Genomic DNA, 89,616 nt, shown 5'->3' on the forward strand with positions numbered 1-89,616 from the left:
GAGAGGAAAGAGCGGTTAGCCTGGTTGGAACCATCCTGTCGGATCGGGTCGGCCTCCTGCCGCAGCGCATGGCGAAAAGCCGCAGGAACCCGATGAGCGTGCCGGTTCGGGAGGTCTGCGTGCGGATCGAAACCGGCAAGATATTGCGCATCCTTTCCAACGATCTCGATGCTCCGGCTGAAGAGATCGCCGCGCTCTACAAGCGCCGCTGGGCGATCGAGTTGTTCTTCCGATGGGTCAAGCAGACGCTGAAGATCCGCCATTTCCTCGGCAATAGCGAGAATGCCGTGCGCATCCAGATCGCCGTCGCCCTGATCGCATACCTGCTGCTGCAGATGGCCAAGGCAGACCAGACCACCGTCGCAAGCCCGCTCGCCTTCGCCCGCCTGGTGCGCGCCAATCTCATGCACCGACGCAGGATCGACCGCCTGCTGCAACCCACCGGCAGTCCACCACACAGTCCCCACCAGATGAGCCTCCAATGGTGACCAAATTTAAACCGGACACCAGTGCCAGCATGCCGTACATGACGCCGATCAGCGTTTCGCTGAAGATCAGGCCGATATAGGTCCCCGCCCCCGTGTGGACTGCGGGATAGATCGTGTCCCAGAGAAGCGGCATGACCGCGATCGAGAGCGCGCCTGCGATGAAGACGCGCAGCTGTTCGGGCACGCGCGCCGACGAAAAACCCGGAAGAGCCAGGACACAGCCGCCGATCCGGCAAAAAACCAGAAACAGCGCGAGAACGGTCCCTTGCGGGTCTGTTATCATGAAATAGAGCCCAAAATCTTTATCTCGATGCCCTTGGCCAGTTCGACATGCGACAGGACCGGCAGCGTAGCGAACAGCCGTTCGATGATCATGCGCACATAGGAGCGTGTTTCCGGCGACGTGACAAGTGCGAATGGCAGGCCGCGATCCATGAACTCACGGATAACTTTGGTGGCCTGCTCACTGAACTCTTCGAGGCTGCGAGGATCGATGTCGAATTCGATCACTTCGCCCTTGGCGTCGCGCTTCAGCGCCTGATGGAAAGCGAGGTCCCATTTGCTGCCGAGTCTCAGCACGCGCAGCACGCCGTTGTCGGCGAGATCCCCGCAGAGCTGCTGAGCCATGCGGATGCGAACGTGCTCGACGATCTGCTCGGTCTTCCTGACATGCGGGGCGAGTTCTGCCACCGCTTCGAGGATGAGATGCAGGTTGCGAATCGAGACGCGTTCGGCGAGCAGCAGCTTCAGTACCGCCTGCAGGCCGGAATAGGACATGTGCGACGAGCAGATTTCGTCGGCAAGCTTCTTGTATTCGGGATCGAGCCGATCGATCAGCACCTTGACGTCCTTGTAGGACAGAAGCTGCGGCAGGTTGTTGCGGATGACCTCGCTCATATGCGTCAGCACGACGGACACGTTGTCGATCGGCTGGAAGCCCTCGCGTTTCAGATCGTCGGCGAAGTTTTCGAGGATCGAGACGGCCGGCATGCCGAATGCGGGTTCGCGGATTTCGTCGCCCGGAATGCTCGGCCGGCGGCCGGCGCCGGTGACGACGAGGACTTCGCCGACACGCAGCAGGTTCGAGGCCACCGTCGTGCCGTGGATGCGAATCTGGTAGGACTTCTCGGCGATGGCGATATCGTCCGTCACCTTGATCTCCGGCACGACGAAGCCGTATTGCGTGGCGAACTTCTTCCGCATCTTGCCGACGCGGAAGGCGAGTTCCTGATGGGCGCCGAGCAGGCGGGTCGAAACCATCTTGCCGAGCGCGAGCTCGATCTCCGAGGTGCGCAGCACCGACTTGACCGAGTCCTTCTCCAGCTCCTTGGTCTGGACGACCTTCTTTTCCTCCTGCTCGCGGCGAAGCTTGTTTTCAGCCTCGACCTGACGCGGAATGAACCAGGCGCCGAAGGCGAGAAGGCTGCCGAGGATCACGAAGGGGACAAAGGGCAGGCCCGGCATCAGGGCGAGCACGAACATCAGCACGGCCGAGACGGAAAGCGCGCGGGGATAGCCGCTCAACTGATTGACGACCGCCTGGTCGGTGGAGCCGGTGGTGCCGCCGCGCGAAACGAGAAGGCCAGCTGCGAGCGAAACGATGAGGGCCGGCATCTGCGAGACGAGGCCGTCACCGACGGAGAGCTTGACGAAGACGTCGGCCGCTTCGCCGATCGGCATGCCGTGGCGGAAATAGCCGATGATGATGCCGCCGAAGACGTTGATGGCGGTGATGATGAGGCCGGCGACGGCATCGCCGCGCACGAACTTCGACGCACCGTCCATCGCGCCGAAGAAGGAACTTTCCTCTTCGAGCTCCCTGCGCCGGCGCTGGGCTTCTTTCTCATCGATGATGCCGGCCGAAAGATCGGCATCGATCGACATCTGCTTGCCGGGGATGGCATCGAGAGTGAAACGCGCGCCGACTTCGGCGATACGCGTGGCGCCCTTGGTGATGACGATGAAGTTGATGGTGATGAGGATCAGGAAGACGATCAGGCCGATGACGAAGTCGCCGGACATGACGAGGCTTGCGAAGCCGGCGATGACGCCGCCCGCCGCATCGTGGCCTTCATTGCCGTGGGACAGGATGACACGGGTCGTCGCGATGTTCAGCGCCAGCCGGGTCATCGTCGCGATCAGCAGAATGGTCGGAAAGGACGAGAAATCGAGCGGCTTCTGGATCCACAGCGCGACCATCAGGATCAGCACCGAGAAGGCGATTGAGAAGGCCAGCCCCATATCGATCAGGAACGGCGGAATCGGCAGGAAGAGAATGCAGATGATGCCGATGATGCCGAGGGCAAAACCGATATCGCGCAGGCTCGGGGCGACTTTCGGAAGGGGGAGTGCAGGTGGTTGCGCCATGACGATTCCGTCTCTTCATGAGAGGAGGCGGACACGAGGTCCGCCCAATTCGGATCGAGAATTAAATGGCGAAGCTTGCGCGAAGGTGGGCTCAGAAGCCGGACTGGATGCGCGAGAAGACGAGATTGGTGAAAATGGAGATCTGCGAGCCGACGAAGGGGGCTGTGATGCCGACCACGACCAGCACGGCGACAATCTTCGGCACGAAGGTCAGCGTCGCTTCCTGCACCTGGGTCAGCGCCTGGATCAAGGCAATGACGAGACCCACCACCATCGCGGCGAGGACCGCCGGACCGGAGGCAATCAGCACGGTCCAGATCGCCGCTTGGAACAGATCCAATGCATCAGCTTCATTCATCCGAAGGCAACCTCATATCGCCTTGAGGCGGCCCCGCCATTGCCGGGCCGCGTTGGTTGGCATCAACAGGCGCGTCGGCGCCTGTCGCATCAGGAGCTGCTCGGAGCCTCGTCGGCAACAGTGATTCCCGCCTGCACGAGTATCTTACCGCCATCCGTGGTCGTCGCAATGATGCCGTCGGAATAAACCTTGACGGAATTGATGACGCCCTTGACGGTGCCGTCGGCGCTTTCCATGTACTTGCCGACATAGCTGCTGGCCTGGGTGAGGCTCGAGCTCGCCAGAAGCGTGTCCAGCTTGGTATTGGTCTGGATCGTCTGCTCGACCTGCGAGAAGGTCGCAAGCTGTGCCACCTGCTCGCTGGCGTCCATCGGATCGGTCGGATCCTGGTTCTTCATCTGCGCGATCAGCAGCTGAAGAAAGTTGTCGTAGTTCATTGTCGCTTTTTTGGTCGCACTCGACGTGCTCGTCGAGGTCGAGCTGGTTACGCTCGACGTTGCATCTACCGCCATGGTGCGATCTCCCTGCGAATCTGCTCGACCATGGTCGGCGGCATTTCGTGGTTGTTGAGGATATTGTCTTCGATGGCGTAGAGGCCGCGAATGGCCTTCAACGCATCGAAGGCACGGCCGGTCGAGACGAGCGCGTCGATGCGCTTCAGCTCGGCAAGGATTTCCTCATTCTTGAAGCAGGCGAGCAGCATGGTGATCGACTTGCGGAACATCGCCGTCGAATGGTCCTTGCCCTCGGGATTGATGAGGATCATCTGCGCGATGAAATAGAGCTGGCGCAGCGGCGTCGTGGCGCCTTCCGGCTGGAGGACGTGGTTTTCGAGAAGGAACGTCACATCATTCAGGAATTCCAGCGCGACCTTGCGGTCAACGCGCAGGACGGCGCCGTTGATGAAGATTCTTTCCCCGGCTTTCAGAGAAATGCGAAGTGTACTTTTCATTTAAGTCCATCCCTGATGATGGTGGTAACGTCGATAATGCCCTGGTAGTTATTAGACAGACGTTTTCTGATCCTGTCGCATTCCTTCAAGATCCAGATCGCGATCGAGATGAGGTTGGCCCTGAGCTCGATCTCCAGCTGGTTGTCGGGATGTTTCAGATCCTCGATGAAGCTGATCCACACCCGTCTCGTGTAAAACAGGGCTTCAATGGCTTCCCGTCCATATTTTTCCTTGTCGCGCGCCACCGACAGCAGTTCAATGGAGCGGTCGAGGACCTGCCATTCCCGCTCTTTCGCGTCGGCCACCGAGTCCTGCATGACTTCGGCATATGAGAACTGATACATTCATGCATCCTTCTTGATATCGCGCGCCTTTGCTCATCAAAGGTAGTTTACTAGACTCAACTGCTGGATCTTCGAAACGATCGTGTAGGCGGTTTCAAGCTGCGTTTCCAAAGTCTTGACGAGGGTCGAGGCTTCGTATGGATCGACGCCCTGCAGATCCACGAGCTTGTTCTTGATGATGTTCGACTGAGCGTCGAGCGCATCGTTGGACTTCTTGACACGTTCCTGGGAAAGGCCGAGCTGGCTTGCCTGGGTCACGAGGCCCGAGGTCGCCTTCGTCGTATAGCTGATTGCCTTCTTCGAAACCGTGCTCATCGCATCGGTGCTCAGGTTCTGGCCCAGCAGCGCCGAGGTCACGACCGAGGCAAGCGCGAAGTAGCGCATGCCTTCGGAATTGGCGTTGGTCGAGGATTCGATCACTTCCGAGTTGCTGATGCGGCTCGTCATGTTCTGGCTCGACGCCTGCGACCAGCCGGTCGTCGGGTCGGTCCAGGCGGTCTCGCTGAACATCGGCTCGACCTGAGTGGTGATGAAGGTGTCCATTTCGGCGCCGGTCAGTTGGTTGACCGGTTTGCCAAGACCCGTCGCATAAGTGTTCAACGCCGTAACGATGGCTGCGCTCGTCGCAGTCGTCTTGTCGGTCAGCGGCTGCACGTCGGTGTTGATGCCCGAGAACAGATATTCGCCGTTCACCATGGTATTGGACGTGTCCATCATCGTGGACAGGGCGCTGGTCGCTGACTGGATGGCGACCGTGATGCTGCCGGGATCGTGGCTGCCCTGGAGCGCCGTCAGCTTCGAAACGAGACCGTCGCCGACGTCCTTCATCTTGGAAAGGCCGAGCTGCGAGGATTCCATGCGCGCGGTCACAAGCGAATTGCTCGATTTGATCGAGTCTATCCTGTCGACCTCGCGGCTGAAATCCACGCTCCTGGCGGCATTGCCGCCGAGCGAGACACCGATATCCGCATAGACTCCGGTCGTTGCTTCCATCGTCGCCTTCGTCATCTGGTTCTGCGCCTGACGGATCGTCAGTCGCATCGCATTCTGAATGGCCGAACTTGAAATAAATGAGCTCTTCATGGCTTAACTCGCAATATCCAGCAACGATTTCAGCATTTCGTCAACGGCGTTCAGGATCTTGGTCGCCGCCTTGTAGGACTGCTCGATGTCGAGAAGCAGCGTCAGTTCTTCGTCGAGATTGACGCCCGTCTCGTTGGAATAAGCTTCATCGGAGCGCGACAACGCCGCCGATGTATTTTCCGCCGCCGTCGTGGCGTTGCTGCGGTACTGCTCGAGCCAGCCCAGGGAATTCGTGGCGTATTCCAGGATACTGACGTTCGAATCGATACCCGTGGTAGCGTCGAAACCGACCGGCGCTCCCGCTGCCGGGTCGAAATCGATGTCGGAACTCATCGCGGTATATAGGCGATCAAGTTCAGTTGTGTAGCCGCTGACGCCAGTTGTATTTTTGACGAGGCCGGTGGCGTTGACGCCGCCGTCACGCAGACGCATCGGATCGCCGCCCTGCGAGGTGATCACGCGGGTGCTGACGGTGATGCTCGCCGCCATGCCGGCGACGGCCGTGCCGCCGGTGTCCACGGTGCCGCCGCTCCAGGTGAAAAGGCCGGGAACATAGGCCGGGCCAACTGCGGTGTTCTGCTCCTTGAAGAGCGAGACCAGGCCGCGGGCGACTTCGTCGAGCTGCTTCTGGAAATTGGGAGCGATCTCATCGCGGATCTGCAGGAGCGACTGGAGGCTCCCCTGCCCCGTCGTCGTCGAGCCTTTGCCGAGCGGCAGTGCGACACCGTCGATATAGACGGAATTGCCGACGGTCGTGGCGGTATAGACATCCTGGGATTTGAACGTCACCTTGCGCGGGATCGTCTCGAAGAGGATCGTCCCATCAGGCGTGCTCAGCACCATGTCGTTATTGTCGCGCGTCGTCGCGCTGACGCCGACGATCTGCGAAATCTGTTTGAGGACCTTCTCACGTTCGTCGAGCGCGCCGGATGCATCCGCACCCGAAGCCGTGGCGGTCTTCACCGCATTGTTGGCCTTCTCGAACTCGCTCAGCAGCGTATTCAGCTTATCGACCGCGGTGCCGATCTGCTTGTCGGCGGTGGCGCGAACGTCCTGCACGGATTTCGACGCGTTGTTGAGCGAGGTAGCGACGTCCTGGGCTGCGGTGATAGCGCCCTGAGCGGCGACCGTGCTGCCCGGCGAGGTTCTGAAAGCCTGCAGCTTTTCCTGGAAAACGCCGAGATAGGTGGACGGCGACGTTTCGTAGTCGTTGCCGCCCATGATCGATTTCAGGTCCTCGAGACCGCCCAGCAAGGCCTGCTGGGCGCTGTCCTGAGAGGATGTCTTCAGATACTGGCGCAGCAGGGCATCTTCCTGTGCCCGGTTGATCTGGACGACCTGCGCCCCGTTCAGGGACGTGGTGAGCATCGCCTGCCGGCGCACGTAATCCTTGTTGCCCGCATTCGATATATTGTTCGATACGACACTGCTCTGCGTGCCGGTATTGTTGAATATGTTCTGTGCGGTATTAAGTGCGGACGTGAGCGACATGGCTTACCCGTTACCTTACTTATCTCTTGAGGTTGACGAGTACGTCCATGATGTCGGAACCCGTCTGGAAGACCTTGGAATTGGCGGTATAGCTGCGCTGCGATTCGATCATCTCGGTCAGCTCGCCGGCGAGGTCGACGTTCGAACCTTCCAGAGCACCCGATTTGATCGTGCCAAGGCCGTTGGTCTGCGGGAAGCCGGTGACGGTGACGCCGGACTGACCGTTGGCGCTGTAGACGTTGCCGCTCATCAGCGTCAGCTTGTCGGGGCTTGCGACGTTGGCGAGCGGGATACGGTAAAGCGGCTTGGTGCTGCCATCCTCGTACTTGGCGTAGACGATGCCGTCGCCGTCGATCGTCACATCCTTGACGGGGGTCGCCGCCTGGCCGTTCGGCGTGCCGGTGCCGGAGAAATCGGCGCCGAGTTGCGTCAAGCCGGAGAAATTCATGGCGATCGTCTGGCCGGTCACACCATCGGTAATCGTGACGGCGCCGCTCGATGTCATCTTGCCGTTCGCATCGAAAGTGAGCGATCCGGTTCCGACTGCGCCACCCGCGCTGTAAGGGAAGGATGTAGTGCCGCCAACCGCCGCGTTGGCGTTGCGGAACATCGCGACTTCCCAGGTGGCCGCAGTCGCGGGAGGGGCCGGCGGCGGCGCTGCCGCGACCGAGGTTTTCGTGAAATAGAAGTCGTACATCACTTTATTGCCGAGACGGTCATAGGCGACCATCGAGACCTTCTTGGTATCGGCCGTGGTGGTGGCAAGGTTGGCGCTCGGGACTGTCGCAGGCGCGACCGGGATATTGGCGTTGGAATCGAGATTGCCCTTGAAGACACCCGAGGTCGAGGCGATGGCGGTCAGGCCATCCTGGCTGACGTTGACGGGAACGAGGCCGTCGAAGCCGTTGACGACGACTGCGGGGGAGCCGGAATTGTATGAATAGCCCATCAGCTGGAAGCCGGCTGCGTTAACGAGGTTGCCTTCGTCGTCCTTCTGGAAGTCGCCGGCGCGGGTCAGGACCGGCGTGCCGTCAGGACCCTGGACGATGAAGAAGCCGTCGCCCGAAATGGCGAGGTCGGTGGTCGACGTTGTGTAGGAAATGTCACCCTGATCGGAGACGGCCTGGCGGACAGAGGTCTGAACGCCGCCGGAATTGTAGTTGCCGCCCGAGGAAGGCAGAACGAGCGACGAGAAGCTCGTCGACACGGCCTTGTAGCCGGTGGTGTTCACGTTGGCGATATTGTCGGCGACGGTGCTGAGGCGGTTCGCCTGCGCGTTCATCCCCGATACTGCCGTCTTCATGCTGCCGAAAATGCTCATCTGAAAACCTCGTTTTACCTGTTAAGCTCAAGAGTATTTGGCGGGCCTTGCGTGAAGCTGTCTGTGATGCGGACAGCGAGGCCAAATATCCAGGTTCAGCCGGGCGCTTCCGTCCGGCTGAAAAAATCAAGCCCAATCAATGCAGTAACCAAGGAAGCGCTTGGAATCGACCGGGTCGACGCCGAGCTTCTTGCGCAGCTTCTTGCGCAGCTTCGAGATGTGGCTTTCGACGACGTTCTCCTCGACCTCTTCATCGAAGATGCCGTAGATGGCGTTGAAGATCTGGGTCTTGGTAACCCGGCGACCGCGGTTGGCGATCAAATATTCGAGGATGCGGCGCTCGCGCCGGGGAAGCGCGAAGACCTCGCCGTTGATCTCGGGATCACGGCCGTCCGAAAAGACGCGGATCGCACCGATATCGGTGTAGTTGGTGATCGCCTTCAACCGGCGGCGAATGGCCGCCGCCCTTGCGAGAATTTCGCGGGGGTGAACCGGCTTGCGCACCACGTCGTCGACGCCGCAATCGAAAAGCGCAAGGGTGTTTTCCAGCGAGGGCTGATCGCTGACCGCGATCACCGGCGCCATCGACCGATCCCGGATCGCCCGGGGCAGTTCCAGATTGCGCTGGCCCTGGCCGATCAGGAAAGCCTCGACGGCCGCAATGTCGGAATCCGCGGCGGTCTGCACCCACTCGCCGAATTCCGCTGGATCAAAGCCGGTGGAGGGAATGCCCTCACGGCCAAACAGAGATGTGTATCCATCTTTCACGAGCTCACGCTCATCAACCACTACGATCATTCGTCCGCCTCCGAATCAGTGTGGCACTTCGATGATCTATGGGTACGAATCGCACGAATCGGCGACAACTCGTTAAAGTTAATGGCAGAAATTAATAATTGATTAAGATCCGGGTGGCGATTTGATCTATATCTAGTAGGCGCCCATATTTATGCACACAAAAATTTCGTGGAAAAGTTAACGCTCTCTTAATTATGACTTGCGCACGGGATTCGTGCCGGATTCCTGCCATATTGTGACACAGTTTCGTCACAATACCCATCTTCAATTTTTGATTGAATTAATTCTGGCAGAAGTTACTCGCATTGGGAGTCCACTTGCCATAGCCGGTAGCGACCAGATTGGAGATGACGCGGCAGACATATCGCTTCTGGGCAGGGTCATTGTTCGGCCCGGCATGGTATCTGGCTACCGCCATCGTCCATGTTTCGTGACGATCATGCAGGTTGCGGAGGAATTTTGCTGCGTATTCCACGTTGCGATGAGGGTCGAACATATCCTCGGCGGAGCCGAAATTCTCGCCGTGATAATAGTGGTTGATCTGCATGCAGCCGATGTCGATGAGCTTCGCCCCGCTTCTGCGGGCGACATCGAACTGCTTCATGGCGTCCTGCTCGGAGGGGGGAAAGATTGCCTTGCCTTCGACATTCATGGCGTAAGGATAGAGCGACCCCTTGCGGCCGGTCTCCGTCAGACCGACCGAATAGAGGATGCCCTCCGGGATGCCGTATTTGGCCGCTGCCGACTGGATCTCGCGTTCGCAGGCGCCCGTGGAGGCCGACGCCTCAGAGGTAAACGCCGCCAGCGCTGCCGCTGCCAGGCCGGCCAGCAGAAACCTCTTCAATCCCGGTCTCGCCTGCGCCATTGAAGCCTCCGTCCGTCCGCTGCGCCGTCTGATAGTGGCGCTCGCGCGCCTCGCCGCCCTGCCCCTGCTGGGCAAGCGACTGCTGGGAGCCCTGGCCCTGGCTGCCTGCCTGATTGCCGGCATCGGCACGCTCGACCGGCGCCATGCTGACGGTGACATTCTCGATCGTGTAACCCTGGCTGCGCAGAGCTTCGAGAATCTTGCCGTGATCTTCCTTCAACTGACGATAAGCCGCGCCCGTCTCGACCTTGAGATCGACGTTCAGCGCATCGCCGGACAGGCGCATGGTCGCTGTCACCAGACCGAGATCGATCGGGTTCATCTGGATCTTCAGCGTATTGACCACCTTGCCGGTGCTCGTCCATTCCGCCGCGTTGGAAAGCGCCGAGCTCGGTTGCATGGCGCGCGCCCATTCGGAATCGCCGGAGAGGGCCGCCGTGACGGCTGCGGAATTCGAGTTCTGCGCCAGACCTATATAGCGGCGTGATTCGAGGACCGAAACATTTTCGAGATCGGCCTTCTTGGAGCCATCCTTCGACTCGGCTTGATCCGCGCCGATATGCATATCCATCGATACGCCGCGGCCATCGGCGCGGCTGATCCTGAACGTCCTGCCATCGGTGGCGTCGGCATTTTCCGCTCCGGCAAGCCCGACGTCGTCCGCCTTGCCGCTCTCGGCGCTACTGACGGCCGCCAGCGCGTCGGACGCATGGCCGCCAAGCTTGGCGTCGGCGCGGTCGATCTTCTTGTCGCCTGTTGCCGCTTCATCGGCCTTGGCGGACGCCTGATGCGCGACGACTGCGCCGGACAAAGCCACGGCACTTTCGGCAGGGTCCTGCTTCAACAGGCCGAGGACATCGGAAATTCCGCCGTCGTCATCCCCGCTGCTATCTTTATCCGTATCCGCTTCCAGTGCGTCGGTCTTGGCATGCTTGACGCCCTTGGTCGCCTGGGCGACCTCGGCTGCTGCGCCGTCATTCGGATCGAGCTTGCCGAAGGCCAGATCGGCCGGCATTTTCGTCTGGTTCTTGGCGAGCTTGGCCGTAACCTTTCCGACATTGGCCAGATCGGTGATCGTTTCCGGTTCCACGTCAGCCTGCGCCTTCAGCGCGGCATCGCTGAGATCGATCAATGGCTTTGCGCCGCTGCGGCCGCGGATCGCCCGCGCCGCCTTTTCGGCCGCGCCTTCGGCAATCACGCCCTGGTCCGGCTGTGTCTCATCGGCCTGGTCGTTGGCCGAACCGCCGTTCGCCTTGGCAAGCACATCGGAGAATCCGTTCTTCTGGTCGGCAGCATCAGCCTTTCCGGCCTGGCGCGAAGACTTCGCTGCCGCCTCAGTACCTGGGGCTCCGCCCGAGACGCTCATATCCATCATTTTAATTGCCTTCCTGCGCCAGAAGACTGTCGATCTGGTCGAGTCTGGATCGACTGGTCGTCACAAATGCGTTGAATGAGGGGTCGGTATCCTGGCTCTGGCCAGTCGATGCCACACCTCCTGGAACAGGCTCGGGATGTGCGCTTGGCGCTCCCGGTTGCGTGGCTAGAGCCGCAGCCTTTTCAGAAGTGATTTCTTGATGATCATCATTAGGGTTGGATGCTTGCGTCAGGCTTGCCGGATCGGGAGCGCGCAGGATCTGCTCGGCGACGGATCTCGCCGCCTCCTGAAGCGCCTGATCCCGCGGCGAAAGCGCATTGCCGTCGATACCGCTGACATTTTTCGCCGCCCGATCGATGTCGTCGGTCGGCAAGCCGGCCATGCCGCCGTAGAAATCGGCAAGCGGGCCGAAGGCATTGTCGGTGCCGGCGCCGAGCGATTGCACGCGTTCCACCGCCATGCGCGCCAGTTCCGGCTTGCCTGATATTGCGGCGGCGCGCGCGATGCGCAGATAGACCTCGCGCTGGCGTGGAGCATCCATGAAGGACAGAATGTCGATAACATCCTGCGGCTTCACATCATGATCATGATCGACGACGAGCTTGACGAAGAGATCCGCGAACTGGCCGGCATAGGGCGAATGCAGGAAGCGCCTGATATAACGCTGCGAATAGGCTAGCCCCCTGTCGAGCATACCCTTGTCGAGGCAGATTGCGACGGAGCGGCGCAACGCCGCCTCCTCGACGATCGTACCCGGCGCGGCGAGACGCGCCTGGTCGTAAAGATCCAGTGCGTCCGTCGGTTTCGTCGCGATCAGCACGTTGCCACCGATCAGCGCAAGATAGGGGCCGATCTTCTTGTCGCGATACTCGCCTGCCGTCTCCTCCAGCGTCTTTGCGACGAGAAGGCCTTTGCCGCTCAGATATTTGCGCAGCACATCGGTAACACGGTTGTCGAAATAGCCGTTGACGTCGTGGGCGATCAGATATTCGAGCGTCTGGGGATTGCCGCCGCTCATCGCGTAGATCAATGCGGCATCGACATTGCGATCGTCGTCGAAGACCGAGGGATCGACGGTGCGCAGCCGCTGATCGATCGTGCCCAGCATGAAACGCTGCATCTCGCCAGCCGAATGGTCGCCGGCAGCCACGGAATCCTGAACGAATTGCAGCGACCGCAGCATCTTATACGGCGCAAGGTCGTCCGGATCCTCAGCATTGCCCGCGGCCGGCGAGAATATCGCCAGGCCGAGAGCCACAAATCCGAGGTAGCGATGCTGACGACGCGCCATCCGACTATCCTTAATCCGCCTGCACCAGAATCTCGATCCGGCGGTTGGCCGCGTCGAACGGATCGGTCGTCACCTTCAGCCGGCGGTCGGCGAAGCCGGAGACCTGGGATATACGCTTCTCGTCGAGCCCGCCGCGCACCAGCATGTAATAGGCGCTCTGGGCGCGATCCATCGAAAGCCGCCAGTTCTCGTTCTGCGTCCCTTTATATTGGCGCCCGTCCGTGTGGCCGCGGATGGCCACAGCCCCGCCCCTATCCTTCAGTATCTCGCCGATCTTGCCCATGGCGAGCACCATTTCCTGGCGCGGAACCGCGGAACCGATGTTGAACATCGAGTCGTCGTTCTGGTCGGAGATGCTGACGAGAAGGCCGCCTTCGGCCGCCGTCACGGTCAAACCTTCTGCGAGTTTGCCGGCAACCCCGCCGATCTGCTGGGCGATCTGCTGCTGGAGCTGCTTTGCTTCTTCCTGCTGCTCCGCTTCCTTCTGCTGCTCTTCCGTCTTTGCCGCGCTCTTGTCCGCGTCCTTCTGATGATCGGCGTCCTTTTGCGCGTCGGCCTTCTTGTCGTCGGGCGTCTTGCCAGCCGCCTTGCCATCCCCTGCTTCGGCCGCGTCCTTGGCCGCTTTCTGGTCGGCCGGCGTCACCGGCTTAACGTCCTCGGGCTTCACAATCTCGGCCTTGGCGATCTCGGTTGTCTCGCTCGGCTGCTCATCGCTCTTGCCGGGAGGCTGTGACTTGCCGGCCGTCGTGACCTCGACCTGCTTCGTCCAGAAATCCGGATCGAAGGGGTCGCGATAGGCTTCGCCGCCGTCGGCGCCGGTGGCAGGACCGGAATCGGCCGCGCCGCCATCGCCCTTGGCGCTGACATTTGCCTGCTGGCCGACTTCCTGCGCGATCTCGGCGAGAACCGAATAGGGATTTTCGAAGAAATCGGCTTCAGAATAATTGGTATGGTCGCCTGAGGTCGAGGTCTGGTCGTCACCGTCCGCGGCGGACTTGCCCTCGGTCGGATTTTCTTCCTTCTGCTTCGACTTTTCCTGCTTCTCCTCGCCCTCGTCATTTTTGACAGGCTTCTTCAGGCCCTTCTCGGTCGGCTTTTCGTCGGCAAGCTTGATCGGGTTGAAATAGGTCGCGACCGCAGCCTTGGTCTCCTCGTTGGCGGCATTGACCAGCCACATGACCAGGAAGAACGCCATCATCGCCGTCATGAAGTCGGCATAGGCAATTTTCCACGCACCGCCATGGGCGCCATCGTGATCGCCGCCGCCATGTCTCTTGACGATGATGATCTCGTTCTTGCCGTGGTGGTGGTTTTCGCCTTCACTCATTCGAGAACTTTCTTCAAGCTGGCCGCCCAGGCGGACATACGGGTGACGATGACGGATTCGCCGATTTCGACGGCAAGATCGATATCATCGGTCTCAATGTGGCGAACCGCTCCGGCATGGTCGCCGAGCTCGGTCTTTAACCTGTCGAAAAGCCGTACCGGCCCCCTGACGACGATCGGTCCGGCAGCGCCTTCGAGGATCGCGTCGCGCAGCAGCGCGGCAAGGTTTTCGGCAGCCTTGGCCGCGAGCGCTTCGGTCATGACGGGCGCGATGGCAGCTGCGGCGCCGGCGCTGACCAGTTCGGCGACCTCTTCGGCAATATCCCGGATACGGGACGCAATGACCGCCGCCGCCTCGACTTCGTAACGAAGCTTCAGTTCCTCGAGCTCACGCGCATGGACCTCTGCCAGTGCCCGCGCCTCGAGTTCGTATTTCTCGGTCAATTCCGCAGTTGCCGCCGCATGGCCTTCCGCATAGGCCTCGCGGCGCTCCGCCTCGACGTCGATCGCCGGTTCGCTCGGCATTTCAGGAAAACCATTGCCGGCGAAATCATCCACGTCGATGATCGGCGCCGGCGATTCCGGTTCGCCGAAATCCTTCAAATACCGGGAAAGCGAAATGCTCATAAAACCATCCAGCATTCGCGAGGCATGCAGCATGCCTGCCCCGCTCTAAACGACCTTGCGCGCCGTCATGCCCTCTCGAAACGGGCAAGGGCTTGACCTTGCACCGGCACGGATTCGGACGATGCCTTCATGCCGGAAACTAGGAAGTCAAACTTGCGCGAGGATGAATGGCCCTGCCGCCATCCGTAATCGCGCCCTCCCCTATTCCAGCAGAATGAGGATCTTGCTTGACGCCGTATTGAGGATCGAGATCGCTTCGACGGCCATCTGTTTCTGTGTTTCGATCGCCTTCTGGCGGATCGAAGCCTCATCCATGTCGGTATCGACGAGCGCGCCGACGCTCTTGTCGATCGAATCGGACAGGTTGGCGGTATAGTCGACCTGATCGTCGATGCGCGCCTTCATCACGCCGATGGAAGCGGCCGTCGTCGTCAGTGAGGAGAGCAGCGCGTCGGTCACGTCGAGCATGTCGGCGAGCTGCGCGTCGGTCGTGTTCTTGCCGATCGCAATCTCCGTACCCGTCGCCGGCGTCGTCGAATTGGCGTTCAACAGGTAGTAGTTGCGGGGACCCGTCCCGCTGTTGTTGATTGCCTGGGCGTCGACCGGTTTGGTCAACAGGCCGCCGCTGGCATTGTTCTTGTCGATGAGGATGGTCTGCGACGAGGGGAAATCGATGCTCTGGGCCTGATACTCGCCGGTCGGCGCGCGCACGAAGCCGGAGATTACAGACCATGTCGGCGGGGCGGCCGCATCACCATTCAACAGCCAATTTTCACCCGCAAACGATGTCGATTCGACGACCGTCTGCAACTGCTGCTTATATTCGCTGATCTCGGCATTGATCTTATCCTTGTCGGTGCCGGGCTCTCTTGCCGAAACCAGCTTGGTGCGGATCTGGGTGATGAGATCGATCGCTGAATTCATCGCCGTATAGGTCGCATCCACCTTGGCGGCGCCGAGGCCGAGCGCATCTCCGATCGTGCCGAGATTGGTGCTGTCCGAGCGCATGACGGTCGCGATCGACCAGTAAGACGCATCGTCGGCGGCCGTTTCGATACGATATCCCGAGGAAACTTGCTGCTGGGTCTGGCTGGCTTCTTTGTTGATGCTGCGCAGCACCGCAAGCGCATTCACCGCGGCCGCGCTGGTAATCTTAACGGTCATCGACAGGGTCTCGGAATAAGATGAAAGGGCAGGCCGGATTGCCGGCGGCGACGGAAGTGGCGTCATGCCTCCGGCAGGTTCCACCGGCTTGTCGCAAAAGAGCAAATCAACTCAAAGCGAAGTTAACTCGATATCAACCTGTTCGGCAAGAGCGGAGGACCGAACGTGCCGCGCCTATTCCACCGCCAACTAACATATTGTAATAAAAAGAAAAACCGCGCCTTTTCGGGCGCGGTTCGAGAGGCTTTTCGTTTGCCCCCGGACGAGGGCGCAAGATTCGGTCCAGCTTCAGTGTCCGACTTAGCTGCGGAAGAGCGTGAGGATGTTCTGAGCGCTGGAGTTGGCGATCGACAGCGACTGGATGGCCAGCTGCTGTTGTGTTTGCAGCGCCGTCAACTTGCTTGATTCCTCTTCCATATCGGCATCGACGAGGCGGCCAACGCCCGAGTCGATGGAGTCACTGAGGGAAGCGACGAAGTTTTCCTGCAGGTCGATGCGAGTGGAAATCGAGCCGAGCTGCGAGGCCGCCTTGGTCATTGCTTCCAGGCCGGCTTCAATCGCCGTCAGAGCCATGGAGATTTCGGTCGAGCCGAAGCTGGTGATATCCATCGTGTAGATCGAACCGATCGTGCCGCTTGATGTGCCAATAATGCCGGAGGTCGTCTCGATCGCTCCAACCGAAGTCATGCCGAACAGGACGTTGCCCATCGAACCCGAGCTCAGGACGTAATCCGTGGTCTTGACTGAAACATTGCCGTTGCCGTCACGAACGAAGGTCGAAACGACGCTCTTCGTGGAATTGCCTGCAACCCAGTTTTCGCCGGAGAAGGAGGCCGACTGAGCGATACTCATCAGCTGCGCCTGCAGCTGCTTGATCTCTTCCTGCACCTTGGTCTTGTCGACACCCTTTTCGGTCGCTGCCACGATCTTCGACTTGATCTCGCTGATGACGTCGATCGCGCTGTCCATGGCGGAATAGGCGGTATCGACCTTGGCGGCGCCGAGACCGAGCGCGTCGGACACGGCCGACAGAGCCTTGTTGTCCGAACGCATGGTCGTCGCAATCGACCAGTAGGCGGCGTTGTCGGCTGCTTTTTCGACGCGGTAACCCGACGATACGTGATTCTGTGTATCTTCAAGGCTGCCGTTGATGCCGCGGAGCGTCTGAAGAGCGGCCATTGCCGCAACGTTGGTCAAAATGCTGGACATGAAAGTGATTGCCCCTAGTTGGCTGATGGGAAAAGGGACATTCCGGAAAGCCACCGGGAACGGGGATCAGCCTCATGCCTGTTAACCGGTTCTTAAATTTGGTTAACTCGCCGTCTCGTTGACCCGAGAAAACAGCATTATGGTTAATCAATAGTTAATGAAAATAAAAAAGCCGCGCTCCATCGAAGCGCGGCTTGATTCCGGAGGCCCACCGGATGACCGGCGGGCCGATGTTTGCGCGGGCTATTAGCCGCGGAACAGCGTGAGGATGTTCTGCGAAGAGGAGTTCGCGATCGACAGCGACTGGATCGCCAGCTGCTGCTGGGTCTGCAGGGCGCTGAGCTTGGAGGATTCTTCTTCCATGTTGGCGTCGACGAGACGGCCGACACCGGAGTCGATCGAGTCGCTGAGCGCATTGACGAAGTCTTCCTGCAGGCCGATGCGCGTAGAGACCGAGCCGAGAGCAGCGCCGGCGCTGGTCATGGCCTTCAGAGCCGATTCCACGTTGGTCAGAGCCGTCTGGATCTGGCCGAGCGTGAAGTTGGTGATGCTCATCGAGTAGATCGAGCCGGTCGCGCCCGTCGAAGTGCCGAGGATGCCGGTGGAGGTTTCGACCGAGCCGCCGCTCATGCCGAACAGGACGTTGCCCATGGAGCCGTTCGAGAGGACGTAGTCGGTCATCTTGACCGAAACGGCATTCGAGGCGTCGCGGACGAAGGTGGAAACGACGCTCTTGGTGCCGTTGCTGCCGGCAACCCAGTTTTCGCCTGAGAAGGAGGCCGACTGAGCGATGCTCAGGAGCTGCTGCTGCAGCTGGCTGATTTCTTCCTGAACCTTGGCCTTGTCGACGCCGTTTTCCGTTGCAGCAACGAGCTTGGCCTTGATGTTGCCGACGACATCGATGGCGCTGTCCATGGCGGCGTAAGCGGTGTCGACCTTGGCGGCGCCGAGGCCGAGAGCGTCGGAAACGGCCGAGAGAGCCTTGTTGTCCGAACGCATGGTCGTTGCGATCGACCAGTAAGCAGCGTTGTCGGAAGCCTTGCCGACGCGATAGCCGGACGAAACGTGCGCCTGGGTTTCCTGGAGGCCCTGGTTGATGCCACGGAGAGTCTGGAGGGCTGCCATTGCAGCGTTATTGGTGTTGATGCTCGTCATAGTTTGCTTGCCCCTTGTTGGCAGATTTTAAAAAGGGACATTCCGGATTTTGGCCGGCCCACAGCGATCAGCATCATGCCTGTTAACCATCTCTGTTAGGGTTAACTCGCCGTTTCGATGGGCCTAGAAAACAGCAAGATGGTTAAGGAAAGCTAAACTTGAAATCAAAATTTCGTAAAAATATCCGATACTTAGGGAGATTTTTGTTAACCTTATTTTAAAACATTTCGCGGCCGGGGATGACCCGGCCGCGAAACTTGGAAACCTTGTGCCGGCCGCTCTTAGCGGAAGAGCGACAGGATGTTCTGCGAAGAGGAGTTCGCGATCGACAGCGACTGGATCGCCAGCTGCTGCTGAGTCTGCAGGGCGCTGAGCTTGGAGGATTCTTCTTCCATGTTGGCGTCGACGAGACGGCCGACACCGGAGTCGATCGAGTCGCTGAGCGCGTTGACGAAGTCGTCCTGGGCGTCGATACGCTTGGAGAGCGAGCCGAGAGCAGCGCCGGCGCTGGTCATGGCCTTCAGAGCCGATTCAACGTTGGTCAGAGCCGTCTGGATCTGGCCGGCGGTGAAGTTGGTGATGCTCATCGCGTAGATCGAGCCGGTCGCGCCCGTCGAAGTGCCGAGGATACCGGTGGAGGTTTCGACCGAGCCGCCGCTCATGCCGAACAGGACGTTGCCCAAAGAGCCGCTCGAGAGAACATAGTCGGTCGTCTTGATCGAAACGGCGTTGGAGCCGTCGCGGACGAAAGAGGAAACGACGCTCTTGGTGCCGGCAGCACCGGCAACCCAGTTTTCCCCGTTGAAGGAAGCCGACTGAGCGATGCTCAGGAGCTGCTGCTGCAGCTGGCCGATTTCTTCCTGGACCTTGGCCTTGTCAACACCGCTTTCCGTTGCAGCAACGAGCTTGGCCTTGATCTCGCCGACGACATCGATGGCGCTGTCCATGGCAGTGTAAGCGGTGTCGACCTTCGCAGCGCCTACGCCGAGAGCGTCGGAAACGGCCGAGAGAGCCTTGTTGTCCGAACGCATGGTCGTTGCGATCGACCAGTAAGCAGCGTTGTCGGAGGCCTTTTCAACGCGGTAACCGGAGGAAACGTGGTTCTGCGTCTGGTTGAGGCCCTGGTTGACGCTACGCAGCGTCTGGAGAGCGGCCTGTGCGGAAGAATTCGTGTTAATGCTTGTCATAAGTCTGTCCCCTGGAAAACTAGATACAAAAAGGAGGACATACCGGACTGTAATACCGGCGATGACGGACCAGCTTCATGCTACTCGGCGCCTGTTTGTTTTGGCCCAAACCCGTCATGTCCAAGGCAATCTCGCAGCCAATGCTTGCCAACTTCTTAAAAATACGGGTGCTCTACCTGCCCTCACACGGCATAGTTAATGGCTCCTCACAAGGCGTAGTTAATGGCTGCTGAAAAGCAACCTTTACCGGCAAGAGTAGGCGCTTTTCTGGGACAAGCGAAGCCTCCAGGACGAGCGGGCGCTCACCGCGCCACCGGTTTCAAGCAAGCTTCGAATGCGAGTGTGGCAGATGCCGGGATAGCATTATCGGACCGATCCCCCATTTTCGGGGAGGACGGCCCGTGCGCGCGTCGGCAATCGGCAGCCACGCCAGAACATTTCCTTCACGGAGTTGGGTTTTGAACAGCAAAGTTTCGTTCTCTGCGGCATCCAAGGATTACCAGATGGGCCGCTACACACAGTCCCTGGCGACGCTCAACCAATTGATGGATATCCAGCAGGATGCCAAGACCTATGCGCTGCTGGCCAAGAACCTCGTGCAGCTCGGCTTCAAAGCCGATGCCGCGAAAGCCTATGGCCTGGCCGGCAACTGCGAAGGACCGAATTCCTACGAATATCTGAAGCAGGCGGCCAAGCTCTACTACGAGACCGGCAACGAGGATGAGGCGCTGCTGATCGCCATGCGCAACCTGACCAAGGCGCAGGAAGATGCGGAACTCGCATTCATCATCACCGCGATCTATCTGAAACGCCAGCAGCGGGATATCATCAGCCCGTTCAAGACCGTGCTGGCGGAGAGCATGAATCCCGACCACGTCCGCCTGGCAGCCCTGCTGCTCGGCGACGATCTCCATGACCCAACGAACCAGAAGCTCGCGCGCAGCCTCTTCAAGCGCTTTCCCGGCAACGTCGCGTTCCGTTTCCTCCATCTTGTTTTCCTCCGCGAATTCAATGAGTTCGAAGAAGCCAGCAAGCATCAAGGCATGATCGACGAAGCCCTTGCGAAAGGCGATATCGAAATCCTGCGCAAGGACAATCCGTTCTATCATCTGCACTGGTGCGGGAACGAGGAACACAATCAGCATGCGACGATCGGCACCACGCCCCTCAACCAGGAACGGGTGGCCTTCCGCCGCAACCAGCCGCACAAATGGTCTGACAAGATCCGGATCGGTTACATGTCATCCGACTTCTGGGATCGCCACGCAACGATGAAGCTCTTGCAGCGCATCCTGGAACTGCATGACAAAGACCGTTTCGAGGTCACGCTATTCTGCCATACAGGCCCGGAATTCCTGAAGCACAACGATACCGACCGCAGCCGCTGGGGCAGGATCGTGGACGTTCACGGCTTCTCCGATCAGGCAATGCTGGAGGCGGTGCGTGAGCATAATATCGACATCATGGTCGACCTGAAGGGCCATACGTCAGGCAGCCGCGCGACGGCCTTCAATCTGCCGCTCGCACCGGTGCATGTCGGCTGGCTGGGTTTTCCGGGCAGCACCGTCAATATCGACCTCGACTATGTCATCGGCGACCATTCGGTGCTGCCCGACATGGCAAAGCCGTTCTATCATGAGAAGTTCTGCCGGCTTCCGGAGAGCTACCAGCCGAACGATCCAATGCATCGCCCGAAGCCGCGTCCGGTCACGCGTGAACAGCTTGGCCTGCCGGAAGAAGCTTTCATCTTCGCGTCCTTCAACGGCAACCGTAAGATCACGCCGGAGACGATCGACAGCTGGTGCCGGATTCTCAAGCGGGCGCCGAACAGCGTACTGTGGCTGATGGCGAATACACCGCGCAACCAGGCGAACCTCCTGAAGCAGTTCCAGACGGCGGGCATCTCCGCCAAGCGGATCATCTTCTGCCCGCGCGCGCCCTACGAAGACCATATCAGCCGCCAGCAGGCAGCCGACCTCGGCATCGACACCTTCCCCGTCAACGGCCATACGACCACCTCCGAGCAGCTTTGGGGCGGCCTGCCTGTCTTGACCGTCAAGGGCACAAACTTCGCCTCACGCGTCAGCGAGAGCCTGCTCAGGGCAATCGACCTGCCTGATCTCGTCGCAGCCGACCTGCAGGCCTATGAGGACCTTGCCGTGGAACTGGCGCAGAACCCGGAGCGGATCGCCGAATACAAGGCGCATCTGAAGGAGAAGCGTTACATCGCGCCGCTCTTCGACGCCGAGCGCTTCTGCCATCATCTCGAGCAGGCCTATGAAACCATGGCCGAGCGCGCCAAGCAGGGCCTCGCACCCGATCACCTGGACATTCCGGCGTTGCCGCCGCGCACGGCGCCCTTCGCTGCCGAGTGAGACTTTTCAATCCGCACGAAAAACCCGCCGGATCGCTCCGGCGGGTTTTTCTATTCGCGATGAAAATGGACGGCAACCGGTCAGCTGAACGAGCGCACCAGGCTGCCGACGAGCAGGTTCCAGCCGTCGATCAGCACGAAGAAGAGAATCTTGAAAGGCAGCGAGATCGAAGTCGGCGGCAGCATCATCATGCCCATCGCCATGGTGATGGTGGCGACGATCAGATCGATGACGAGGAACGGCAACACGACGAGAAAGCCGATCTCGAAGCCGCGGCGAATCTCGGAAATCATGAAGGCCGGGATCAGCACGCGATAGTCGACCGGATCAGTCGTCTGAATATTCTGGCCGCGCTCGCGCGCCAGATCGACGAAGAGCGCCAGATCCTTGTCGCGAGTATTTGCCGTCATGAAGGTGCGGAACGGTTCGGCAATCCGCTGAACGGCCTCGGTCTCGTTGATCTGGTTGGCAAGCAGCGGCTGCACGCCGTTCTGCCAGGCCTGGTCGAAAGTCGGCGACATGACATAGAAGGTCATGAACAGCGACAGCGACAGAAGGATCATGTTGGAGGGCGTAGAGGAGAGGCCCATCCCGGAACGCAGGATCGAAAAGGCAATGATGAAGCGCGGGAAGCTCGTCACCATGATGAGGATGCCCGGCGCGACCGAAAGGACGGTCAACAGGCCGAACGTGCGGATGATCCAGGCGGCGACGGAGCCGTCGACCGGCACGTTTAACAAATCAGTCGGCAGCTGCTGGGCCACCGCCAGTTCCGGTACCACCATCATGGCGGCAAGGAAAACTATGAATCGAATCATTCGATGACAAATGTCCTGAACATGACCTTCGATACCCGCCCTTTCGAGCGAAGGTCAACACGTTCCTGCAGGTCATCCTTGAGATATTGAAAGCCCCGCGGCCCCTCGATCTGCTGAAGGGAAACGGTTCTGATATAGGCGAGGATATCCTGGTGAATATCCTCGGAAATCTTGACATCCGGCGGCCCGTTGAACAGCAGCGCGACTTCGAGTCGCACCCAGTTCTCCGAGGGGTAAGCGAGGTTCGACGTGATCGGCTCGAGCTGGACGACGTTGTTCTCTTCGGTCGAGATGCGCGCCAGGCCTTCTTCGGCCTTTTTCTTGGCCTCGGTGTCCTTGGCCAGCTCGGCGTCCTTGGCGCCCTTGATGTTGGGCGCGACGATCGTGCCGACCGCCCAGCCGCCGCCGGCGCCGAGGAGGGTCAGAACGACCACGCCGATGATCGTCATCAGGGAGCCCGATTTCTTCGGTTGACCTGCGGCTGCGTCTGGCTCTGCCATCGTCGTTCAACCTCAAAGCGGCGAGAAAAGGTCGACGGCCTGCTGGCCGCGCGGAGGCTGCTGCACTTCCATCAGACGGCCGCGGCCGCCATAGGAAATGCGGGCTTCGGCGATCTTGTCGTAGGAGATCTGGTTGTCGGCATTGACGTCCTGCGGGCGAACGATACCGGCGACGTTCAGGATGCGCAGTTCCTGGTTCAGACGCACCTCCTGCGAGCCCGAGATGACGAGGTTTCCGTTTTCCAGGATGCCGGTGACGACGGCCGCGACCAGGAGGGTGATCTTGTCGGTGCGCTCGATCTTGCCCTTGCCGTCAGTGCTGGTGTCGGAACCGTAGGTCAGGTCGGTCTTGGACTCTGGTGTCCAGCCGAAGATCTGGGCGTTGACATCCCAATTCATGCCGCTCGAATTCGAGCGGCTGCGGTTGGTCTCGTTGTCGAAGGAAGCCTTGTCGTTGATCTGGATGTCGACGGTCAGGATGTCGCCGACGTTAAGCGCGCGCGCATCCTTGAAAAGAGCGGCCTGCGAATCGCTCCACAGCGAATAGCCCTGCGCGACGGCGCGCGGCTGCTTCGGATAGAGCGCCATCTGCGGCGTCTGGCCGTAAGCCAGGCCGCTGCCGATCGGGCTCATGGCAGGCGCGCGGCCGATCTCGCTGACCGCCGTCGGAGTCTGGCAGCCTGCAAGGAGTGCGAGGGCGGCGATCGCAGCCGTGAGACGCATATTCATGAAGGATCCTTCGACGTATTGGGATCGGACGCACTGGCGATGATGTTGGCGATGACCGCAGCCTTCTGCGGATCCATCTCGTTGAGGATGAGGCTCGACTGGCGCGGCCCGAGCCGCATGATAACGGCGGAGGCCACTTCGATCTTCATGTCCTGCAACTGCAGTGCCGCCGCGTCCGGCTTCATCTTCTTGTAGATTTCGGTGAGGCCGGCTTCCGCCTGCTTCAGGAAATCGTCGCGGCGCTTGAGCCAGTCCTGATACTCGGCCTTGCGCTTGTCCATCTCGGCCATGCGGGCGTCGATGTCGGCGCGAAGCCTTTCCAGTTCCTGCTTCTGCAGGAGATAACGCTGGTCGCGGGCGGGATCGGCAATGTTCGTGCAGAACTGCTTGATCTCGTCCTGAGAGGTGATCGCGCCTTCCGGATGCTCCTGCGCGAAGGCGCCGGGGATCGACAGAAGAACGAGGCCTGCCGCCGGCAGCGCCAGCCGGCGCAGCAGCTGCAGGACCGTCATATCAAGGTTGATGATACCAATCATTGCAGCACAAGCTCCGCCTGGAGGGCGCCCGCCGATTTGATGCCCTGGAGAATGGCGATGATGCCATCCGGTTTTACGCCGATATTGTTGAGGCCGGCGACGAGGGTTCTGAGGTCGGGGCCATCGATGATGGCGACGCGTCCGCCGGTCTGCTCCGCCGCGATATCGGTCTGCGGTTGGACGGCGGTCCGGCCGCGCGAGAAGGGCTCAGGCTGGATGATCTGCGGCGTTTCGGTGACCTGGACCGTCAAGGTGCCGTAGCTGACGGCGACCGGCGAGACGCGAACGTCCGAGCCGATGACGATCGTTCCGGTGCGCTCGTTGATGACGACCTTGGCCGGCGTGTCGGTTTCGACGATGAGATTTTCGATGTCGGCCATCAGCCTGGTGAGATCGGCCGCGCGCGGCTTCTGGACCACCACTTCCTGCGAATCCTTCGCCTCCGCCACCGGGCCGCCGAAGCGCGCCGAGGCGTAACCGTTGACGATGTCGGCAATGCGAATCGCAGTGGAGAAGTCGGGATTGCGCAGTTGCAGGACGAGGTTGACCGAGTCCTTGAAGCGGGACGGCAGTTCGCGCTCGATGATCGCGCCGCCGGGCACGCGGCCGGCGGTGGTGACGCCTTCGGTCACAGTCGCCGCCTGGCCTTGCGCCTGAAAGCCGGAAACGATGACGGCGCCCTGCGCGACGGCATAGATCTGGCCATCGGCGCCAGAGAGAGAGGTCATGACGAGCGTGCCGCCGCGCAGCGACGTCGCGTCGCCGAGCGAACTCACCGTGACGTCGATGCGGCTGCCGGGGCTTGCAAAGGGCGGCAGGTTGGCGGTGACCATCACGGCTGCCGTGTTCTTGGCATTGGACTGGCCGCCCTGCGTCGAGATGCCGAGGTTCTGCAGCATCGCCCGCATCGACTGTTCGGTAAAGGGCGAAGAGCGGAAACCGTCGCCGGTTCCCTGCAGGCCGACAATGAGGCCGTAACCGATCAGCTGGTTGTCGCGGCCGGCCTGGAGGGAAGCGATGTCCTTGATGCGGGACGTTAGCGCCCAGGCGGGCGCGACATCGGCCAAACTCATGGCGAGAACCGCGACAAGGGTAAGGAAACGGAAGAACAATTTCATTTTGCCCTCACATGGACCGTGCCGTCCGCAAGCACCGTGCCGCTGACGATGACGCCGGAATCCATATTGCGTGCGCGGATGAGCTGCCCCGTCGCGCCGTCTTCGAGCGGCGTGCCGGCGGCGGAGATCGTCATTGCGCCGAGAGAGAAGACCAGGCGGATCGAAGAGCCGCGCGTCACCGTATAGGGCTCGCGCAGCGCCGAAACCGAAATCGTGCGGCCCGGCAGCAGCGTGCGCTTGGAAACCATGCCTTCGACCTGCGAGATCGATTTGGCATAGTCGCCGGCGAGGTTGGGATTGGTGACCTCGACTTCCTGAAGCTGGCTGCCCGACAATGTGTCGCCGGGGTAGATGATCGTCGTCGGGACGACGGCATAACCCATGCCGGCATCCGCATTCACGGGCAAAACGATGCCCGCGATTGCGATCGTGGCTGCCGCCACCCATCCTGAGATGCGTCCTACCCGGCAAAACATCATGTTTCGGCCCTTCCCCTTACTTCAGGTTCTTGCTGACGATGGAGGCCATTTCATCAGCTGTCGTGATCACCTTGGAATTCATTTCGTAAGCGCGCTGGGCCGATATCAGCTCGGTGATTTCCTTCACCGGGTCGACGTTCGAGGATTCCAGGTAGCCCTGCTTCATGTAGCCGAAGCCCTCCTCGTCGGGATTGCCGATGACGGCGTCGCCGGATGCCGGCGTTTCCTGGAAGAGGTTGTCGCCGATCGGCTGAAGGCCCGCCTCGTTGACGAAATCGGCGAGCGTCAGCTGGCCGAGCGTGGTCGGATCGGTCTGGCCTGGCAGCTTGGCGGTCACTTCGCCGGAGCGGCTGATCGTCAGTTCTGTCGAGCCCTGCGGGATGGTGATGCCGGGCAGGACCTCATAGCCGTCGATGGTGACGAGCTGGCCCTGATCGTTCTTGTTGAACGCGCCGGCGCGGGTGTAGAGCGTGGTGCCATCGGTCGACTGGATCTGGAAGAAGCCCTTGCCGATCAGCGCCACGTCGAGGTCGTTGCCGGTCTGGGTAAGTTCGCCCTGGAGATGCAGGTTGCGGACAGCCGAGGTCTGAACGCCGAGGCCGATATTGGCGCCTTCCGGAACGACGGCCTGGTTGGCGCGGTTGGCGACACCCTTGGCGCGTTCGGTCTGGTATAGAAGGTCTGTGAACTCGGCGCGGGCTCGCTTGAAGCCCGTCGTGTTGATGTTCGCGATGTTGTTCGCGATGACTTCCAGATTGGTCTGCTGGGCATCCATGCCCGTTGCTGCGATGGCGAGCGCTCTCATGTGTTCGTCCTCAAATCAGTTACATCTGCATCTTGGTGACGTCGAGAAAGGCCGAGACGACCTTGTCACGGATGGCAATCGCGGTCTGCAGCGTCTGTTCGGCCTGCAGCATGGAATCGACGACTTCACGCGTCGTCGCCGTGCCCTTGATGCCGGCGAAAGACATGCTTTCCGCGCCCTTCAGGCTGTTGACGGCGTCGGTCGCCATGTTGCCCATGACAGAGGCGAAGCTCATGCCGTTGGCTGCGCCCGCGGTGCCCGGCATGGTGGCTGCGGCAGACGACGACGTGGAATTTTCGGCGTCGACGGCGCCGAGCGCGCGGGTCATGGAAAGATTGCTGACATTCTGGACGCTGCTGATCATTATTATTGGCTCTTCAGGAGATCGATCGTGGAGGAGATGAGGTCGCGGGTCTGCTTGATGGTCTGCAGATTGGCGTCATACGAGCGGTTGGCTTCGCGCATGTCGGCCATCTCGACCAGGATATTGACGTTCGGCAGCTTGACGACGCCCTTCTGGTCCGCAGCCGGGTTGCTGGGGTCGAATTCCGTGCTGAAATCGCCTTCGTCGACACCGACCTTCTTGACGTTGACCGTCTCGACGCCGCTGGTGCGATCCATCTGCTGGCCGAAGGTGATCGTCTTGCGGCGATAGGGGTCGGCGCCGGGCGTATCGCCGGTCGAGCGGGCGTTGGCGATGTTTTCCGAGACGATGCGCAGGCGCGTCGACTGTGCCTCGAGCCCCGAACCGGCGATTTTCATTGCTGCTGAAAGCGGATCCATGACTTTTACTTCCTGACGGTCATCAGCATCATGCGGTTGAAGGAGCTGACCAGCGAGGTGTTGAGATCGTACTGGCGCTTGATATCGCCGGACTTGGAAAGTTCTTCGGCCAAACCGACGGTGTTGCCGGATTCCTGAATGCCGATTTCCTGATCGAGCGCGGCATCCTTGACGTCGATATCGCCGCTCTCGCTGAAATCGTTGCCGCTCAGATGCGCCGGATTGGTGCGCGCCATGGTGATCTCGGACTTATCCAGCACGGCGTCGAAGGGCGTGACGTCCTTGGCGTGGAACTTCGGGGTGTTGGCATTCGCGATGTTGCCGGCAACAACCTGCTGACGGATCGTCAGCCATTCCGCCTGCCGCGAAGCCAAGTCGAAAAGTTGGATCGGTTGCATGAGAACTCTCCGTTTTTACTGTCCCGAACCTAGTGGGGTAATCTTGCGTGGGACTTACGGGAATTCAGGCTTTGAGGGCGCTCAGTGAAAGCGGCCTCTAAAAGGAAGAGGCTCCGGCCGGTTCGCGGCGGAGCCCCTGTTGCCTCATGCTTCTGCAAACGGCGTCAGTTGTTCTGGTAGATTTCGCCCTTTGACGTGACGATCACCCACTTGCCGTCGCGCTGCTCGAGCGTTGCGAGACGGCTCTCGTCGGGCAGGATCGAACCGATCCGCACCACATACATGCCCGAAGGGTCCTCGATCAGCGCCCGGCCGTTGGAAACGTGCAGCAGGCGGAAGGAAGACTTGCCGGGGAAAGGCTGATCCTCCTTCAGCATGGCGCCATCACGCTCCTTGCCGAGATTGGAGACGGTCGCCGTCGTCAGCGTATCGATCGGCGGGACCTTCTTGTCCGCCTCGTTCTTGTTGACCATGGCAAGCGGCGAGACACTGAAGACGTTGCGGGCCGGCCAATCCGGCAGCTCGCGGGCGTTGTCGCTTGTGGCGACGTTGATGCCGAACTTGTCCTCGTTGAAGAAGACGTACCAGGGAAAGAAGGCCGACGCGCCGGCGAGCGCCAGGCCGGCAAACGTCAGAAGCCGGTCCAGAATGACGGCCTTCCTGCGCGGCTTCAGGGAAGCGATGCGTTCGTCGTCGAATTCAGCCACGTCTATCTCCTCTGGATGGGTGCGCCCTGATTGCCCATGCCGGCCGCAGCCTTGAGCGCGCCGGCGAGATCGGCGAAGGCATCGGCCGATTCGCGATCACCGGGAGACTGCTTCAGAACGTCGTAAATGATGGGCACCTGCTTGACCGCCATATCGAGATCGGGATCGGCGCCCTGGCGGTAGCCGCCGATCAGGCGCAGGTCGCGCGTTTCCTCGAACCGGTGGATCAGCACCTTCAGCCGCGACACCAGCTTTTCCTGGTCCGGCGTCCAGGCTTTTCGGGCGAGACGCGAGATCGAGGCGAGCGGATCGATCGGCGGATAGCGCCCTTCTTCGGCGAGACTGCGCTGCAGGACGATATGACCGTCCAGGATGCCGCGCGTGGAGTCTGCGATCGGGTCGTTGTGATTGTCGCCGTCGACGAGGATCGAAATGATCGCGGTGATCGTGCCGGCGCCTTCGGGACCGGGACCGGCGCGTTCCAGGAGGCGCGGCAGCTCGGTGAAGACGGAAGCGGGATAACCGCGCGCGATCGGCGGCTCGCCGGAAGCCGTCGCCACCTCGCGAATGGCATGGGCGAAACGCGTGACGCTGTCGACGATGAAAAGGACGTTCTCGCCCTTGTCGCGGAAGTGCTCGGCGATAGTGACCGCCGTCAGCGGCGCCATCTTGCGCAGCATCGGGCTTTCATCGCTGGTTGCGACGACGGCGATCGCCTTCTTCATATTGCTGCCGAGCGTATCCTCGATGAATTCGCGCACTTCACGGCCGCGTTCGCCGACGAGCGCAATCACCACCTTGTCGAAGGCGTCCGCGCGGGCGAGCATGGATAGAAGCGTCGATTTGCCGACGCCGGAACCGGCGAAGATGCCGAGACGCTGCCCGAGGCAGAGCGGCGAGAAGATGTCGATCGCGCGCACGCCGGTCTTGAAGCCGGTTTCGACGCGCTGGCGCGTCATCGAAGGCGGCGCGGTATTGGAGATCGAGCGGCGGTCGAGCCCTTCGGTGATCGGGCCCAGCCCGTCGATCGGCTCACAGAGCGAATTGATTGTGCGCCCGCACCAGCTGTCCGACGGCGAAATGCGGAAGGCGCCCTTGCGGATGACCGTATCGTGGATGCCGATCGGCTCGCCGGGTTCGATCGGGCACACATAGATCAGATCCGGCTCGACGCGCACGACCTCCCCGAGATGGATGCCGGTCGCCGATTTATGGGCGACGAATTCCCCCAGACGTACATGGCGGGAAAGGCCGCGCACCGTGTAATGGCCTGCGGCAATGGTCTGCACGCGACCGCCATGGGCGACGGCGAACTCCGGCGACACGTATCGATCGACGAGGCCCGCCAGATGCGTCAGCTTCGGGGAAAGACTATCTTCGGACAGTAGCGTGCTGCTCATTCTTCAACCCCGCCCTAGCGGCTGCCTCCGAGCGTCTGGACGGCTTCCTTGAACGAATCCTCGCTGTCACGCATCAGCGACGAAATGCTTTCGAAGGCGCGGTTGACTTCGATCAGCTGGGTGATCTCGCGCATGGCGTTGACGTTGGAATTTTCGAGATAACCCTGCTCGACGCCGATGTTGAAGCGGTCGACGACGGCGCGCGGCTGCTCGGTGGTCATGATGCCGCTGTTTTCGTACCGCAGATAACCTTTGCTGATATCCGCTTCGAAGAGGCCTAGAGAGCCGACCTGACGGCCGTTCTGGTAAATGATGCCGTCGGTGCCGACGGCCGGCTCGCCGCCTGTCGTGTTGAGCTGGATCGGCGCGCCGCCGGCGTCGAGAACCGGATATCCCCGGATCGAGACGAGTTCGCCGGTCTCTTTCATCGTGAAGCGGCCATCCCGCGTCAGAACGCGGCCCGCCGGCGTATCGAGCGAAAACCAGGCATCGCCCTTGATGGCGAAATCGAGCATGTTGCCGGTGTGCTGCAATTCGCCGTTCTGCTCGTTCAGATAGTCGTTGCCCTGTGAAACGAAAGCGATTTTGGTATTCAGCTTGTTTTTGGTGTTCGTTACCATCTCGTCGAACTTCACCTCGGTGCCGCGAAAACCGGTCGTGTTCACGTTCGCCATGTTGTCTGCGATGGTGTTCAGGCGCTTTTCGAGCGCCATCTGCGACGACAGAGAAACATAAAGACCGGATTGCATGTCGGTAAGCTCCAAGCATTGGCGATGAACGGAACGAAAAACCGGGCGTCGTTTGATCTGGTTCGGCCGGGATTCGCTGAGGCGGCATCTCAGAAACGGGTGCGGACACCCATTCGTCACCTTTAGCCTGACGGCAGATGCTTGCGCGAAGCTGGCACGCGCAATGGCCTCGCGAGCGGCCCTTTCATCAGCCTCACGCAAGGCAGAAACCCTATCGGTCTCAAAGAAAAGCAACGTTCAGATTGGGCTGACGATGAACATCATTATCGGATTTATAGTGACTTGCGGCTGTGTCATCGGCAGCTTCATGGCGATGGGCGGCCACGTGGAAGCGCTGTTCCAGCCCTTCGAATTCGTCATCATCGGCGGCGCCGGCCTCGGCAGCTTCATCATGGCCAACCCGATGAAGGTGGTGAAGGATTCCGGCAAGGCGCTCGGCGAAGCCTTCAAGCACGCCGTTCCCAAGGAACGCAATTATCTCGATACGCTCGGCGTGCTCTATTCGCTGATGCGCGACCTGCGCACCAAGTCGCGAAACGAAATCGAAGCCCATATCGACAATCCGGCCGAATCGACGATCTTCCAGCAGGCTCCGACCGTTCTGAAAAACAAGGAACTGACCGCCTTCATCTGCGACTACGTGCGCCTGATCATCATCGGCAATGCCCGCAGCCACGAGATCGAGGCGCTGATGGACGAAGAGCTCAACACCATCATGCACGACAAGATGAAGCCGTACCACGCGATCCAGATTATGGGCGACTCCTTCCCCGCGATCGGTATCGTCGCGGCTGTTCTCGGCGTCATCAAGGCGATGGCCCACATCAACGATTCGCCTGAGGTACTCGGTCACCTGATCGGCTCGGCGCTCGTCGGAACCTTCCTCGGCATTCTCCTGTCCTACTGCCTCTGCTCGCCGCTGGTCTCCCAGATCAAGATCGTGCGCAACAAGCAGCACCGCCTCTACGTCATCGTCAAGCAGACGCTGCTTGCCTACATGAACGGCTCGGTGCCGCAGGTCGCTCTCGAATACGGCCGCAAGACGATCTCGGCCTACGAGCGTCCGTCGATCGATGCAGTCGAGCAGGAAATGATGAACCCAGGTGGCGAAAACAAGGCGGCTTAAATGACTACGAGCAATGCTTCGCATGACAAACCGGCAATGGATCCTGCCCTTCTCGCCAAGCTGACAGGCGGGCTCGGCGACAGAGGCAGGGTCGCCAAGATCTGCAGCTCCTTCGGGGACGTCTACAGCGAATTCTTCCCCGACGTCATCAAGAGCGAGACCGGCCTCGACGTGACGGTCAACTATCTCGGCTGCGAGATCGGCTACAAGAACCACCTGATCGACGACCTGAGCGCAAACGTCACGCTCGTCGACGCGGTGTTGCGCAACTGGTCGCAGAACATCACCTTCGCCTGCGGCAACGGTTTCGTCATCACGCTGATGGAGCACCTGCTCGGCGCCACGGCCGATACGATCGAGGAACCGGCCGACCGTTTGCTGTCGGTCATCGAACTCGACCTCGCGGTCATGATCTTCGACAAGATCGCCAAGGTGCTGCGGTCCGCCGTCAACGCGCCGGGCGGTTTCGAACTCAGCCTGTCGGCTCCGCACGCCCATGACACCCGCGCCCGGCCGCCGGAAGACCGGCCGGATGAGTTCGCCGCCGCCATCAACATGTCGATCACGCTGGCCGGCATCGTTTCGGAATTCTCGCTGATCGTTCCTCAGACGGCGCTGCTCAAGACCAACGTGACGCCGCCGAAGCCGAAGCGCCAGGCCGCCAACAAATCGCCTGAATGGACCGAGCAGCTCGGCGACCAGGTCCGCCGCTCGCATGTCACGCTCGAGGCAAAGATCAGGCTACAGGATCTGACGCTGCGCACTATATCGAAGCTGATGGTCGGCGACGTCATTCCGTTCCGCGACCGCGAAGACGTTCGTGTCGAGGTCAGCGCCAACAGCAAGGAACTTTACGTGTGCGAGTTCGGACGTTCAGGCGAAAACTACATGGTCCGCGTCAAGGATACGATGAATTCGGATGACGAACTCATCCGTCATTTAATGAATTAATCGGTTCTCTGGCTTTTGGGCTGCAAAGGCAGTTTGAGGCAAGTTTCAACTGGAATAGTGATTTCATGGCAACGAAGAAAACACAGCAGAACAGCGACTTCCCCCTGGACGTTCCGGGCAGCGAGGCCGATCTCGACCAGGCGATCGACGATCTGCGCGGCGTGCTGAAGCAGGATGCCGATGGCGACCTGTCGCAGTTTGGCGGCGACCTCGAGAATGATGCTTTCGCAGCAGGAACGGATCTGGCCGCCTTTGGCGGCGAGGTTTCGGATTCCCCGTTCGGCGGCGACGATTTCGGCGGCGATTTCGGCGCCGGCAATGCCAGCCCGGCTGCAGGCATGGATTTCGGCGGCAGCTCATCGTTCGAGGCGTCGCCGGCTCCGCTCGGCAGCGCGCTGAGTTCGAACTTCGAACTGATCATGGACATTCCGATCGATGTCCAGATCATGCTCGGCACCAGCCGGATGCAGGTTTCCGGCCTGATGAATCTCAACGAAGGGGCGACGATCGCCCTCGACAAGAAGATCGGCGAACCGGTCGAGATTATGGTGAACGGCCGCAGGATTGCACGCGGCGAGATTACGGTGCTTGATAACGACGACACGCGATTCGGTGTGAAACTGATAGAAGTTTTGAGCACGAAGAAAGCCTGATCCCTGTGTGGGACGGAGAGGTTAGACCATGATGGACTTTGACGATTTCGGCGGCGCGCTAGCCGGGAAACCGTTGACCCAGGCTGAAAAGGCGGCGGCTGTTCTTCTCGCTATGGGAAAGGGAGTCGCCGGCCGGCTGTTGAAATATTTCACCCAGGCCGAATTGCAGACCATTATCTCATCCGCCCAGTCGCTGCGCGCCATTCCGCCGGACGAACTGCTGTCGCTCGTCGGCGAATTCGAAGACCTCTTCACCGAGGGCGCCGGCCTGATGGACAACGCCAAGGCGATCGAGGCCATTCTGGAAGAAGGCCTGACGCCCGACGAAGTCGACAGCCTGCTCGGCCGCCGCACCGCATTCCAAGCCTACGAGACTTCGATCTGGGATCGTCTGAGCGAAGCCGAGCCCGGGTTCGTCGCACAGTTCCTGCTGCGCGAACATCCACAGACCGTCGCCTATATTCTTTCGATGATGCCCTCCTCCTTCGGCGCCAAGGTGCTGCTGCAGCTTCCCGACAATCGCCGCGCCGACATCATGAACCGCACGGTCAACATGAAGACCGTCAGCCCGAAGGCCGCGCAGATCATCGAAAACCAGGTCATGACGCTGCTCGCCGAAGTCGAGGCAGAGCGCAATGCGGCCGGCTCGACGAAGGTCGCCGACCTGATGAACGAGCTCGACAAGCCGCAGGTCGACACGCTGCTCACCTCACTCGAATCGATCAGCCGCGAATCGGTCAACAAGGTCCGTCCGAAGATCTTCCTCTTCGAAGACCTCATGTACATGCCGCAGCGCAGCCGCGTCATGCTGCTCAACGACATCTCGACGGATGTGCTTACCGTCGCGCTGCGCGGTGCGCCCCCCGAGATCCGCGAATCGGTTCTGTCCGCCATCAGCCCGCGCCAGCGCCGCATGATCGAATCGGATCTGCAGAGCGGCATGGGCGGCGTCAATCCGCGCGAGATCGCCATCGCTCGCCGCGCCGTGGCGCAGGAAGCGATTCGCCTGGCCAACTCGGGCCAGATCGAGCTCAAGGAGAAGGAAGGCGACGCTTCGGCGGCCGCCTAACTCTTCGAGACTGTTGACAAATCAAGCATGCCGCAAGGCGGCTGTTGATCGCCGTGCCACGGGCGATTACCCTTCCAATGATAGGTCGTGCTCCAAAGCGCCTCGTATGCTTAAATCATGCGAGGCGCTTTAGGTTTTTGCTTTGATGCATATCGTCATCCCAAAACCGCTGCACGCTTTCGGGCGGCATGCATCGGCTGCGGCCTGTTTCTTTGACGGAGGGCCGCGACTTGGCAGATGATGACAAGGACAGCAAAACAGAAGCCCCGACCGCGAAGAAACGAAGCGATGCCGCGGAGAAAGGCAATGTGCCGTTTTCGCGCGAGCTGTCGATCTTCTCGACCATCCTCGCCACCTTCATCTATCTGGTGTTCTTCCTTCCTGACGCCGTCGGGCGCATGAACGAGACGCTGCGCGACATTTTCGAGCAGCCCGACCAGTGGAAAATCGAGACGGGGCCGGACATTCTGGCGCTCTTCATCCGGCTCGGCTGGGCGAGCGCTGCGCTGCTGGCGCCTGCCTTCATCCTGTTCATGGTGTTCGGCATCGCCTCCTCCATCTTCCAGAATTTGCCGACGCCCGTGCTCGAGCGTATCCGGCCGCAGGCCTCTCGCATCTCCATCGTCAAAGGCTGGTCGCGGCTCTTCAGCCTGCCCGGCCTCATCGAATTCGGAAAATCGCTGTTCAAGGTCGTCATCGTCGGGGTGATTCTGTTCTTCGTGCTGAGAAGCGAATATTTCAGCTCGATCGACGCGATGTTCTCCGATCCGCAGACGATCCTCGTGCGGATGACGACGGCGATGCGCAAGATCATCATCGTCATGCTGATCGCCACCGCGATCGTCGCGATCGCCGATCTTTTCTGGTCGCGGCATCACTGGTTCACCGAACTGAAGATGACGCGGCATGAGGTGAAGGAAGAAAACAAGCAGGCGCAGGGCGACCCCTTCGTCAAGAGCCGGCAGCGCTCGCTGATGCGCGACCGCGCGCGCCGGCGCATGATCGCCAACGTGCACCGTGCGACGCTCGTCATCGCCAACCCGACACACTATGCGGTGGCGCTGCGCTACGCGCGCGAGGAAAACGACGCGCCGGTGGTGCTGGCCAAGGGCCAGGACCTCATCGCGCTGAAGATCAGGGAGATCGCCGAGAAAAACGGCATACCGGTGTTCGAAGATCCGCCGCTTGCCCGCTCCATGTTTGCGCAAGTCTCGGTCGATAGTGTCATACCGTCAGTCTTCTATAAGGCCGTTGCGGAGCTGATCCATCGGGTCTACGCCGCAGACGCCAAGAACAAACGGGTAAGATAAGCCGAATGAAAAAATGCCCTCACTCTGCCCAACGTGAAAAGATCCTCGCCAACGCGATCAGCCCGGTCGCGACAGAACTGTCGCCTTCTGGATGCTTCTGACCTCATTTCACTGCTGCGCTTCGAGTATTACGGCAATCTTTCCGATCTCGTCGCTTCGGCGGCGGAGCTTTTCTTTCATCCGGGCACGGTGAACTTCGGCCTTGGCGGGAACTATACGCTGGAGTGGGGCGGCAAGCCCGAGGTCGTTCTCGATCTGGAAATCAAGCCGCGCGGCGTCACCGTCTACGCGCAGCTCACCCTTGCCGAAGACCACGCCGGCATCGAGATCAACCACATCGCGTTTCAGGATCCCTCGGCCGATCCCGATGAGAATACCCGCTTCCTGGCAAAGAGCCTTCGGGAATCGCGCTACAACGTGAACCAGCCGCCGCAGGCCCTGGCCAGCTGACGTCTTCAAGACAAGAAAGCTTTCATCGGCTCTTTCGAAAAAGCCGATCCATCCGGTTCAGCTGATGTAGCCGAGCCGGATCGCCTTGGCGATCGCCTGAATGCGATTGACGGAATCGAGCTTGATGGTCGCCGAGCCGAGATAGGCGTTTACGGTGTGCACGGACAGGCCGAGCTTTTCGGCGATCTCTTCGCTGATGCGGCCGTCGCCGGCAAGCTGGAGACAGGCGATCTCGCGTTCGCTGAGCGCCTCGGCGGCAGCCGTTCGGCGTTCGTCGAGCGAGAGCAGATCCATCATGATATGGCAGCAGCGCCCGTGCAATTCGACGATCGTATCGCTCGAGGGGTCGATCTCATCGCCGGTGAAAAGGATGAAGCCGTTGCCGACGGCGCCGAGCCGCACGGGAAAGGCGAGGCCGGAAAAAGGCAGGATACCGTCCTGCAGCCGCGTCATGAACGGTGAGAAATCCGCCGAGCCTGGTGCCGAGCGATCGTAGCCGCCGGCCCATGAGAGCGGCAGCAGCGATTTATCGATATGATCGAGAAGAATATCGCCGTAGGCATCCGTGAAGGCCTTGCCGAACCCGGCATTGGCTGAGCCCCAGTTCTCGAGCTCGCAGACCAGGCGCTGCTTTGCCGGCAGCCCCGAGCCGCTGACGCGAAAGATCGCAAAGCCTTGGGCATCGGCGAGCTTCTGCATCGCGATCAGCCGCGGGAACAGGTCGGACCGGCTGGAAATCCTGTTCACACGCACCATGCGCAGTTGCTCCGCGCTGCTCATCGTCCTGCCTGATGATGGATGCGCCATGGAGCCCCCTATACGAGATTGTTGCGGACGGCGAAGGCAATGGCCTCGGACCGGGTCTTGGTCGCCGTCTTGCGCATCACGCTGGTGATGTAATTGTTGATGGTATTACGGGAGATTCCGAGGATCATCGCGATTTCATCGCTGGTCTTGCCCTCGGCGATCCAGAACAGGCATTCCAGCTCCCGGTCCGTCAGTTCGAAATCGCGATCGACCCGCGTGCCGCCGCAGCGGAGGAAGCTGGCGACATAACCCGCAAGCAGCCCCACGTCCCGCAGGCGCTCCGGCGAAAGGATGAACCCCTCGCCGAACAGGAACATCAAAGCCAGCCGCGACCGGCCGACATTGAAGGTCAATGAACAATATTGGCGGCTGGCGCCATCCGGCACATCGGCGTCATCGGGCAGAAGAGCGAAGTTCGGCTGGAAGACCTGCATGCATTTTTCCAGCTCGGTCGAACGGGCATAGCCGCTGACCAGATCGTTGGCGATATCCTTGACCAGATCGAACGGCCAATCCGACGAAACGATGAAATCAAGGCCGTTTTCCTGGATGAGATCACAGCGCGCCAGAAGATAGTGCGAAGCACCGACATATTCGGTCAGCGCACGCAGACCGGACTGCAACCTCCCAGTGTCGGCGACACCGTGCAGGCGCTGAATCAGCTCGTCGCGCGGCAATAAAGCCGGTGCCACCACGCTCGCGAAATTCGCCATTTGCCTCTCGCCTTTGCTCGCCTGAAATATCGTCATTTCCACTGGCAATTTCCTGCGGCTGAGGAACGATCAAACTCGGTGCAACAGCATTTTTTTTGTAAAGGATTCAACTCAAGCCCCGCTCGAATCCCATTTCGAATCACCTAAGGGTAAGTCAGCCGATGTAAATCACCATCTCCGACTTCTAGGGATTTACTTTCGCTGCCGCTCGTGCCGTGATTCGAGGACCAATTGCGCCCCTCAGAATACAGGGAAAGCTAAGATGATTCTGGCTGTATCGCAACTTGATTCGCGTTTTACGCGAGTGATCCTCAACAGTTTTATCCAGCTTCTCCAGGACGGCGTTTCAACGCGGCCGGGCTAAGCCCAGCGCGAACATGAAAAAAGGCCGGTTGCCCGGCCTCTTTCTTACGCTGCGTCGTCGATTGCCCATTTCCTGAGGATTTTCGCTGCGCGCTCCTCGTTGATCTCGACCATGCGGGAAAGTTTGCGTTCCGGGCCTTCCTTGACGCGGCGATTGAAGTTGCCGTCGTCGTCGCCGAGGCTGAGCAGATCCTCGGTGCTGTCGAAGCCGAAGTCGGATCCGAAGCCGTCCATGAGTGCCCCTCCGGGCGCTCCGGCCGCCGGGGCGAAGTCCGGCAGTTCGAGGCCGGCCGCTTCCGGCGTGGCATCGCCGAGCACCGAGCTGGAACCGTTGCCGCTGACGCTGCGCACCAGAGGCCGCAGGCCCATCCAGACCACCACGAAGGCGACTGCGACGAAGGCGAGCGAGTTGATGATGCCGGCGAGGTTGCGGCTCAGCATGTCCATGACGTGGACGCCGCCGCTGGCTTCTTCGAGCAGCTGGTTCTCGAGGAAGTCCATGGCCGTGACGGTGACGACGTCACCACGCTTGGCATCGATGCCGGCCGCCGAAGCGACGATCTTCTGCATTTCGGCGAGATAGGCGTCGACCTTGGCCTGATCGGCGGGTTCACCGACCATTTTCGAGATGCGGCCCTTGTTGACCACCACGGCGATCGAGAGCTTCTCGACCTTGTAGCTGTTGCGGGTCGTCGCCGTCGTCTTGCTGTTGATTTCGTAGTTGGTCTGCTCTTCGCGCTTGTCGGACTTGTCCTGCGATTCCGGTCCGCCGGCGCCGCCCGCATCGGGAGCGGCCTGGGGAATGTTCTGCTCGACGGTCGTGGCGCTGTCGGACTGCTTCTGCTGCGACTGCTGGGCTTCCTTCGTCGAGCGGACGGAGCGTTCGACCTTGGATTCGGGATCGTAGACCGTTTCCTGGATCTGCTGGGCGTCCGTATTGAGATCGGCGGTGACGCTGGAGCGGAAGTTGTCCATGCCGAGGAAGGGCGCCAAGGCCTTGTCGATGTTGGATTCGACTTCCTGCTGGACGTTCTGGACGATGTTGAGCGAGCGGTTCAGCGAGCTGTTGCTCGTCTCGTCGCCGGACGCGAGCAACTGACCGGCGGAATCGAGGATCGTCACGTCGTCGACGTCAAGCCCCGGTACGGCCGAGGCGACGAGGTGGCGGATCGACGTCGCCGCGCCGCGTCCGGTGGCAGCGCTTGCGCGAATCATGACGGAGGCGGTCGGTTTCTGTTCGGCCTTCCGGAAGTTACCGACTTCCGGCATGACGATATGGACGCGAGCGGCCGTGATGCCCGAGATCGACTGGATGGTGCGTGCGATTTCGCCTTCGAGCGCCCGAACCCGCGTCACTTCCTGCATGAAGGAGGTCAGGCCGAGGGAGCCGACATTGTCGAAGAGTTCGTAACCGGCATTGGCGCTGTTCGGCAGGCCGCGCTCGGCAAGCATCAGGCGGGCCTTGCCCGTCATCCCTGCCGGGACGGTGATGCTGGAGCCATCCGTGCCGACCTGGAAATTGATATTGGCTTCGGCAAGCGCCATGCTGATCTGGTTGAGATCCGGCGAATCCAGGCCGACGTAGAGCGTTTCCTGTGCCGGTTTGTTGACGAAAAGGGCAGCCGCAAGGACGATTGCGATGGAAACGGCGCCGACGCCTCCGAGAATCATCAGCCGTGTTCGGCCTAGGGCGCCAAAGTTCTTAAAAATCTGAACTAATTGATTTAACAGATTCATTCTGTTCTCGCACGATCCGTCAAAGACAAAGCAGGCTTATTGCCTCATCTGACGAATAATCGGCGAAACTTGTGCGAGCGTTTCGTGAAGCGCGAGCGGAGCGGAAAGCTCCTTGTTTTCATGCAGGCCGTCATCCCGGAACCGCGGCACGCTTCCGGGCGACATGAATTAGAAGAAATCGAAGTCGCCGGCGGCCTTGCTCAGCGGCTGGGAATGGCCGTGGCGCAGGGCGCCGCCCAGAGCCTTCTGCATCTCCGCCAGCTTGACGAGGCTGAGGGCGGTGGCGACATCGACCGTCCAGCCATGCGGGATTTCGCCGGTGATGGTGTCGATGAATTCGGCAATGCCGCGCGACTTCTGCACGGCCAGATCGATACCCTGCATGACCTTCATGGCGTCAGGCGAGTTCAGGATCTCGGCGCCGCCGAGGTCGAGAAGCTGCGGTTCGATACGCTCGATGAGGTAGGCGACATCGTGCAGTTCGGAAACGATGCGCATCAGGATGTCGCTCAGCGCCTCGACAGGCGCTGGCGGCTCGATCACCGGGGTAAAGGTCATATGAAAATCCTCGCCATCAAAAAAATTCGATACTGGTTTCGGCGGGCTTCTGCGGAGCGGCGGGACGCTGCTCGAGAGCGACGGTTTTCTGCGTTTCGGCGCCGGTCAGGGGGTATTGCCGGGCACGACCGGAGACCGGCCAATATTCAAGCTTGCGTCCATGTTCTCCGCCGGTGGAGGAGCCGACCACCGGAATGCCTTCATCCCTCAGGAACTGCATGGCGAAGGCCGCGTTCTGCTCACCGACATTGGAAAATGTCGAGATCGTCTTCGCGCCGCCGAAGATCTTCGCCTCCAGCCGGTCGCGCCGGGCGCCCTGCTTCAGGAGACCGTTGATCAGCAGTTCCATCAGATGCACGCCGTAGCGCGTGGCATCGCCGCCTGACATCGGCGATATGGCCGAACCGGGCAGCAGGAAGTGGTTCATGCCGCCGACACCGGCGACGGGGTCCCGGAGGCACGCAGCCACGCACGAGCCGAGAATGGTCGAGAGCACCGCATTCGGGTCGCTCAGAACCTTGTACTCGCCCTGAATGATGTGCACGCGGCGGGCTGCCCCCTCATTGATCATTTCAAGGCTCCAAACACGGCTTCGATAGCCGCCTTCATCTTTTCGATCGTGAACGGCTTTGCGAGCACGTTGTTGGCGCCGAGCTGGGCCGCCTTCTGCACCAGCGCGCGGTCGCCCTGGGCGGTGAGGATGATGAAGGCCGCCTTCTTGGTGTTGGGATTGGTGCGCACGGCCTGAAGGAAGCCGATGCCATCCATCTTCGGCATGTTGAAGTCCGAGATTACCAGGTGGTGCGGTTGCTCGGCCATGATCTTCATGCCCTGCTCGCCGTCGCCTGCGGACGTGATCTGCTTGAAACCGAGCTGGGTCAGCGCATCGCTGAGCAGCAACCGGCTCGTTACCTGATCATCGACGATCAGAACTTTGATTTTCTCCGCGATCGACATTATTCGGTCCCTTCCTTTCGGGCGGCTGTCATTTTCAATATTTCCTCACCGATGGCAGACAGCGGCAGCTGCTGCTCAACGGCGCCAAGTTCATGAGCAACCCTTGGCATTCCGTAAACGACACAGGTTTTTTCGTTCTGGCCGAGCGTTCTGGCGCCGGCGTGGCGCATTTTCAACAATCCGGCCGCGCCATCGCGGCCCATTCCGGTCAGGATCACGCCGACGGCGTTGCGGCCCGCCAGTTCCGCGACCGAATCGAAGAGCACGTCGACCGATGGGCGATGCCCGTTGACCGGCGGCCGGTCGATAAGACGGCAGCACGGCGCGGAGGCGCCGCTCACCTGAAGATGACGCTCGCCGCCGGGCGCCAGATAGATCTTGCCGATCTCGAGGCGGGCGCCGTCGGTCGCCTCCTGCACCACCGGCGCGCAGAGGCGATTGAGGCGCTCGGCGAAGCTCTTGGTGAAGGTCGGCGGCATATGCTGGGTGATGACGGTCGGCGGGCAATTTGCCGGAAACTTCTGCAGCACGGCGATCAAAGCTTCGACCCCGCCGGTCGACGAGCCGATCGCGACGATCTTGCGGCCGACGCGGAAATCGGCGACGGAGGGCGGCGGCGCGACGACGGCGGCCGGCTGAGAGAACTGGCGCTGCGTGCGCGCGGCCGCCTTGACCTTCTCGGCAAGGTCGCCGAAGGGCCTGGGTTCGCCGGGCGCCGGCTTGCCGACGCAGTCGAAAGCGCCGATCTCCAGCGCCGCAAGGGTAGCCTCGGCGCCGCGATGCGTCATCGTCGATACCATGATGACCGGCATCGGCCGCAGCGTCATGATCTTTTCGAGGAAATCGAGGCCGTTCATGTTCGGCATCTCGATATCGAGCGTTACGACATCGGGGTTCAGCCGCTTGATCGCCTCGCGCGCCTCCAGCGCGTCGCCGGCCTGGCCGATGACGTTGACCTCGGGGTCCGAACTCAGGACAGCGGTGATCAGACCGCGCATCGTCGGCGAGTCGTCAACAACGAGAACCCTTGCCGGCGCACTCATGCCTTCCTCCCGAGACCCTTGGTCGTGTAGCGATAGGTCGTGATGCCGATATTGTCGAAGACGTTTTTCGCCTCGCCCGACACACGCTCGGAATGGCCGATATAGAGATGGCCGCCTTCCGGCAGCAGGCCGGCGAAACGCTGCCAGATCTTCATCTGCGTCGGCTCGTCGAAATAGATGACGACGTTGCGGCAGAAGATGACGTCGAACTTGCCCTTGAACGGCCACTGCGCCATCAGGTTCAGCTCGTTATAGGTGATCAGCCGCTTGACGCGGTCGTCGACCTGGAATTTCCGGCGGCCCTGCACCTCGACTTCGCTGAACCACTGCTTGCGCATGGCGGGCGATACGGTTTCGAGCGCGGCTTCGTCATAGGCGCCGGCGCGGGCGATCGCGAGGATCTTCGGGTCGATGTCGGTCGCCAGGATCTTGAAGTCGTAGTCGGCGGCGTTCGGCATCAGCGACAAGACCGTCAGCGCGATCGAATAGGGCTCCTGCCCGTCGGAGGAGGCGGCCGACCAGATGCGCACCCTGCCGCCGGACCTCGCCCGCTGCAGAAGTTCCGGCAGGACGTGATCGCGCAGATGCTCGAAATGATGGTTTTCGCGAAAGAAGCGCGTGAAATTGGTCGTCAGATGCGACAGCATCTCGCGGCGCGCCGCAGCACCGGCCGGCGAAGCGACGAGGGCGCAATATTCCCGGAAACCGGACAGGCCGAGATTGCGGATATGTTTCGACAGGCGCGAATAGACGAGCGAAGCCTTCGTCTCGTTGAGGAAGATGCCGGCATCCGAATAGATCATCGCGGCGATTTCCGTGAGATCGCGGCGCGTCAGCGGGTATTCCCCGCTCGCCAGGACCTCGTCGGCTCCCTGCCTCTGATCTTTTGCGCCCATTGCATTCATGCGGCTTCGCTTTCGGTTTCGGAAAAGAGGGCTTCGAGTTCGATCAGGCAGATCATGCGCTTATCGATGGCGAGGATGCCGCGGGCGAACTGACGCTCGAGGTCGGAGGAAATCTCGGGCGTCGGCTGGATGATCTCGTCGGTCACCGTCAGGATGTCGGAAACGGCATCGACCAGGAGGCCGACGACCTTGCGCCGGACCTGGGCGACGATGATGACGTGACGGGCTGTGGGATCGGCCGGCTTCATGCCGAGCCGGGCCGAAAGGTCGATGATCGGCAGCACGGCGCCGCGCAGGTTGATGACTCCAAGCATATAGGCCGGCGAGTGCGGCATCGCGGTCGCCGGGGTCCAGCCCCGGATTTCGCGAACCGACATGATGTTCACGCAAAACTCCTGATCGCCGATGCGGAACGCGATCAGCTCGCGGTCCCCTTCGCTCAGACTTTTTACGGTGTACGACATCGCCTTATCCTACCGCTGCTAACGACATTTCCGCCTTGAGCGACTGGCCGCGCGAAGCGCCGACAACCGCGTCGACATCGAGGATGAGGGCCACGCGGCCATCACCGAGGATGGTGGCGGCGGCGATGCCCGGCACGTGGGTGTAGTTCGCTTCCAGGCTCTTGATGACCACTTGGCGCTGTCCCTGGATGGCATCGACCATCAGGGCGCGCTGGCCGCCGCCTTCGGATTCCACCAGAAGCGCCACGCCTTCGACCGGATTGGCCTGGGTCGCGCGGAAGTTCAGGATGCGGCCGACATCGACCAGCGGGCAGAACGAGTTGCGGATCGAGATCAGGCGATGGTTCGCGCCGAAGGAGTGGATTGCGGCAGCCTCCGGCTGCAGCGTTTCGACGATCGCGGTCAGCGGCACGACCAGAGTCTGGCCGGCGACGGTGACCACCATGCCGTCGAGGACGGCGAGCGTCAGCGGCAGGCTCATGGTGAAGACCGAACCGTGGCCCGGCTTCGACGTGATATTGATACGGCCGCCGAGTGCCTGGATCGAGCGCTTGACGACGTCCATGCCGACGCCGCGGCCTGAGATGTCGGAGATCTTGTCGGCCGTGGAGAAGCCCGGCAGGAAGATCAAGTTGTCGATTTCCTCGTCCGACAGGTTGGCATCGGCCGGGATGAGGTCGTTGTCGATTGCCTTCTGGCGCACCTTCTCGCGATTGATGCCGGCGCCGTCGTCGGCAAGCTCGATCAGGATGCGGCCCGAACGATGCTTGGCGGTGAGGCGGACCGTGCCTTCGGTGTTCTTGCCGGCGGCGGCGCGCTTTTCCGGTGTTTCGATGCCGTGGTCGACGGCATTGCGGATCATGTGGGTCAGCGGCTCGGCGAGCTTGTCGATGACAGTCTTGTCGACTTCGGTGTTTTCGCCTTCGGTGATCAGGCGGATCGACTTGCCGGTCATGTCGGCGATTTCGCGGACGATACGCGACATGCGCTGGAAGACCGGCTTCACCGGCTGCGCGCGGATCGCCATGACCGAGTCCTGGATCTCGCGGGTGAGCTGCTGCAGCTCTTCCAGGCCCATGTTGATCGAGGAGGTGCCGGTCGTGTCGTTCTCGATGACGCTCTGCGACAGCATCGCCTGGTTGATGACCAGTTCGCCGACGAGGTTGATCAGGCGGTCGACGCGGTCGAGATCGACACGGATCGTCTGGCCGGCGCCGGCGGCATTGTTCTGGGCGGCGGCATTTGCGGCGGCCGCCGCGGCAGCGGCCGATTCCTTCTTTTCGACACGGGCGGCGGCTGCGGCCATCTGCGTCACATTGGAAGCGGTTTCGGCTGCGGCAACGGCTGCGGCCGTCTCGTCAGCCCGTGCGCCGGCGGAAACCTCTTCCGCTGCACTCGTTTCGTCCAGGATCGACAGGTCGAAGGGAACCGGCACCATCGGCAGTTCTTCATTGGCGCGTACATCGCCCGCCGCGTCGTCGACCGGCTTTATCGTCAGGTCGCAATCCCACTCGGCGAATTCGAAGACGGTGCGGATGGCGTCCTCGCCCTTGTCCGTCTTGATCGTCACGTTCCAGAAGAAATAGGCGCCTTCCGGATCGAGCTCCTCAAGGCCCGGCAGGTCGTCCGTGTTGCAATAGATGCTCATCTCGCCGAGACGCGAGAGGTCGCGCAGCAGCAGGGTGGCGTCGTTGCCCTTGGAATAGAGCTCGAAGCGCGGCTTGAAGATGACTTCATAGGCCGGCAGGCCGGAATCTGCATCGCCCTCGCCGCCGAAATCGTCGAAGGAGAAGGGGATCGGCTGGAAACCGCTGTCGTCGGTCGGCTTGGGAGCGGGCGCTGCGGCGACCGGCGCGGGTTTTGCGGCAGCCTTCGGCGCGGGAGCCTCTGCGGCGGCCGAGGGAGACGGCAATTCACCGTTGGCGAGAGCCTCGAGTTCCTTGACGAGGCCGCGGCTGCGGCTTTCATCGACGCTGCCGCCGTCGCGCGCAGCATTCGTCAGGTCGGCGAGCACGTCAGCCGACTTCAGCATCACCTTCAGGACGTCCTGGGTCGGCTCAAGCTTGTTGGAACGAACGCAATCGAGAGTGGTCTCAAAGACATGGGCGAAGGCTACGAGGTCGTCAAGGCCGAAGGCGCCGGCGCCCCCCTTGATCGAATGCACGGCACGGAACACCGCATTGACGGTTTCCGGATCGCGATCGCCATCGTTCATTTTCAGAAGACCGGATTCCAGTTCGGCGAGCTGTTCTTCGCACTCCTGGAAAAAGATCTCTTTGATTTCGTTCATATCCATAGGAGAAATCCTGGGTTTAAGCGGTTACACGCTCAATGGCATCGATCAGCTTGGCCGGGTCGAAAGGCTTGACGATCCAGCCCGTGGCACCGGCCTGGCGGGCGCGGTTCTTCTTTTCCGCGTCGCTTTCGGTGGTCAGGACCAGGATCGGGATTGCCCGATACTTTTCGTTACGGCGGACACCTTCGATGAAGCCGAAACCGTCGAGGCGCGGCATGTTGATGTCGGTGACGATGACGTCGGGATTGGACTCTTCGAGAACTTCGAGGCCCTCGACGCCGTCTTCCGCCTGGATCGTCTCGAAGCCGGCATTGTTCAGCGTCACGAGGAGCATGTTTCGGATGGTGCGGGAGTCATCCACGGTAAGCACTTTTTTCTTCATTGCCGAATCTCCTTGGCGAGCAGGTGGTCAATATTGACGCCAACCAGCTGCATGGTTTTCTGAAATGCATCGGACACCTTGGAGAAGGTGAACGGCTGCTTGTCCTGCTCCCAGGTCTTCTCGGCGGACATCAGAACCTGAGCACAGAGAGCACCGATCCGTTCGACGCCGGATGCGTCGATCGAAAGACCGCTGCCCCTGAGGGAAAGGAGTTTGTCACGCAAGGCGGAAGCCTCGTTGAGGTCGAGCACCGCTGTCAGATTCAGCGTCTTGCCACTCTTCTTTGCTACCATCAGCTTTTCCTTGTCCCCTTGTCCCCGGCCCGAGAAGACGAGCTGAGGCGATAATCCGATAGGTTAGTAAACATTCCGCCCACCTCCGACGCTTGCGAACGACTGCGGAAGGCCAAAATCGTCATTTTCATATGCGTCTTCGACCGGTGCCGGACGGGCGGCCGCTTCAATGGCGCGAGAGGGCGTCACACGAGCCGGGCCCGAGCGCCCGGCATGGGCGTTTTCGCGGGCGATCCGGAATTCGCGAATCGTCTGGCCGAGTTCGACAATGACGGTATGGAGATCGTCGGCGCCTTCAGCCGAGCGCTCGGCAAAGCCGGCATTGTCCGCCACCTCAGCGCCCAGGCCCCTGACGTCGGCCGACACGCTGTCGAGGCTTGCGGCATGCTCGCCCGTCTTCGTCGCGATACCGGCGATGGCGGCGTTGATGTCGGTGACCTGCCGCACGATGCTGCCGATCGAATCCTGTGTGCGCCCGACCATCTGCACGCCCGCATCGACCTGCGTCTTGGTCGTCGTCACCAGCGTCTTGATTTCGCGGGCGGCTTCGGCGGAGCGCTGGGCAAGAGCCCGGACTTCCTGGGCAACGACGGCAAATCCACGGCCGGAATCGCCGGCGCGGGCGGCCTCGATGCCGGCATTCAGCGCCAGAAGATTGGTCTGGAAGGCGATCTCGTCGATCGCGCCGATGATCTGGCCGATCTTTTCGGCCGACTGCTCGATGTCCGCCATGGCGCTGATCGCGCGGCCGACGACGTCGCCGCTTTCTTCGACCGCGGCACGTGTCGAGGCAACGGCCTGTTCGGCGGCACGGCTCTCGGCCGCACCGTCGCGGACACTGCCGGCGATGCCGGCAAGGGCGGCGGCGGAAAGCTGCAGGCGGTCGGCCTGGCCGGAGGCAGTGCCGGCGAATTGGCGCGACAGGCCGGCAAGCGAGCCTGTTGCTGCTTCGGCCTTGACCGTTCGGTCGGTGATGGCGGTGAATTCGGCCTGCAGGCCGTCGAGCGCGCCGTTCAACGCGGCGGCAATCCCTGCATAGGCGCTGTCGCCCTCGACGGGCGCGCGCCGCGTCAGGTCGCGGGCGGAAAGACCTTCGATGACATCGCCAAAGATCCGCGCGATCTCCGCCTCGCTATCGGTGCGCTGATCGGCGAGCGCGCGGCTCTGGGCGGCCCGCAGCGCATTGAAGCGGAGCGAGACGGCGATTTCCACATCGACCATGACGATGCGGATGATCGCCGTCATCAGATCGGAGATTTCACGCGTGCGGCGCTTGGCGGACGGCAGCAGCGGGCGGCCGGCGATCTCTTCGGCAAGGCCGGAAACGACGTGCTCGAGCATGACGCCGTGACCGGCCACGTGCCAGCGCGGGTCGAGCCCCATCTTGCTTTCGGTGTCGGAGAGAACCTTGACGCGCTCGGCATAGAGGCTGTCGAACCGTGCATCCGTCAGCACGTCCCAATGCGAGGACTGCAGATCGTGCAGGCGGTCAACCTGGCGCTCGCTCTCGAAATTGCGCGCGGCGTCCGGGAAGGACTGGAACCTGTGGAAGAGATCGCGCAGCCCGGCCTTCAGATGCGCTTCGAGGGCCGGCCGGTTGCGACGCACCAGCTCGCATTGATCGGCATCGAGACCGGCAAAGCGCAGGCGGTCGCGCAAGCTGCCTGCCTGCGCTCCACGAGCCTGATCTGATGGCATGTCCTGCCTCAACGCCTGTCCCCAACCACTTTCCGGGCGAATGCCCGGCCAAAAACTTTCACAGCATCCGATGAGCGCGAAGCGTGGAGACCTTTCTCACCACCGGTTACACCGGCGGATCGAAGCCCCCTGATCAGCTATGTTTCGGAGCTGTCTGAAGAGATGGATACCGGATCGACCCGGTACGGCGGTACGGCGTCATGCCTGGTGGGAACGAGTGCATCTTCCCATTCCGACGTGTAACCCAATGTTTATGGTTAATTCCTTGCTTGAAGGTTAATAAGCCTTTCGCAGTGCAGGCTTTTGAAGCAATTCAAAGCAGTTCGTGACAAATACTCCCGCGGAGTTGCACGGCTGCTACAAGGCACACGCAAGCTCCGTGTTATATGCCGGTCGACTACCAAGACATGACGTCGACAAGGACAGAGCAATGATTGTTCTCGGATTGGGTTCCTGCTTGATCGCAATGGGCGTACTTGCCGCCGTTGCCCGCCTGGATTTCCTCGCCGCAAATCGCGACATCCGCGCGCTTCGGGTATTCTAAACCGTATCCTCGCCCTTTCCCGTTGGCAGTCCGGCGCCTTTGGTGTAATCGCACTCGCGCCTTTCATGTCAGCGGAACACTCGGTTCATGTCTCCCAGATCTGGTCTCCTCATCGTCCTTGGCTTCACGCTTTGGCGCGTCGTTTCGCTTCATTTCGATGCGACCGACCTTTTCGTCGATGAGGCGCAATACTGGTTCTGGTCGCAGAATCTCGATCTCGGCTATTATTCGAAGCCGCCGATGATCGCCTGGGTGATCCGGGCGATGACCGAACTCTCCGGCTCCAACGCCATCTACTGGATCAGGCTGCTCGGGCCGCTGATCCACATGGCCGCGGCACTGGTGCTGATGAAGGTGGCGAAGCGTTTCGTCGGGCCGGAGATCGAGGGCTGGACGGGCGCCACCTATATCTCGCTGCCGGGCGTCGCGCTGTCTTCGGTGTTCTTCTCGACCGATGTGATCCTGCTGTTCTTCATCGCCATCGCCTTGCTCGCCTATTTCGGGCTGACGATGCGGCGCTCCGTCGGCCTGGCGCTCGTCATGGGTCTCGCCGTCGGCCTCGCCTTCCTGACGAAATATGCGGTGCTGTTCGTCGTTCCGGGCGGCGCGCTTGCCCTCCTCCTCATCCCGGCGGCGCGCATCGCCATCCGGGATTTCATCATCGCGGTCGCGGTCGCGGCTGTCGTCGCCTTGCCGAACCTCTGGTGGAACCTGCAGCACGACAATACGACCGTGCGCCATACGCAGGACATCGCCCATTGGAGCGACCTCGGCATCAATCTGCGCCGCGGGCTCGAATTTTTCTCCGCCCAGTTCGGCGTCGTCGGGCCGATCATATTTTTCGCCATGCTCTGGGCGGTCTACCGCATGATCAAGGGCAGGAGCGACGACCGGGAGAAGATGCTGGTCTGGCTGTCGATGCCGGTGGTGGTGCTGATCACCCTGCAGGCGACGGTCGCCAAGGCCTATGCCAACTGGGCCGTGACCGCTTATGTCGCCGGGACCATCCTTGCCGTCTGGCTGCTCCATCGGCTGTGGCCCAAGGGGCTCAGGCTGTCGCTCACCATCAACGGCATCGCAAGCCTGCTCTTCCCATTGGCGACGATCTTTCCGCATCAGTTGCTGCTGCCGAACGGCGACGAGCTCATGAAGCGCTATCTCGGCCGCGCCGAGGTCAGCCGTGAGGCGGCCGCGCTGACAGGTCAGGCCGGCACCGACATCATCGTCACCGACAACCGCGACATGGTCGCCGATCTTTTCTATACGCTGCGTGATGCATCCTACGGGATCTATGCGCGGGCACCCGCGGGCCTGCCGGAAAGCTATTACGAGCAGGAATTCGCCCTGCCAGCCGACATCACCGGCAAGGTGCTTTTCCTGACGGACACCCCCCTCACCTGCGCCGCCGAGACGCCCGAGGTGCTGAAGACCTGGCAGCCGGCCGACGGCTACTACAAGCGCAAGACGCTTTATATCTACAAAGTCTCCTCCGCCTGCCTGGCGCCCTGAGCCGGTTTCAGCCTGTTCGATTGGGCAGGCAGAGGCCGGTGCCCGCACCTTCGACCTCCACGAACCTGACGCCGCCTTCCTCGAAGGCGAGGCGCAACTGCGCCTCGGTCGCACGGTGGATGTCGTGGTGGCGTCCCTCGTAATCGCGGATGGTGCTGCGCGAGACGGCCGCCTTCTCGGCGAGATCGGTCTGGGTCCAGTCGAGCAGACCGCGTGCAGCCCGGCAGAGAGCGGGGCTCAGAATTGTTTCCCTGGCGCCTTGACCCATGATTTCAAATTACCCATATTGGTCGATATAGACCATATATGTCATAATACGAACGGGATTTCCAGAGCGGGAGACAGCGATGCCACACGATACGCCCTTGATTTCGACAATCGTCGGCGGCCTCGTGCTGGCTTTCATCTTCGGTGCCCTCGCCCACCGGCTGCGCATGCCGCCGCTGGTGGGCTATCTGATCGCCGGCGTGCTCGTCGGGCCGCATACGCCGGGTTACGTGGCGGATCAGAGCCTTGCGCCGGAGCTTGCCGAAATCGGCGTCATCCTGCTGATGTTCGGCGTCGGGCTGCATTTCTCCCTGAAAGACCTTTTGTCCGTGCGCGGCATCGCCGTGCCCGGCGCGATCGCGCAGATCGCCTTTGCCACATTGCTCGGCTGGGGGCTCGGCGCCTTCCTGGGATGGCCGACAGGCGGCAGCCTGGTCTTCGGCCTGGCGCTTTCGGTCGCCTCCACCGTCGTGCTCCTGAAGGCGCTGCAGGAGCGGCGGCTCGTCGAGACGGAACGCGGCAGGATCGCCGTCGGCTGGCTGATCGTCGAGGATCTCGCCATGGTGCTGGCGCTGGTGCTGATCCCGGCCGCAGCCAGCATCGGCGGTGACGGCCACGGGCCCGTCGAGCCGCTTTCGGCCGGGTTGAGCCGCCTGCTCGGCTTCGATCTCGGCATCGGCGCCATGATCGCGATGACGCTGGTGAAAGTCGCGCTGTTCGTGGCGCTGATGCTGGTCTTCGGGCGCAAGCTCATTCCCTGGACGATGCACCGCATCGCCCACACCGGCTCGCGCGAACTCTTCCGGCTCGGGGTGCTCGCCATCGCTCTCGGCGTCGCCTTCGGCGCGGCGAAGCTCTTCGGCGTGTCGCTGGCGCTCGGCGCCTTCTTCGCCGGCATGGTGCTTGCGGAAAGCGAGCTCAGCCACCGCGCCGCCCAGGAAAGCCTGCCGCTGCGCGATGCCTTCGCCGTGCTCTTCTTCGTTTCGGTCGGCATGCTGTTCGATCCGAACATCCTGATCGACCGGCCGCTGCTGATCCTCGCCACCATCTTCATCATCGTCATCGGCAAATCGGTCGCCGCCTTGCTGATCGTGCTCGCCTTCAAGAAGCCGCTCGGCACGGCGCTGACGATTTCGGCGAGCCTCGGCCAGATCGGCGAATTCTCCTTCATCCTCGCGGCGCTCGGAGTCGAACTCGGGCTGCTGCCGGAGGAAGGCAGGGACCTCATCCTTGCCGGCGCCATCATATCGATCGTCCTCAATCCGCTGCTGTTCTTCCTCTGCGACCGCATGCGGCCCCTTCTCGAAGGGGCAAGACGCGAGGAGACCGCGGCCGATCCCGCTTCCTCCGCCGCGGATACGGGCGCCGCTCAGGAGCCGGCGCTGCCCGAGGACGACGACGTGCACCCGACCGTGCTTACCGGCCACGCCATCCTGATCGGCTACGGCCGGGTCGGCCGGATCGTCGGGCAGAACCTCAAATCATCCGGTACGCCCTTCCTCGTCATCGAAGATTCCGACAAGCGCATCGGCGAATTGAAGGCGCAGGGGATCGAAGCTTTCATGGGCAATGCGGTGGCGCGCGAGACGCTCGATCTCGCCAATCTTGCAACGGCCCGCAGCCTCGCCATCGCCATTCCGAACGCCTTCGAGGCCTGCCGCATCGCCGAGCAGGCGCGCGCCGTCAATCCATCGATCCTCATCGTCGCGCGCGCCCATTCCGACGCCGAGGTCGACGAACTGAAGCAATACGGCGCCGACACCGTCATCATGGGCGAGCGCGAAATCGCGCTTGGCATGGTTGACCGGCTCGCCCAAGTGCATCATGAGAGTGTTCCCTATGAAGACAGGCAGGAGCCTGATACAATCATTCCGACGGGCACTGCACCGCTGGAAAAAGAATGAGAGATTGGCGCGCTTTTGAGCCGATACGGGAGTGACATCGCCGGAACGCAGAAGATGGAGCTGGACCGGCACCGTCTGACGGGCCGTATCGCCGCTTCCATCCTCATCGCCATTTTTGCCTATCTCGGGCTGCTCCTCGGCGGCAACTTGGTCATTTCCCCGGCTGCGGCCGTCAGCAATACCCTTTCCTCTTCCGGCCGGGATCCGCAGCCGCAGCAGCTGACCGCCCGTGATGCGGTGCGCGGCGTGCTTGCCGCCGAGCGCAAGCTTGCGCCAAAGCAGGCGGCGCATGACGCCGGACCGTTTACCGTTGCCACCGCCCCGGTTGTCGATTTCTTCGGCTGGAACATATCAGCCCCTCTTCCGGCATCCGAAGCGCCGGTTCATGCCGCAGCCTTCAGGACCCATCAGGCCCGCGCGCCGCCGGTCGCTGCCTGACGTCGCGCCAAGCGCTTCCGATATTTGACGACATGCCGCCAGCGCCCGAGCGCCGGCCTCCCGATTATCAAGGAATACAACATGCGTACTTCACCATGGCTGGTGCTCACCTATACGGTGATCATCGTTCTCGGCCTATTCATCGCCCTGCCGAACGTCCTGCCGCAATCCACCCTCCAGCGCATCCCTGCATGGCTGCCGCATGAGCAGGTGTCGCTCGGCCTCGACCTTCGCGGCGGCTCGCACCTCGTTCTGGAAGTCGACGAAGCCGATCTGACCAAGGAGCGGCTGCAATCGCTGCTTCAGGACGCTCGCCGCGTCCTGCGCGAAAAGGGCATCCAGCCGAAGGCCGTCGTACGCAGCCAGAACCAGATCGTCGTGACGCTCGCCGATGCCGCGCAGAGCGATGCAGCCGTTACCGATCTCAAGACGCTCGCCAACCCGATCAGCACCGGCCTCAGCGCCGGCCAGGCGGATCTCGATGTCACCGCGAACGGAGCGACCATCACCGTCGGCTTCTCGCCGGCCGGCATCTCCGCCAATGTCGACAATGCCGTCCAGCAGAGCCTTGAAGTCATTCGTCAGCGCGTCGACCAGGTCGGCGTTTCCGAGCCGACCATTCAGCGTATCGGCGCCAACCGCGTGCTCGTCCAGCTTCCGGGCGCGCAGGACCCATCGCGCCTGCGCGAACTTCTCGGCTCCACGGCCAAGATGTCGTTCCACATGCTGGCGCCGAACAACCAGCCCGGCCCCGGCGTCACCATGCTGAAGGACGACGAAGGAAACTCCTATCCGGTCCTCGACCGCGTCGAGATCTCGGGCGACCGCCTTTCAGATGCCCGCGTCAGCTTCGACCCCAACACGCATGAGCCGGTCGTCAGCTTCCGCTTCGACAGCGCCGGCGCCACCCGTTTTGCCGATATCACCCGCCAGAACGTCGGCAATCCCTTCGCCATCGTTCTCGACGACAAGGTCTTGAGCGCACCTGTCATCCGCGAGCCGATCACCGGCGGTTCCGGCCAGATCTCCGGCAACTTCTCGGCCGACAGCGCAACGACGCTTGCCGCCATGCTGCGCGCCGGCGCCCTGCCCGCCAAGCTGACCGTCATCGAGGAACGCACCGTCGGCGCCGACCTCGGCGCCGATGCCATCAAGATGGGCGTTTATTCCGGTATCGTCGGCTTTATCCTCGTCGCAGCCTTCATCTTCGTTCTCTACGGAACCTGGGGCATCCTGGCGAACATCGCGCTCTTGATCCACACGATCCTGACCTTCTCGGCGCTCACACTGGTCGGCGCAACGCTGACGCTGCCGGGTATTGCCGGTGTCGTTCTCGGCATCGGCCTCGCGGTCGATGCGAACGTCCTCATCAACGAGCGTATTCGTGAAGAAACCCGCAAGGGCAAGAGCGCCTTCGCCGCCATCGATACCGGCTTCAACCGTGCCTATTCCACAATTATCGACGGCAACATGACGGCCCTGATCGCTGCGGCCATCCTGTTCTACTTCGGTTCCGGACCGGTTCGCGGCTTTGCCGTGACGATGGCGCTTGGCCTCATCATCTCGATGTTCACCTCGGTCGCCTTCGTGCGCGTTGCCATGATCGAGATCACCCGCCGCCGCAAGTTCAAGGTGCTGAACATCCGGCCGCTGATCCCCTTCAGCCCTTACGACAAGCACATCCAGTTCATGAAGGCGCGCTTCTTCGGCGTCACCGTTTCGGCGCTGCTGTCGATCGCTTCCGTCGTGCTCTTCCTCCATCCCGGCCTCAACTACGGCGTCGATTTCCGCGGCGGCATCCAGATGTCCGTCAAGACCCAAGGCGAAGCCGATCTTGCGAAATTCCGCGAAGGCCTGGATAGCCTCGGCCTCGGCGAAATCACGCTTCAGTCCTTCGGCGACAAGAACAGCATTCTCGTTCGCGCTCAGCGGCAGGAAGGCGGCGAAGAGGCGCAGACGGCAGCGGTGACCAAGCTGAAGGCCGAAGTCGCCAGGATCGATCCGACCGCCACCGTCGAAGGCACCGACGTCATCGGCCCGAAGGTCAGCGGCGAGCTTGCCTCGGCCGGCATCCTGTCGGTGGTGATCGCAAGCTTCGCGATGCTCATCTATATCTGGGTGCGGTTCGAATGGCCGTTCGCCGTCGGCGCCATCGTCACCCTGGTGCTCGACGTCACCAAGGCGATCGGCTTCTTCGCGATCACCGGGCTCGACTTCAACCTGACGGCCATCGCCGCCATCCTGACGCTCGTCGGTTACTCGGTGAACGACAAGGTGGTCGTCTATGACCGCATGCGCGAAAACATGCGGCTCTACAAATCGATGCCGCTGCGCGAGATCATCGACAAGTCGATCAACGAGACCCTGGCGCGAAGCCTCTACACCAATGCGACGGCCTTCCTCGCCCTGGTGCCGATGGCGATCTGGGGCGGCAGTGCCGTCTCGAGCTTCGCGATCCCGATGGTCTTCGGCATTCTGGTTGCCGGCGCCTCGTCGATCTTCATCGCGGCTCCGATCCTGCTCTTCCTTGGCGACTGGCGCCGCCGCCATGCCAAGGCATCGGCAACCGATGCGGGCGTGGACATCATCCCGCCGGAACAGGGCCGCCCGCGCAAGTCCGCCGGCTAAAATCGGTTGTTAACGCATCCTTGAAGAGGGCGCCGGTTGCAGAGCCGGCGCCCTCTTTCTATTGTCGGCGAATAGAGATCGAGAGCCGCCAATGTCATCCAACCCGACGAGACCGCCGGAAACCAATGCAGCCGGCGACAACGAAGAGCGAATCAAGCGTTTCCTCGCGACCGCCTCGCACGACCTGCAATCGCCGCTGCGCCATATTGCCATGTATGCCGAGCTGCTGCTCGACGATCTCGAGGCGACGCTCGAGGGCGAACATCTTCAAAGCCTGCGGATGATCATGGAAAAGGCGCAGACCGCGCAGCGCCTCACCAAGACGCTGATGAGCCTCGCCGGCGGAACGCCTCAGGTGACGCCCGAAGAGGTCGATCTGCAGGCGCTTGTCGAAAATATCTGGGGTGAACTGACCGACGAGACGTCGATCCGCAACGCCACGCTCACGAGCGACGGGCTTCCTTCTATCCGCACCGACCCTGCCCTGCTCGGCCTGGCGCTGCGGCACCTCATCTCCAATGCCCTGACCTATCGCAGCGAAGCGCCGCCCGGCGTGACCATCACGGCGGAGCGAGAGGGAGTGGACTGGTTCATCCGAATTTCCGACAATGGAACGGGCATCGATCCCGCTTATCGCGAGCGAATATTCGAAGCTTTCTGGAAGCTGCCGAAGGCAGGAGCCATCCCCGGCGCCGGTCTCGGGCTGACGACGGCGCGGGAATTTCTGAAGGCGCTTGGCGGCGACGTCAGCCTCGAACATTCGGATGAAACCGGCAGCCGCTTCACCATCCGCCTGCCCGTCGCCTGAGGCAGAACCGCGTCTTAAAGCGCGTCGCGATCTTTCAGATTCGCTCCTTGCGCTTTAGGTCCTTGTTTTACGCATGTCGTTGCCGCAAAACCGCTGCACACTTTTGCGCGACATGCTTTAGGCTTCACCTTTCCCCGGCAAAAACCGCCGCTTAGATACTGTAATCGTCCTTCCAGAAATCCGGAACGTCATAGGTCACATATTCACGGATGATGTGCTGGAGCGTCTGGACGTCGATCTCGTCCTTGCCGATGCGGAAATCGACGCCGTATTCCGGGAATTCCTGGAAATATCCCCCCGAAATATCGGTCGAGACGACGCCGATCGGGCCGGTGTAGCCGATGCCGCGTAGCTCGGGCACCGTTTCGCGGAAGTCGGCATTGGGCAGAAGGCGGTTATCGAGCAGGACGAGATCGAAGCGCCCCGCGCCGATCTTTTCCAGCGCATCGCCGATCGACGGCGAATATTCGAGCTCGACGGCAGGCTCCGAAAGGTCGGCGATCTTCTTCTTGAGCGCGCGAAATTCGATGAATTCGTCGTCCACAAAGAGAACTTTGACAGCACTCCTTCGAGTTGTTTCGGTGCTCATCGTCCCAACTTCCTCAGTCCCGAAACCAACTTCACGACACCAAACCGTTTCTCAATGCGATCGCTACCATGTGCACGCGGTTGACGGCGTCGAGTTTGCGGGCCGCCGCGGTGATATGCGAATTGACCGTATGTTCGGACAGGCCGAGGATGATGGCGATTTCCGCCGAGGTCTTGCCTTCGCTCGTCCATTTGACGATTTCCGACTCGCGCTGTGTCAACCGCCCGGACATTTCAGGCGTCAGAATTTCCTCGTAAAGCTTGTCGAAAATGCGCATGGCATCGAGGAGCATATCGGCAATTTCGCCCTGATCCGGCTCCTGACGCTCGCCGCTGAGAACGAGGCAGTATCGCCGCCCCTCCGGCGTGAACAGCGGGATGAAGAGAAAGACGCCGTTGCGGAACTCGTTGAAAACGAGATCGGACGCAAAGCCATCCGGCTGCGCGCTCCGGCCGTGGACCGGCGTCGCCAGAAACTGGGCGGACTTTGCACGGACGGTCCCGAGCGCTTCCTTCAGCGTCGCAATGAAAAGGCCGACGCGCCGCTCGGCAACGTTGGTAATGACGATATCGCGTTCGCCGAAGGGGGCCGAAGCCTCGGAAATACGGGCAAGCGCGAAACTGTCGAAGTTGTAATGCTGCGCCGCCGCCTTCAAAAGGCGGAAAAAATCGGTGCGATTGATCGCCCGGCTAAGCTCGGGTCCGGCATGAAAGGGAATTGCCGGAGCATTGTTCATTCCCACTCTTCCTCTCCTCCCGCCCAATGCCGACGATCCCGAAATCTTGGGATATACGTCTTAGACGCGAACAGCTACAAAAATTGCGAGACAGTTGATGACAAGTATCGAACGGGGACTTCGATATGAAAGGCGGATATCATCAATTATCTCAACTACAGGTGATGCACGGGCAGATTTTACTGGGGGCAGTAGTTCTTACCTGGGTATCGTAAATCTTCTCGTGCTCAACATCCATGAATGCGAGAAGGCAGTGCCAGACGTAAGCGCGGGAGAGCCGATTGGCCCATTCGGCTAAGGGGTTGGCTGTTGTTCGTGGCGGCGAACGCGGGTAAATCGGTTCTCTCAGCGCTTATTTTTGCGTTACGTTGTCTTCGCTTCGGCTGCATCTTGGGATGCGTCCTCGACCTTGTCAATTGCGGTTTGTCACCGGCAACGGACGAACGGCGGAGAATGGGCCTTGAGGCTTCCACCGTTTTCCACACTTAAAGATTGAGAAGAATCGTGACAAGATCAAGCGGCTTCTCGAGATAAAAATCGGCCCCGGCCTCCAGTGCGCGCGCGCGGTCCTCGTCGGCATCCGATCCGCTGCAGATGGCAAGCCGCATCATTTTGAAACGGCCGTCGCCGCGCAACCGGTTGATCAGCCCAATGCCGCTGTCGAGCGGCATGTAGAGATCGGCGATCAGCAGGTCGGGCATGCTCTTGCCGTCCGCTAAATGTCGCTCCAGCGCGTCGAACGCCGTCTCGACGGTCGAGAAACAGAATAGATCGACGTCTATCTGCCGCTTCCTGCTGATATAGTCGAGGTAGAAGAGGTCATCCCTGCTGTCGTCGACGTAAAATAAAGTAGGCATCCAGCACCGCAACTTCGATATTGTTGGGAATGATCCTTGCCGCCCGTGCACATCACGATAACGCCGTTTTGCTAAAATTCGATATACATTGCCGCAGATCATTTCGCAAAAAGCACGGCACAGCCTCGGCTTGCCTATTGAGTATTCCTCGATTTCGGAAAAAAGTGACCGCGCGAACCGAGGAGGATACGCGGGTGCAGGATAGGAACGACGTGGACCTGCAGGACCAGCGGAGGCGGTGGCGCTACCGTGCCTTCGCGATTGCCGTCGGCTGCCTGATGTTCCTTCTCGGCATGACTGTCCTGGCAGGCTGGCTGCTCCAGGTCGAGATGATCCTTTCCGTCATTCCCGGCTTTCCCTCCATGGCCTTCAACACGGCGCTCGGCTTTATGCTCTCCGGCGCGGGCCTTGTCACCTCGACACTGGCCGCCCGCCGCTTCCGGGTGGTGGCGGCGATCACGGCGGGCTTGGCGGCGGCAATCGCGGCCGCGCGGCTCTTAGAGATCGTTACGATCGGGCGAACCTTCCACTATGTCGACACGCTCGTGACGCGTTTGCTGATCCCATCCGATTTCGCCGCGCAGATCGGCGGCGGCATGGGGCCGAACACCGCGCTGATCTTCCTGATCGGCAATCTTTCACTGCTGCTCTCGCTTCGAATGGAGAAACCGAGAAGCCAGGTGGTACAGGAACTGGCGAGCTACATCGTCATCACGCTCGGCATGATCGCGCTGGCCAGTTATGTCACATCGGCCGAACAAGGCTATCGCTGGGGGCCTTATGCGGCGATGGCGCTGCACACCGCCGTCGGCATGGTGACCTTCGGCTCGGGGCTTCTTGCCCGGTCCTGGCTGATGCAGCCGGCGAACCGGGCGCAGATCCCGCTCTGGATCCCGGCGGCTGTCTGCTTCACCGGCCTTCTCGTCGATCTCTATACGCCGCTCGGCGTCGCCAACGGTATTCTTTACGTTCCGCTGGTGCTGACGGCGCTGTGGTTCGGCAACAGGAACGCGCCGCTTTTCTTCGCCTTCGTCTGCACCGTGCTGCTCATGCTCGGATTCTTCGCCGTCAAGCATGACGAGGCCTCGTTCTGGCAGGAGATCGCCAACCGCGCCATCACCGCTGCCACGCTCTGGCTGATCGCGATCCTCATCTTCTATTTCATGCGCAACACCCATCACCTGGAGAGCGAGCGTATCCGCTTCGGCGCGCTGGTGCGCAGCACGCCCGATGCCGTCATCGTCATCGACGAGCGCGGAACGATCGCAAGCTTCAATCCAGCAGCCGAAATTATGTTCGGCTACACGCCGCAGGAGACGATCGGCCGGAACATCAAGATGCTGATGCCCGAACCCTACCATTCCGAGCATGACGGCTATCTCTCCCATTACCGGCAAACCGGCGAGGAGCGCATCATCGGGACGACGCGCATGGTCTCGGGGCGACGCAGGAACGGCATCGTCTTTCCGATCGACGTTTCCATCAGCGCCGTCGTCACCGGCAACACGAAGACCTTCGTCGGCATCGTGCGCGACATCAGCGAGCGCGCCCGGCAGGAAGAGCGGATGAAGACCACGCTTGCCCAGCTCGAAGCCTATACGGCCGATCTCGAGCGCAGCAACCACGACCTCGACGAATTCGCCTACATCGCCTCGCATGATCTCAAGGAGCCGCTGCGCGGCCTGCACAACCACTCCCGCTTCCTGCTGGAGGATTACGAAGACAAGCTCGACAGCGATGGGGTGCGCCGGCTGAACCGGCTCGTGCGCCTCAGCCAGCGCATGGAGAAACTAGTCAACGACCTCCTGTATTTCTCCCGGCTCGGGCGGCAGCAGCTGGCGGTCAAGCGCACGGACATCGGCCTGATCGTCAAGGACGTCGTCTCGACGATGGAGCTCCTCCTGGAGGAGCGGCATGCGAAAGTCGTCATCGACGGCCGGCTGCCGGAGGTGATCTGCGACGCGCCGCGGCTGACCGAAGTGTTCCGCAACCTCATCACCAATGCGATCAAATACAACGACAAGCCTGCGCCGCTCGTGTCGATCGGCTATCTCGACCGCTATGTCGGCCAGGACGGCACGGTTGCCCGCAACGTGTTTTTCGTTAAGGATAACGGCAAGGGCATCCCGCAGGAGTTCCACGAGGATATTTTCCGCATTTTCAAGCGGCTGGAAAAGTCGCAGGATTCCGACGACGGGACCGGAGCAGGCCTCACCTTCGTCCGCAAGATCATCGCGCGGCACAATGGCGATATCTGGCTGGAATCGGAGGTCGGCGCCGGCACGACATTCTATTTCACCTTGGGAAAAAAGCGCGAGGGGCAGAATGCAGCAGCGTGATACGCAACCGATCCTGATCGTCGAAGACAGCGAGGACGATTTCGAAGCGACGATGCGCGCCTTCAAACGCACCAATCTGCGCAACTCGATCCGATGGGCTGCCTCCGGCCAGGAAGCGCTCGACATGCTCGCCTCGATGGTGCCGAAACCGGGGCTGATCCTGCTCGATCTCAACATGCCGGGCCTCGACGGCCGCAAGACGCTGGAGGCGATCAAGTCGAACGCCGGCTGGCGGAAGATCCCCGTCGTCATTCTCACGACCTCCGACGACGAGCGGGATATCGAAGGCTGCTATGCGCTCGGCGCCAATACCTATGTGCAGAAGCCGGTCGATCTCGACGGGCTCTTCGCCGCCATCCAGCGGCTGAAGGAATACTGGTTCGAAATCGCAATCCTGCCGCTCGAGGACTGACAGATTGGCGGAAGACTGCTCTATCCTCATCATCGACGACAATATCGACGACCGCGAGGTCTATCGGCGGATCTTGGGCCGAGTCTCCAGCACCGCCTATAGGGTGGTCGAGGCCGAGACGGGCGAAGAGGGCCGTGCACTGAACGCCCAGAGGCGGCCGAACTGCATCCTGCTCGACTATTCGCTGCCGGGGCGCGACGGGCTCGGCGTTCTTACCGACATCCTCGAGGACGATCCCACCGCCAACGTCATCGTGCTGACCGGCCAGGGCAGCGAAACCGTCGCCGTCGAGGTTATGAAGAGCGGCGCGCGCGATTATCTGACCAAGGATTCGCTGTCACCCGAGACGCTGCATCGCTGCATCCAGAACGCCATCATGCACGGTGTTCTGGAAGCAAAGCTGGAGCAGAAGCGGCAATCGCTTGAGATCTTCACCCGCGCCATGGCCCATGACCTCAAGGAGCCGCTCCGGACGATCAAATCGTTCAGCCGTATCCTGCACGGCTCTGCAGCACTTCCCGCCGAAGACCGGGAACTGCTCGATTACGTGCTGAGTGCGGCCGACCATATGGAAGACCTGATCGTCAAGGTTTCGGGCTTCACCAAGCTCGAGGCTTCCGGCGGGCCGGAGCTGAAGCCGGTGTCGCTGTCCGATGTGCTCGGCCAAGTGGAGGACAATCTGCGCCAGCAGATCGAAAGCCGCGGGGCCGTCATCATCCGCGGAGCGCTGCCGGAGGTGATGGGCGATGCGACGCTCTTGGTCCAGCTCCTACAGAACCTGGTGTCGAACGCCATCCGTTACTGCGAACAGAAGGTTCCCGAGATCAGGATCTCGGGCGAGCCGCAGGGCGATCTCTGCCGCCTCAACGTGCATGACAACGGGCCGGGCATCGATCCGCAGCATCGCGAGCTGATCTTCCAGCCGTTCAAGCGCCTGGTCGGCCGCGGCATCGAGGGCACCGGGCTCGGCCTCGCCATCTGCCGCCGCATCGCGCAATTGCACGGTGGCTCGATCTGGTGCGAGGCAGGAAGCGGGCCCGGCGCCACCTTCGTCGTCGAAGTGCCGCTCGCCGAGGCGAGGTCCGCGGCGCCCGCCGCATCGCCCGTGGCGCACAACGCCAAACTGGCCGAGCACCCGGGTGAAGGCTCCGGCCGGCTCGCCGAGGTGCTGCTCGTGGAAGACAGCCCCGCCGATATCCAGCTTCTGAAGATCAAGCTGATGCACCGGGAGAAAGTGAATTTCAACCTGCATGTCGCCACCAACGGTCGCGAGGCGATGCGGCTGCTCGAAGAACGGGCCGGCATTGCCGATGTACCGCAGATCGACCTGATGCTGCTCGACATCAACATGCCGATCATGGACGGCTTCGAGGTTCTGCATGCGCTTTCGGCCGATGCCCGCCTCAAGCAGATCCCCGTCTGCATTCTCAGCACATCGAGCGACGAGACCGATATGCGGCGGGCCAGGGATCTCGGCGCGCTCGCCTATATGGTCAAGCCACCGACACGTCAGCAACTGGAAGAGGCACTCGAGGATGTCGATCATTTGGAATTGCTGCAGCGCGGCGATTCGCTTGCGCTTTGTGCGGAACAAAACTAAGCGATGGTCATTGGCAACGGTATGACTGTCGCAGCTCTCATACTCGCGCTCCTGACGCCGCTTCAATCAGGACTGCTCTCGATGGTATCTGGCATACATCACGTCACCGCCGTCACCCGCAAGGTGCAGGCGAACGTGGATTTTTACGCGGGCTTTCTCGGCATGCGGCTGGTCAAGCAGACGGCCGGTTACGAGGATGCGACGCAACTTCATCTCTTCTACGGCGATGCAGCGGGAACCCCGGGTTCGCTGCTCACCTTCCTCTCGTGGGAGGACGGTTCGCCGGGACGGGCCGGTTATGGCCAGATCAGCGAAATTTCGCTGGCAATCGACCCCGCAAGCATCGGCTATTGGCTGACGCGGGCCATGAGCTTCGGCCTGCGCTCCGAGGGACCGGCCGACGAATTCGGCGAGCCGGTGCTGCGGATGAAGGACCCTGACAACATCATCCTCAAGCTCGCAGGCGCAAAGAACCTCACCTCACAAGCCGTCTGGGACGGCGGCCCGATCCCGGTGGAGCATGCGATCCAGCGCGTGCGCGGCGCGACCATGCTGACCGAGACGCCCGCCGAGAGCCGCAGCTTCCTCGAGACCTATTTCGGCTATCGCTTCCAGGCCAATCGCGGCACGATCGACAGGCTGGTTTCGCAATCCGGCGACATCATCGACGTGCGCGATGCCCGCGGCTTCTGGTCCGGCGCGCCGGGCACCGGCACGGTCGATCACGTCGCCTTCCGCGCTCCGGACGAGGAAACGCTGCTGTCCGTCCGCAAGGCATTGGAGACGACCGACGCGTCGCCGACCAATATGCACGACCGCAAGTATTTCCGCTCGCTCTATGCCCGGGACCCCGGCGGCACGCTGATCGAGCTTGCCACCGACAAGCCCGGCATGATCGTGGATGAGGAGCACGCCGCCCTCGGTACAAAGCTCTTCGCGCCGCCCGACGCCATCACCGATCTCGGCGACCTGAAGGTGGTGCTGCCGCAATTTTCGATGCCCGGCGAACCGCGCATCAATTACCGCGAACTGCCCTTCGTCCATCGCTTCTATACGCCGCCGAATCCAGACGGCAGCGTCTTCGTGCTTCTGCACGGTTCCGGCGGCAACGAGACGACGCTGATGCCGCTCCTGAACAAGGCGGCGCCGCGCGCGACGCTGCTCGGCGTGCGCGGACGGGCGACGGAGGAAGGTTTTCCGCGCTGGTACAAGCGCATTACCCCCTTCTCCTTCGACCAGAATGACATCAAGACCGAGGCGGAGGCTTTCGCCGCCTTCATCGAAGGCGCCGTCAAATCCTACGGGCTCGACCCCAAGAAGGTCGTCTATGTCGGTTATTCGAACGGCGCGAACCTGTTGAACTCGCTGCTCTATCTGCACCCGAACCTTGTTCACAAGGCGGTGCTGCTGCGCTCCATGCCCGTTCTCAGCGACTATCCGCACGCCGATCTCAAGGGCACGGACCTGCTCGTCATCAGCGGCAAGACGGATGCCTACGGCAAATATGCGAGCGAGCTGGAGGAAAGGCTGAAAAGTTCGGGTGCCACCGTCGATTCCGACGTCATCCCCGGCGGACACGACCTCGGCGATGCCGATGTGCCGATCATCCAGAAGTGGCTGCTGCAGAGAATGGGTGATGATCCGCCGCCACTGGAACAGCAGGCGGTCAAGCCGATGCGCGAGACATTCGGGCAACCATAATGCCGGCGAGCACGACGGCGCCGCCCAGCGCCTGCATCGTGCCGATCGCCTCGCCGAGCAGCGCCCAGGCGAGGATTGCGGCGACGACCGGCTGCAGCAGCAGCGTCAGCGAAGAGAAAGCCGCAGGCAGATAGGCCAGCGCATAGGTGATCGCCACCTGCCCGCCGGCATGGCTGATGAAGGCGAGGCCGAATACCATCGACCAGCCATAGACGCTCAGCGGCAGCATATGGCCCTCAAACAACAAGGCGACCGGAAAGATGCAGACGGCAGCGGACGCCGTGCTCCACAGCATTATCCGCATCGTATCGAAGCGGCTGCGCAGGCTGCCGAGCGCAAGGATGTAGCAGGCATAGAAGAAGGCGGCGATCATCGCCAGGCCGTCGCCGTGGAGGTCGCCATTGCCCAAGGCCGCCGGCCCGCCCTTCAGGATGACGACGCCGGCCAGCGCCAGAGCAAGCCCGCCCATGAAGACGCCGCTGATCCGCGCCTTGAAAAAGAGGAAGCCGATCACCGTGACGAAAACAGGCGCGAGGTTGGCGAGCAGCGTCGCATTGGCGACTGACGTCATCGTAATCGAAAGGTGCCAGGCAGCAAGGTCGAGCGACAGCATGACGCCCGGGAGGATGAGCAAGCCGTAGTCGGAAAGGCTTTGCGGCTTCGGTCCCGCATCCTTCTTCAGCATCGAGACGATGAAGATCGGGATCAGCGCCAGCGCCACGCGCCAAAAAGCCGTGGCCATCGGGCCAACCTCGGAAAGCCTGACGAAGATCGGCGAGCCGCCGATCGCCGCCCCGCCGAGGAGGAGGACCGCAAGCGGGAAACGGGAAGGCGAAGCTTCGGAAGCGGTAGAGGCAGCCTGCGACATGATTTCGATATTTTGCTCGGCCGAAGCGGGATGCTGGCCGCCGAGTGATTATCAGAAGTCAATCACGCCCGACAGCCGGAGAACGACATTCGGATTGAGAAATCAGGCGGGATGCGGATTTGGCGCATCCACCCGCAGCTTCGCGGCGATCTCGCTCGCAACGAAGAAGGCATGTTCCGTCACCTGCGGCAGCCCCATCAACTCGCCGAACGTGCCGCGCGCCAGGGGACCGGAGATCAGCAGCGACGGGTCGGCCGTCCCGGACGAGCCGATCGCTTCCGACCGCTCGGTGCAGGCAAGACCGAGGCCCGTGGGATCGAGCGCCAGGTGGCCGTTCGCGGCCAGCGCGGAAAGCCAAGGCTGGGTTTCGAGAATGCCGCCATGCGCCGGGCCGGTGGTGACGACGACGGCGTCATAGCTTCGCTCCAACTGATGACGCTGATGCCGCGGCTGGAGGGTGCAAAGGATGAGCTCGCCTTCCATACGTGCATCGGCGAGCGAACCGGCAAGGATTTCGAGCCGACCCGCGGCTACCGCTGCATCGAGCACGGCCTCGACCTGCGGCGCAATGCGGAACCGGTGCACATCCCAATAAGGACGCAGATGGCGGACGAGACGGCATCGTTCTGTAATCGGCAGCGCCTGCCAGAGGTCATGCCCCTGCGCCCTGACCTGGTCGATTACGCCGTGCCAGCTTATGCCCTGCATCTTCGCCGCGTCTATCGCCACGCGGATGGCCGCGAGCAGCGAGACGGCGGAATGAGAGGCATCGGAGACGAAATCGCCGAAAAGCTGCTGCGGCACTGGCGCGTGGCCGCGCGAACGCAGGCCGCGCCGCGAGATCGCGGCAATTGGGCCGTCGTGCCCACGCTGCGCCAGCGAGGCAATGACGTCGGCAGCCGTCAGGCCGTTGCCGATGACGAGCACCCGGTCATGCGGGCGGATCACCTCGAGCGCGCCCGGCCTGGTGGTATCGGCGACGAAACGCGGGTGGGCCGCAAGCCTTGCTGCGAGCCGGCCAGGAGCTGCCGGCGGCGGATGGCTGGTGGCGATCGCGACGATATCGGCCTCCGTCACGCCGCCTTTGTCATCCCGGATCGACCAGCGGCCGCCACGGCGTTCGACCGCTGTCACCGCAGCACGGCGATGACGCACGGCGCCGTCGTCCAACAGCGGCTTCAGCAGGGAGGCGACATATTCGCCGAAGAGCCGGCGCCGGGGGAAAAGCATGCCATCGGGCCGTTTCGCATCGGGATCGTCGGCGACGGCGTCGCGCGCTTCGATCCAGGCCTGGAATTCGCCTATGTCGCCGGGCTGCAGGCTCATCTTGGCGGCGGGGACATTGATGCGGTGAGCCGGATCGGCCGTGTCATAGGCGAGGCCCCGGCCGAGCTCGGCCCGCGGCTCGAAGACCACGATGACGGGACGTCCGCCGCAATCTGCCCTGGCGAGATGATAGGCAACGCCGGCCCCCGAAACGCCACCGCCGATGATGGCGACGACAGGCTGCTGAGACTTCGGAACTGGCTTGGGCTGCATGGTGGCCGGATCATCGCTTTCGATGGCCGAGCATAGAAGCCGGGCATTGGTCGCGCAATCCTCCGGCCGCAATTGTCTATAATTATTATGTAGAGTCTGCCTTGCCCGATATCGTCGTGGAAAAATCGGGATTGCCGCGGATCGTGTTGCTCACCGTGCAGATCTCATCCTCTGCCGCATGGACGATTTTGCCACGCGTTTCATCATCGATATCGCCCTCGATCGAAAAGGCGATGTTGAACTTTGCGACGCGCGAGGGGCCTTCCGCTGCCTTTTCACCGGTGACATCGGCCGTCATCCTGCTGATCCTGTCCAGAACGCCCATCTGGCTGGCGGCAATGCGGGCGCTGAGCACGAGGCAGGCCGAAAGCGAGGCATAGAGCAGATCGAGCGGGCTGAAACCCGGCTGCGAGGGCGCGGTGACGATATCGATCTCGCCTTTGGTGGTGGACGTGACATGCGGAAAACCCACACGGCCGAGAACGGCGGTGGCGCCGGTCGGACGGGGACGAGCCTTGAGATCGGCCATGATGAAATCCTCTGACAACAGACCTTCGGATAATGATTTCCGCCCTGCCCCGCAACGGTGCCGGCAGCCCATCGGCGACGGAACCTTTCGATCCTTCATCAGTTGATTACACCTGAACGAAATCAGTGACAAAGGTGGATTGCGATGGCGCACGTCCGCAGCATGGATCGCCGGGGCCGGGGCATGGATGCCCGCGATCGGCTGATCGTCGCGCTCTATGCACAGCTGAAGGCCGAGCGGGAAACGCGCGAGACGCTGGAATGGGCAATCCGCAACGGCGCAATCTCTCAGGAGGTGCTGGAGGCGATCGCCGCCGATCCCGTCCCCGTCGTCACCAGCGAGGACATCGCATCGCTCGAGAAGATCATCGCGCTCGACGAAAGGCGCAAGCCAAATCGGAACTAGAGCACGATGCCGAAAAGTGTGAGCGGCTTTCGGACGACATCGTGCTTCCATTGTTGAATTAAGAGAGGAGATCCGAAATGGCCGATATCACCTATCAGGTCGTGCCGCATGACAATGGCTGGGCCTACAAGCTCGGCAACACGCTTTCAGAAACCTATGCTACTGCGGACGAGGCGATCGTCCACGCCAAGGACGCCGCGTCACGCCAGAAAATCGGCGATGGCGATGCGCTGCTCGCCTATCCCTCACCCGATGGCGGCTGGGCATTTCAAGAACTCGAAACCGACAAGAGCAACAGTCGGCTCTGATTTGCGACGGAGGATGGAATGGCCGCGCGGGCAAGCTGGAAAGGTCATCTGAAAGTGGGCGACTTGGCCTGCGCCGTCGGGCTCTACACGGCCATTTCCTCCTCCGACCGCGTCTCCTTCAACATCATCAACCGCAGGACCGGGCACCGGGTCGAACGGCAATTCATCGACAGCGAGACGGGCAGACCGGTCGAACGGGACGATCAGGTCAAGGGCTACCGGATGGAGAGTGGCGATTACATCGTCATCGAGGGCGACGAGATTGCCGAACTCATGCCGCAAAGCGACAGGGTGCTGGATGTCAAAGCCTTCATCGGTTGCGACGCCGTCGACAAGCTTTACTTCGACCGCCCCTACTACCTCGCGCCCGCCGACCCCCATGATGAAGAAGCACTGGCGCTGATCGGCCGGGGCATGCGCGACGGCAAGGTCGTGGCACTCGCCGAAGCCGTGCTTTTCCGGCGCAACCGGACGCTGCTCATCCGTCCCCATGACGACTATATCGTCGCGACGATGCTGAACTTCGACTACGAGGTTCGCTCGGCCGACAGCGTCTTCAAGGATATCCCCGACATCAAGTTCGACAAGGAAATGCTCGAACTCGCGGGCCATATCATCGAGACCAAGCACGGCAGCTTCGATCCGAGCAAATACGAGGACCGTTACGAGGCCGCTCTCGTCGAGCTTGTCAAAGCCAAGATCGAGGGCCGCGCACCGCCGAAGAAAAAAGCGCCGCCCGAACGCAAGGTCGTCGACCTCATGGAGGCACTGCGCCAAAGCGCGAAGATGAGCGGCAAACCGCCTGCAAGGAAGAAGGCGCCGGCGCGCAGCGACAGCGGCAGGAAGAAGGCAAGCTGAGATGGCTCTCGAAACCTATCAGGCGAAGCGCAATTTCAAGATCACGCCCGAGCCGCGCGGACGAAAGGGCCACAGCAGCGGCAACAGCTTCGTCATTCAGAAGCACGATGCGACCCGGCTGCACTATGATTTCCGGCTGGAAATGGACGGCGTGCTGAAGAGCTGGGCTGTGACGAAGGGGCCGAGCCTCAATCCCGAGGACAAGCGGCTTGCCGTACATGTCGAGGATCACCCGTTATCCTATGGCGATTTCGAGGGCATCATCCCCAAGGGACAATATGGCGGCGGCACCGTCATCGTCTGGGATCGCGGCACCTGGAGGCCGCATGGGGACGTTCACAAGGCCTACCGCAAGGGCCATATGGAATTCGAACTCGACGGCGAGAAGCTGAAAGGCCGTTGGCATCTCGTGCGCATGCACGGCCGTCCCGGCGAAAAACGCGAAAACTGGCTGCTGATCAAGGGGGATGACGCCGAGGCACGCCATGACGGCGATATTCTCGACGAGAGGCCGGAATCAGCCAAAACCGGTCGGCAGATCGAAGAGGTGGCGGAAAATCCCGATGCGACCTGGAATTCCAACGCGAAGGACGGCAAGGCGGCTCCGACCAAAAGACCGGCGCGGAAAGTAAAAGCCCCGGCACTCCGGAAACAGGACTGGCCGAAAGGTGCGCGCAAAGGGGCGATGCCCGATTTCATCGAGCCGGCGCTTGCCAGGCTGAAGCCGAAACCGCCGGCCGGCGACCGCTGGATCCACGAGATCAAGTTCGATGGCTATCGACTGCAGGCTAGGATCGACGACGGCGATGTCAAAATGCTGACCCGCAGCGGACTCGACTGGACGGCAAAATTCGGCAGGGACGTGCTGGTTGCCCTTGCCTCCCTGCCGGTGCAGTCGGCGGTGATCGACGGCGAGATCGTCGTGGAACGCGATACCGGCGCTTCGGATTTCTCGGCGCTGCAGCACGATCTGAGCGAGGGCCGCTACGATCGCTTCGTCTTTTATGCCTTCGATCTTCTCTATCTCGACGGCCACAGCCTTCTGAACGCCGCACTCATCGACCGCAAGCATCTGCTCGAAACCGTTCTGCCAGGCGATAACGGCAAGCTGCGCTATAGCGCGCATTTCAACGAAAGCGGCGGATTGGTGCTCGACCATGCCTGCCGGCTCAGCCTCGAAGGCGTGATCTCCAAGCAGCGCGACAGTAAATACACTTCCGGGCGAAAGGGCGAGTGGATCAAATCGAAATGCTCGCATCGGCAGGAATTCGTCATCGGCGGCTATGTGCCCTCGACATCGATGAAGAACGCGATCGGCTCGCTGGCCATGGGCTATTATGAAGGTGGCGAGCTCAAGCATGTCGGCCGCGTCGGAACCGGATATACGGTGGCAACGGCGCAGATGCTCCATGAGAGGCTGTCGCGGCTTCAGCAAAACAACAACTCCTTTGACGACAAGCTCACGGCCGAGGAGCGGCGCGGGCTGATCTACGTGAAGCCGCAGCTGGTCGGCGAGGTGGAATTCCGCGCCTGGTCGGCCGACGGCAATCTTCGCCATGCCGCCTTTCGCGGCCTGCGCGAGGACAAGCCGGCGAAGGGCGTGACGCGCGAGACGGAAACGACGACACGGCGGGACCTGCCGAAATCGGCGGTGGCCCTCACCCATCCCGATCGCATCTATTGGCCGGACGAGGGTGTGACCAAGGAAGGGCTGGCAAACTATTACGCCCAGGTCTGGCGCTTCATGGCGCCCTATGTCGTCAATCGGCCGCTGGCGCTGTTGCGCCTGCCCGACGGCATCGACGGCCGTCAGCGGTTTTTCCAAAAGCATGCCTGGAAGGGCATGAACCCGCATATCGGCGAGATCATCGACCCGAAGGACAAGCAGGGAGAGAAGCTGCTGCGCATCACCGATTTCGACGGCGTGGTGGCGCTGGTGCAATCGGCCGTGCTGGAAATCCACCCCTGGGGTGCAACGACCGACAATTGGGAAAAGCCCGACATGATCACCATGGACCTCGATCCCGGCGATGACGTGGAATGGGAAGATGTCATCACGGCCGCTTACGGGCTGAAGGAACGGCTGGAGGCCGAAGGCCTCGCCGCTTTCGTCAAGACGTCGGGCGGCAAAGGCCTGCATGTGGTGACGCCGCTTGCGCCGAAGGCGGGTTGGGTGGAGGTCAAGGCCTTTGCCAAATGGCTTGCCGACAGCATGTCATCCGACGACCCCGACCGCTATCTCGCCACGGCGACCAAGGCCAAGCGCAAGGGGAGGATCTTCATCGACTATCTCCGCAACGGCCGCGGCAACACGGCGGTCGCTCCCTATTCGACGCGGGCAAGGCCGGGAGCCGCGGTCTCGATGCCGCTGGAATGGGATGAGCTCCGCGCCGACATAGGGCCGGCCTACTTCACCGTGGACAACACGCCGACGCGGCTCGACGCATTGCCGAAAGACCCGTGGGATGGATTTTTCGCGGCCGCCAAACCATTGGAAAAGAAGAAGCGATAGCAGTTCTAACGCGGCTTGCGACCGCCTTCCGCGGCTAAACTTTTTTTCAGCGCATCCATGATGTTGATGACATTGCCGGTCGATTTCACCGGCGCCGGTTTTTTGGCAGGCGCTGATTTCTTCAAGCTCTTCTGCTTGCCGCGGATCATCGACTTCAGGCGTTTCTGGACCGGGTCCTGCACCATGGTCGGGCTCCAATCCTTCGTTCCTTCCTTCACCAGCTGCTTCATCAGGGCCAGCAGCTTGCCGTCAATCTCCGTCTCGCTGTCGAGCTCGGCCACCGGCTCGCGTACCTCGTCGCCATAGCGCAAGGTCCAAAGGACGATGCCCTTGCCCTGCGGCTCCAAGAGCACGGCGCGCTCGCGGCGATAGAGAACCAGCCGGGCGATGCCGACGACGTCGTTCGCCTTCATCGCCTCGCGGATGACGCAGAAGGCTTCCACACCGACCTTATCCTCCGGTGCCAGAAAATGCGGCTTGTCGTACCAGATCCAGTCGATCGAGCCGCGCGGCACGAAACTGTCGATATCGATGGTGCGGGTACTTTCGAGCCCGACTTCCTCGATCTCCTCGTCCTCAAGCAGAACATAATCGTCCTCGCCACGCGGATAGCCCTTCACCTGGTCTCTCTCGGCCACCGGCTTGTGGGTAACGCTGTCGACATAGCGGCTTTCGACGCGGTTCTTCGTCTGGCGATTGAGGACATAGAAACGGACCTTGTTGCTCTCCGTCGTCGCCGGCGTCAGCGAGACGGCGGCAGTGACGAGCGAGAGTTTGAGATAGCCTTTCCAGAAGGTCTGACGCGCCATGAGTGTTCCCACCTGCAAACGCCGTTGGACATGGCATTGAACGGCGGGACAGGGGCTTTGGTTCCGAGAATTGGGGATTCTGGACAAATTGTGACATTGTGGTTCCAGCCGCTTGGAACGTCAGCCGAGACAGCAAGATAGATTGAAAACCCATTAAGGCACAGTTTTCCGTGCCGGATGGACGAACGAGCGCCCAGCGCGACATCATGGAATGTCTTTAGCGGCTGGATTCAGGGAGTAAGATCGCTTAAAGTCGCCCGGCGTGGCGATGAGACATCCCACTTGAAACAATAAGCTGTTGAAGTCATTTAGAAAAACTCACCATGGCTGTATCGCCCGCCGGAGCGGGCAGTTTGCAAGCCAGTGATACGGTTATCGAAACGGCCAAATGAATTCACTCCCAGCAAGCAGAATCCGATGGATGCAAAAATCAATTCTCGGCGCCGCTCGATCGAAGCTCCCATTCGTTCGATGACGCGCAGCCGGGTTTCTCCCAGATTGATTTATAAGAGCCTTCAATGACGATAGAAGATGCAGCTTCGGCAAGAAACTACTATCCACCAGGCTACCATCGGCGGTCTGTACCCCGATGGCGCGTCAGACGCGATGTCCTGGCAAAGCTTGTTCTGACGATAGCATTTTATGCTGCTCTTTGGCGGGCCACGAGCATGTGGTACGGCCTTCCAGCAAATTTCGAAGACGGGGCATCGGTCGACCCGCTCCCGATGAAGCTGCTGCTCTACAGCCTTATCCCTTTGTCGGGCTTATACTTTCTGCTGGAGCAGCGGCAGTTCCTGAGGGTTTTCTCAAGGATTTCGCCGCTCATCGTGGTTGTTGGCATTTCCTGCCTGACATCGATTGTTTTCTCAATCGACAGAGGCGCATCTCTGAAGGGATTGGCTGCGGTCATTGTTCTAGCCATCCCACCTCTTCTATACCGCGCACGCTACGGGAATGTCGAAGCATTCAAAATACTCGGGCGTTTCGCCATAGCGGCGGCATTTATCAACGTTCTCTACACAGCAGCTTTTCCCCAATTCGCCATCATGCGTGGCAGCTATGCGGGCATGGTCAAAGGTGCTTTTTATCATAAGAACACGTTGGGACAGTTTTGCTCGGTCAGCTTTGTCTGCCTGCTGTCGACGGAAAAGCTCGGGCGGCTTCGTTACAGTACCCTCATCCGCTGGGCTGCGATGCTCTGCCTTCTCGCATTGATCGTGGCAACAAAGTCCTCGACAGCTGTCGTCCTGACGATGTTCGGCAGCGTGATGCTGTATGCGGTCCGTGTCATTCACGTCTATCCGAACCGCCTTTTCCGTTCCTTCGTCGTTTTCCTGTTGTTCGTGATCGTCGGCTTCGGCGCCAGCTTTGTTTATCTCGGAGTAGCCTCAGCCGTTGCAGAAGCATTCGGCAAAGACATTACCTTCTCAGGGCGTACCAATATCTGGGAACAGCTACTGCCATTGATATGGGATCGGCCTGTGACAGGTTATGGGTTTGCGATGTTTCGACAGCCCGAGGTCATGGAGCAATATGTCAAGGTTACCTTCGATGCACGTTCGACCCACAACACGTATCTTGAGCTAGCGCTTAACATCGGCATTCCCGGCGTCACAGCATGGACGTTGTTCTTGCTGACCCGCCTATTCAGGAAAATGACAATCGTCGATCCCGATCCTGCCGAATCCGGCGCCAGGCGAAAGGAGATTGTCATCATCATCCTCATCATGCTTGGGGCCATGACCGAGGCAGGTATGATGCTTGCGCCTTTCATTCTCTGGCCGCACATGGTCATCGCGCTCTCGGAACTGCGTCCCAGGTTACGGACGAACCCAACACTGCGCCGACCTTGAAGGCAACGCGCGATCGACAGCAAAATGCTTCACCGGCCTTCAGCGAGGCCGGACAATCCCCGCTTAGATCGAAAGATATCGCTTCTGCCATGGCAGCATTTTCTCCTGCCATGCGCGCGGCGTAAATTCGTCGTAAGCGGTCTCGGCTATCGCCAGCATCCAATTCTGGTCCTTGCGGGCCAGCAGGACGCATGAGAGTTCCATGCCGGGCTCGGCGGCAATGGAGGGCCGGTTGGCGCCAGGGATATCGATCCCCTTGTTGCGCCACTGGATGCGGATCTCATCCGGCTCGGATGTCCATTCTCCGGAAGCGACGGATGCTTTTCCGTCGGGGCCGAGGCGAAGCGGTGGCGGCGTGATATTGAGAAAGCTGCCGTCATTGGCATAATTGTCATCGACCTCCCCGGCGGTCGCTTTGCCGTTTCCCTTCAGGACGATATCCTGCCCGCACCGCAGGAATATGTTGCGCCGGAAGCTCCCGGACCACGCGCGGTTGGCGAAGAAGGCGATGTCGCATCCGCTGATCACGTTGTCGTGGATATCGATGTCTTTGCGGAATGCCTGTTCCTGATCCGAAAAACCGCTCAGGGCAATGCCGCGATTGTTGTTCTCGATCCAGTTGTCATAAACATGATGCCCGGCATGGTCTGCCTTGTCGCCAATGCCGTAGCCGAAGGAATAGTCGTTCATCCGGCCGTCGCGCATGATGTTGCTGCGCACGACGGCATCATCGCCAATCGATGAAAAGGAGAAGTTCTTGCCGCCGATGAAGTTGTATTCAACGCGGTATTTTCGAGTTTTGTCGCAGACCAGCGCGCCCTTGTTCGATGCGCTGACCGGCGACTGAAGGAAGAGATTGCCGCGGATGACGACATCGGAGCTGATATTGGTATCGCTGTTTTGGTAGGCGAACTGGCAGCAGTCGGCTCCCTCTCCCGGCGCCGCTCCGAACCGGTTGTTTTCCAGCAGCACGTTCACCGTCTTCGTGAGATAGATGCCGTCGCCCTTCACATTCTCGGTTTCACAGCGCCTGATGAGGAGGTTCGTGCCGTTGTGAAATTTGAAGCCGCGGGGAGAATTCTTGACAACGACGTCCTCTATCACCGTGTCGGAAAACACCTGATAAGCGACGCCGATATCCTCGGCGCCATCGATGACTTGCCCTTGCGTATGGGCGCCGTGAACTTTCTTTCGAGAGATGGCGGGCATCAGATCTCCAATCGACAGGATCATCGCTCCAGGAGTTAATGAAGCGCGTATGGCAGGAGTTTGACGGCCTGTTGACTGCGTCACCCCCGAACGAGCGGGTTACTGTATCTTGAACGACACGACAACTTCGCCGGCTTCGTTGAACGGCGGCCGCAAGATTGATTCACGTCTGTCCTACGGCTGCCGAGGTCGGCGCGGGATCGTCTTGCAGACAAGAGACGGCGCCAACCGCGCCGACCTGGAGGCGGTTGCCCGCTTGACGACGAATGGCTGGGACGCGCGGGTTCGCCAAGGTGAATAGCCCCGCCTCAGGGCGCAGCGCCGAAGAAGGCGAGCCGGGTGAAGATCGTATAATCCGCTTCCGAAACCATCAGCGCCACGAAGACCAGCACCAGCAGCGGCGGCAGCAGGATGGCGTAGACCAGCGCCAGCCGCTCCCAGGCCATGTGCATGAAGACGGCGACGATCAGGCCGGCCTTCAGCATCATGAACACGAGGATCAGCGTCCATCTGAGATAGCCCTGAATCCCGAGATAATCGACCATGTAGGAAAAGGCGCTGAGCACGAAGAGCAGGCCCCAGACGAGGAAATAGAGCCGGATCGGGTGCTGCTGCCCGGTATGCGCCTGTGCATGCACCGCTTGGGTTTGGGCGTGTGCCGTTGTCTCGCTCATGACGACCTCACCACAGATAGAAAAATGCGAAGATGAAGACCCAGACCAGGTCGACGAAGTGCCAGTAGAGACCCATGATCTCGACGGCCTCGTAGCGGCCTTTCCGGCTGGTGAAGAAGCCGCGCCGCTCCACGTCGAAATCGCCGCGCCAGACCTTGCGGGCGACGATGAGGAGGAAGATGACGCCGATCGTGACATGGGTGCCGTGAAAGCCGGTGATCATGAAGAAGGTCGATCCGAACTGCGCCGCCCCCCATGGGTTTTCCCAGGGGCGCACGCCTTCGGTGATCAGCTTCGTCCATTCGAAAGCCTGCATGCCGACGAAAGTCGCCCCGAGAAGCGCCGTCAGCAGCATCAGGACAGCCGTCTTCCCGCGGTCGCGGCGATAGCCGAAATTGACCGCCATCGCCATGGTGCCGCTGCTCGAGATCAGCACGAAGGTCATGATGGCGATCAGGATCAGCGGAACGTCCTGGCCGCCGATATGGAGCGCGAAGACCTCGCTCGGATTGGGCCACGGGACGGGCGTCGACATGCGGGCGGTCATGTAGGCGATCAGGAAACAGCCGAAGACGAAGGTGTCGCTCAAGAGAAAGATCCACATCATCGCCTTGCCCCAGGAGGCGGTCTTGAAGGCGCGCTGATCCGAACTGAAATCGGCCGCGACACCGCGCAGGCCCGCCGACCCGAGGCCGGCATCGCCATGTGTCTGGATAATCCGTGTCATGTCCAAACCTCCCGGTTCAACCCGCTAGCTCAGCAATGTGCGGCAGAGATCGACGAAATCGTTCGCCCACCCGGCAAAGAGCGCAAAGAGCAGGAGCCAGACGGCAAGCATGAAATGCGAATAGACGGCCGATAGATCGACGCGGAGGCTGAGCCTGTCCGTCGCAGCCTCGCTCGCGAATGCCTTGACGGTCGTGTGCGCAAGCACGGCAAGCCCGCCGAGAATATGCAGGCCGTGCAGGCCGGTCAGCATATAGAAGAAGCTGTTGGCGGGATTGTCGGCAAGCACGTAGCCGGCCGCCACCAGCTCCCGCCAAGCCTGGATCTGTCCGACGAGAAAGAAGACGGCAAGGGCCAATGCCGCGGCAAGCGCCGGCCGCAGACGTTCCATGCGGCCATGCCGCGCTTCGCCTTTCGCCCATTCCAGCGCGGCACTGCTTAGGATCAGGGCCGCGGTATTCACCCAGAGGAGGCGGGGAACCGGCATCCCCCACCAGTCGGCCGAGGCCATGCGCATGAAATAGGCGCTGACGGCAAGGCTGAAGAGAGCCCCGACGACGCCGAGAAACACGAAGAGGCCGATCTTGACCGCCGGCACCGGCGGCCGGTCGGCGCCGTCATGAGCCGGCAGATGCACCGAGCCGGTTTCGAGCCAGGGCTTCGAGGTCAGCCGCTGTCCGGCAAGCCACCAGACGATGATGGCGCCGATTGCCGCGAGGAAGATCAGCGTGACGTTCATGCCGGGCTCTCCCGGGTTACGCTCCCGCTTGCCGGCACCGTCTGCGGAATGAAATCCTCTGCCGCGCCGGGCACGCTGTAGTCATAGGCCCAGCGGTAGACGACGGGCAGATCCTTGCCCCAGTTGCCGTGCGCGGGCGGCGTCTGCGGCGTTTGCCATTCGAGCGTCGTCGCCCGCCATGGATTGCCGCCCGCCTCCCTGCCCCGGGAAAGGCTCCAGACCAGGTTGAACAGGAAGACGATCTGGGCCGCTCCGACGATGAGCGCCATGACCGTTATGAAGACGTTCAAACTATGGGCCGACGGCGGGACGAAGGCTATCTCGCCGAGCTCGAAGTAACGGCGCGGCACGCCGAGCAGGCCGAGGTAATGCATCGGAAAGAAGATCGCATAGGTGCCGAGGAAAGTGACCCAGAAATGGATCTGGCCGAGCGCCTCGTTCAGCATGCGCCCCGTGACCTTCGGATACCAGTGATAGATCGCCCCGAAGATGACGAGGATCGGCGCCACGCCCATGACCATGTGGAAATGCGCGACCACGAACATCGTATCCGACAGCGGCACGTCGACGACGACGTTGCCGAGGAAGAGGCCGGTCAGGCCGCCATTGACGAAGGTGACGATGAAGGCGAGCGCGAAAAGCATCGGCAGCGTCAGATGGATGTCGCCGCGCCAGAGCGTCAGCACCCAGTTGTAGACCTTGATCGCCGTCGGAATGGCGATGATCAGCGTCGTGGTGGCGAAGAAGAAGCCGAAGGCCGGGTTCATGCCGCTGACATACATGTGGTGCGCCCAGACGACGAAACTCAGTGCGCCGATGATGACGATCGCCCAGACCATCATGCGGTAGCCGAAGATGTTCTTGCGCGCATGGGTGCTGATCAGGTCGGAAACGATGCCGAAGGCGGGCAGCGCGACGATGTAGACCTCCGGATGCCCGAAGAACCAGAACAGGTGCTGGAACAGGATCGGGCTGCCGCCGCCGTGCTTGAGCTGCTCGCCCATTTCGACGATGGCGGGCATGAAGAAGCTGGTGCCGAGCAGGCGGTCGAACATCATCATGACGCAGGCGACGAAGAGCGCGGGAAAGGCAAGCAGCGCCATGACGGTCGCGGTGAAGATGCCCCAGACGGTGAGCGGCATGCGCATCAGCGTCATGCCCCGCGCCCGCCCCTGCAGCACTGTTACCACATAGTTCAGCCCGCCCATGGTGAAGCCGATGATGAAGACGATCAGCGAGGAGAGCATCAGCAGGATGCCCCAGTCCTTGCCGCCCGGCGTGCCTGATAGAACCGCCTGTGGCGGATAAAGCGTCCAGCCGGCCCCCGTCGGGCCGCCGGGAGCAAAAAAGCCCGCGACCAGGATCAGGACGGCGAGCAGATAGATCCAGTAGCTCAGCATGTTGGCGTAGGGAAACACCATGTCGCGGGCGCCGACCATCAGCGGAATGAGGTAGTTGCCGAAGCCGCCAAGGAAGAGCGCGGTCAGCAGATAGATCACCATGATCATGCCGTGCATGGTGATGAACTGATAATAGTGATCGGCGTCGATGAAGGTGAAGGTGCCGGGAAAGGCGAGCTGAATCCGCATCAGCCAGGAAAGCACCAGCGCCACCATGCCGATCGAGATGGCGGTCACCGAATATTGCACGGCGATGATCTTGGCATCCTGGCTGAAGACATATTTCGTCCACCAGCTATGCGGATGATAAAGCTCGACATCCTCGACTTCGGCGGGCGGGATGACATCTGCGCCGCCGGACGGAATCTCGACCATGATATCTCCTCCCTTTCCCCGCCGGTTCAGTTTGCCGGCGGCGGCTCTCCCGATGACGCCGTCAACTGGGTGAATGTCTGCTGCTGCCCGAGCCAGGTCTGATAGTCCGCGTCGTTGTCGACCACGACGGTGCCGCGCATCTGCGGATGGCCGACGCCGCAAAGTTCGGCGCAGAGGATCTCGAAAGTGCCCGTGCGTGTCGGCGTCAGCCAGAAATAGGTGACCATGCCGGGGATCATGTCCATCTTGGCGCGGAACTCCGGCACGTAGAAATCATGAAGCACATCGACGGAGCGCAGCAGGATATGCACCGGCTTGCCCACGGGCAGATGCAGTTCGCCGCCTTCGACGATGATGTCGTCGAGGCCGCTTGCATCGTTCTTGTCGAGGCCGAGCGGATTTTCCGGGGTGACGTCGCGCGTTTCGGCGCGGCCGAGCTTTCCGTCCGCACCCGGCAGGCGGAAACTCCACAGCCATTGCTGGCTAACGACTTCGATCGATGCGGCATCGGCCGGCACCGATATGAACTGGTTCCAGACGATGAGGCCGGGGGCCAGCATCGCCGCCACGCCGACCGCCGTTCCCGAGGCGAGCATCACCTCCAGCCTGCGGTTCTCGGGCTCGTAATGCGCCCGGTTGCCCGGCTTGTGGCGGAAGCGGTAGACGCAATAGGCCATGAAGGAAACCACCGCCACGAAGACGATGCCGGTGATCCAGAAGGTGATGACGAGGGTGCTGTCGATATAGGTCCAGTTGGACGCGATCGGCGTCCACCACCAGGGGCTCAGCACATGGAACAGCACGGAGCCGACGACAATCAGGACGAGGATCAGCACGACAGCCATTTCCGCTCCTCCTCGAGCAGGTTGACCCGTGAAACCGCATTCCGTAAAAAGTCCGTATTTATTATCGCACAGATAGAAAATATCGGCAATTACGGCGATTTAGGCATCGCTAAACCGCCGCACCCCGTCATTTGGAGTATTGCTTCTCATTTGGAATATTGCTTGAGGTAGGCGACGAGATTGGTGATTTCCTGATCGTCCTTCACGCCGACGAAGGCCATCTTCGTGCCCTTCACCTTCGCTTTCGGATTGTGCAGATAATCGCGCAGCGTCGCCTCATCCCAGACGAGGCCGCCCTCGCCGGCCGCCTTCATCCCGCTCGAATAGGCAAAACCCGGATGCGTTCCGGCCGTGCGGCCGAACAGCCCGTTCAGCGACGGGCCGACCTTGTTCGTATCGGTATCGGCGACGTGACAGGTCGCGCATTTCTTGAAAACGGCAGCACCCGCCGTCGCATCGCCCTCCTGTGCCCCCGCGCCGGCAGGGGAAAGGGCAATGATGGATATGGCAATCAGCAGAACAACACGATCGTCCACGGCAAACCTCATCCTCCTCAAGGTTTCCCAGCCACTCGCACCTTCCGCAGCCATTGGCGTCCGGAATATGTTAGCGATGCTTAAAGTTTAGTGCTTCGCGGCTGCAAGTCAATCGGTCCCGCAATTCTGAGGCGTTCACCCGCAGCAAGCGGAACCGTTCCATTTCGATCGCCCGTTCAATGCCCGGTGAAAACAAGGGTCTGAACCGGCAGCAGCATCGCCTGTATGCGCAGGATCATCGCATGCACGACGCCGACCGTGTCGACGACATGCAGGAACACCCAGCGCGGCGCGCTGATATTCGGATCGGCGAGCGCATCGTGGTTGTTGGTATAGGCATTGGCGATGCAGCTGCTGCCCGGCGGCACGTCATCCAAGCCGCCGGCGAAGAGCGGCTGCAGGAACACCGTCAGCGTGCCGGGTTTCGCCATCTGCTGGACGTCGACCAGCTGGTCGGTGGGGCGCAGCTGACCGGCCGCGATCACGTCCTGCACCTCGGTCACGACGAGCGGGATGATGGTGAACGGCTTGCCGACGCAGACGGCCTCTGCGACCATTCCGGGTTTCATCACCTGCGCCTCGATCTGCCCGAAGCCGGCGATCAGCGTGCCGCGGCCCGCTTCGCTCGGCACCAGGATGCCGGCAGGCCGCAGCATGGTGTTCAGCACATCGCCGGGCCGCAGCGTGAACTGCTGGACGGTGCCCGATACGCCCGCCCTGACGAGCGTCTTGTCGAGTTCCACCTGGGCCTCGGCCTGGGCCGCCTCCGCGCTCGCCTTCTGCGCCGGCAGGAGAACGCTGAGCTTGGTTTGCAGCGTCTCTTTCTTGGCGAGCGCGGCGCTGAGCGAGCCTTTGCGGCCTTCGACCGTATTGGTGAGGCGGACCACCTCGCGGCGGGCAACGGCATCGTTTTTCAGGAGCTGCGTCTTCATCTCCAACTCGTCCTCGGCCACTTTCAGGGCGCCTTCCGCCTCCTGAATCTGGCCGTCCATGCTCGCAAGCTCGGTCTGGGCAACCTTCGCTTCCGCCTCGGTCTCGGCAATCTGCCGCCGCGCCGTCTCAAGGGCCGCCTTCTGCTGTGAATCGTCGAGCCGGAAGAGCGGCGTGCCGGCGGCGACCTTTTCGTTGACGCCGACATAGACTTCATCGACCCGTCCGGAGGCTTCCGGCAGGATCGTGACGGTGCGGAACACCGCCGTGACGGTTTTCGTCGAGGGATGGAAATAGAAGATCATGGTGATCAGCGAAACGGTCAGGATCAGGCAGGCGGAGATGCCCCAGCGCAGTTCGTACCACATGCTGTAAAGGGTGATTTCCTGGCCGATGCGCTTGCCCTGGACATAGCGCCGGTAGAGATAGTCGGGGAAGATGGTCAGCATTGAGCAAAGCATCAATTCGAGCATGATCAGATCCCCTCTTCGTGCAACGTCTTGGCGGTAGCCCGGGCTGGTGCTTCCGCCACTGGTTCCGGCGCAGGCGCAGGGGCCGGTTCCGGATGACCGGCTGCGGCCGGCGCCTCCTCCTCGAGTTCGGCCGGATCACGGCCGGCAAGCCTGGCGAGCGACCGGGCGATCGAATAAAGCGGCGTCGAAAAATCGGGAAACCGGATGAAGGCCAGGAGTAGGCCGAGGATCCAGTAGAGATGATTGTGGGTGAAGAGCGAGATCAGCGCCAGCACCGCGACGATCTCCATCTGCACCTTGTTCGTGTGGTGGGCGATGCGTTCGGGAACGGCGTGAAGCTGGAAGTAGAGGTTGCCGATCACGAGAATCATCACGAGCAGAAACACGATGACGCCGACGAACAAATAATCCGTCTGGCCCGGTCCGGTGATGAAGCCGGGCACGTGGTTGGTGAGAGCGGAGTGATAGTCTTCCATCGAAATCTCCTTTCCTGAACGCCATGGTGGTCAGGCTTGCCAGCCGGCCGCATGGGCCATGTCAGCCGGCGCCTGCCGCCAGCGCCTGTTTGTGCGCCGTCAGGGCCTGCTGCGCCGCTGCGGCCGTATCGGCAGCCTTGTCGCCGGCGACCTGGACGGTCGGCACGGCGAGCCGGATGCCGTTTTCATTGAATGCCTGATAGATCATCCGCAGCGCCCGGCGCTTCAGCGTGAACTGCTCTCCGGGCAGCGTCATGAACTTCATGCGCAGCAGCAATCCGGAGTCGCCCAGGCTGTCGATACCCTGCATCTTCAAGGGCTCGATCGTGACGGGCTTGAACTCGGGGTCGGCGAACAGGTCCTGGCCGATCTTCTTGATGATCTTGCGGGCCTTTTCGACATCGGCGTCGTAGGCCACGGTGATCGTCATCTTCTCGATCACCCAGTCGCGGCTCATGTTCTGGATCGCGCCGAGTTCACTGAACGGCACGATGTAGACGGCGCCGCGGTGATGCCTGAGCTTCACCGATCGAAGGCTGAAGGATTCGACGCTTCCCTTGTAGTTGCCGCTCTGGATGTATTCGCCGACGCGGAAGGCATCGTCGAGCAGGTAGAATACGCCGCTGATGATGTCCTTGACGACGGTCTGGGCGCCGAAGCCGATCGCAACACCGACGACGCCGGCGCCGGCAATCAGCGGCCCGATCTCGACGCCGAGCGAAGACAGCGCCATCATCAGCGCGATTGCGGCAAAGAGGATCATCAGCACGTTGCGCAGGATCGGCAGCAGCGTGCGGACCCGCGCCCGGCGGCGCTCCTTCTCGCTGCCGGCCTCGTAGGTCGTATCGGTCTCGCCGAGCTTGCGGTCGATGATGACGCGCACCAGGCTCCAGGCGAGATCGATGACGAGAAGGATGATGCCGGCGCTGAGCATGCCGCGAACGATGCGCAGCATCGGCGTGTCCTGCATCGTCATCCGGGTCAGCTCGACATCGAGGGCACGGGCGAGCAGGAGGATGGTGCCGACGATGACGATCGCACGCACACCGCGCTCCACCAGCACGGAGGCGATGCTTGCCCGCTCGGCCTTTTCCTCGCCGGCGGCAGAGGACAGAATATTGGCGATAGAGACGCGGACGAGCGCAAGGATGGCCGGCAATGCCGCGCACACCGCAACGATCCAGAAGAGCTTCACCGCGCCGACGACCCAGAGAGCCCAGAGACCGATGAAATAGGCGGTCCACAGCCAGTTGCGGATCGCCCGGCCGATGCGCGGCGCCTGACCCTCGGCCGGCGCGTCCACCGGCCGGCGCCACAGGCTTTCGAGTGCGATCGCCAGGAGCACGACACCCAGCGTATAGGCGACCAGTTGCCGCGAGGCGGGGGGAAGGCCGAGCGTTCCAAGCAGCCGCACCGTCACCCAGCCGAAGGCGAACCAACCGCAGAGATAGCCGAGACGGCGCGCCCAGTGGGTGGCTGCCGCATCGCTGACCGGTACCAGGCGAAATCCCGGCTGCGCCGTGGCGGCCGGAGGCGCGAGCAAAGCGCGCAGGAGCGCGGCCGCAAGGCGGAAGGCGACGAAAGCGAAGAGGTAGCCGACGACGATTTCGCGCACCAGCGGCGGCCAGTCGAAGACGAGGAAGAAGCCGATGCTGCCGAGCGCAAAGGCGAGCACGTGGCATACGGCCCAGAGAAGCTTCGCGCCGAGAAGGATAAGCCGCTCCCGGACGGTCGAAAAGGGCGCCCGCTCCATCCAGCCGCGCCAGCCGCCGCTGATCCGCCGGAAAAGCCATTGGGCAGCGAAGCCTGCCGCCATGAAGGCGACCAGCAGGACCACAGGCCGGGTGCCGCCGTTCGCCTGGATATCACGTTCGAGCACGGCCGCGGCCGTCATCATCGCCGCTGGAAACGAGGCCGCGGCGTTCGTCAGATCGGAAGAATGCCGGCGGAAGCGCGTGGCGAATTCGGCGAAAGAGGGATCGGTCGGCTTCGCCTCGCTGGGCGCGGCAGCGGCTTTCGCCGCCGCCTGCTGCTTCAGCCAGTCCTGCACCGCCGGATCGGTGGAGAGCGCTATGAACTGCTCGATCCGTTCGGCCGGCAATCCGGCCGGCGGCGTCTGCGACATTGCGGGCATGGTCATCAGCGCGGCGGCGACAGATGCCATCACCGCCAGCAGCAGCGTTCGAAGAACGTTCCTTGATGACACCATCCGCATGATCCCTCCCAATCCCCGCGTGTCGGGCGCTGCGCCCTATGGCCGGCATTCCGTCCTGAAAGCATTGCCGCAGGCCGGCTTCGGGCCGCCGCCAGGCCCGCCACGCGCGCCGGCATCGGCGGTGTAGGCATCGCGCGTATCCTGATCGACGACCGCGGCGGGTGCTGCCAGCACCAGGCCCGCGGCACTGCCCGCCGCAGCTGCCGTTTCCGTCGTCGCCACGAGGATTCTCTCGCCAAGGCCGACGCGGCTGTCGGTCAGCGTCTGCCCTTCCGAGATACGGGCGCCGATCAGCTGGACGATCTCCGGCGAGGCCGCGAACTTGGCGTGGTGGAGCCGGTCGCTGGTCTTCACCTTCGTCAGGTCGATGACGTTGATCTCGTTTTCCTCGAGCTCCTGCTTGTAGGGCGCCTGCTCGGGATCGATGGAGCCGAGGCGGGCGACATCGCCCCAGACCCTTCGCGAGACGGCGAGCGCCTTGTCGTCGCGGGACACGAAGAGCGTGAATTGGGGATGCTGCTTTCCCATGTCGCCGATCTGCTGGCGGAACACGTCGACATCGACGTCGGGAGCCGCGAGCATGACGTTCTTGAATTTCGCTGGCAGGCGGCCATTACGGATCGCCATCTGCCGCAGACCTTCCATGGCGAGCCAGTTGCCCATCGAATGGGCGAGGATCGAGACTTCCTTGATCTCCGGATCGCGGTAGAGATACTGGAACAGCTTCTCCAGCGCGTTGCGGGTATAATTCGTGCTCTCCCGATCATATCCATAGGCGAGCAGCCGGCCGCGCGAGGGCCATGTCACCAGCACCGGCGCGCTGTGCACGCCGGAATCATGGACGATCTGGGCAAAACGGTAGACGGAATCCTCGAAGCGCGTGTTGTAGCCATGGATGAAGACGAAGACGCTCCTGTCGGGGCTCTTGCGCACGCTCGCGCTGAGCCAGGCCTTTGCCCCGTCGATATCCATCTCGGCTGCCTTGAGCGTCGCGAAATCGGTTTTGGGGTTGGACGGCAGCTTCTTCGGCCAGGCGACTTCGCCGGTCTTGCGCCCCGGCGGGATCGAGACGGTGATATCGGCGAAGGTGGGCTCGCGGGCGCGCTCGCCGCTGAACATCTCTCCGGGGACGGGAGAGCGGCTGCGCGTCGTGGCGACCAGCATGTCGACGCGGTCGGCGCGAGGAGAGGTCTCGGCGACCGGGGTCAGCACACCCTTCGGATGCCCGCCGCAGCCCGACAGGCAGATCACCGTAACGCAAACCAGAAGCCGTCGAAGCGTCTGGCGAAAAGCGGCCTGCCTGCCGCGCATGTTGCTGATGTTCACACTGCTCCCCACACTGACGCATACTGCCGGGTCGGACCCTGCCCGCATCGAAGAGATTGAGCCAAAGACGAAGCCGCAGGCATGTATGTTCCTGTATGTTACAGGTAACGGCACCCTTCGCTTGGTTCGGCCGATGGCGAGCGCAGCCTGTCGGCCACGCCGCCGTCAATTCCCCGGCGGGTCGTTTTGCACAGGCAGACCGGCAGCCTCCAGCCCGTTGAAAAATCGTTCCTGGTCCTCGATCCGCGCCAGCCGCCGGACGACCTCCCGCCTGACATTCGGGATCAAGCCTGGCGACCGGGCCTCGATCCAGTCGATCTGCTCCTTTGCCTCCGCCGCTTTTCCAAGGGTGCCGAGGATCGAAAGCAGGACGAGGCGGTGCATCGGATTGTAGTTGAGGTCCGACATGCGGGACCATAATTCCGCGGCTTGCGTATCGCCCCGCATGAAGGCGCAGAGCGCCATCCCCACCTCGTAATATCCCTGCGGTCCGGCATTCTTGCCGACGGCCTCCGAAATCAGCTCGCAGCCCCTGTCCCATTTTCCCGACATCGCCAGACGCAGGCCGTATTCGCCCGCCACTTCGGTATCGTTCGAATTGCTGGCATAGGCGGCTTCGCCGGCGCGCAGGGCCTCGGCCGGGTCGTTGCCGAAGAAATTGGCGAGCATCAGCGCCTGAAGCGCACGCGCATTCTTCGGATCGAGATGCACGGCGCGTTCGGCAAGCTCCCGGGCGGTGGCGAGCGTGGCAGCCGTCGGTTTCGTGTTCAGCTGATATGGAAAGCGGAATTCGTCGAGATGGGTGAGCGAAAGAAAGGCCACGACGTTGGAATCGTCAGGCATTTGCTCGGCCGCCTGCTGAAGGCAGGATTTTGCCGCGCCCTGCGCCTGCGCGGTCATTTCGCTGCGGTAGCTGTAGTAGGCCAGAATGCAGGAAAAAGCGTCCGCGCTCCCGGCGATGCTGGCGGTGTCCGCCTGGAAAATGACGCCGAACGGGCGCGCGACCGCCGTCGCGATCTCCTCGGCAAGACTTGCCTGCGTTTTCAGGATGCCCTGGACTTCCATGTCCGCATCGTAATTGTTCGCCCAGATGACGATCCCATCGGCGCGCCGCACGAGCCTCGCCGTAGAGCGCAGCGTTCCGCCTTCCAGCCTGATGCTTCCCCGCAGGGCATAGATCGGTTGCGACGAAATCTCGCCATCCCTGTTGCCCGGTAAAGCGGCGGCGACGACGATGTCATTGAAGGGAACGAGCTTTTCGATGATGTCGTCGGTGATGCCCTGGGAGATGTCGGATGCGGCTCCGCCGCCGGAGGCGCTTTCGAAGCGCTCGACGACGATGGTCGGGCGGCCGACGCTTCCCGGCGGCGTCTCATTCCCGGTATCGACCGACCTCGCATGCTGCAACATCGCGGCGGCGGCCAAGGCGGCCGCAGCACCTCCCGCAAGAAGCCAGTACCGGGACCACGGCAAGCGCCGGATCGCCTTGTCCCGGCTGACCGTATCCCCTGCCGGGGCGGCGGCTTGCGGCCCATCGTCTCCCGGGGGCGGCGGCGGAGCGGACTGCCCGGTTTGCTGCATCTCCGCAGGCTCCGCGCCTTGCCTCACCTCGAAGACAGGCGCATAGCCGCCCCTGGGAATCGTGATGATGATCCGGTCCGCGGCGCCGGCGGTCAGATAATAATGTTCCAGCTCCCTGCGCAGCCGTCCCGCTTCGATACGGACGCACGGATCCTGCTGCGCGTCGAAACTCGCATCCCGACCGAAAACCGCCTGGGCGATGGTAAATGCCTTCAGATAGTCCCGATGGCCGGCAAGCGTTTCGGTCACTACGAAGTCGAGGAACCTCCGCGCCCGCTCCGGAAGACGGAACTCCGGGCTGGACAGAATGCGGTCGAGTTGCTGCCGCACCTCTTCGGGTGAAGAAACGTCGCCGCCAGCCCTGTCAACGCCTGCATTTGGCATCGGCTCCCCCAGACTCCGATTGCAAACAACCTGCAGCATACGTCATGGACGATAGACCTCCATCGACATGTCGGCAATGCGATTTAGAAGAATAATCTAATTAAGAATTACCTTATTCACAGGCCGCCGGACACCAATACAGATCCGCATAGGCCCGCATCGGCGTAGGATACCGTATCCTACCGCAGCGGACATGTATTTTACTGCCTTCGTCTCGCCGCGCGCTCTATCATCGCCCAAGCATTCTGGAGGAGGCGGCGATGACATCACCTGAAACGTCCACATCCCATCCCATGACGAGCGCCGAGGACCTGCGCAAACGCGCTTTGGAACTCCAGCTCCTGGAAATGGAGCGCAGCGAAAAGATCAAGGCGCGTGAGGCAAAGAAACATGCCGATTTCGTCGAAGATTTCTTCCGCAAGCAGATCGGAGAAGCCGAACGCGCCGTCATCAAGCGGCTGGTGATGAGAGCGGCGGCGGACGGCAAATACGAGGCGCTGATCTACAGTTTTCCATCGACCTTCTGCACGGACAGCGGCCGTGCCATCAACAACAACCTCGCCGGATGGCAGAAAACGCTGCAGGGAAAGGCGAAGGAGCTCTATGAACTGTTTGAGGAGGTCGCCAAGCCGCAAGGATACGGGCTCAAGGCGATGATCATCAACTTCCCCGACGGCATGCCCGGCGACGTCGGCTTCTTCCTCACCTGGGAACCGCCAGTCGATGATTGACCGGCTGCGGGCGTATTGCCACGCCCGCAAGGATTGACGCTCGCCGGGATCGAAACGGCGAGCGAGATGGCCGGCCTAAAGCGCGTCGCGATCTTTCAGATTCGCTCCTTGCGCTTTAGGTCTTTGTTTTTAAGCATGTCGTTATCGCAAAACATGGGGTAATCGCGGCGCGATCACCCCATGTCATATTTATCAGATGATGGCTGTCTGGGGTGGTTGCCCCCGGTAAGATGGCAATACGGGCTCACGATTGAACCGGGCCCAAACATCGAATGGAGGCAACCATGGACCAATATATCGGGCTTGATGTTTCATTGAAAGAGACTGCGATCTCGATCCGGCAGGGAGGTAAGCGGATCTGGCGGGGGAAATGCGCTTCGGACCCCAAACTTCTGGCAGAGATGATCCGC

General features: G+C 61.4%; 86 protein-coding genes and 3 pseudogenes. 24 read left to right on the top strand and 65 right to left on the bottom strand.

Going from position 1 to position 89,616, the window contains the following annotated elements:
- Positions 1-488: transposase (locus tag QD408_RS21230; RefSeq protein WP_414140668.1), on the top strand; the 488-nt coding region annotated here is incomplete at its 5' end.
- Between the two features lies 1 nt (position 489).
- Here QD408_RS21230 and QD408_RS21235 read toward each other — a convergent pair.
- From QD408_RS21235 to QD408_RS21325, 19 genes and pseudogenes are all read right to left on the bottom strand, one after another.
- Positions 490-771: pseudogene (locus QD408_RS21235) on the bottom strand (flagellar biosynthetic protein FliR); the annotation flags it as partial.
- Positions 768-2,855, bottom strand: a complete 2,088-nt coding sequence (gene flhA / locus QD408_RS21240) for a flagellar biosynthesis protein FlhA (protein ID WP_088680457.1) — start codon at positions 2,853-2,855, stop codon at positions 768-770. The pseudogene QD408_RS21235 and the gene flhA, both read right to left, overlap by 4 nt.
- Positions 2,856-2,946: 91 nt before the next feature.
- Positions 2,947-3,213 (bottom strand): flagellar biosynthesis protein FliQ, encoded by a 267-nt coding sequence (gene fliQ / locus QD408_RS21245; protein ID WP_011424049.1) that lies wholly within the window; start codon positions 3,211-3,213, stop codon positions 2,947-2,949.
- A gap of 89 nt (positions 3,214-3,302) precedes the next feature.
- Complete coding sequence (gene flgD / locus QD408_RS21250) at positions 3,303-3,725, bottom strand: flagellar hook assembly protein FlgD (protein ID WP_414140669.1); 423 nt, start codon at positions 3,723-3,725, stop codon at positions 3,303-3,305.
- Complete coding sequence (gene flbT / locus QD408_RS21255; RefSeq protein ID WP_085736226.1) at positions 3,716-4,165, bottom strand: flagellar biosynthesis repressor FlbT; 450 nt, start codon at positions 4,163-4,165, stop codon at positions 3,716-3,718. The genes flgD and flbT overlap by 10 nt, the downstream gene beginning before the upstream one ends.
- Complete coding sequence (gene flaF / locus QD408_RS21260) at positions 4,162-4,509, bottom strand: flagellar biosynthesis regulator FlaF (protein WP_088680455.1); 348 nt, start codon at positions 4,507-4,509, stop codon at positions 4,162-4,164. Before flaF ends, flbT begins: the two co-directional genes overlap by 4 nt.
- Before the next feature lie 36 nt (positions 4,510-4,545).
- Entirely contained in the window at positions 4,546-5,592 is a 1,047-nt protein-coding gene (locus QD408_RS21265; protein WP_088680454.1) for a flagellar hook-associated family protein, read from the bottom strand.
- 3 nt (positions 5,593-5,595) lie between these two features.
- Positions 5,596-7,083, bottom strand: a complete 1,488-nt coding sequence (gene flgK / locus QD408_RS21270; RefSeq protein ID WP_088680453.1) for a flagellar hook-associated protein FlgK — start codon at positions 7,081-7,083, stop codon at positions 5,596-5,598.
- A 19-nt stretch (positions 7,084-7,102) separates the two neighbouring features.
- On the bottom strand, positions 7,103-8,404 hold the full coding sequence (locus QD408_RS21275) for a flagellar hook protein FlgE (RefSeq protein ID WP_088680452.1): 1,302 nt from the start codon (positions 8,402-8,404) through the stop codon (positions 7,103-7,105).
- Positions 8,405-8,530: 126 nt separating this feature from the next.
- Complete coding sequence (rem, locus tag QD408_RS21280; protein ID WP_088680451.1) at positions 8,531-9,202, bottom strand: transcriptional activator Rem; 672 nt, start codon at positions 9,200-9,202, stop codon at positions 8,531-8,533.
- A gap of 280 nt (positions 9,203-9,482) precedes the next feature.
- Positions 9,483-10,067 (bottom strand): lytic transglycosylase domain-containing protein, encoded by a 585-nt coding sequence (locus QD408_RS21285; protein ID WP_414140670.1) that lies wholly within the window; start codon positions 10,065-10,067, stop codon positions 9,483-9,485.
- The gene (locus QD408_RS21290) at positions 9,988-11,442 is read right to left on the bottom strand and encodes a flagellar hook-length control protein FliK (RefSeq protein ID WP_414140671.1); all 1,455 of its coding nucleotides are present in this window, start codon (positions 11,440-11,442) and stop codon (positions 9,988-9,990) included. Before QD408_RS21290 ends, QD408_RS21285 begins: the two co-directional genes overlap by 80 nt.
- Before the next feature lies 1 nt (position 11,443).
- Entirely contained in the window at positions 11,444-12,733 is a 1,290-nt protein-coding gene (motC, locus tag QD408_RS21295) for a chemotaxis protein MotC (protein WP_088680448.1), read from the bottom strand.
- Positions 12,734-12,743: 10 nt separating this feature from the next.
- Entirely contained in the window at positions 12,744-14,060 is a 1,317-nt protein-coding gene (locus tag QD408_RS21300) for a MotB family protein (RefSeq protein ID WP_414140672.1), read from the bottom strand.
- A complete protein-coding gene (locus QD408_RS21305) occupies positions 14,057-14,686 on the bottom strand; it encodes a hypothetical protein (RefSeq protein ID WP_088680821.1) in 630 nt (209 codons plus the stop codon). The genes QD408_RS21300 and QD408_RS21305 overlap by 4 nt, the downstream gene beginning before the upstream one ends.
- Positions 14,687-14,887: 201 nt before the next feature.
- On the bottom strand, positions 14,888-15,850 hold the full coding sequence (locus tag QD408_RS21310; protein ID WP_088680820.1) for a flagellin: 963 nt from the start codon (positions 15,848-15,850) through the stop codon (positions 14,888-14,890).
- 300 nt (positions 15,851-16,150) lie between these two features.
- Positions 16,151-17,059, bottom strand: coding sequence for a flagellin (locus QD408_RS21315; protein WP_088680446.1), 909 nt, complete (start codon positions 17,057-17,059; stop codon positions 16,151-16,153).
- A gap of 246 nt (positions 17,060-17,305) precedes the next feature.
- The gene (locus QD408_RS21320) at positions 17,306-18,214 is read right to left on the bottom strand and encodes a flagellin (RefSeq protein WP_088680445.1); all 909 of its coding nucleotides are present in this window, start codon (positions 18,212-18,214) and stop codon (positions 17,306-17,308) included.
- Positions 18,215-18,495: 281 nt separating this feature from the next.
- Entirely contained in the window at positions 18,496-19,401 is a 906-nt protein-coding gene (locus QD408_RS21325) for a flagellin (RefSeq protein ID WP_088680444.1), read from the bottom strand.
- Between the two features lie 401 nt (positions 19,402-19,802).
- Here QD408_RS21325 and QD408_RS21330 point away from each other — a divergent pair, with 401 nt between their 5' ends.
- Positions 19,803-21,776, top strand: coding sequence for a glycosyl transferase (locus tag QD408_RS21330; RefSeq protein ID WP_414140673.1), 1,974 nt, complete (start codon positions 19,803-19,805; stop codon positions 21,774-21,776).
- An 80-nt stretch (positions 21,777-21,856) separates the two neighbouring features.
- Here the strand turns inward: QD408_RS21330 and fliP are convergent, their stop codons facing one another.
- The 13 genes from fliP to flgF all read right to left on the bottom strand — a co-directional run bounded on the left by fliP (position 21,857) and on the right by flgF (position 30,798).
- On the bottom strand, positions 21,857-22,594 hold the full coding sequence (gene fliP / locus QD408_RS21335) for a flagellar type III secretion system pore protein FliP (RefSeq protein ID WP_088680442.1): 738 nt from the start codon (positions 22,592-22,594) through the stop codon (positions 21,857-21,859).
- Positions 22,591-23,094: a flagellar basal body-associated protein FliL gene (gene fliL / locus QD408_RS21340; RefSeq protein ID WP_414140674.1), complete on the bottom strand. Its 504-nt coding sequence runs from the start codon at positions 23,092-23,094 to the stop codon at positions 22,591-22,593. The genes fliP and fliL overlap by 4 nt, the downstream gene beginning before the upstream one ends.
- 12 nt (positions 23,095-23,106) lie before the next feature.
- Positions 23,107-23,823, bottom strand: a complete 717-nt coding sequence (gene flgH, locus QD408_RS21345) for a flagellar basal body L-ring protein FlgH (protein ID WP_088680440.1) — start codon at positions 23,821-23,823, stop codon at positions 23,107-23,109.
- Positions 23,820-24,359, bottom strand: a complete 540-nt coding sequence (locus tag QD408_RS21350) for a MotE family protein (RefSeq protein ID WP_088680439.1) — start codon at positions 24,357-24,359, stop codon at positions 23,820-23,822. The genes flgH and QD408_RS21350 overlap by 4 nt, the downstream gene beginning before the upstream one ends.
- Positions 24,356-25,477 (bottom strand): flagellar basal body P-ring protein FlgI, encoded by a 1,122-nt coding sequence (locus QD408_RS21355; RefSeq protein WP_088680438.1) that lies wholly within the window; start codon positions 25,475-25,477, stop codon positions 24,356-24,358. Before QD408_RS21355 ends, QD408_RS21350 begins: the two co-directional genes overlap by 4 nt.
- Complete coding sequence (flgA, locus tag QD408_RS21360) at positions 25,474-25,956, bottom strand: flagellar basal body P-ring formation chaperone FlgA (RefSeq protein WP_088680437.1); 483 nt, start codon at positions 25,954-25,956, stop codon at positions 25,474-25,476. The genes QD408_RS21355 and flgA overlap by 4 nt, the downstream gene beginning before the upstream one ends.
- A 16-nt stretch (positions 25,957-25,972) precedes the next feature.
- Positions 25,973-26,761, bottom strand: a complete 789-nt coding sequence (gene flgG, locus QD408_RS21365) for a flagellar basal-body rod protein FlgG (protein WP_088680436.1) — start codon at positions 26,759-26,761, stop codon at positions 25,973-25,975.
- Between the two features lie 19 nt (positions 26,762-26,780).
- The gene (locus QD408_RS21370; protein WP_088680435.1) at positions 26,781-27,125 is read right to left on the bottom strand and encodes a flagellar hook-basal body complex protein FliE; all 345 of its coding nucleotides are present in this window, start codon (positions 27,123-27,125) and stop codon (positions 26,781-26,783) included.
- A gap of 2 nt (positions 27,126-27,127) precedes the next feature.
- A complete protein-coding gene (gene flgC, locus QD408_RS21375) occupies positions 27,128-27,544 on the bottom strand; it encodes a flagellar basal body rod protein FlgC (RefSeq protein WP_028755550.1) in 417 nt (138 codons plus the stop codon).
- A gap of 5 nt (positions 27,545-27,549) precedes the next feature.
- Positions 27,550-27,942 (bottom strand): flagellar basal body rod protein FlgB, encoded by a 393-nt coding sequence (gene flgB / locus QD408_RS21380; RefSeq protein ID WP_088680434.1) that lies wholly within the window; start codon positions 27,940-27,942, stop codon positions 27,550-27,552.
- A gap of 164 nt (positions 27,943-28,106) precedes the next feature.
- Positions 28,107-28,649: a flagellar protein gene (locus QD408_RS21385; protein WP_088680433.1), complete on the bottom strand. Its 543-nt coding sequence runs from the start codon at positions 28,647-28,649 to the stop codon at positions 28,107-28,109.
- Between the two features lie 2 nt (positions 28,650-28,651).
- Positions 28,652-30,049 (bottom strand): flagellar protein export ATPase FliI, encoded by a 1,398-nt coding sequence (fliI, locus tag QD408_RS21390; RefSeq protein WP_088680432.1) that lies wholly within the window; start codon positions 30,047-30,049, stop codon positions 28,652-28,654.
- A 14-nt stretch (positions 30,050-30,063) separates the two neighbouring features.
- On the bottom strand, positions 30,064-30,798 hold the full coding sequence (flgF, locus tag QD408_RS21395; protein ID WP_088680431.1) for a flagellar basal-body rod protein FlgF: 735 nt from the start codon (positions 30,796-30,798) through the stop codon (positions 30,064-30,066).
- A gap of 253 nt (positions 30,799-31,051) precedes the next feature.
- Between flgF and motA the strand changes: the two genes are divergently transcribed.
- The 6 genes and pseudogenes from motA to QD408_RS21425 all read left to right on the top strand — a co-directional run bounded on the left by motA (position 31,052) and on the right by QD408_RS21425 (position 36,357).
- Entirely contained in the window at positions 31,052-31,924 is an 873-nt protein-coding gene (gene motA / locus QD408_RS21400) for a flagellar motor stator protein MotA (protein WP_088680430.1), read from the top strand.
- Positions 31,925-32,875: a FliM/FliN family flagellar motor switch protein gene (locus tag QD408_RS21405; RefSeq protein ID WP_414140675.1), complete on the top strand. Its 951-nt coding sequence runs from the start codon at positions 31,925-31,927 to the stop codon at positions 32,873-32,875.
- 65 nt (positions 32,876-32,940) lie between these two features.
- Positions 32,941-33,528: a flagellar motor switch protein FliN gene (gene fliN / locus QD408_RS21410; RefSeq protein WP_088680428.1), complete on the top strand. Its 588-nt coding sequence runs from the start codon at positions 32,941-32,943 to the stop codon at positions 33,526-33,528.
- Between the two features lie 28 nt (positions 33,529-33,556).
- Complete coding sequence (gene fliG, locus QD408_RS21415) at positions 33,557-34,597, top strand: flagellar motor switch protein FliG (protein WP_088680427.1); 1,041 nt, start codon at positions 33,557-33,559, stop codon at positions 34,595-34,597.
- A gap of 230 nt (positions 34,598-34,827) precedes the next feature.
- Positions 34,828-35,907 (top strand): flagellar biosynthesis protein FlhB, encoded by a 1,080-nt coding sequence (gene flhB / locus QD408_RS21420; protein ID WP_414140676.1) that lies wholly within the window; start codon positions 34,828-34,830, stop codon positions 35,905-35,907.
- 5 nt (positions 35,908-35,912) lie between these two features.
- Positions 35,913-36,357, top strand: a pseudogene (locus tag QD408_RS21425) (hypothetical protein).
- Positions 36,358-36,414: 57 nt separating this feature from the next.
- Here the strand turns inward: QD408_RS21425 and visR are convergent.
- The 13 genes from visR to QD408_RS21490 form a co-directional block, all read right to left on the bottom strand.
- Entirely contained in the window at positions 36,415-37,164 is a 750-nt protein-coding gene (gene visR, locus QD408_RS21430; protein WP_414140677.1) for a transcriptional regulator VisR, read from the bottom strand.
- 8 nt (positions 37,165-37,172) lie between these two features.
- Entirely contained in the window at positions 37,173-37,913 is a 741-nt protein-coding gene (visN, locus tag QD408_RS21435; RefSeq protein ID WP_414140678.1) for a transcriptional regulator VisN, read from the bottom strand.
- 372 nt (positions 37,914-38,285) lie between these two features.
- Positions 38,286-39,977, bottom strand: a complete 1,692-nt coding sequence (gene fliF / locus QD408_RS21440) for a flagellar basal-body MS-ring/collar protein FliF (protein ID WP_088680422.1) — start codon at positions 39,975-39,977, stop codon at positions 38,286-38,288.
- A gap of 168 nt (positions 39,978-40,145) precedes the next feature.
- Entirely contained in the window at positions 40,146-40,535 is a 390-nt protein-coding gene (cheT, locus tag QD408_RS21445) for a chemotaxis protein CheT (protein WP_088680421.1), read from the bottom strand.
- A gap of 16 nt (positions 40,536-40,551) precedes the next feature.
- Complete coding sequence (gene cheD, locus QD408_RS21450; protein ID WP_414140679.1) at positions 40,552-41,106, bottom strand: chemoreceptor glutamine deamidase CheD; 555 nt, start codon at positions 41,104-41,106, stop codon at positions 40,552-40,554.
- The gene (locus QD408_RS21455; protein WP_003556488.1) at positions 41,103-41,492 is read right to left on the bottom strand and encodes a response regulator; all 390 of its coding nucleotides are present in this window, start codon (positions 41,490-41,492) and stop codon (positions 41,103-41,105) included. Before QD408_RS21455 ends, cheD begins: the two co-directional genes overlap by 4 nt.
- Positions 41,492-42,535, bottom strand: a complete 1,044-nt coding sequence (gene cheB, locus QD408_RS21460; protein WP_088680419.1) for a protein-glutamate O-methylesterase CheB — start codon at positions 42,533-42,535, stop codon at positions 41,492-41,494. The genes QD408_RS21455 and cheB overlap by 1 nt, the downstream gene beginning before the upstream one ends.
- A complete protein-coding gene (gene cheR, locus QD408_RS21465; protein ID WP_414140680.1) occupies positions 42,532-43,440 on the bottom strand; it encodes a protein-glutamate O-methyltransferase CheR in 909 nt (302 codons plus the stop codon). Before cheR ends, cheB begins: the two co-directional genes overlap by 4 nt.
- Positions 43,437-43,904: a chemotaxis protein CheW gene (locus tag QD408_RS21470; protein ID WP_088680417.1), complete on the bottom strand. Its 468-nt coding sequence runs from the start codon at positions 43,902-43,904 to the stop codon at positions 43,437-43,439. Before QD408_RS21470 ends, cheR begins: the two co-directional genes overlap by 4 nt.
- Positions 43,905-43,908: 4 nt before the next feature.
- Entirely contained in the window at positions 43,909-46,200 is a 2,292-nt protein-coding gene (locus QD408_RS21475; protein ID WP_088680416.1) for a chemotaxis protein CheA, read from the bottom strand.
- A 16-nt stretch (positions 46,201-46,216) separates the two neighbouring features.
- Positions 46,217-46,582 carry a chemotaxis response regulator CheY1 gene (gene cheY1, locus QD408_RS21480; protein WP_003570362.1) on the bottom strand — a complete coding sequence of 122 codons (366 nt, stop codon included), beginning with the start codon at positions 46,580-46,582 and terminating at the stop codon, positions 46,217-46,219.
- Positions 46,579-46,875, bottom strand: coding sequence for an STAS domain-containing protein (locus QD408_RS21485; protein ID WP_088680415.1), 297 nt, complete (start codon positions 46,873-46,875; stop codon positions 46,579-46,581). The genes cheY1 and QD408_RS21485 overlap by 4 nt, the downstream gene beginning before the upstream one ends.
- Positions 46,876-46,938: 63 nt before the next feature.
- Positions 46,939-48,573, bottom strand: coding sequence for a globin-coupled sensor protein (locus tag QD408_RS21490; protein ID WP_414140681.1), 1,635 nt, complete (start codon positions 48,571-48,573; stop codon positions 46,939-46,941).
- A gap of 631 nt (positions 48,574-49,204) precedes the next feature.
- Here QD408_RS21490 and QD408_RS21495 point away from each other — a divergent pair.
- Complete coding sequence (locus QD408_RS21495) at positions 49,205-50,626, top strand: ArnT family glycosyltransferase (protein WP_414140682.1); 1,422 nt, start codon at positions 49,205-49,207, stop codon at positions 50,624-50,626.
- A 7-nt stretch (positions 50,627-50,633) separates the two neighbouring features.
- On the opposite strand, the gene QD408_RS21500 is transcribed toward QD408_RS21495, so the two are convergent.
- Complete coding sequence (locus QD408_RS21500) at positions 50,634-50,894, bottom strand: helix-turn-helix transcriptional regulator (RefSeq protein WP_414140683.1); 261 nt, start codon at positions 50,892-50,894, stop codon at positions 50,634-50,636.
- Between the two features lie 79 nt (positions 50,895-50,973).
- Here QD408_RS21500 and ybaL point away from each other — a divergent pair, with 79 nt between their 5' ends.
- The 4 genes from ybaL (at position 50,974) to QD408_RS21520 (ending at position 56,671) form a co-directional block, all read left to right on the top strand.
- Positions 50,974-52,797, top strand: coding sequence for a YbaL family putative K(+) efflux transporter (gene ybaL / locus QD408_RS21505; RefSeq protein ID WP_414140684.1), 1,824 nt, complete (start codon positions 50,974-50,976; stop codon positions 52,795-52,797).
- Between the two features lie 54 nt (positions 52,798-52,851).
- Complete coding sequence (locus QD408_RS21510) at positions 52,852-53,235, top strand: hypothetical protein (protein ID WP_414140685.1); 384 nt, start codon at positions 52,852-52,854, stop codon at positions 53,233-53,235.
- An 81-nt stretch (positions 53,236-53,316) separates the two neighbouring features.
- Positions 53,317-55,863: a protein translocase subunit SecD gene (gene secD / locus QD408_RS21515; RefSeq protein ID WP_414140686.1), complete on the top strand. Its 2,547-nt coding sequence runs from the start codon at positions 53,317-53,319 to the stop codon at positions 55,861-55,863.
- 91 nt (positions 55,864-55,954) lie between these two features.
- The gene (locus tag QD408_RS21520) at positions 55,955-56,671 is read left to right on the top strand and encodes a sensor histidine kinase (RefSeq protein WP_414140687.1); all 717 of its coding nucleotides are present in this window, start codon (positions 55,955-55,957) and stop codon (positions 56,669-56,671) included.
- Positions 56,672-56,822: 151 nt separating this feature from the next.
- On the opposite strand, the gene QD408_RS21525 is transcribed toward QD408_RS21520, so the two are convergent.
- The 3 genes from QD408_RS21525 to QD408_RS21535 all read right to left on the bottom strand — a co-directional run bounded on the left by QD408_RS21525 (position 56,823) and on the right by QD408_RS21535 (position 58,853).
- Positions 56,823-57,260 (bottom strand): response regulator, encoded by a 438-nt coding sequence (locus tag QD408_RS21525; protein WP_088680407.1) that lies wholly within the window; start codon positions 57,258-57,260, stop codon positions 56,823-56,825.
- Positions 57,261-57,291: 31 nt separating this feature from the next.
- Positions 57,292-57,996 (bottom strand): response regulator transcription factor, encoded by a 705-nt coding sequence (locus QD408_RS21530; RefSeq protein ID WP_414140688.1) that lies wholly within the window; start codon positions 57,994-57,996, stop codon positions 57,292-57,294.
- Positions 57,997-58,481: 485 nt separating this feature from the next.
- Positions 58,482-58,853: a response regulator gene (locus QD408_RS21535; RefSeq protein WP_414140689.1), complete on the bottom strand. Its 372-nt coding sequence runs from the start codon at positions 58,851-58,853 to the stop codon at positions 58,482-58,484.
- Between the two features lie 29 nt (positions 58,854-58,882).
- Here QD408_RS21535 and QD408_RS21540 point away from each other — a divergent pair, with 29 nt between their 5' ends.
- From QD408_RS21540 to QD408_RS21555, 4 genes are read left to right on the top strand one after another with little or no spacing between them, the layout of a single operon-like run.
- Positions 58,883-61,192 carry a sensor histidine kinase gene (locus QD408_RS21540; RefSeq protein WP_414140690.1) on the top strand — a complete coding sequence of 770 codons (2,310 nt, stop codon included), beginning with the start codon at positions 58,883-58,885 and terminating at the stop codon, positions 61,190-61,192.
- The gene (locus QD408_RS21545; RefSeq protein ID WP_018244782.1) at positions 61,179-61,604 is read left to right on the top strand and encodes a response regulator; all 426 of its coding nucleotides are present in this window, start codon (positions 61,179-61,181) and stop codon (positions 61,602-61,604) included. Before QD408_RS21540 ends, QD408_RS21545 begins: the two co-directional genes overlap by 14 nt.
- A 4-nt stretch (positions 61,605-61,608) precedes the next feature.
- Complete coding sequence (locus QD408_RS21550) at positions 61,609-63,204, top strand: response regulator (protein ID WP_088680404.1); 1,596 nt, start codon at positions 61,609-61,611, stop codon at positions 63,202-63,204.
- A 21-nt stretch (positions 63,205-63,225) separates the two neighbouring features.
- Complete coding sequence (locus QD408_RS21555) at positions 63,226-64,905, top strand: VOC family protein (protein ID WP_414140691.1); 1,680 nt, start codon at positions 63,226-63,228, stop codon at positions 64,903-64,905.
- On the opposite strand, the gene QD408_RS21560 is transcribed toward QD408_RS21555, so the two are convergent.
- From QD408_RS21560 to QD408_RS21570, 3 genes are all read right to left on the bottom strand, one after another.
- Positions 64,871-65,773 carry a DMT family transporter gene (locus tag QD408_RS21560; RefSeq protein WP_414140692.1) on the bottom strand — a complete coding sequence of 301 codons (903 nt, stop codon included), beginning with the start codon at positions 65,771-65,773 and terminating at the stop codon, positions 64,871-64,873. The genes QD408_RS21555 and QD408_RS21560 overlap by 35 nt on opposite strands.
- A 102-nt stretch (positions 65,774-65,875) precedes the next feature.
- Positions 65,876-67,312 (bottom strand): FAD/NAD(P)-binding protein, encoded by a 1,437-nt coding sequence (locus QD408_RS21565; RefSeq protein WP_414140693.1) that lies wholly within the window; start codon positions 67,310-67,312, stop codon positions 65,876-65,878.
- A gap of 85 nt (positions 67,313-67,397) precedes the next feature.
- Positions 67,398-67,841, bottom strand: coding sequence for an OsmC family protein (locus QD408_RS21570; protein ID WP_414140694.1), 444 nt, complete (start codon positions 67,839-67,841; stop codon positions 67,398-67,400).
- A gap of 144 nt (positions 67,842-67,985) precedes the next feature.
- Here QD408_RS21570 and QD408_RS21575 point away from each other — a divergent pair, with 144 nt between their 5' ends.
- From QD408_RS21575 to ligD, 4 genes are all read left to right on the top strand, one after another.
- Positions 67,986-68,246: a hypothetical protein gene (locus QD408_RS21575; RefSeq protein ID WP_414140695.1), complete on the top strand. Its 261-nt coding sequence runs from the start codon at positions 67,986-67,988 to the stop codon at positions 68,244-68,246.
- 77 nt (positions 68,247-68,323) lie between these two features.
- The gene (locus QD408_RS21580; RefSeq protein ID WP_414140696.1) at positions 68,324-68,554 is read left to right on the top strand and encodes a DUF2188 domain-containing protein; all 231 of its coding nucleotides are present in this window, start codon (positions 68,324-68,326) and stop codon (positions 68,552-68,554) included.
- Positions 68,555-68,572: 18 nt separating this feature from the next.
- Entirely contained in the window at positions 68,573-69,412 is an 840-nt protein-coding gene (locus QD408_RS21585; protein ID WP_414140697.1) for a Ku protein, read from the top strand.
- Position 69,413: 1 nt separating this feature from the next.
- On the top strand, positions 69,414-71,924 hold the full coding sequence (gene ligD, locus QD408_RS21590) for a DNA ligase D (protein ID WP_414140698.1): 2,511 nt from the start codon (positions 69,414-69,416) through the stop codon (positions 71,922-71,924).
- A gap of 5 nt (positions 71,925-71,929) precedes the next feature.
- Here ligD and QD408_RS21595 read toward each other — a convergent pair whose 3' ends face one another.
- Positions 71,930-72,733 carry a Ku protein gene (locus tag QD408_RS21595; RefSeq protein ID WP_414140699.1) on the bottom strand — a complete coding sequence of 268 codons (804 nt, stop codon included), beginning with the start codon at positions 72,731-72,733 and terminating at the stop codon, positions 71,930-71,932.
- A gap of 518 nt (positions 72,734-73,251) precedes the next feature.
- On the opposite strand from QD408_RS21595, the gene QD408_RS21600 reads away from it, so the two are divergent.
- Positions 73,252-74,586 (top strand): O-antigen ligase family protein, encoded by a 1,335-nt coding sequence (locus QD408_RS21600; RefSeq protein WP_088680397.1) that lies wholly within the window; start codon positions 73,252-73,254, stop codon positions 74,584-74,586.
- A gap of 63 nt (positions 74,587-74,649) precedes the next feature.
- On the opposite strand, the gene QD408_RS21605 is transcribed toward QD408_RS21600, so the two are convergent.
- The 12 genes from QD408_RS21605 to QD408_RS21660 form a co-directional block, all read right to left on the bottom strand.
- A complete protein-coding gene (locus QD408_RS21605) occupies positions 74,650-75,795 on the bottom strand; it encodes a right-handed parallel beta-helix repeat-containing protein (RefSeq protein WP_414140700.1) in 1,146 nt (381 codons plus the stop codon).
- Between the two features lie 308 nt (positions 75,796-76,103).
- The gene (locus tag QD408_RS21610) at positions 76,104-76,469 is read right to left on the bottom strand and encodes a cytochrome C oxidase subunit IV family protein (RefSeq protein WP_414140701.1); all 366 of its coding nucleotides are present in this window, start codon (positions 76,467-76,469) and stop codon (positions 76,104-76,106) included.
- 7 nt (positions 76,470-76,476) lie between these two features.
- Positions 76,477-77,196 carry a heme-copper oxidase subunit III family protein gene (locus QD408_RS21615; RefSeq protein WP_414140702.1) on the bottom strand — a complete coding sequence of 240 codons (720 nt, stop codon included), beginning with the start codon at positions 77,194-77,196 and terminating at the stop codon, positions 76,477-76,479.
- 24 nt (positions 77,197-77,220) lie between these two features.
- A complete protein-coding gene (locus tag QD408_RS21620) occupies positions 77,221-77,934 on the bottom strand; it encodes a cytochrome c oxidase subunit 3 (RefSeq protein ID WP_414140703.1) in 714 nt (237 codons plus the stop codon).
- The gene (gene ctaD, locus QD408_RS21625) at positions 77,931-79,709 is read right to left on the bottom strand and encodes a cytochrome c oxidase subunit I (RefSeq protein WP_088683202.1); all 1,779 of its coding nucleotides are present in this window, start codon (positions 79,707-79,709) and stop codon (positions 77,931-77,933) included. Before ctaD ends, QD408_RS21620 begins: the two co-directional genes overlap by 4 nt.
- Positions 79,710-79,735: 26 nt before the next feature.
- Positions 79,736-80,554, bottom strand: a complete 819-nt coding sequence (locus QD408_RS21630) for a cytochrome c oxidase subunit II (protein WP_414140704.1) — start codon at positions 80,552-80,554, stop codon at positions 79,736-79,738.
- A 146-nt stretch (positions 80,555-80,700) separates the two neighbouring features.
- The gene (locus QD408_RS21635; RefSeq protein ID WP_088683204.1) at positions 80,701-81,102 is read right to left on the bottom strand and encodes a c-type cytochrome; all 402 of its coding nucleotides are present in this window, start codon (positions 81,100-81,102) and stop codon (positions 80,701-80,703) included.
- A 164-nt stretch (positions 81,103-81,266) separates the two neighbouring features.
- The gene (locus QD408_RS21640) at positions 81,267-82,493 is read right to left on the bottom strand and encodes an HlyD family secretion protein (protein WP_414140705.1); all 1,227 of its coding nucleotides are present in this window, start codon (positions 82,491-82,493) and stop codon (positions 81,267-81,269) included.
- A gap of 2 nt (positions 82,494-82,495) precedes the next feature.
- Positions 82,496-82,969, bottom strand: coding sequence for a hypothetical protein (locus QD408_RS21645; protein WP_088683206.1), 474 nt, complete (start codon positions 82,967-82,969; stop codon positions 82,496-82,498).
- Between the two features lie 61 nt (positions 82,970-83,030).
- Complete coding sequence (locus QD408_RS21650; protein ID WP_414140706.1) at positions 83,031-85,184, bottom strand: mechanosensitive ion channel family protein; 2,154 nt, start codon at positions 85,182-85,184, stop codon at positions 83,031-83,033.
- 36 nt (positions 85,185-85,220) lie between these two features.
- Positions 85,221-86,432 (bottom strand): alpha/beta hydrolase, encoded by a 1,212-nt coding sequence (locus QD408_RS21655; RefSeq protein WP_348626694.1) that lies wholly within the window; start codon positions 86,430-86,432, stop codon positions 85,221-85,223.
- A 243-nt stretch (positions 86,433-86,675) separates the two neighbouring features.
- Positions 86,676-88,475 (bottom strand): hypothetical protein, encoded by a 1,800-nt coding sequence (locus tag QD408_RS21660; protein WP_414140707.1) that lies wholly within the window; start codon positions 88,473-88,475, stop codon positions 86,676-86,678.
- A gap of 260 nt (positions 88,476-88,735) precedes the next feature.
- On the opposite strand from QD408_RS21660, the gene QD408_RS21665 reads away from it, so the two are divergent.
- Both QD408_RS21665 and QD408_RS21670 read left to right on the top strand, forming a co-directional pair.
- The gene (locus QD408_RS21665; protein ID WP_088683208.1) at positions 88,736-89,206 is read left to right on the top strand and encodes a hypothetical protein; all 471 of its coding nucleotides are present in this window, start codon (positions 88,736-88,738) and stop codon (positions 89,204-89,206) included.
- A 284-nt stretch (positions 89,207-89,490) separates the two neighbouring features.
- Positions 89,491-89,616: pseudogene (locus tag QD408_RS21670) on the top strand (IS110 family transposase); the annotation flags it as partial.

The organism is Rhizobium sp. BR 249 (assembly GCF_047445895.1).
Taxonomy (GTDB): domain Bacteria; phylum Pseudomonadota; class Alphaproteobacteria; order Rhizobiales; family Rhizobiaceae; genus Rhizobium.

Coding starts and splice junctions, on each gene's coding strand:
- flhA (WP_088680457.1), bottom strand. CDS start 2,855: ATGGCGCAACCACCTGCACTCCCCCTTCCGAAAGTCGCCCCGAGCCTG.
- fliQ (WP_011424049.1), bottom strand. CDS start 3,213: ATGAATGAAGCTGATGCATTGGATCTGTTCCAAGCGGCGATCTGGACC.
- flgD (WP_414140669.1), bottom strand. CDS start 3,725: ATGGCGGTAGATGCAACGTCGAGCGTAACCAGCTCGACCTCGACGAGC.
- flbT (WP_085736226.1), bottom strand. CDS start 4,165: ATGAAAAGTACACTTCGCATTTCTCTGAAAGCCGGGGAAAGAATCTTC.
- flaF (WP_088680455.1), bottom strand. CDS start 4,509: ATGTATCAGTTCTCATATGCCGAAGTCATGCAGGACTCGGTGGCCGAC.
- QD408_RS21265 (WP_088680454.1), bottom strand. CDS start 5,592: ATGAAGAGCTCATTTATTTCAAGTTCGGCCATTCAGAATGCGATGCGA.
- flgK (WP_088680453.1), bottom strand. CDS start 7,083: ATGTCGCTCACGTCCGCACTTAATACCGCACAGAACATATTCAACAAT.
- QD408_RS21275 (WP_088680452.1), bottom strand. CDS start 8,404: ATGAGCATTTTCGGCAGCATGAAGACGGCAGTATCGGGGATGAACGCG.
- rem (WP_088680451.1), bottom strand. CDS start 9,202: ATGATCGTAGTGGTTGATGAGCGTGAGCTCGTGAAAGATGGATACACA.
- QD408_RS21285 (WP_414140670.1), bottom strand. CDS start 10,067: ATGGCGCAGGCGAGACCGGGATTGAAGAGGTTTCTGCTGGCCGGCCTG.
- QD408_RS21290 (WP_414140671.1), bottom strand. CDS start 11,442: ATGATGGATATGAGCGTCTCGGGCGGAGCCCCAGGTACTGAGGCGGCA.
- motC (WP_088680448.1), bottom strand. CDS start 12,733: ATGGCGCGTCGTCAGCATCGCTACCTCGGATTTGTGGCTCTCGGCCTG.
- QD408_RS21300 (WP_414140672.1), bottom strand. CDS start 14,060: ATGAGTGAAGGCGAAAACCACCACCACGGCAAGAACGAGATCATCATC.
- QD408_RS21305 (WP_088680821.1), bottom strand. CDS start 14,686: ATGAGCATTTCGCTTTCCCGGTATTTGAAGGATTTCGGCGAACCGGAA.
- QD408_RS21310 (WP_088680820.1), bottom strand. CDS start 15,850: ATGACCGTTAAGATTACCAGCGCGGCCGCGGTGAATGCGCTTGCGGTG.
- QD408_RS21315 (WP_088680446.1), bottom strand. CDS start 17,059: ATGTCCAGCATTTTGACCAACGTTGCGGCAATGGCCGCTCTTCAGACG.
- QD408_RS21320 (WP_088680445.1), bottom strand. CDS start 18,214: ATGACGAGCATCAACACCAATAACGCTGCAATGGCAGCCCTCCAGACT.
- QD408_RS21325 (WP_088680444.1), bottom strand. CDS start 19,401: ATGACAAGCATTAACACGAATTCTTCCGCACAGGCCGCTCTCCAGACG.
- fliP (WP_088680442.1), bottom strand. CDS start 22,594: ATGATTCGATTCATAGTTTTCCTTGCCGCCATGATGGTGGTACCGGAA.
- fliL (WP_414140674.1), bottom strand. CDS start 23,094: ATGGCAGAGCCAGACGCAGCCGCAGGTCAACCGAAGAAATCGGGCTCC.
- flgH (WP_088680440.1), bottom strand. CDS start 23,823: ATGAATATGCGTCTCACGGCTGCGATCGCCGCCCTCGCACTCCTTGCA.
- QD408_RS21350 (WP_088680439.1), bottom strand. CDS start 24,359: ATGATTGGTATCATCAACCTTGATATGACGGTCCTGCAGCTGCTGCGC.
- QD408_RS21355 (WP_088680438.1), bottom strand. CDS start 25,477: ATGAAATTGTTCTTCCGTTTCCTTACCCTTGTCGCGGTTCTCGCCATG.
- flgA (WP_088680437.1), bottom strand. CDS start 25,956: ATGATGTTTTGCCGGGTAGGACGCATCTCAGGATGGGTGGCGGCAGCC.
- flgG (WP_088680436.1), bottom strand. CDS start 26,761: ATGAGAGCGCTCGCCATCGCAGCAACGGGCATGGATGCCCAGCAGACC.
- QD408_RS21370 (WP_088680435.1), bottom strand. CDS start 27,125: ATGATCAGCAGCGTCCAGAATGTCAGCAATCTTTCCATGACCCGCGCG.
- flgC (WP_028755550.1), bottom strand. CDS start 27,544: ATGGATCCGCTTTCAGCAGCAATGAAAATCGCCGGTTCGGGGCTCGAG.
- flgB (WP_088680434.1), bottom strand. CDS start 27,942: ATGCAACCGATCCAACTTTTCGACTTGGCTTCGCGGCAGGCGGAATGG.
- fliI (WP_088680432.1), bottom strand. CDS start 30,049: ATGAGCAGCACGCTACTGTCCGAAGATAGTCTTTCCCCGAAGCTGACG.
- flgF (WP_088680431.1), bottom strand. CDS start 30,798: ATGCAATCCGGTCTTTATGTTTCTCTGTCGTCGCAGATGGCGCTCGAA.
- motA (WP_088680430.1), top strand. CDS start 31,052: ATGAACATCATTATCGGATTTATAGTGACTTGCGGCTGTGTCATCGGC.
- QD408_RS21405 (WP_414140675.1), top strand. CDS start 31,925: ATGACTACGAGCAATGCTTCGCATGACAAACCGGCAATGGATCCTGCC.
- fliN (WP_088680428.1), top strand. CDS start 32,941: ATGGCAACGAAGAAAACACAGCAGAACAGCGACTTCCCCCTGGACGTT.
- fliG (WP_088680427.1), top strand. CDS start 33,557: ATGATGGACTTTGACGATTTCGGCGGCGCGCTAGCCGGGAAACCGTTG.
- visR (WP_414140677.1), bottom strand. CDS start 37,164: ATGGCGCATCCATCATCAGGCAGGACGATGAGCAGCGCGGAGCAACTG.
- visN (WP_414140678.1), bottom strand. CDS start 37,913: ATGACGATATTTCAGGCGAGCAAAGGCGAGAGGCAAATGGCGAATTTC.
- fliF (WP_088680422.1), bottom strand. CDS start 39,977: ATGAATCTGTTAAATCAATTAGTTCAGATTTTTAAGAACTTTGGCGCC.
- cheT (WP_088680421.1), bottom strand. CDS start 40,535: ATGACCTTTACCCCGGTGATCGAGCCGCCAGCGCCTGTCGAGGCGCTG.
- cheD (WP_414140679.1), bottom strand. CDS start 41,106: ATGATCAATGAGGGGGCAGCCCGCCGCGTGCACATCATTCAGGGCGAG.
- QD408_RS21455 (WP_003556488.1), bottom strand. CDS start 41,492: ATGTCGATCGCGGAGAAAATCAAAGTTCTGATCGTCGATGATCAGGTA.
- cheB (WP_088680419.1), bottom strand. CDS start 42,535: ATGAGTGCGCCGGCAAGGGTTCTCGTTGTTGACGACTCGCCGACGATG.
- cheR (WP_414140680.1), bottom strand. CDS start 43,440: ATGAATGCAATGGGCGCAAAAGATCAGAGGCAGGGAGCCGACGAGGTC.
- QD408_RS21470 (WP_088680417.1), bottom strand. CDS start 43,904: ATGTCGTACACCGTAAAAAGTCTGAGCGAAGGGGACCGCGAGCTGATC.
- QD408_RS21475 (WP_088680416.1), bottom strand. CDS start 46,200: ATGGATATGAACGAAATCAAAGAGATCTTTTTCCAGGAGTGCGAAGAA.
- cheY1 (WP_003570362.1), bottom strand. CDS start 46,582: ATGAAGAAAAAAGTGCTTACCGTGGATGACTCCCGCACCATCCGAAAC.
- QD408_RS21485 (WP_088680415.1), bottom strand. CDS start 46,875: ATGGTAGCAAAGAAGAGTGGCAAGACGCTGAATCTGACAGCGGTGCTC.
- QD408_RS21490 (WP_414140681.1), bottom strand. CDS start 48,573: ATGCCATCAGATCAGGCTCGTGGAGCGCAGGCAGGCAGCTTGCGCGAC.
- QD408_RS21495 (WP_414140682.1), top strand. CDS start 49,205: ATGTCTCCCAGATCTGGTCTCCTCATCGTCCTTGGCTTCACGCTTTGG.
- QD408_RS21500 (WP_414140683.1), bottom strand. CDS start 50,894: ATGGGTCAAGGCGCCAGGGAAACAATTCTGAGCCCCGCTCTCTGCCGG.
- ybaL (WP_414140684.1), top strand. CDS start 50,974: ATGCCACACGATACGCCCTTGATTTCGACAATCGTCGGCGGCCTCGTG.
- QD408_RS21510 (WP_414140685.1), top strand. CDS start 52,852: ATGGAGCTGGACCGGCACCGTCTGACGGGCCGTATCGCCGCTTCCATC.
- secD (WP_414140686.1), top strand. CDS start 53,317: ATGCGTACTTCACCATGGCTGGTGCTCACCTATACGGTGATCATCGTT.
- QD408_RS21520 (WP_414140687.1), top strand. CDS start 55,955: ATGTCATCCAACCCGACGAGACCGCCGGAAACCAATGCAGCCGGCGAC.
- QD408_RS21525 (WP_088680407.1), bottom strand. CDS start 57,260: ATGAGCACCGAAACAACTCGAAGGAGTGCTGTCAAAGTTCTCTTTGTG.
- QD408_RS21530 (WP_414140688.1), bottom strand. CDS start 57,996: ATGAACAATGCTCCGGCAATTCCCTTTCATGCCGGACCCGAGCTTAGC.
- QD408_RS21535 (WP_414140689.1), bottom strand. CDS start 58,853: ATGCCTACTTTATTTTACGTCGACGACAGCAGGGATGACCTCTTCTAC.
- QD408_RS21540 (WP_414140690.1), top strand. CDS start 58,883: ATGATCCTTGCCGCCCGTGCACATCACGATAACGCCGTTTTGCTAAAA.
- QD408_RS21545 (WP_018244782.1), top strand. CDS start 61,179: ATGCAGCAGCGTGATACGCAACCGATCCTGATCGTCGAAGACAGCGAG.
- QD408_RS21555 (WP_414140691.1), top strand. CDS start 63,226: ATGACTGTCGCAGCTCTCATACTCGCGCTCCTGACGCCGCTTCAATCA.
- QD408_RS21560 (WP_414140692.1), bottom strand. CDS start 65,773: ATGTCGCAGGCTGCCTCTACCGCTTCCGAAGCTTCGCCTTCCCGTTTC.
- QD408_RS21565 (WP_414140693.1), bottom strand. CDS start 67,312: ATGCAGCCCAAGCCAGTTCCGAAGTCTCAGCAGCCTGTCGTCGCCATC.
- QD408_RS21570 (WP_414140694.1), bottom strand. CDS start 67,841: ATGGCCGATCTCAAGGCTCGTCCCCGTCCGACCGGCGCCACCGCCGTT.
- QD408_RS21575 (WP_414140695.1), top strand. CDS start 67,986: ATGGCGCACGTCCGCAGCATGGATCGCCGGGGCCGGGGCATGGATGCC.
- QD408_RS21580 (WP_414140696.1), top strand. CDS start 68,324: ATGGCCGATATCACCTATCAGGTCGTGCCGCATGACAATGGCTGGGCC.
- QD408_RS21585 (WP_414140697.1), top strand. CDS start 68,573: ATGGCCGCGCGGGCAAGCTGGAAAGGTCATCTGAAAGTGGGCGACTTG.
- ligD (WP_414140698.1), top strand. CDS start 69,414: ATGGCTCTCGAAACCTATCAGGCGAAGCGCAATTTCAAGATCACGCCC.
- QD408_RS21595 (WP_414140699.1), bottom strand. CDS start 72,733: ATGGCGCGTCAGACCTTCTGGAAAGGCTATCTCAAACTCTCGCTCGTC.
- QD408_RS21600 (WP_088680397.1), top strand. CDS start 73,252: ATGACGATAGAAGATGCAGCTTCGGCAAGAAACTACTATCCACCAGGC.
- QD408_RS21605 (WP_414140700.1), bottom strand. CDS start 75,795: ATGCCCGCCATCTCTCGAAAGAAAGTTCACGGCGCCCATACGCAAGGG.
- QD408_RS21610 (WP_414140701.1), bottom strand. CDS start 76,469: ATGAGCGAGACAACGGCACACGCCCAAACCCAAGCGGTGCATGCACAG.
- QD408_RS21615 (WP_414140702.1), bottom strand. CDS start 77,196: ATGACACGGATTATCCAGACACATGGCGATGCCGGCCTCGGGTCGGCG.
- QD408_RS21620 (WP_414140703.1), bottom strand. CDS start 77,934: ATGAACGTCACGCTGATCTTCCTCGCGGCAATCGGCGCCATCATCGTC.
- ctaD (WP_088683202.1), bottom strand. CDS start 79,709: ATGGTCGAGATTCCGTCCGGCGGCGCAGATGTCATCCCGCCCGCCGAA.
- QD408_RS21630 (WP_414140704.1), bottom strand. CDS start 80,554: ATGGCTGTCGTGCTGATCCTCGTCCTGATTGTCGTCGGCTCCGTGCTG.
- QD408_RS21635 (WP_088683204.1), bottom strand. CDS start 81,102: ATGAGGTTTGCCGTGGACGATCGTGTTGTTCTGCTGATTGCCATATCC.
- QD408_RS21640 (WP_414140705.1), bottom strand. CDS start 82,493: ATGCTCGAATTGATGCTTTGCTCAATGCTGACCATCTTCCCCGACTAT.
- QD408_RS21645 (WP_088683206.1), bottom strand. CDS start 82,969: ATGGAAGACTATCACTCCGCTCTCACCAACCACGTGCCCGGCTTCATC.
- QD408_RS21650 (WP_414140706.1), bottom strand. CDS start 85,184: ATGCGGATGGTGTCATCAAGGAACGTTCTTCGAACGCTGCTGCTGGCG.
- QD408_RS21660 (WP_414140707.1), bottom strand. CDS start 88,475: ATGCCAAATGCAGGCGTTGACAGGGCTGGCGGCGACGTTTCTTCACCC.
- QD408_RS21665 (WP_088683208.1), top strand. CDS start 88,736: ATGACATCACCTGAAACGTCCACATCCCATCCCATGACGAGCGCCGAG.